Origin of the sequence: Rhodanobacter lycopersici (assembly GCF_040812335.1) — a bacterium.
GTDB classification, from domain to species: Bacteria; Pseudomonadota; Gammaproteobacteria; order Xanthomonadales; family Rhodanobacteraceae; genus Rhodanobacter_A; species Rhodanobacter_A lycopersici.
The window spans coordinates 1-115,343 of the sequence record NZ_JBFOHK010000002.1; the positions used below are offsets into that span (position 1 = coordinate 1).

A 115,343-nucleotide genomic window follows, 5' to 3' on the forward strand; every position below is an offset into this window, starting at 1 on the left:
TCCACACAATTCACCTGTGCACACTGTCAAAGATCACTTCACCGCGGAACCTTCCGCCAGGGGACATTTCGTCCCGGTGAGCCGCCCATTCTACATCGTTCTTTCAGGCCGTCAACAGTCTCGTGAAGATTTGATTTCAGCGAGCTGTTGGGGCGCCGTGCCGATGCAGCAGCGGGGCGGCGAATACTAGGGAGGCACCCGGACCTTGGCAAGCGATTTCTTCGAAAAACTCTCACTCTTTCGCACAAGCCTCTGATCCTGCGCGAAACATTCCTGCAAGGTCACGCGCAGCGCTCAACTGCCGGTCAACCGCACTCTGGCGAAGTTGCGCTTGCCCACCTGCAGCACGCCTTCGAAGCCGGCGGTGAATACGCGTTGCGCGTCTTCCACCACTTCCGCATCGATGCGCACCGCGCGCTCCTTGAGCTTGCGGTTCGCCTCGGAGTTGCTGGCAGTGAGTCCCGCCGCGGTGAGCAGCGCGGGCAAGCGCAGGCCCTCGACAGGCGCCGCAATCTCGCTGAGTGGAAGCAGCGAGGTGTCACCCTCTCCACGTACCACCGCATGCCAGCCGGCAATGGCCTGCTCGGCAGCCGCCGCGTCGTGGAAGCGCGTGGCCAGTTCGTGCGCCAGGCGCAGCTTGGCGTCGCGCGGGTTCAGCCCACCGCTTTCCACCTCACGCTTCAGGCGCGCCAGCTCGTCCAGCGACACTTCGAAGCTGAGCAGCTCGAACCAGCGCCACATCAATGCGTCGTCGATCTTCATGGTCTTGGTGACGATGTCGATCGCGGGCTCGTCGATGCCGATGTAGTTGCCCAGCGACTTCGACATCTTGTTGACACCGTCCAGGCCTTCGAGCAGCGGCATGGTCAGCACGATCTGCGGCTTCTGCCCGAAGTGTTCCTGCAGGCCGCGCCCCATCAGCAGATTGAACTTCTGGTCGGTGCCACCGAGCTCGACGTCACACTCCAGCGCCACCGAGTCGTAGCCCTGCACCAACGGGTAGAGGAACTCGTGGATCGCGATCGGCTGTTGCGCCGCATAGCGCTTGGCGAAATCGTCGCGCTCGAGCATGCGCGCCACGGTGTGCTGCGCGGCGAGCTTGATCATGTCGGCCGCGCCCATCTTGCCGAACCACTCGGAATTGAAGCGCACTTCGGTGCGCTCGCGGTCGAGCACCTTGTAGACCTGCGCGGCGTAGGTCTCGGCGTTCTTCAGCACATCCTCGCGGGTGAGCGGCTTGCGGGTGACGTTCTTGCCGGTGGGGTCGCCGATCATGCCGGTGAAGTCGCCGATCAGGAAGATCACCTGGTGCCCCAGGTCCTGGAACTGGCGCATCTTGTTGAGCAACACGGTATGGCCGAGATGCAAGTCCGGCGCGGTGGGATCGAAGCCGGCCTTGATGCGCAGTTGACGGCCGCTCTTCAGCCGCTCCAGCAGATCCTCACGCTTGATGATTTCGTCGGCGCCGCGCGCGATCGCGGCCAGCGCCTGCTCGGGTTCGTTCATGCATCCCTCGGGGTTATGGTTGCCATGACAGCCATTCACGGGATGGCAATCACGTTTCAGCGTTAATTGTGCGTTAACCAAAAACCCAGCGCAAACCCTTGATGGGAAAGGCATTGACGCACTTGTCACACGACGACTATGGTACGCGGGTTTGTTACTTTGTACGACGAGGCTCGCGCAGCATGAGTGGAAAAATCCGGGGGGGGCTCCGTGCACGCAAGCAGGCCATCTGCCGCAAGGCACAGCGCCGGCACATCAACTTCTACGAACGCTGTGCGCACTGGTCGTTCGACCGTTCGGAATCCACCACGCCGATCCACTGGCATCGCGAACGCTGGGTGCTGGCCGGCACCGCACTGATGGTGACGCTGCTCTCCGGCTTCATCATGCCGGCCTGGGCTACCGCGATGAAGCCCGCGCCCACGGCGGAAGCGCATACCCTGCTGCCGCTGCCGCTGCCGAAGCTGCCCGCGGTCAATCCGGCGGTTTCCACCGTGGACGACTGGCAGGTGGTGCGGGTGCAGCCGGGGCAGACGTTGTCGGACATCTTCAGTGGCCGCGGGCTCAGCCTCACCGATCTGCAGAAGGTGATGGACGCCGCCGGCGACGCGAAGTCCGCGCTGCACAACATCCACCCCGGTCAGGAATTCGACTTCCTGCTCGGCCCCGGCGGTAGCCTGCGCGGTTTCCGTTTCGACAAGGACCAGGCCAACCGCGCGATCGTGCGCCTCGATGGTCCGCAACCCACACTCGCCCTGCAGCCGCGCGACATGGATGTGCGTGAGGAAGTGGCGCATGGCGTGATCCGCAGCAGCCTCTACGCCGCGGGCGACCAGGCCGGCCTCAGCGCCCTGATGGTGGGCAAGCTGGCCGACCTGTTCAAGTACGACATCGACTTCGTGCAGGACCTGCGCGAAGGCGACAGCTTCACCGTGATCTACGACGACATCTACCGCGACGGCGCCCGCTACGGCGAAGGCGACATCGTGGCCGCCGAGTTCGTGAACCAGGGCAAGCGCTACACGGCCTACCGCTTCAAGAAGGAAGACGGCAGCTACGGCTGGTTCAGCGAGGATGGCCGTCCGTTGCAGAAGTCGTTCCTGCGTATTCCGGTGGACTTCACCCGGATCTCCTCCACCTTCACCGCCGCGCGCATGCACCCGATCCTCGGCCGCATGCGCGCACACAAGGGCGTAGATTACGCCGCGCCGATGGGCACCCCGATCCATGCCGCCGGCGATGGCGTGATCAAGTACCGCGGCTGGGAACGTGGCTACGGCAACTTCGTGCTGATCCAGCACAGCAAGGACATCAGCACCGCCTACGGCCACATGTCACGTTTCGCCGCCGGCGAACGCGTGGGCCAGCACGTGAAGCAGGGGCAGATCATCGGCTATGTCGGCATGACCGGTCTCGCCACCGGCCCGCACCTGCACTACGAATTCCGCGTGGACGGCGTGCAGCGCAACCCGCAGACGGTGACCCTGCCCAAGCCCGAGCCGCTGCCCGCAGCCCAGATGGCGAAGTTCAAGGCCACCGTGGTGAAGCCCGAGCTGGCGCGGCTGGAACAGATCGACCAGCGCATCAAGCTGGCCCGCAGCAACACGCCCAATACCGACAACTGAGCGCCACGACCGCGTGAGTGATGCACCGTCGCTCTACCTCGGCCTGATCTCCGGCACCAGCGCCGATGGCATCGACGCCGCCCTGGTGTCGTTCGAGCACGAACGTCCGCGCCTGGTGGCCGCACGCGTGCATCCGTGGCCAGCGGCACGGCGCGAGCAGATCCTCGCCGTGGCGCAAGGCGAAGCCGCCATCGATCTGGACGCTTTCGGGCGGCTGGATATCGCGCTGGGCCATGGTTTCGCCGAGGCGGCGCTCGCACTGCTCGAGGAAAGCGGTACGCCCGCTGCCGCCGTGCGCGCGATCGGCTCGCATGGACAGACCGTGCGTCACCGCCCCACCGGCGAACACCCCTTCACCCTGCAACTGGGCGATCCCGCCACCATCGCCGAACGCTGCGGCATCGACGTGGTGGCGGATTTCCGTCGCGCCGACATGGCTGCCGGCGGCCAGGGCGCGCCATTGCTGCCAGCCGTGCATGCGATGCTGCTGGCGCATCCCGGCCATGCCCGTGTGGTGCTCAACCTCGGCGGCATCGCCAACATCACCGTGCTGGGCGCCGACGATGGTGTCATCGGCTTCGACACCGGCCCGGCGAACGGCCTGATGGACGCGTGGTGCCTGCGCCACCATGGCGCCCCATTCGACCGCGACGGCCTGTATGCCGCCAGCGGCCGGATCGACACCACACTGCTCGACGCACTGCTGGCCGACCCCTATTTCGCACTGGCGCCCCCCAAGAGCACCGGCCGCGAGCACTTCCATCTCGACTGGCTGGCTGCGCATCCGCAGGCGGCCCTGTTGGCACCGGCCGATGTGCAGGCCACGCTGCTGGAACTCACGGCGCGCAGTGTGGCCGAAGCGATCGCACGCCATGCACCGGATGCGGAAGACGTGCTGGTCTGCGGTGGTGGCGTGCACAACGGCGCGCTGATGCGCCGCCTCGCCTTGCTGCTGGCGCCGCGTCCGCTATCGAGCACAGCGAAGTTCGGCGTCGACCCGGATTTCCTCGAAGCCGTCGCGTTCGCGTGGCTGGCCCGGCAGCGCCTGCGCGGCCTGCCCGGCAACCTGCCCGCGGTCACCGGTGCGCGCGGGCTGCGCCAGCTCGGCGCGATCCACCCCGCACCACGCTGAGCCGACTCACTCGAACAGACTCGCCTCGCGCGGGACTGGCACCAGCGGGTCGCTGCGGGCGGTCGACAATGCCTGCGCGGTTTCCCGGAACACCGCCTGCTCGGCCGCATTCCACTGGCCGGCCAGCAGGGCAAGCTCGTCGGTATCGATCAGGGTCTCGGTCTGCAGGCCATTCTCGGCGGCACCGAGGCCGCGCCGCAGCGCGTGCAGCAGCACCTCGTTCACGCTCCACTGGTGGTTCTTGGCGAACGCCTGGATGCGTTCGGCCAGCAGATGATCGACATGGCGTATCACGAGATCGGGCATTCGTCGGCTCCTTGCGCGCGGCGCACCCCTGCGCCGCGATCATCTCCGGCGCAAAGATGCCGCACAAGTCTTGCCATGCCGATTCGTGGCCTGTGCCGCAGCCAGAGCGTGAACAGGCTCTCAGTGTGGCCGCACCAGCTCGGCGCGACCGATCGCACGACGCAGCGCACATATCAGCAGCAGGCCGGGCAGCGCCGACAAGGCGGTGATCGCGAAGAAATTCGACCAGCCCACCTGCGGCACCAGCCACGCCGCCAGTGGCCCCAGGAATACCCGTCCCACCGCCGCCAGTGAGGACAGCAGCGCGTACTGGGTGGCCGAGTAGCGCACATTGCACAGCGCCGTCACCAGCACCACGAAGGCGGTGCTGCCCAGGCCGCTGAAGAAATTCTCCGCACCTACCACGACGGCCAGCGCCAACAGGTCCGGGCCGCTGTGCACCAGCCAGATGTAACCCAGGTTCACCAGCGCCTGCAGCACACCCAACAGCAGCAGTGCGGGAAACAGCCGCATCCGCGTCACTACCCAGCCCCCCGCCAGCGCGCCGCACAGGCCGGCAGCGAGGCCGAAGGTTTTGTTGATCGCACCCAGCTGGGTCAGCGAGAACTGCGGCACGCGCAAAAGGAAGGTAGTGGACAGCGAGAGTGCGAACGCGTCACACAGCTTGTACAGCACCATCAGCGCCAGCCACGCCAGCGCCAGCACGCCATAGCGCTGGAAGAAGTCCATGAACGGCTGCACCACCGCCTCGGCGAAGCTGCGCGTAGGCTGCTCGTCCGGCGCTTCCGGCGAGGTCGCGGTGACCAGGATCGCCGCCAGCATCAGCGCACCCATCAATCGATACACCCATGCCCAGCCCAGGTGATCGGCCAGGATCAGCGCCAGCGCACCGGATACCAGCATGGCCGCACGGTAGCCACCCTGCATGAAGGCGATGCCCCAGCCGCGCTCCTCCGGTCGCAACAGGTCGGTGCGATGGGCGTCGTAGGCAATGTCCTGGGTGGCGGACGAGAACGCCACCAGTACGGCAAGCAACACCAGCATGGCCGCCGCTTTTTGCGGCGTGTGGAAACTCATCGCGATCAGGGCGCAGCCGCAGATCGCCTGCATCAGGGCGATCCAGCCGCGGCGGCGTCCCAGCCAGGGCAGCTGGAAACGGTCGAGCAGCGGCGCCCAGAGGAACTTGAACACGTAGGCCGTGCCGGTCAGCGTGATCCAGCCGATGTCCCTGAGACTGAGGCCGGCGGTGGTGAACCATGCCTGCAGGGTCGGGTTGGTCAAGGCCAGCGGCAAGCCGGAGGCGAAGCCCAGCAGGCCGATGCTGAGGATGCGCCAGCGGCGCCCCGGCGCGATGGCTGCGCCGTCAGTCGGCATAGTCGACGGTGTACGGCGCGTGGTCGGAGAAACGTTCGTCACGATAGATCGCGCAACGCTTCAACCGCTTGCCCAGCGCGGGCGTGACGAGCTGGTAATCGATGCGCCAGCCCACGTCGTTCTCGCGGGCACGGCCGCGGTTCGACCACCAAGTGTAGTCCTCGCCCTCGGGATGCAGGGTGCGGTAGCTGTCCACCCAGCCGCGCTCGACCAGGCCGTTGAGCCAGGCGCGTTCCTCCGGCAGGCAGCCGGAGTTCTTCTGGTTGGATTTCCAGTTCCTGATGTCCTTCTCGCTGCGCACGATGTTCCAGTCGCCGCACAGCACATAATCGCGACCGTTCCCCAGCCACTCGCCGAGAATCGGCGCCAGCCAGTCCATCGCCTCGAACTTGAACTGCTGGCGCTCCTCGCCGGAGGAACCCGACGGCACATACAAGGACACCACGCTCAGCTTGCCGAAGCGCGCCTCGACATAGCGGCCTTCGTCGTCGAACGCGCTCCAGCCCAGTGCGGTGCGCACCTCGTCGGGCTCGCGCTTCGCATAGATCGCCACGCCCGAATAACCTTTCTTGGTACTGGCGTCGCGATAGAAGCAGTGATGACCGTCGGGGCGGAACATCGGGTCGGCGAGCTGGTCTTCCTGCGCCTTGGTCTCCTGCAGGCAGACCACGTCGGCCCGCTGCTGGCGCAGCCACTCGAACACGCCCTTGGTCGCGGCCGAGCGGATGCCGTTGGCGTTCAAGCTGATGATGCGCATGCGCGACTCCCTGGACGATGCAGGCATCATAGCAACCATGCCCATCACCCTCCGCGTCTGCCCGGTCACGCCTGCCTTGCGCGAAGCCGTGCTGCACCTGCATGTAGGGCCGGAACAGGAAGGCTTCGTGAGCCCACCCGCGCGCACCCTGCCCGACGCCGAGCAATGCCCCGGCAGCGAGCCAATGGCGATCCTGCTCGGCGACACGCCGATCGGCTACTACCGCATCGAGCACAGCGCGCGCAGCCTCACCGGTCGCGACGACGATGCCGATGCACTCGGCCTGCGCTCGTTCCAGCTCGATGCCGCCTGGCAGGGGCGCGGGCTCGGCGTGATCGCGATGGACGCATTGCTGGCCGATCTGGCGCAACGTCATCCGCAGGCGCGCCGCATCGTGCTCACGGTGAACTGCGACAACACCGCCGCGCTGACGTTGTATCTCCGCGCAGGCTTCGTGGACAGCGGCACGCTGTACCATGGCGGCCGCTCCGGGCCGCAGCACCTGTTGTGGCGCGCCCTTCCCTGACGAGGACTCCCATGCACGACTACCAGCGCGACTTCATCGAGCTCACCTTGCAGCGCGAGGTGTTGCGCTTCGGCGAATTCACGCTGAAGTCCGGGCGGCAGAGCCCGTACTTCTTCAACATGGGACGGATCGATTCCGGGGCTGCGCTGGGCCGGCTGGGCCGCGCCTACGCCGCCGCGCTGGTCAACGCGGGCATCGCCGTGGACATGCTGTTCGGCCCCGCCTACAAGGGCATCGCGCTGGCCGCCGCCTCCGCGATCGCGCTGGCCGACCGGCACGACCGCGACCTGCCCTGGGCCTACAACCGCAAGGAGGCCAAGGACCATGGCGAGGGTGGCGTGCTGGTAGGCGCGCCACTCAAGGGCCGCGTGCTGATCGTGGACGACGTGATGACCGCCGGCACCGCGGTGCGCGAGTCGCTGGCGCTGATCCGCGCGCATGGCGCCGAACCGGCCGGCGTGCTGATCGCACTGGATCGGCAGGAGCGTGGCCAGGGCGATCTCTCCGCTGCACAGGAAGTGGCGCGCGACTACGGCATCCCGGTGATCGCGATCACCAGCCTCGCCGACGTGCTGGCCTATGCGAACGAACGCCCCGAACTCGCCGCCGAACACGCACGCCTGCTCGCCTACCGCGAACGCTATGGCGTGAACGGCTAGCCACGGGCGAACCCGGTCACAGCCTGCGGCGACGGATCTCCCGTCGTGGACATGCGCCGCACCGCGGCGTCTATACTTCCGCCGAGGGGGTATCCATGCGCAAGTCACTATCCATCCTGATCGCCGCCACGCTGCTCGCCAGCGCGGCGGTGCACGCCCAGCAGCGCGCGAACAACAACGGGATGCGCTACAAGTGGGTGGACGGCAAGGGCCTGCCGCACTTCAGCGACAGCCTCACCCAGGACGCAATCAAGTACGGCTACGACGTGGTCAACGACCAGGGCCTGGTGGTGCAGCACGTGCAGCGCCAGCTCAGCCCGGAGGAACGCGCCGCCGCGCAGAAGCAGGCCGCGCAGCAGGCCGCCGCCCAGCGCGCCGCCCAGGACCGGGCCCGCGCCGACGAGCAGATGCTGGCTGCCTATCCCGACGAGACTTCGTACAAGGCCTCGCTGCAGCAGGCGCTGGCGAACATGGACCAGCAGATCCACACCAGCAAGCTCAACCTGCGCAGCCAGGAGCAGGCCCTGACCGAACTGCTGGGCCGCGCCGCCGAGTTCGAGCACAACAAGCAGTCACTGCCGAAGTTCCTGCAGGACGGCATCGCCAAGCAACGCGGCGTGGTGAGCGACCTGCAAGCGCTGCTGCAGCACCAGCAGGCGCAGCGCGACCAGGCCGCACAGGCGCAGGCGCAACAACTGGCGCGCTACCGCGCCCTGCGGGCCGCGCAGAATCAGCAACCCTGAAGCGGCTGCGCGGGGATCTGCAGCGCGCCATCAAGCACATGCGTGCTTGATGGCGGAAGCAGTCCGGACAAACCCGTCGGAAACGGATTTGGACAGACCTGGGTGGTCCGAAGGACACATGCCGCGGATGGCATGCGCACATGCACCGGACTCGCTGACTTGCACAACCGCCAGGATGACGGCTGTGCAAGATCGGCTCAGAACGGCAGCTTCAGCGCTGGATCGACGGCGAGCAACTGCTCGCGGAACGCCTGCTGGATGCGCTGCAGCGCCACCGAGGTGTCTGCATCGAAGCGCAACACCAGCACCGGCGTGGTGTTCGACGCGCGCACCAGTCCCCAGCCGTCCGGCCAGTCGGCGCGCACGCCGTCGATGGTGATCAGTGTGGCATCGCCGAAGTTCGCACTGGCGCGGAAGCGCTCCATGAAACGGTAGTGCTCGCCCTCGGCCAGCTCGATCTTCAGCTCGGGCGTGGAGACGCCCTTGGGCAGGGTGGCGAAGATCTCCTCCGGCGTGCGCTCCTCCAGGTCGCCGGCGAGGATCTCCAGCAGCCGTGCGCCGGCGTAGATGCCGTCGTCGAAACCGTACCAGCGCTCCTTGAAGAAGAAATGGCCGCTCATCTCGCCGGCCAGCTCCGCGCCGGTCTCGCGCATCTTGCCCTTGATCAGCGAGTGGCCGGTGCGCCACATCAGCGGACTGCCGCCGGCTTCGAGGATCTGGCCCTTGAGATGGCCGGTACATTTCACGTCGTAGATGATGGTGGCGCCCGGCTGGCGCGCCAGCACGTCGCGCGCGAACAGCATCAGCAGGCGGTCCGGGAAGATGATTTCGCCGGCCTTCGTCACCACGCCGAGGCGGTCGCCGTCGCCGTCGAAGGCCACGCCGAGGTCGGCGCCGGTCTGCTTCACCGCGAGGATCAGGTCCTCGAGGTTGTGCGGATCGGAAGGGTCGGGATGGTGGTTGGGAAACGTGCCGTCCACCTCGCAATACAGCGGCACCACTTCGCAGCCGACACCTGAGAGCACTTGTGGCGCCACTGCGCCGGGGATGCCGTTGCCGCAATCCACCACCACCTTGAGGCGGCGCTCGGCCTGCACGTCGGAGACGATGCGTTCCAGGTAGTCCGGCAGCACGTCGACCTGGCGCAGGCTGCCTTCGCCGCCGCGCTCCAGTGCGTTTTCGGCGATGCGCCGGTACAGGTCCTGGATCGCGCCTTCGGACAGCGTCTGGCCGCCGATCACGATCTTGAAGCCGTTGTAGTCGGGCGGGTTGTGGCTGCCGGTCACCGCCACGCCACAGCCGGTGTTGTAGTGATACGCGGCGAAATACACCACCGGCGTGGGCACCGCGCCGAGGTCGATCACGTCGATGCCGGCGGCACGCAGGCCATCGGCCAGTGCGCCGGCCAGCTCCGGGCCGGACAGGCGGCCGTCACGGCCCACCACGATCTCGGTGAGGGCCTGCTCGCGCATCAGCGTGCCGATGGACTGGCCCAGCAGGCGTGCCACGTCGGCCGTCAGCGTCTTGCCCACCACGCCACGAATGTCGTAGGCGCGGAAAATCGTCGGATCGACCGTGACACTCGACGCATCCCTGGCCGCGGGAGCGGTCGCAGGCGCGGCTGCGGATGCAGGCGCGAGCTTGGCGAGCACCGGCTCGGGCGGTGCGGATTTGCGGGCGGCTTCCTGGGACAACTTGAACTCCTCGATATCGATATCCTGCTCGGCCAGCGGCACGTCGCGCCGTCGCATGCGCCACAGCAGCAGGTACAGCCCCGCGCCGATGCCGGCCAGCGCCAGCAGCGCCGTCAGCGGCCACGAGCGCGGCAACACGATGAAGGCCATGGGCAGGGCTGCGGCCACGCTGAACGCGCTGCCCGGTACCGCCTTGGCGATCGGCTCCGCCTCGGCGGCGGCGCTGCCGTGCGAAAGAATGCGCATGTCGGTGCTGGCGTCGCCCTGGCGCAGGTCCAGCCGGCCGCCCGCGGGCGGCACCGTCTCGAAGGCCTGCTGCACCGGCGCGAACGGCAGCTCCACCCACAGCCAGGCCCGCGCCTGCTGCGTCGAACCCAGCGGCAGCACCAGGCTCAACCGACGGTCGCCCACTCCGTGCGACACGCTTTGCACCGGCGGCAGGCCGTCGTCGGTCTGCGCGGCCATCAGCTGCGCCGCCTTGGCGTAGCCGAACTCGCGGAAATTCGCGTGCACCACTTCGTCGAGGCTGCCGCTGTAGACGTCCAGCTGCAGCGCCTGCGGCAACCGCGCATGCAGTGCCGCCACCAGCAAGGCGTGGTCGCCTTGCAGCGTGGCGGAATCCAGTGACGCCACCGCCTTCGCCACCACGGTGCGCTGCACGGCGACCGTTTGCGCCAGCTTCTGCACGGCTTCATCCCGCGCCTGCTGCACGCGCGCCGCCGCGCTGCCCTCGTCCGCGATCAGCCAGGTCTGCCAGGCGCAGAACACGCCGAGCAGCAGCAGCAGCGTGCCGATGGCCAGCGGCCACAGACGACGCCAGTCCGGCTGCGTGCGCGAACGCGATCCGTTTATGTCACTCATCGCCACCCCCTGCCCCCCACAGGTATCCGCCCCATCCGGTTCGACGTGTCGGACCGGATCACTTGATGCCCGTCGAACCGAAACCGCCCGTGCCGCGCACGCTCGGCGCGAATTCATCCACGATGTTCAGCCGCGCCTGCGCCACCGGCACCAGCAGCAACTGGGCGATGCGATCCCCCACGCCGATGGTGACCGGCCCGCGGCCGCGGTTCCAGCAGGAAATCATCAGCGGGCCCTGGTAGTCGGCATCGATCACGCCGATCAGGTTGCCCATCACCAGGCCCTGCTTGTGACCCAGCCCGGAGCGCGGAACGATCAGCGCGCACCAGCCCGGGTCGCCGATGTGGATGGCGATGCCGCTGGGTACCAGGGCGCTCTCGCCGGGCGCCAGCGTGAGCGGCGTGTCGAGCGCGGCGCGCAGATCCATGCCGGCACTGCCCGTGGTGGCCGGCTCGGGCAACGGGATGCTGTCGCCCAGGCGCGGGTCGAGGATCTTCAGTTCGACGTCCAGCATCACCGCGCTCATCCGCGCACCGCGCGATAGCGCTCGGCCACGCAGGCGACCAACTGCCGTGCCAGCTCGGCCTTGCCGGCGCGCGCCAGCGCCAGCATGCCGTCGGCCCAGTACACGTCCAGCGCGTTGTCAGCGGCCTCGAAACCCAGCCCGCCGCCGACACGGTTCGCAGCGATCATGTCCAGGCCCTTGCGCTGCAGCTTGTCCTGCGCGTAATGCGCTACGTCGTGCGTTTCGGCGGCGAAGCCGACCAGGAAGGGATGCGCGGGGCGCGCCGCGAGGCTGCCGAGGATGTCGGGGTTCTCGGCCAGTTGCAGCACCAGGTCTGCACCAGCCTGCTTCTTCAGCTTGCGCTCCGACACCTCTGCCGGCCGGTAGTCGCCTACCGCGGCCGCACCGATGTAGATCTGCGCCTGCGCACAGGCATCGAGCACCGCCGCCTGCATCTGTGCCGCACTGCGCACATCGACGCGCCTGGCCACGCCGGACGGCGTGGCCACGCTCACCGGGCCGGCCACCAGGGTCACCCGCGCACCCGCCTCGGCGACGGCCTGCGCCACCGCGAAACCCATCTTGCCGGAGCTGCGGTTGCCGATGAAACGCACAGGGTCGATGTCTTCGAACGTCGGGCCAGCGCTGACCACCACCTCCAGCCCGGCCAGCACACCGCTGCCGAACGAGGCCGCCAGCGCATCGCGCAACTCATGCGGCTCCAGCATGCGGCCCGAACCCACGTCGCCGCAGGCCTGTTCGCCCGCCGCCGGACCGAGCACCTGCACGCCATGCTGGCGCAGCAGGGCCAGGTTCGCCTGCACCGCCGGGTGCGCCCACATCTGCTGGTTCATCGCCGGCGCCACGTACAGCGGCGCGGCGCTGGCGAGGCACAGCGTGGTGAGCAGGTCGTCGGCGTGGCCATGAGCCAGCTTGGCGAGGATGTCCGCACTGGCGGGCGCAATCAGGATGCGCTCGGCCCAGCGCGCCAGCTCGATGTGGCCCATCGCGGCTTCGGCGCTCTCGTCCCACAGTGAGCTGCGCACCGGCTGGCCGGACAGCGCCTGGAAGGTGGCCGCGCCCACGAAGTGCCCGGCGCCCGCAGTCATCGCCACGCGCACCTCGGCGCCCTGTTCGCGCAGGCGGCGAACCAGTTCGCAGGACTTGTAGGCGGCGATGCCGCCGGACACTCCCAGGAGGATGCGGCGTTGGGCAAGACTCATGTAGGCAGGGCCTGACGTACGGGCAGACGGTTAGCTTACCGGAATCGTGCCGCGCGACTGCTGCCCATACCGCATTCGCACCGGCACGCTGAGGGCATGAGCATCCGTGACTGGCCGGAAGGCGAACGCCCCCGCGAGAAACTGCTGGCCCGTGGCAGCGGCGCGCTGTCCGACGCCGAGCTGCTGGCCGTGCTGCTGGGCAGCGGCGTGCGCGGCAAGGACGCGATCGCACTGGGTCGCGAACTGCTGGCCGACGCGGGCAGCCTGGGCGTCCTGCTCGGTCGCCACGACCGGGCCATGCGCACCGTCGGGCTGGGACCGGTCAAGCGCGCCCGCATCGCCGCCGCACTGGAGCTGGCCCGGCGCAGCCTCGCCGAGCAGTTGCGCGAACAACCCGCGCTGGTCAACCCGCGCGACAGCGGCGATTACCTCCGTGCCCGGCTGCGCCACCTGCCCTACGAGGTGTTCGGTTGCCTGTACCTGGACAACCGCCACCGCGTGCTGGCTTTCGAGGAGCTGTTCCGCGGCACCGTGGACGGTGCCAGCGTGCATCCGCGCGAGGTGGTGCGCGCCTGCCTGCAGCACAACGCCTGCGCGGTGATCTTCGCCCACAACCACCCCAGCGGCGTGGCCGAGCCCAGCGCGGCCGACCGCGCAATCACCCGCGAACTGCGCGGGGCCCTGCAACTGGTCGGCGTACGCGTACTCGACCACCTGGTGATCGGCAGCGGTGAGCCGGTGTCGATGGCCGCACGCGGCCTGATCTGAGCCCGCGGCGAAAATGCCTTGCGATCGTCCTTGATCGCTTGAATCAGGCGGGTGGCTGTCCTTGGCCACACCTTCAAACAAAAAAACGGCGCGGGATGAGCCGCGCCGCGGGTGCCGATTCAGGGGAGCGGAGAGAGCGGCGTCTCCGGTGCCAAATGGAGGAGGGGAGTCGCCACCGGCACGCAGCCATTGTGGCAGTGCCGCATGACAGGACCATGACGACCCCACGTGGCAATCACAGTCGCCAAATGGCCGTTACTTATGCACAAAAGCCCATCACCGGCACTTGCAGCCATCAGCGCAGCCACGACTTCAAGCATGCACAAAATACATATGATCCTTAAGGATTTTTTTCCATTGAAGCCATGTGACCGCGTACGCGGAGATTTGCCCGGCGCGCAAGGCCGCGCTTTCCCCACAGACTTATCCACAGGTAGCGCATCGCGACGCAGCATGCCTGTTCCCTGGCCATTGCGAGGGCCGCCCGGTCCGGCCGGTCTGCTAGGATTGCCGGTTCCATCCCGGAACCGCCGCGCCCGTGAAAGCCCAGCTGCACGAACTGGTCCTCGAGGCCATCCACGCCCTGCAAACCCAGGCCATCCTGCCCGCCGACCTGGCGATTCCCGGCTTCGTGATCGAGCGCACGCGCAGCCGCGAGCACGGTGACTTCGCCTGCAACGCGGCGATGCTGCTGGCCAAGCCGGCCCGCGCCAAGCCGCGCGAACTGGCTGAGAAGCTCGTGGCCGCGCTGCCAGCCAGCGACCTGCTGGCCAAGGTGGAGATCGCCGGCCCCGGCTTCATCAATTTCTTCCTTGCCGCCGGCGCCAGCCAGTCGCAGGTGCGCCGCATCCTCGAACAGGGCGCCGGCTACGGCCGCAACGCGCAGGGCGCGGGCCGCACGGTAGGCGTGGAGTTCGTCTCGGCCAACCCCACCGGCCCCTTGCATGTGGGCCACGGCCGCAACGCGGCGCTGGGCGACTGCGTGGCCCGTCTGCTGGAAGCCAGCGGCTGGAACGTGCGGCGCGAGTTCTACTACAACGACGCCGGCGTGCAGATCGCCAACCTCGCCGTGTCCACGCAGGCGCGCGCGCGCGGCCTCGCCCCCGGCGATGCCGGCTGGCCGGAGGACGGCTACCGCGGCGACTACATCGCCGACGTGGCCAGGGCCTATCTGGCTGGCGACAGCGTCACGGTGGAAGGCCACACCGTCACCGGCGCGCAGGATGCCGAGAACCTCGACGCGATCCGCGCCTTCGCCGTGGCTGCCCTGCGCCACGAGCAGAACCTCGATCTGCAGGCCTTTGGCGTGGGCTTCGACGTGTACTTCCTCGAATCCTCGCTCTACACCGACGGCAAGGTGGAGGAAACCGTGCGCGAGCTGGTCGCCCACGGCCACACCTACGGGGAAGGCGGCGCGCTGTGGCTGAAGACCACCGACTTCGGCGACGACAAGGATCGCGTCATGCGCAAGTCGGACGGCACGTACACCTATTTCGTGCCGGACGTGGCCTACCACCTCAGCAAGTGGCAGCGCGGCTACGGCAAGGCGATCACCGTGCTGGGCTCCGACCACCACGGCTCGCTGGCGCGCGTGAAGGCCGGCCTCCAGGCGCTGGACGCGGGCATCCCCAAGGGCTACCCCGACTACCTGCTGTACCAGATGGTCACCGTGATGCGCGGCGGCGAGGAAGTGAAGATCTCCAAGCGCGCCGGCAGCTACGTCACCCTGCGCGACCTGATCGACGAGGTGGGCCGCGACGCCACGCGCTACTTCCTGATCTCGCGCAAGGGCGACTCGCAGCTGGTGTTCGACATCGACCTGGCGCGTTCGCAGACCAACGACAACCCGGTCTACTACATCCAGTACGCCCATGCCCGCGTCTGCTCGGTGCTGCGCCAGGCCGGCGAGAAAGGGTTCACGTTCGATCAGGACAATGGGTTGGCGCAACTCGCGCGGCTGGACAACGAGCACGAGCAGGCCCTGCTCACCGAGCTGTCGCGCTACCCCGAGGTGGTGGAGGCCGCGACGACGAACCTGGAGCCGCACCTGCTCGCCGTCTGGCTGCGCGAACTGGCGAACGCGTTCCACACCTACTACAACTCGCACCAGTTCCTGGTCGACGACAAGGACCTGCGCGACGCCCGCCTCTCCCTCGTGGTGGCGACCCGGCAGGTGTTGCGCAACGGTCTCGATTTGCTGGGCCTGGGTGCCCCGGAGAGCATGTGATGGCAGCACGCAAAGGCAAGGGCCGGCAGGCGGTACGCAACAGCGGCAGCGGCATCCCGGCATGGGTCTGGGCGCTCGTCGGCATCCTGATCGGCGCGGTGGCGGTGGTGGTGCTGATGCGCCACTCGCTGGTGCCGATGGCGCCGAAGACCGGCCCGCAGGCAAATCCCCAGGCCACCGCCGAGACCCCCAGCGAGACCGGCGCGGTGGCGCCGGGCAGTGCCGAGAGCGCGTCGAAGAAGCCGCAGTTCGACTTCTACTCCGTGCTGTCGGAGAAGGAAGTGCGCATCCCGGATGCCGAGATCAGCGCACAGGCCAAGGCCGAGCAGCAGAAGCAGCAGGCCGCCACCCCGGCCAGCGCCCAGCCGGCGACCGCGGCCGCCGCAGTGCCAACGGCGCCGGGCAATGCACCGGTGGCCACCCAGAACGTGGTGGCCGCTCCCGCCACCGCCGTACCGAAGCCTGCGGCCGGCAGCGGCTACCTGCTGCAGGTCGGCGCCTTCCCCAATCCCGCCGATGCGGAGTCTATGAAAGCCAGGCTCGCCATGCAGGGCTTCGTGGCCAACGTGCAGTCCGTCGACGTGAACGGCCAGACCTTCCACCGCGTGCGGCTGGGGCCGTTCCCCACCGCCAGTGCGCTGGAAGCGACCAAGCAGCGCCTCGCCAGTGCCGGTATCAACTCGATCGCGCTGAAGGAAGGCAAGTAACCCACCGCGACGAGGACCGCCCGCCATGACCGTCAAGACCGCCTGGATCACCGGCGCCACCGCCGGTTTCGGCGCCGCCACCGTGGAACGCTTCGTGACCGGCGGCTGGCGGGTGATCGCCAGCGGCCGCCGCGCCGAACGCCTGCAGCAACTGGCGGACAGGCACGGTGCCGACAAGGTGCATGCCGCCGCCTTCGACATCCGCGACGAGGCCGCGCTGCGTGCCGCCGTTGCCGGTCTGCCGCCGGATTTCGCCGGCATCGACCTGCTGGTGAACAACGCCGGCCTCGCGCTGGGCACCGCGCCGGCGCAACAGGCCGATCTCGTGCAGTGGAAGCAGATGATCGATACCAACGTCACCGCGCTGGCGACGGTCACGCATCTGCTGCTGCCGGGGCTGATCGAGCGCCGCGGCGCCATCGTCAACATCAGCTCGATCGCAGGCAGCTACCCGTATCGCGGCGGCAACGTCTACGGCGGCACCAAGGCCTTCGTCAGCCAGTTCTCGCAGAACCTGCGCACGGACCTGCACGGCACCGGCGTGCGCGTCACCTCGATCGAGCCCGGCATGGCCGAGACCGAATTCACCCTGGTACGCACCAGTGGTGACCAGGCCGCCTCCGACCAGCTCTATGCCGGCGCCCACCCGATCACCGCCGGCGACATCGCCGACACCATCTGGTGGATCGCCAACCTGCCGCCGCACCTCAACGTCAACCGCCTCGAACTCATGCCGACCAGCCAGTCGGCGGCCGGCCTGCAGGTGCACCGGGACTGAGGCCGATCGCGCACAAGCGATCAATCACCTCCGCCGGAACCGCCGTACTCCACGCCCAGTGCGCGATGGTGGGTCTTGCCCCAGTTCGCCAACACGTTCAGCGCCGGCCGCAGGCTGCGGCCGAATCCGGTCAGCTGGTAGTCCATGTGCTGTCCGCGCGCATCGCGCGTCACGCGGCAAATCAATCCGTCCGCCTCCAGTTGCCGCAGCTGCTGGCTCAGCACCTTGTGCGCCACCTGCGGCATGGCGGTCTGGAAGTCGCTGAAGCGCCGGTGGCGCGTCGACAGCAGCCACAGGATCATCGGCTTCCACTTGCCGTGGATCAGGTTCAGCGTCACGTCGACGGGACAGACGAAGGTCTTGCGCTGGGAGTGGTTCATGCGGTGGCTCATGCCGAGGCAGGTAACTTTCCGGTGCGTATCTTTCCGCGCGGCGGCGGATGCAGAATCGGGCGCCCACACCGATGCCCCCGCGAGGCCGAGCATGATCGTCGAGTACATCCGCTACAAGATTCCGCCAACGCAAACGGCCCGGTTCGAGCAGGATTACGCCGAAGCCGCGCGCAGCCTGGATGCCTCCGCGCACTGCCTCGGCTACGAGCTGGCCTGCTGCGTGGACGAGCCGGGCAGCTACATCCTGCGCATCGAATGGGACTCGGTGGAAGGTCACATGCAGGGCTTCCGCGGCAGCGCGGAGTTCCGCGCCTTCTTCGCCGCGATCAAGCCCTACGTGGGCATGATCGAGGAAATGCGGCACTACCGGACGACGACGGTGCAAGGTGGAAAAGCGCCATGAGCGACGACGGGATTCCCAGCCTCTACACATGGGCCGGCGGCCTGCCCGCACTTGAGCGCCTCACTGGGATCTTCTACCAGCGCGTGCCGGACGATCCGCTGCTGGCGCCCCTGTTTGCACATATGGACGCCCGCCATCCCCATTTCGTCGCGCTGTTCCTCGCCGAAGTATTCGGCGGTCCGGCCCGCTACAGCGAGCAGCGCGGCGGCCACCGCGCCATGCTGGCGCAGCACGTGGCACGGCATCTGAACGAAGCGCAGCGCGCACGCTGGATGGCGCTGCTGCTGGAGTGTGCCGACGCCGCCGGCCTGCCGGACAATCCTGAATTCCGCTCCGCCTTCGTCGGCTACGTGGAATGGGGCACGCGGCTGGCCGTGCTGAATTCGCAGCTCGGACAGCTACCCGACAAGCAGGCGGCCATGCCGGCCTGGGGCTGGGGCGAGACCGGCGGGCCCTATCGGGGCTGAAACCGGGCGACCGGGAAGGCGCGCCCTCACTCCCGATGCACGTCGTGGGTCACGAACGGCTGTTCCGCCGGTGGCGCTTCGAACCACTTCGGATGCGCCAGCGTGTGCCGCATGTCGGCGAGGCCGCTGCGCCAGTGGCCGTGCATGCTGGCAGCGCTGAATTCGTAGTCCTTGTAGTGGCCCTCGTAGGGCTTGTCGCGGTAGATCAGGTGGACCAGGTTGACCAGCGCGCCGTTCGCCTCGCATTCCGCCTGGCGATACGCCGGGTCGGCGCGACGCTCGGGCGGCACCAGCGCCAGCAGTTCCTGCAGCAGACGTTGGCGGCGACGGCTCTCGTGCATGTACTCGGTCATCAGCCGGGTGCGGCTGGAATACTGGATCTCCTTGCTGCGCTCGGCCACGCCCGGCATGTCGTGGGGCAACTCGCCCTGCGCGCTCCAAAGGTCGACCTGGAACACCAGCATGTCGCGTTGCGGCTGCTCGGTGAGCACGCGGTAGAGCGGCGTGTTGGAAACCACGCCGCCGTCCCAGTAGTACTCGCCGTCGATCTCCACCGCGGGAAACCCCGGTGGCAGCGCACCGGAGGCCATGAAGTGCTCGGGCCCGAGGCGCTGCCGGGTGTTGTCGAAATAGACGAAGTTGCCGCTCTGCACGTGCACCGCGCCCACCGACACGCGCATCGCGCGCGCATCGTTGATGCGGTCGAAATCGACCAGCTTCTCCAGCGTGCCGCGCAAGGGCGTGATGTCGTACCAGCTCGCGGTGGCGGGCGTGGCCTGCGCCTGCAGGAACGGCGGCGGCAGGCGCGGCCGGAAGAAGCCGGGCTGGCCCTGGACCAGGGCGCGCCACGCGGCCAGGCCGCTGAGCCCGTTCTGCATCACCAGCGGCCAGTGCCGGGCATCGAGACCCGCGGGCAACGCGAACGATGGCCATGGCGAGGCCTGGCAGATCGTGTCCCAGAACGCGCGCAGGCGCTCGATGCGCCGCTCGGGCGGATTGCCTGCGATGATCGCCGCGTTCAGCGCACCGATCGAGATGCCGGCAATCCAGTCGGGACGAAGCCGCACTTCCTCGAGCGCTTCGACCACGCCGGCCTGGTAGGCGCCCAGCGCGCCGCCGCCCTGCAGCACCAGGGCCACGGTGCGGTAGTCGCGTGCCACTGCTTCGGCCAGCGGCGAGCCTTGCCTGTCGCCTGCCACGGCCTTACTGCATGTACCAGCCGTGGCTGACCACGAAGCTCTGTCCGGTCAGCGCGGCGGAGGGGAACGTGGCGAGATACAACGCGGTCTGCGCGATGTCGTCGACCGTGGTGAACACGCCATCCACGGTGTCCTTGAGCATCACGTTCTTGATCACGTCGGCTTCGCTGATGCCGAGCTCCTTGGCCTGTTCGGGAATCTGCTTCTCCACCAGCGGCGTGCGCACGAAGCCCGGGCAGATCACGTGCGAGCGCACGTTGTGCGCCGCGCCCTCCTTCGCCAGCGTACGCGCCAGGCCGAGCAGGCCGTGCTTGGCGGTGACGTAGGGCGCCTTCAGCTTCGAGGCCTCGTGCGAGTGCACCGAGCCCATGTAGATCACGATGCCGCCGCGGTCGCCCCGGTACATGTGGCGCAGCGCGGCGCGGGTGGTGAGGAAGCCGCCGTCGAGGTGGATCGCCAGCATCTTCTTCCAGTCGGCGAACGCGAACTGGTCGATCGGGTTGATGATCTGCACGCCGGCGTTGGAGATCAGGATGTCCAGCGCACCGAAGGCGGCGACCACCTTGTCGGTGCCCGCATCCACCGCGGCCTCGTCGGTGACATCCATCGCGATGCCGATAGCGTGGCCGCCCGCGGCGTTGATTTCCGCCGCCGCGGCGTCGGCCGCCTGCTGGTTGATGTCGCAGATCGCGACTTTCGCGCCCTGCTTCGCGTACAACTCCGCGATCGCCTTGCCGATGCCGCTGGCCGCGCCCGTGATCAGGGCCACCTTGCCGTCGAGACTGCCCATGGGGGTACTCCGTGAGGGGGAAGAACCGCATTGTAGGCAACGCATGTGACGGCACCATCAGCCTTTGGTGCAAGGCCGGCTTGCGCCCTCTCCCCTGCGGGCACGCAGAGAACACGTCATGAATGGCCGCCGCCATGGAGGAAACGGGATGAGGGTGCGCTTGCGCGCAACGCCTGCTGACGGGCTCTTTCGCGAGCACCCACCCCTCACCTCGGTCCTCTCCCCAAAGAGGAGAGGAAGCAAGGCGGGTCAGCCTTCCTCGGCGAGGTAGGTGTAGGCGGTCAGGCCGCCATCCAGCGTGCGGTACAGCTGCTCGGCCGCCTCGCCCGCGATGCCCGCGGCGGCGATACGCTCGCGATAGCTGACGCGCAGCGCGGCAAGGTCGTAGCCCACGTAGTCCAGCATCAGGTCGGTGGTGTCGCCGCGGCGCCTGTGCGCGAAAACATACGAATCGCCGGCTACGCGCACGTTCACCGCGTCGGTGTCGCCGAACAGGTTGTGGATGTCGCCGAGCGTCTCCTGGTAGGCGCCGACCATGAAGAGGCCGAGCCGGTAGCTCTCGCCGGACCTGAGCACATGCAGCGGCAGGCTCACGTCCACGCCCTCGGCGTCGACGTAGTGGTCGATGCGGCCGTCCGAGTCGCAGGTGAGGTCGACGATCACGCCGCGCCGCGTGGGCTCCTCGTCCAGCCGCGCGATCGGCGCGATCGGGAAGATCTGCTCGATCGCCCAGATGTCCGGCACGGATTCGAACACCGAGAAGTTGACGAAGTACTTGTCCACCAGCTTCTCGTCCAGCTCGTCCAGCGCGGCACGGTGCGAGCGCTCGCCAGGCAACAGGCGCGCGCGCACCGCGTTGGCGATGGCGTAGTACATCTCGTCCAGCCGCGCGCGGTCGGCCAGCGCGAGCTGGCCCAGTGCGTACAGCGCCTGGCCTTCGGCCAGATGGTGCTGGGCCTCGTGGAACAGCTCCAGCGCAGGGCGCTGATCGAGTTCGGCATGCACCTCGCGCAGGCGGCGCAGCACGGCCGGTTCGTCGGCGCCCGGCGCGGGGATCGCGCCTTGCGGCACCTCCTCCACCTCGCTCACGTTGACCACCAGCACGGCGTGATGCGCGGTCATCGCGCGGCCGGCCTCGGTGAGGATATGCGGAGCCTTGAGGCCTTCCGCTTCCACCGCCTCGGCCAGCGACTGCACGATGGTGGCGGCGTACTGCTCGATCGAGTAGTTGATCGAGTTGTGGCTGCGCGAGCGCGAGCCTTCGTAGTCCACGCCGAGGCCGCCGCCCACGTCGACGATCTCCAGCGGCACGCCGAGCCGCGACAGCTCGACGAAGTAGCGCGAGGCCTCGCGCATGCCGTTGGCGATGTCGCGCACGTTGGAAATCTGCGAACCCATGTGGAAGTGCTGCAGCTTCAGCGTGTGCTTGAGGCCGGCCGCTTCCAGCCGCTCGACCAGGGTGAGCGCCTGCGCCGGCGAGAGGCCGAACTTGCCCTTGTCGCCGCCGGTGTTCTGCCACTTGCCGGCGCCGATCGAGGCGAGGCGCACGCGCACGCCGAGCAGCGGCTCGACGTCGAGCGCCTTCGCTTCGGCGAACACGTGATCGAGCTCCGACAACTTCTCGATCACGATGTGCACACGCAGACCGAGCTTCAGGCCGATCAGCGCAAGGCGGATGTATTCGCGGTCCTTGTAACCGTTGCAGATCACGATGGAGCCCGGCCGCGCCATCGCCAGCACGGCCATCAGCTCGGGCTTGGAGCCGGCTTCGAGACCAAAACCTTCGGCGCCCGCGGCCACCAGCTCGCCGGCCACGCCGCGCTGCTGGTTCACCTTGATCGGGTAGATGGCCGTATAGCCGCCCGCGTAATTCCACTCGGCTATGGCCCTGGCGAACGCGGCCTGCAGCCGCGCGAGACGGTCGGCGAGGATGTCGGGAAAGCGCACCAGCAGCGGCAGGCGCAGGCCTTCTGCGCGGGCGCGCTCGACGATGGCCGGCAGCGGCAGCGCAGGGCCGCGCGCGCCGTGCGGGCGGATCGCGATCTCGCCGGCTTCGTTGACGTCGACATAACCGTCGCCCCAGTGGGCCACGGCGTAGGTGTGGCGGGCATCGGCCACGGTCCAGGGCTTCGACATGGAAAGTCTCCTTGTGAAAACGGAATGCATGTCGTCGCAGCGGCGAGCCTTGACGCAGGTAAGCACGATGGGCCGGAAGCCTCGCACGCCGCGGGGCCGATCGCACTTCAGGAGCGTGAGCGGCAGAACCCATCCGGGCTGCAAAGCTTGTCGTGCGGTGCATATTTCCGCCGCTTCTTGCCCCATAGAACCACTATGGGGCAGCGAACCGTCGAAAATCTGCCCTCGCACGGCAAGCTTTTCGCCTCGGATGTTTCTACCGCTCACGCTCCTACGGCGCGCGCCGCGCACCGGAAGCGGCATTGTAACAGCCCATCCGCTACGGCTCGGCTACAATGGGCGGCCAAACATCCCGTTCGAATCCCCCCAGGAACACCCATGTCGCAGCAGATCAGCTGGTTCACCGAGGCCCACCAGGCCTCCGGCTCCTCCATCGGCTTCCGTACCGAGCAACTGCTGCACGCGGAGAAGACGCCGTTCCAGACCATCGAGATCCACCAGACCACCGACTGGGGCAAGCTGATGGTGATCGATGGCTGCGTGATGCTCACCAGCCGCGACAATTTCCTCTACCACGAGATGATGACCCATCCCGCGCTGTTCACCCATGCGCGCGCCAAGCGCGTGGTGATCATCGGCGGCGGCGACTGCGGCACGCTGCGCGAGGTGCTCAAGCACGAGGAAGTGGAGAAGGCCACCCAGGTGGAGATCGACGAACGCGTGACGCGCCTCGCCGAGCAGTATTTCCCCGAGCTGTGCGAATCGAACGGCGACCCGCGCGCCGAACTACTGTTCATCGACGGCATCAAGTACATGGCCGAGGCCGAGCCGGAGTCGATCGACCTGGTGATCGTGGATTCCACCGACCCGGTAGGCCCCGCCGAGGGCCTGTTCAATGCCGCGTTCTACGCCAGCTGCTTCAAGGCGCTGCGCCACGGCGGCCTGCTGGTGCAGCAGAGCGAATCGCCGCTGGCGCATATCGAACTGATCAAGTCGATGCGCGCGGCGATGCGCACCGCCGGCTTCAGCGCGGTGAAGACCCTGCCGTTCCCGCAGCCCTGCTACCCCACCGGCTGGTGGAGCTGCACCATGGCACGCAAGGGCGGCGACCTCAGCGGTTTCCGCGAGCGCGGTGCGCTCAGCAAGAACTTCTCCACGAAGTACTACAACGCCGAGATCCACAAGGCCGCGCTGGCCCAGCCGGAATTCATGCGCGAGGCGCTGGGCGAGTAAGAGGACGATCCCGGCATCCGGAACCCCGCCCTCAGAACATCTTCGCCCGCTGCTTCGGCAGCAGCACCAGCACCAGCGTCGCCAGCGGGCCGAACGGCAGCGAGAGCAGGAACCACAGCAGGCCGCTGCGGTTCTTGCCCTGCGCGAGGCCGGCGTTGATCAGGGCCAGCGTGCCCCAGCCGGCGAACCACGGCGCGCCATCGGCGAAACTGGAAAAATGATTCACGGCATGTCCTCCGGCCCCTGTGCGGTGGAGCGCGCCAGGCGCGCGAACAAACAGGCATCCTAACAACTCCTCTCCGGACAGGCCTGCCGCGGCATCCACCGGCTCAGACATCGTTCAGAGCATCCTCAACGCCCGGCCGCTAAGCTGGCGGTCCTGTTTTCGCTGGAGCACCCCATGCGTGGATGGCACCGCCTTGCCCTTGCCAGCGTCCTGTCGCTGATCGCCGCGCCCGCGGCACTGGCCACAGAGCACCCGACCACTGCCGCGACGCCAGCCAGCGACGGCAATGCCCGCGAACAGGCGCTGCAGTCGTTCCAGCACGACCTGGTCAGCGTGCTGGCGCTGCGTGCCACCGCGCAGCCGCTGCTGGGCGCGGCCCTGCTGGCCCGCCCGCTGCCGAAACAGCCGAAGACCAACAGTTTCCACGCGCTGATCAACCGCGCCGCCGCGGCCGGCGACGCCGGCCCCGCCGTGCAATGGATGCGCCTCGCCGACTGCGACGCGAAGGCCGGCAACTGCCCGAACGCCACCGCGCTGCACAAGCTGACCGAACAGGCGCCGGACAACGCCGCCGTGTGGCTGCTCAAGCTGGGGCTCGACACCCGCGACATGAAGTCCGACGCGGCGCGCGAGGACCTGGCCAGGGCCGCCGCCGCCAAGTCCTACGACGACTACACCGGCAGCAGCCTCACCGCGCTGGCCAGCGTGGCGGATGCGCTGCCGCCGCCACCGGCCACCCTGGGCGCAGCCGGACCCGTCGGCGTACAGGCGCTGATCGTGCTGGGCAACGCCCGGCTGCAACCGCAACCCGCGCTGCCAGTGGTGGCCAAGCTGTGCGAGAACGCGGGCGACGACGCCGCGATCAAGGCCGACTGCCTCAAGCTCGGCAAGCTGCTCGAATGGGGTTCCAGCCCGCTGGCACGCTCGCTGGGCCTGCACCTGGACGAAGTGCTCGGCGATGCGGCCGCCCAGGCAGACGCGCGCAAGCAGCGCCGCGACCTGACCTGGCAGGTGCAGAACTATTCGCAGCTGGCGCTGCGCGCGCAGGACGACCCCGCGCTGGCGCAACAGCTGCTGGCCACCGCAAAGCAGGGTGGCACCGAGATGAGCCAGATGATCGCCGTGCTGCGCGCCAGCGGCGTCTCGACCACCGCGCCGGGCAGTTGGCAGCCCGCGGCGCCGGACGCCCCGGCACCGGCACACTCCCCATGACCGGAAACACCGGTTAGGCTTGGGCCACCTTCGCGGACCGGGGCGACCCATGCTTACGACGCTGGTGGCAAGCAGCAAGGGCGGATGCGGCAAGAGCACGCTGGCGACGCAACTGGCGTCGCACTGGGCACAGGCCGGGCAGCACACCGCCATCGTGGACGCCGACCATCAGGGCTCCAGCTACCGCTGGGCCGGCCGCCGCCCCGATCACGTGCCCGGCGTGCTGGGGCTGGAAGGCGGCCGCAAGGCGCTGCAGCGCATACCGCCGGACACGCAGCAACTGCTGATCGACACTGCGGCCGGTTCCGGCGAGCGCGAGCTCGAACCCTTCATCGAGCAGGCCGACGTGCTGCTGGTGCCGGTGCTGCCGTCCAGCTTCGACCTCGACGCCACCGCGCACTTCCTCGGCGAACTGCAGGCGATCAAGCGCATCAGGAGCGGCAAGCTGCCGGTGGCGCTGGTGGCGAACCGGCTCAAGCCGTGGACCCACGCCAGCCAGGACGCGGTAGAGCAGCTGGCCGCCGAATCGCCGTTCCCGATCGTCGCCCAGTTGCGCGACAGCCAGGCCTACGTGCTGCTCACTGCGCTGGGCAAAGGCATCTTCGATTACCAGTCCGAACAGGTGCGCAGCCACCAGCAGGACTGGAAGCCGCTGCTGCGCTGGATCAAGCGCCAGGCTGCCTGAGCACGCGGCATCCCATCTTTACCGGAGTCCTCCATGCACGAACTGATCCTGCTGCGCCACGCCGAAGCCCTGCCCGTCGACGGCCATGGCGATGATCGCCAGCGCCCGCTGAGCGAGCACGGTCGACGCGAAGCGCAAGATGCCGGCGCGTGGCTGGCCCGGCACAACGCGCGGCCGCTGCGCGCACTGTGCTCGCCGGCACGGCGCGCCGAGGAAACCGCGCAGCTGGCGCTGTCCGCGCTCGCCGACCCGCCGCCGCTGCAGCAGGCCGGCGAGATCTACGACGCCACGCCCGGCGAGCTGCTCGCCCTGCTCGACCAGCACACCGACGCCGGCACCGTGCTGCTGGTGGGCCACAATCCCGGCATCGAGCGGCTGGTGGCGCTGCTGGTGGAAGGCCGCTCGGACGAATTCCGCGGCATGCCGCCGGCCGGGCTGGCGGTGCTGCACCTCAGCGGCCCGCTGGAGCCGGCCAGCGCGCGACTGGATGCGTTCTGGTCGCCCTGACGCCCATCCCGCGGTCGCCGCGTGCGGCGACCGAACGGAATTCTCCGGTTCTTGTCTCAACGCGGGCTGCCTCGGGGCATGATGCCTCGCCTACTCCATCGTTCATGTCGTCTCGCCGGCTACTGCTCCCCGTCTTCCTGCTCGTCGCGCTGCTGCAAGGCTGCACGCTGAGCCGTGCGCAGATCCGCGAGGCCGGCGCCATCGTCGCCGCCAGCCCCGGCCGCGAGGACACCTGCCACCAGGCCGACCGCTGCGCCACGCCCTCGCCCCTGCTGGAGGCCGCGCAACAGGCGATCGCCGAGTCCGCGCCCGGGCATCCGGTCAACACCGTCACCCTGCTCGACGACAGCGAGGCCGCGCTGGCGGCGCGCATCAGCCTGATCCGGGCCGCGCAGCACAGCATCGACGTGCAAACCTACATCTGGGACGAGGACGACATCGGCCAGCTGGTGCTCAACGAGCTGGTGCAGGCCGCGCGGCGCGGGGTGCAGGTGCGCATCCTCGCCGACCAGCTGTTCTCCTTCGGCGACCTCGGCCTGCTCGACCGCCTCGCCCGGGTCAGCCCCAACCTCGAGGTGAAGCTGTACAACCCGACCTTCCACGACGCGCAGACGCCGCCGCTGGAATTCGCCGCCGGCATCGTGTGCTGTTTCATGAAGTTCAACCAGCGCATGCACAACAAGCTGCTGCTGGTGGACGACACCATCGGCATCACCGGCGGGCGCAACTACCAGAACCGCTATTTCAACTGGGACCCCGACTTCGACTACCTCGACCGCGACGTGATGGCCGGCGGCCCGGTGGGTCGCGAGATGGCCGACAGCTTCGCGCTGTTCTGGAACCACAGGCGTTCGGTGCCGCTGATCCGCCTGCGCGACGTCAACCGGCGCATCCGCAGCGACAGCGCCTCGCCCGGCTGGCCCGCGCCGCACTACACCGACCCGGCGCGCGTGGCGCGCGCCCAGGCCGAGGCGGAAGACCCCGACTGGCTCGCCGCCTGGATCGGCGACGACACGCTGCAGGTGAGCCAGGTGAACTACTTCAGCGACCTGCCGGCCAAGACCGACGAGCCACACAAGCGCAATGCCCGCGAACTCACCGCCCACATGATGCGCATGGTCGCCGACGCGAAGCACGAGGTGGTGCTGCAGACGCCCTACCTGGTGCTCAGCAAGCGCGCGCAGGACATCTTCAAGCGCTTGTACAAGGAAGATCCGCCGCCCAGCATCATCGTCTCCACCAACTCGCTGGCCGCCACCGACGCGTTCGCGGTATACGGGCTCTCCTACAAGCATCGTCGCCGCTACCTCACCGAATACGGCTTCCAGATCCACGAACTGAAGCCGCACGCCGACAGTGCCGAGGAGGCCTTCGAGGAAGCCAACGAGACCGAGGACGACGGCCCCGCCGGCACGCCCATCGCCACGCCCGGCAAGCCGCGCCACCGTTTTCCCGGCAACGAGCGCCGCCCCGGCGTGTTCGGCAGCAGCGGCAAGCGCAACCGCCCCGCCCCGCTGCGCAGCAACGGCCGCCGCTACAGCCTGCATGCCAAGTCGATGGTGGTGGACGACAGCTTCGCGATGGTCGGCTCGCACAACTTCGACCCGCGCTCCGACCACTACAACACCGAGGCCGGCGTGATCGTGCAGGATCCGCGCTTCGCCAGTGAACTGCGCGATTCCATCCTCGAGGACACCCTGCCGCAGAATGCCTGGACCATCGCCAAGCGCGAACCCACCATCCCCGTCCTCGGCAACATCAGCCAGGCCATCGGCAACATCTCGTCGCGGCTGCCGCTGTTCGACCTGTGGCCGTTCCGCTACGCCACCAGCTACGAGATCAAGCCCGGCTGCGCGCCGCTCGCCCCCGACAACCCGAAGTTCCAGCAGTGCTACACGCCGGTGGGCGACTTCCCCGATGTGGCGATCTCGCCCAAGCTGATCTACACGCGCTTGATCACAGCGTTCGGGGCGGGAGTGAAGGGCATCCTGTGATGGGTGGCCGAGGCCGCCTTCAGCCACGCAACAAGGCAGCCCTCTTCACGGCGCCACCTGGCGAACGCAGATGCCCGCTACGGCGCTTGCGCCACCTGGTGGTCGCCGCTGGTGAAGCGTATCGGCAGGTCACCACTGAGCCCGTCCGGATGATCGGCCGGCACCGCAAACCGCCAGCCACGCACGGTGGCCAATGCATGGGCATCGAGCACGGGGTCGCCGCTGGACTCCGCCAGCGCCGCATCGGTGACGCGACCGCTGCCGTCGATGGCAAGGTGCAGCAGCACGCGGCCACGCAGGTGGCCTTCCATCTTCGACCATGACACTGGCGCGTCCGGCATCGACAGCGGCACCAGCTCGGGCGGCGGCGCGGTTTCCTCGGCCTGCGCGCCGGTCACGACGGGCGGCAGCAGGACGCGATGCGTCACCGCCACGGCACGCCATGGACGCGCGGCCCGACGCTGCGGCGCACGGGCCGGTTCACGCACAGGCGTGCGAGCGTGATGCATGGCTGGCACAAAACCCGCCAAGCGCTCGCTGGGCCCGGCCCAGTCCGTATTGAAACCGCTAAGCCATTGCGTGCCGGCGATGCCGACGGCCAGCGTGACGAGACTCAGGGCGGTGGTGGTGCGCAGACGAAACATGGCGCCCTTTATGCGCCCGCACGGGCAAATCGCGGCTGAAGCCGGCTGCCCGGGGTTGATCGGAGTCCTCTGACCGTCAGCGTTCGAGAATCGCGGTAACACCCATGCCGCCCGCGGTGCAGATCGAGATCAGGCCGCGCCCCGAGCCCTTCTGTTCCAGCAGCTTGGCCAGCGTGGCGATGATGCGCGCGCCGGTGGCGGCGAAGGGGTGGCCCACCGCCAGGCTGGAGCCGTGCACGTTGAGCCTGGCCGGGTCGATCGTGCCCAGCGGCGCGTCCAGGCCCAGCCGGTTCTTGCAGTAGTCGGCGGATTCCCACGCGCGCAGCGTGCACAGCACCTGGGCGGCGAAGGCTTCGTGGATCTCGTAGTAGTCGAAGTCCTGCAGCGTGAGGCCGTTGCGCTTGAGCAGGCGTGGCACCGCCACCGTGGGCGCCATCAGCAGGCCTTCGCCATGCACGAAGTCGACCGCGGCCACCTCGGCATCGCGGAACCAGGCCTGGATCTTGAGGCCGCGCTGCGCGGCCCAGTCCTCGCTGGCCAGCAGCACCGCGGCAGCGCCGTCGGAGAGGCCGGTGGAATTGCCCGCGGTGAGCGTGCCCCGGCCCGAGGTCTTGTCGAACGCGGGCTTCAGCGCGGCGAGTTTGTCCATGCTGGTGTCGGGCCGCAGGAAGCCGTCGCGCTGGATGCCGCGGAACGGCACGACCAGGTCCTCGAAGAAGCCGGCATCGTAGGCGGCGGCAAGCTTGCGATGGCTGTCCAGCGCCAGCCGGTCCTGCGCCTCGCGGTCGATGTGCCACTGCTTCGCCATCTGCTCGCAATGGTCGCCCATCGACTTGCCGGTGCGCGGCTCGGCCACGCCGGGGAAGGAGGGCTTGAGCTCCTTCAGCGAGAAGCGGTGCAGCGCGATCTTCAGCTTGTCCTGCAGGGTCTTCGCGCGGTTGATCGCCAGCAGGCGCTTGCGTAGGCGGGTGCCGTAGACGATCGGCACGTCGCTGGTGGTGTCCGAGCCGGCGGCGATGCCGGCTTCGATCTGGCCCACCGCGATCTTGTTCGCCACGATGATCGCGTTGTCCAGCGAGGTGCCGCAGGCGCGCGCGGTGGTGATGCCAGGCGTGGTGGGGGCAAGGCCGGAGGAGAGCAGCGCCTCGCGCGCGAGGTTCCAGTCCGAGGCGTGCTTGATCACCGCGCCCAGCGCCACCTCGCCCAGTTCCACGCCGTGCAGGCCGTAGCGTTCGACCAGCGCGCCGAGCACCTTCACCGACATGCCGAAGTTGCCCACGTCGGCGTAGTCGGTGTTGTTGCGGCAGAAGGGAATCCGCACACCGCCGATCACGCCCACGCGCCGTTGCATCTGTTCCATGTCCAAGACGATCCAGAACCAAGCCCTGCGTGCAAGGCTAACCCGCGCCGCCACGGCGCGAAAGCGCGGCAGGCCGCACTATGCGGGATTTCGTTCACCGACCGGGCCGGCACACCGCCAGGGCACGGCACGCCCGCTTGCTAGAATGGCGGCTTTCCCCTCCCGGATTGCCCCGCCGTGGAAGCTTCCCCGCTGATCGCCCTGCCCATCGTGCTCGCGCTGGAACCGGTGGCCGGCGCCCCGATACGCGCCAGCCTGAGCCGTGACGAGGCGGACGAACTGGCCGGCCTGGTCGCCGCCGACCTGCACGCGTTGCTGCCGCAGGTGGCGCAGGCGCGGCTGGTGCTGGCGGGTGCGCTGTTCGATCCGGTGGAACTGCTGCGCCCCGGTTTCCCGGTGTGGGCCACGCTGGACGAGCTGGGCCGCCGCGTGCCACGCGCCGGCGTGGAACAGGTGGTGGCGTTCGGCAGCCACGAGGGGCGCATGCCGGCGCAGCCGCTGGAACCCGCGCCCCAATTCGCCGACGGCCCGATGCGCCTGTTGCCGCTGTCGCTGCTGGCGCCGGAGGCGCTCGCCGGGGAGCTGTCCGAGCAGATCGAGGTGCAGCTGGTCGGTCGTGGCGAGGCCGGTGCGCGCACCGCCGACTGGCTGATGCGCACGCTGGGTGCGCGACTGGAACACGCGCGCTACCTCAGCCGCAACGATCTGATGGCGCTCACCTGCGTGCAGTACGAACACGTCAACCTCGCGCCGCTGTGGAGCCTGCTGGAAGCAGCCCTGCTCACGCCCTACCGCAGCGAGGACGTGCTCAGCACACGCGGCCTCGCACTGCGCTACGAACAAGGTCGGGTGCTGGCGCAATCGCCCGCCGCGTGGCTGGCCGTCCAGGAGGGCGACCCTGCTGAACGCGCGCACGCCTTCGCCGGCATCGTGTTCGAGTTGCGCCAGTACGCCGCGCTGCTGGACGCGCACGCCCTGCCGCTGCGCCTGCAATCGGCGCCGGAAGCAGGCGACGAAGCCGGCTGGCTGCTGGACCCCGTGGCCGCAGCCGATCCGGCGTACGACGCGCCGCAGCTGTACGCCCACGAGGCGCCCGGCCTCGGCGTGGTCGCGGTCACCGTGGCGCAGCACGGCGCAGGCGGCCGTGCGCATGTGCTCGCCCATGGCTATCCGCTGCAACCGCGGGCGCTGGGACCGCTGCTGGCAACGCTGGCCGCCCGCCATGGCAGCACCGCCGAATTGCAGGCGCCGGGGCGCATCGTGCTGGACGAACAGGGCCGGCTCGCCGCCCCCGCGATGCCCCTGCACTGAGCCAGTCCCGGGCGTCGCTCTGGACGAAAAGCTGTCTGCACGAATCGTTCACATATCGGCTCGTGCAAACCGGTGGCCGGCGGGCGCATGATGCGCCGATACGGATGGCGACCGGTCTTTGCAGGCAGCGAAGATGTCCATGGCAGTGCAGCCCACCGACGGTGATCGGCCCGCTTCCGCGTTCTCGCCGGAGCTGGCCGGACTCGTGCTGCAGGACGCACCGGCACTGATCGCCTTCATCGACACCGGGCTGTGCTTCCGTTTCGTCAACGAGACCCATCGCCGCTGGTTCGGCGTCGCTCCCGCCCAGCTCATCGGCCGTCGCGTCAGCGAGGCGATGGACGCACAGAGCTACCTCGGCGCCCGCGCCGCGCTGTTGCAGGCCCTGGGCGGCCAGCCGACGCACTACGAGGGCGAGCTGGCCTGCGGCGGGCTGCGCCGCTACGTGCACGGGCATTTCCAGCCGGATCTCGACGACACCGGCCGCGTGCGCGGCATCATTACCGTGTTCACCGACATCACCGAACGGCACGCGCTGGAACTGCAGCTGCGCGAGAGCGAGCAGCGTTTCTCGCAGGCCTTCCAGCACGCCGCGATCGGCATGGCACTGATCCATCCCGACGGCCAGTTCATGCGCGTCAACGCCGCGCTGTGCGCGATGCTCGGCTACGCCGACACGGAACTGCTCGCGCGCAACTGGCGCGACATCACCCATCCTGACGACCTGGCCGCCAGCGCGGCGCTCGCGCGCCAGCTGGTCGATGGCAGCCGCGAGGCCTACCACACCGAGAAGCGCTACCTGCACCACGACGGCCACGCCGTGTACGTGCACCTCAGCGTGTCGCAGGTGCGCAACGACGCCGGCCGGCTGCGCTACGTGGTCACCCAGGTGCAGGACATCAGCCAGCGTCGCCACTTCGAAGACACGCTGTTCCGCGAACGCCAGCTCGCCGAGGCCACGCTCAGCTCGATCGGCGACGCGGTGCTGACCACCGACCCCGGCCTGCACGTGACCTCGCTCAACCCGATCGCCGAGGCGATGACCGGCTGGAGCGCCAGCGAAGCCAAGGGCCGGCGCATGGACGAGGTGTTCCGGCTGCACGACGCGGACAACAACGAGGCCGTCGAGAACCCGCTGCGCGAGGCGATCCGCCGCAACGCGATCGTCAACCTGTCCGGCAAGGTCGTGCTCGCCCACCGCAACGGCTTCGAGACGCCGATCGAGGATTCCGCCGCACCGATCCACGACCACGCCGGCAACGTGATCGGCGGCGTGCTGGTCTGCCATGACGTCAGCGAGAACCGGGCGCTGGCGCTGAAGATGATCCACCTCACCCAGCACGACACGCTCACCGGCCTGCCCAACCGCAGCCTGCTGCCGGTGCGCATCGAGCAGGCGGTGCACCGGGCCGCCCTGCACGACCGGCGCTGCGCGCTGCTGTACATGGACATGGACCACTTCCGGCGCGTCAACGAGGCGCTCGGCTACGAGGGCGGCGACCAGGTGATGCAGGCGGTGGCGCAGGGCCTGCGCGAGACGCTGCGCGAGGACGAGACCCTGTACCGCTATGTCGGCGACGAGTTCGTGCTGCTGCTGCCGCGCGTGGACGAACCCTGCGAGGCCACCGTGACGGCCGAGCGCCTGTTGCAGCAATGCGCACGCATCACGCTGCCGGGCACGCCGGCGTTGCAGGTGGGTGCCAGCATCGGCATCAGCGTGTTCCCCGACGACGCGGACAGCACCGACGCCCTGTTGCGCCACGCGGGCACGGCGATGTACGAGATGAAGGTGGCCGGCCGTGGCGGCTGGCGCCGTTACACCGCCGCGATGAGCGAACGCGCCGCCACGCTGCGCAACATCGAGCGATCGCTGCGCGACGCACTGGCGCACGACACGCTGGCACTGCATTACCAACCCATGGTGGACGCCCGCAACGGCTGCATCGTAGGCGCCGAGGCACTGCTGCGCTGGCAGGTCGACGGCCATGACGTGTTCGTGCCGGACCAGTTCATCCCGGTGGCCGAGGACAGCGGCCTGATCGCCGAGCTCGGCGAGTGGGTGTTGCGCCAGGCCTGCATGCAATCCCGGCAATGGCGGCAGCGCCAGCGCGCGATACCGATCTCGGTGAACGTGTCGCCGCTGCAGTTCCGGCACGAGCGCTTCTACCCGCAGCTCGACGCGCTGATGGATGCCTACGACATCGGCCCCGGCCAGCTGGAGCTGGAGCTGACCGAGCGCACGATGATGGCCGGCGGCGACGCCACCGCCCGGCTGTTGCAACGCATCCGCCAGCGCGGCGTGCGGCTGTCGCTGGACGACTTCGGCACCGGCTATTGCAGCCTGTCCTACCTCAAGCACTTTCCGGTCGACACGCTGAAGATCGACCGCAGCTTCGTGCACGATGTCGTCGTCGACGCCGACACTGCCGCGATCACCCGCGCGATCGTCGCGATGGCGCGCAGCCTCGGCAAGACGGTGGTCGCCGAGGGCGTGGAGACCGCCGCACAGGCCGACTTCCTGCACGAAGCCGGCTGCACCCTGCTGCAGGGTTTCCGCTACGGCGCACCGATGCCCGCGGCGGAACTCGAACGCTGGCTGGCCGCATCGGCGGCCTGATTCACCCAGATTCTCAGAGCACCTGCTCGTACATCGCGTAATGGCTGGGGCGCATGCCCAGCCCGGCGTAGGTCCGCTGCGCACGCCGGTTCTCCGCCTCCACGTACAGCCGCAGGCTTGCCGCGCGTGCTTCGCGGGCGCGACGCGCCACTTCGGCGTAGAGCGCGCGGAACACGCCGTCGCGACGCGCCTCCGGCAGGACGTACACGCTCTGGATCCACCAGTAGTCGCCGTTGCGCCAGTCGCTCCACTCGTAGGTGACCAGCAGTCCGCCCACGGCTGCGCCATCGCGTTCGGCGACTAGGTAGAGGCCACGCTGCGGTCGCTCGAACACGCCATGCACGCCGCGCTCCAGCACCGCCGGATCGAGTTCCAGGCCTTCGGTTTCGCGCGCCATCGCCGCGTTCCAGGCACACAGCGCGGGAATGTCGGCGACGGTGGCGGGACGGATCGACAGGGTCATCTTCAGCACTTCCGGCAAGGAGCAAGACACGCATCGTAGCGCGCGTCGCCTTCACGTTCGGCCGCGTAAGGTCGATCCGTCACCGATGCGCATCGGTGCGTCCCCGGCGATCCGGTCGCGACGATCCGATCGCGCTGATTCCTGTAGGAAACCGCTTTGAACATCGGCAAACTCCCCGACCTGCTGCGGCTGCGTCGTCTGCGCGCGTTCCGCCGCCGCGCCGCACATCGTGCCCGGCGCGAGCCGGAGCCGGCGCTGCGCGCGGAGCTGTTCAGCGCCGAACAGATGGAGCGTCACGGCCGCACGCTGGCTGCGCAGCACCGGCTGAGCCCGAGTCGCCACACCGACCTGCTGCTGGCCCGGCTGACCGACAACGAGGCGGTGCTGATCCACGCCTGCGAGCGGCTCACTCCCGCCACCCGCCAGGGTCGCCGCATCACACCTGCGGGCGAATGGCTGCTGGACAATTTCTACCTGGTCGAGGAACAGGTACGCATCGCCCGTCGCCACCTGCCCAAGGGCTACAGCCGCGAACTGCCGCGCCTCGCGCACGGACCGTCGGCCGGGCTGCCGCGCGTGTACGACATCGCGCAGGAGGTGATCGCGCACGGCGACGGCCGCGTCGACATCGCGAGCCTGCGCCGCTTCGTCAACGCCTACCAGACGGTGGCGCCGCTGAAGCTGGGCGAGCTGTGGGCGATCCCGATCATGCTGCGACTGGCGCTGATCGAGAACCTGCGCCGCGTCGCCGCCCGGGTGATCACCGACTGGCGCGACCGCGGCAAGGCCGCGCGCTGGGCGGACCGCCTCACCGCCACCGCCGAGCGCGACCCCGGCAACGTGGTGCTGGTGGTCGCCGACATGGCACGCGCGCAGCCGCCGATGAACGGACCGTTCGTGGCCGAGCTGTCGCGCCGGCTGCAGGGCCAGGGCCCGGCACTGGCGTTGCCGCTGGGCTGGATCGAGCAGCGCCTCGCTCAGTCCGGCCTCAGCGTGGAGCACCTGGTGCAGTTGGAGGCCCAGCAGCAGGCGGCGAACCAGGTGTCGATCGGCAACAGCATCGGCAGCCTGCGCGCGCTGTCGGCGATCGACTGGCGCACCTTCGTCGAGCACACCAGCCTGGTCGAGCGCACGCTGCGGCAGGATCCCGCCGGCGTCTATGCGGCGATGGATTTCGCCACCCGCGACGATTACCGCCACGCGGTGGAGCGGTTGGCGCGCCGCCACCGGCTGGATGAACGCGCGGTGGCGGAAGCCGCGATCACGCTGTGCCGCCGCGCCGTCGACGACGACGCCCCGGCGCTGCAGCGCCATGCGGGCAACTGGCTGATCGCCGCGGGGCGACCCGCGCTGGAACAGGCGCTGGACGTGCGTGCGCCGTTCGGCGAACGGCTGCGCCGGCTGTTCGACCGCGCACCGCTGCCGATCTACCTGGGCCTGCTGGCCGTGCTCACGTTCGCGTTCGCGCAGCCGCTGCTGGCCACGGTGGCGCGCGACGACTTTCCGCTGTGGGCATTGCTGGTCATCACGCTGCCGGCCGTACTCGTGGCCAGCCAGCTCGCGCTGAGCCTGCTCAACTGGCTGGCCACGCTGAGCCTGCATCCCCAGCGATTGCCGCGCATGGACTACGCCGACGGCATTCCTGCCGAGGCACGCACGCTGGTGGCAATCCCCTGCCTGATCGGCGACGCGCACGACGTGGAAACGCTGGTCGAGGCACTGGAGGTGCGCTTCCTCGGCAACCGCGACCAGCACCTGCATTTCGCCCTGCTCACCGACTTCGCCGACGCGAACACGGAGACCCTGCCTGGCGACGACGCCCTGCTGCGGCTGGCGCGGCTGCGCATCGAGGCGCTCAACGAGCACCATGCCGACACAGGTGTCGACCGCTTCTTCCTGCTGCACCGGCCACGCCGCTGGAACGCCGGCGAGCACCGCTGGATGGGCCGCGAGCGCAAGCGCGGCAAGCTGGCCGATCTCAATGCGATCCTGCGCGATCAGGGCGCCGGCCGCTTCCAGCTGGTCGCAGGCGATCTCGCCGCGCTGCCGCCGGTGCGCTACGTGATCACGCTGGACACCGACACCCAGCTGCCGCGCGATGCCGCCGCGCAATTCGTGGGCACGCTGGACCATCCGCTCAACCGTCCGAATTACGATCCGCGCAAGGGCCGCGTCACCACCGGCCACGGCATCCTGCAGCCGCGCGTGGGCATCAGCCTGCCCAGTACCGCGCGTTCGCGCTACGCGCGGCTGTTCGGCAGCGACGCCGGCATCGATCCCTACACGCGCATGGTCTCGGACGTGTACCAGGACGTGTTCGGCGAGGGCTCGTTCATCGGCAAGGGCATCTACGACATCGATGCGTTCGAGATCTCGCTGGACGATCGCTTCCCCGACAACCGCATCCTCAGCCACGACCTGATCGAGGGCTGCCACGCACGCTCCGCCCTGCTCAGCGACGTGCAGCTGTACGAGGAACACCCCGTGCGCTACCAGGACGACGTACAGCGCCGGCACCGCTGGATCCGCGGCGACTGGCAGCTGCTGCCCTGGCTGCTGCCGTGGGCCCCGGCCGCGAACGGCCGCTGGCGGCGCAACGCGCTCAGTGCGCTGTCGCGCTGGAAGATCCTCGACAACCTGCGCCGCAGCCTGGTGCCCGTCGCGCTGCTCGCGCTGCTCGCGCTGGGCTGGCTGGCGCTGACGCCGGTGCTGTCGTGGACGCTGGCCGTGCTGGCCATGGTGCTGGTGCCGCCGCTGCTGTCGGCGCTGCTGGAGCTGGTGCAGAAGCAGCATGACGTGCAGCTGGAGCAGCATCTGCGCGCGGCGCTGACCGCCGCCGGCCAGCATCTCGGCCGCATCGTGCTGCATCTCGCGTGGCTGCCGCACGAGGCGTTGTACAGCCTCGACGCCATCGCGCGCACGCTGTGGCGCACACTGGTGAGCCATCGCCACCTGCTGCAGTGGCGCAGCTCGGCCGAAGTCATGCGTGCCAGCCGCCACGCGCCGGTCGCGCTGTGGCGCTTGCTATGGATTGCGCCATGCACGGCGCTGGTGTTGGCGGCGCTGCTGCTCGACGGGCGCCCGGCGGCGCTGCCGGTGGCCGCGCCGCTGCTCCTGCTGTGGCTGTTCGCGCCCACGATCGCGTGGTGGATCGGCCTGCCGCGCCGCGAGCGCGTGGCCGCTCCGACTACTGCGCAGCGGCAATTCCTGCGCCAGCTCGCGCGCAAGACCTGGGCCTTCTTCGACACCGAGGTGAACGCGGAGCACCACTGGCTGCCGCCGGACAACATCCAGGAACAGCCGGTGGCGGCCGTCGCCCAGCGCACCTCGCCCACCAACATCGGGCTGGCGCTGCTGGCGAACCTCGCCGCGCACGACTTCGGCTGGCTGGGCACGGGCCGCCTGCTCGAACGCAGCGCGCAGACGCTGGACACGCTGCAGGCGCTGCCGCGCCACCGCGGCCACTGGTACAACTGGTACGACACGCAAACTCTGCAGCCGCTGCCGCCGCTGTACGTGTCGACGGTGGACAGCGGCAACCTCGCCGGGCACCTGCTTACCCTGCGCCCCGGCCTGCTGGAACTCATCGACGAACCGGTGTTCCGCGACGCCGCGCTGCGCGGCCTGCGCGACAGCTGGCGGGTGCTGCAATCCGCCTGGCCGCGCGATGCCGATGACATCGCCACGACGCCGTTGCGCGAACTGGACACCGCGCTGGCCGAACCACCCGCCAGCACCGGCGCCGCGCTGGCCGTGCTCGAACGCCAGCTCGGCCACGCGCTGGCGCTGGCTTCGCCCGAGGACGGGGAAGCCGCGTTCTGGCTCGCGGCGTTGCAAACACAATGCCGCGAACTGCGCGACGAGACCCAGGCCTGCCACCTCGATCCACCGGCTGACGACGATGGCGGCTTCCGCGGCATCCCCAGCCTGCGCCAGCTCGCGCGCATCGAACCGCTGTGCTGGCCAGGCGCGGCGCAGGCCGAGCGCCGCCGCGAGCACGCACGCGAGCGCATCGCGCGCATCGAGCAGCTGGCGCAGCAGGCCGCCGCGCTGGCGCAGATGGACTGGCGCTTCCTGTACGACGGCGCGCGCGACCTGCTGGCGATCGGCTACAACGTGGACGAGCGCCGGCTCGATGCCGGCTACTACGACCTGCTCGCCTCCGAGGCGCGGCTGGCCAGCTTCGTGGCGATCGCACAGGGCCAGCTGCCGCAGGACAACTGGTTCACCCTGGGCCGCCTGCTCGCCACCAGCGACGGCGAACCGGTGCTGCTGTCGTGGACCGGCTCGATGTTCGAGTACCTGATGCCCGCGCTGGTGATGCCCGCCTATGAAGGCAGCCTGCTCGACCAGAGTTGCCGCGCCGCGGTGGCGCGGCAGATCGACTACGGCCGCCGGCTCGACCTGCCGTGGGGGGTGTCCGAATCCGGCTACAACGCGTTCGATGCCCACCTCAACTACCAGTACCGCGCGTTCGGCGTGCCGGGGCTGGGACTGAAGCGCGGGCTGGGCGACGACGTGGTGATCGCGCCCTACGCCAGCATGATGGCCGCGATGGTGGCGCCCGCCGCCGCCGCGCGGAACCTGCAGCGGTTCGCCGCATTCGACATGGCCGGCCGCTACGGCATGTACGAGGCGCTGGACTGCACGCCGGCGCGGCTGCCACGCGGCGCGGACAGCGTGGTGGTGCGCTCGTTCATGGCGCACCACCAGGGCATGGGCCTGCTGGCGCTGGACCACGCCCTGCTCGGCCAGCCGATGCAGCGCCGTTTCACGGCCGACCCGCAGTTCCGCGCCACCAGCCTGCTGCTGCAGGAACGCGTGCCGCGCACCGCGGCGGAATACCTGCACACCACCGGCTTCCCCGAGCTGGCCGGGAACCTGCGCGCCGCCGAGGCGCGGCTGCGCGTGTTCATCGATCCCGACCGCCCGCGCCCCGCCGTGCAGCTGCTGTCCAACGGCCGCTACCACGTGATGGTGTCCGGTGCGGGCGGCGGCTACAGCCGCTGCCGCGAACTGGCGGTGACGCGCTGGCGCGAGGACGTCACGCGCGACCACTGGGGCATGTTCGGCTACCTGCGCGACGTGGCCAGCGGCGTGTACTGGTCGGTGGCGCACCAGCCGGTGTGCCGCAAGACCGAGTTGTACGAGGCGATCTTCTCCGACGCCCGCGCCGAGTTCCGCGTGCGCGAGCGCGACTTCGACGCGCACACCGAGATCGTGGTGTCGCCGGAGGACGACATCGAGCTGCGCCGCACCCGCCTCACCAACCGCGGCCGCGCGCGCCGCGTGATCGAGCTGACCACCTATGCCGAGGTGGTGCTGGCGCCGCCCGTGGCCGACATGTTGCATCCCGCCTTCAGCAAGCTGTTCGTCGAGACCGAGCTGCTGCCCGAACTGCAGGCCATCGTGTGCAGCCGCCGTCCGCGCGCCGCCGACGAGGCGGTGCCGTGGCTGTGCCACCTGCTCGCGGTGCATGGCGCCGACGTGGCGGCGATCTCCTACGAGACCGACCGCGCACGCTTCCTCGGCCGCGGCCGCGAACCGGCGCGGCCGCTGGCGATGGAGCAGGAAACCCTGTCCGGCAGCGCCGGCGCGGTACTCGATCCGGTGGTGGCGATCCGCTGCCGCATCGCGCTGGAGCCGGAGCAGTCGGCCACGCTGGACGTGGTCACCGGCCTCGCCGACAGCCGCGAGGCCTGCCTGCGGCTGATCGGCAAGTACCGCGACCGCCATCTCGCCAACCGCGTGTTCGACCTCGCCTGGACGCACAGCCAGGTGCTGCTGCGCCAGCTCAACGCCAGCCTGGTCGAGGCACAGTTGTACGAGCAGATGGCCACCGCGATCCTCTACCCCAACGCCACGCTGCGCGCGGAAAGCGGCACGCTGACGGCGAACCGCCGCGGCCAGTCCGGCCTGTGGGGCCAGGGCGTGTCCGGCGACCTGCCGATCGTGCTGCTCAGCATCGCCGATCCCGCGCGCATCGAACTGGTGCGCCAGGTGCTGCAGGCACATGCGTACTGGCGGCTGAAGGGGCTGGCGGTGGACCTGGTGATCTGGAACGAGGATCGCGCCGGCTACCGCCAGGAACTGCACGACGCGATCCTGGGCCTGATCGCCTCGGGCAGCGAGGCGGCCCTGCTCGACCGCCCCGGCGGCATCTTCGTGCGCGCCGCGCAGCCGCTGTCCGGCGAGGACCGGCTGGTGATGCTGGCCGCCGCGCGCATCATGCTGGCCGACCATCGCGGCAACCTCGCCGAGCAGGTGCAGCGGCGGCGGGTGGAACCCACGCTGCCGCCGCAGGTGCCGGAGTGGGCGCGTCGCGCCGCGCAGGCCGCCGCGCCACCCGCGAACGCCGCGTTGCCGCAGCTGCCGCCGGGCCACTTCGCCGCGGACGGCCGCGAGTACGTCATCGTGCTCGACCCCGGCCGGCCCACGCCCGCGCCATGGGCGAACGTGCTGGCGAACCCGCGCTTCGGCACGGTGGTTTCCGAGAGCGGCAGCGCCTACACGTGGAGCGAGAACGCGCACGAGTTCCGCCTCACGCCCTGGCACAACGATCCGGTCGGCGACGGCGGCGGCGAGGCGCTGTACCTGCGCGACGAGGACAGCGGCCTGTACTGGTCGCCCACCCCGCTGCCCTGCCGCGGCAGCGGGCGCTACGTCACCCGCCACGGCTTCGGCTACAGCGTGTTCGAGCACGTCGAGGACGGCATCCGCTCCGAACTCACGGTCTACGTGGCCGTGGACGCGCCGGTGAAGTTCTTGCTGCTGAAGCTGCGCAACGACTCCGGCCGCGCGCGCCGGCTCTCCCTCACCGCCTATGTGGAATGGCTGCTCGGCGACCTGCGCGAGAAGTGCGCGATGCACGTGGTCACCGAACCGGAACCGCGCAGCGGCGCGCTGCTCGCGCGCAATGCGTACAACACCGAATTCCCGGGCCGCACGGCCTTCCTCGACATGGACGTCGCCGAGCGCAGCCTCGGCGGCGACCGCGGCGAATTCATCGGCCGCAACGGCAGCCTCGCCGCGCCCGCCGCGCTGGGCCGCGCGCAATTGTCCGGCCGGCTGGGCGCGGGGCTGGACCCCTGCGGCGCGCTGCAGGGCCGGCTCGCGCTGGACGACGGCGAGGAACGCACGCTCGCCGTCCGCCTCGGCGTGGGCCGCGACGGCACGGATGCCGCCGCCCTGGCGCAACGCTTCCGCGGCAGCGCCGCCGCGGTCGAAGCACTGGAGCAGGTGCATGCGCAATGGGAACGCATCCTGGGCGCGGTACAGGTGCGCACGCCCGAACCCGCGCTGGACGTGCTTGCCAACGGCTGGCTGCCCTACCAGACCCTGGCCTGCCGCTTCTGGGCGCGCAGCGGCTACTACCAGAGCGGCGGCGCGTTCGGCTTCCGCGACCAGCTGCAGGACTCGATGGCGCTGCTGCACGCCGCGCCGGAACTGGCACGCGCCCAGCTGCTGCTGTGCGCCGCGCACCAGTTTCCCGAAGGCGACGTGCAGCACTGGTGGCATCCGCCGCTGGACCGCGGCGTGCGCACGCGCTGCTCCGACGACTTCCTGTGGCTGCCGCTGGCCGCCGCGCGCTACGTGCTGGCCACCGGCGACCACGCGGTGCTGGACGAAGTCGTGGGCTACATCGAAGGCCGCCCGCTGCACGGCGACGAGGAGTCCTACTACGACCTGCCGCAGCACTCGCCGCTGGCCGAGCCGCTGTACCGCCACTGCGTGCGCGCGATCGAGCGCGGCCTCGCCGCGCGCGGCCCGCACGGCCTGCCGCCGATCGGCAGCGGCGACTGGAACGACGGCATGAACCGCGTGGGCGAACGCGGCATCGGCGAAAGCGTGTGGCTGGGCTGGTTCGAATGTGCCTTGCTGGCCGACTTCGCCGAAGTCGCCGCGCTGCGCGGCGACGCCGACTTCGCGCGTCGCTGCCGCGACGAAACCGCCACGCTGCGCGAGGCGCTGGAACGCCACGCCTGGGACGGCGACTGGTACCGCCGCGCCTGGTTCGACGACGGCACGCCGCTGGGCTCCGTCGCCAACGAGGAATGCCGCATCGACTCCATCGCGCAGAGCTGGTCGGTGCTCAGCGGCGCCGGCGAACCCGGACGCCAGCGCCAGGCGATGGACGCGCTGGACCGCCACCTGGTACGTCGCGATGCCGGCCTGGTGCAGCTGCTGGACCCGCCGTTCGACAAGTCGGCCCTCGACCCCGGCTACATCAAGGGCTACCTGCCCGGCGTGCGCGAGAACGGCGGCCAGTACACCCACGCCGCGATCTGGGCCGCGATGGCCTTCGCGAAACTCGGCGACGCGGCGCGCGCCTGGGAGCTGGCGCGCATGATCGCGCCCGCCCGCCGCGGCGAGGACGCCACCCAGGTCGAGATCTACAAGGTGGAACCCTACGTGGTCTGCGCCGACGTCTACGCGGTGGAGCCGCACACCGGCCGCGGCGGCTGGAGCTGGTACACCGGTTCCGCCGGCTGGCTGTACCGGCTGCTCGTCGAATCCCTGCTCGGCCTGCGCCTCGACGCCGGCAAGCTGCGCCTCGCCCCGCTGCTGCCGCCGGAATGGGATGGCTTTGAGCTGGACTATCGCCACCGTGGCACCTCCTATGGCATCCGCGTGCGCCAGTGCGCGGCCGGCACGGAAGGCAGCGTGCGGCTGGATGGCGTGCTGCAGGCGGATGGTGGCATCCCGCTGCACGACGACGGCGTGGAGCACCTCGTGGAAGTCGAACATCCGCGGGTGGCGTAAACCACCCTCGCGCGGGCGCTCAGCGATCCAGCGGGCTCAGCACGCCGTGGCCGCCGCGGTTGAGCACATGCGTGTAGATCTGCGTGGTTTTCACGTCCTTGTGGCCCAGCAGTTCCTGCACCGTGCGGATGTCGCTGCCCGATTCCAGCAGGTGCGTGGCAAAGCTGTGGCGCAGCGTGTGCGCACTGACCGGTTTGGCCAGGCCCGACTCACGGCAGGCCCGTTTCAGGGCGCGTGCCAGCAAGGCATCGTCGAAATGATGCCGCCGCTCGCAACCATCGCGCGGATCGCGCGAGCGACGCGACGCGGGGAACACGTACTGCCAGCCGAATTCGCGTGGCGCCGATGGATACTTGCGCGCCAGGGCGAACGGCAGCCAGGCAACACCAAAACCTTCTTGCAGGTCGGCCTGATGCAACTGACGTGCCCGTTCCACTTCGCGACGCAAGGGTTCGGCCAGCGAGCGCGGCAACATCGTGTGGCGATCCTTGCCGCCCTTGCCGTCGCGCACGGTGATCTCGCCACGGTCGAAATCCACATCCTTCACCCGCAGACGCAACGCCTCCATCAAGCGCAGGCCGGAACCGTACAGCAGGCTCGCCAGCAACCAGGGCCGCCCATCCATGCGCGCCAGCAGGCGCGCCACCTCATCGCGCGACAGCACGGTGGGAACCCGCGCGGGCCGCCTGGCCCGAGTCACGCCGTCGAGCCAGGGCAGTTGCACCTGCAACACCTCGCGATACAGGAACAGCAGCGCTGAAAGGGCCTGATTCTGGGTGTTTGCCGCCACCCGCCCCTGCACCGCCAACTGCGACAGGAACTGCTCCACCTCGACAGCGCCCATGTCGCGAGGGTGCCGTTTGCCGTTGGCCAGGATGAAGCGGCGGATCCAGCCGACATAAACCTGCTCCGTGCGCAAGCTGTAGTGCTTCACCCGAAGCACCCGCCGCACCTCGTCCAGCAGCCGCGGCGGCTTGCCTGCACCGGCATGCATATCGGCGTTTTCGGGGCGATAAGACATACACACCTCATTTCGCGAGATATGCATGCCAGCATCCGTCCGTGCCGCGACCCGAGGCAGCCGGACAAGTCCTTGATGGCACGTAGGATTTCACCGCTTGACGGCACGGCGGTTGACATGGAGCATGGAGCGCATATGCCCCGATCTGGGGTCTACTAAGCGTTATGCCTCAAAGGGAGCATCCTCGTGAGTTGGGACATAAGCATTCAACGCTTCAGTCGCGTCTACACTTCGATTCAGCAAATTCCCAACGATGAGCGTTGTGTCCCTCTTGGCTCGCAAGCTGAGGTGCGAGCTGCCATTTCTGAGGTTTTTCACGGCACCGATTGGAGCGATCCGACTTGGGGCAACTACGATTTCCCAGGCGGCTCGATCGAATTCAACATGGGCAAGCCCGAGCCAAACAACGGCTTCATGCTCCACGTCCGCGCATCGGAGCAAGTCGTCCCTCTTATCGTTACTCTGTGTATTCAAAACGGCTGGCAAGCTTTGGACTGTGGCAGCGGTGAGTTTCTCGAGCAGTCCAATGAGCCGGCATCTGGTCAAGCTGCTTGGCTCGCTTATCGCAATCAAGTTCTCGGCAAGGCATAACAACTCGTTCAAGGCGGACGGCTTCGCCGCCGCTTAACTCAAGCGTTAGGCAGCGCAATGAAGCGACTCTGGCCATGGATATATTTAGCGTTGTTTGCAGCCGCCTTCCTTGGCGGCCTGTCGATCTTTGAAAAAACTCAAGGTCACACCAACGTCGACTGGGTTTTCGTAACCGTCTCTTTCTTAGGCCTCCTCGTCTTTCCGTCCTTGGCAGTCGGGTATGCGCGTTTACGCACAACAACTCGTCTTCCCTCCGCTTCGTTTTCGCGAGGGTTTCGCGGTGGGTGGTGGGCAGACCCGTTACAGTGCCTTCGCGTAACTAGCCTGTTGCTTAGCGGCATGTTCCTTGGTTCACTATTTACGTCGCCTCATGCCACATCGCAAGGCGTCATGATTGTGTGGTGGCACGCTGCTATGGCGTTTGGCTCAACAGCAGGTGAGCTTGTAGCGCTCAAGACGTTTCGCGGCAGCGTTGCCTAACATCTCGTTCAAGGCGGACGGCTTCGCCGCCGCTTAACTCCAGCGTTAGGCCGCACATGACAATACGCGCAAGATTTTCACCAGATACCAGTGACGTCATTTCGACCATCGCATGGTTAAACGAATCAGGTGTTGCATCAGTGGAGACCTGGAAACAGGTATACGACCTCGGCATAGTTGAGGTCGAGCTTCACAAAACCCCATCAGTTCTTGGCTACCTTAGCCAAGTAGACGACTCTCTTTCGATCTCTCGCATCACCAAGCACGGCATCGTTTTTTACCTCACTGACGTACCGTTAGTCGTCGGCATTCCAGAGGACAGGCGCCTCGTCAAATCGGAACGATCGGATGGCTTCCTATTCGTTCCAATGTCAAACGTTGTTTGCATCAACACCTTTGGCAGCATCTACACTCACACGGGTGTTCCTGCCTAACAGTTCGTTCAAGGCGGACGGCTACGCCGCCGCTTAACTCCAGCGTTAGGTGTCACATGGAGATCGTAGCGTCATGAACTTACAGACAGCCGAGTCCACTAGTATTCTGGTATGTAAGCTCAATGCCGCTCTCGATACGCAATTGGCGAACATCCAGCAAGACTGTGAGCCTGACGAGTTAAAGCAGCAGCGTCGCCTGTTCGCTACTGCAATGGCAGGTTTACTCAACATCGCCAACTCTATCTATCACGAGCACCCCAGCCTCAAGCCCACGCAAATGGGTGGTACATATGTACTACCGTATTCTGTTCTTGCGCAAAGTGTCGCTCAACTTCTCGGCAACACCTAACATCTCGTTCAAGGCGGACGCCTCCGGCGCCGCTTAACTTCAGCGTTAGACGCGAACACAGACATCTACAAGGATGCAACAACATGAGCGATTTCGTTACCGCAAGCTTCGACACTCTTCTCGGGCAAGCATCTGACACTGCCGCAACATATCTCGGCCGGGCCGTCCAGGAGATCGACACACTCTTCGGCAAAGGGTATGCCAGGCAGTATCCGCGACTCGTAGCAGCCTTCATGCAAACTGCTGCCATCGACATGTCGGCCTCAACCCATGCAAAGGTTTACGGGGCGGCGCTTCAAGAAATATCAAGCAGCCTTTCCGCCATCGCAGACGCTATCGACCGCAAGGGCGTCTAACAAGTCGTTCAAGGCAGACGGCTACGCCGCCGCTTAACTCCAGCGTTAGATGGCACAGGGGACTTCATGGACAGTCACGAGATCATCTCTCACGTCATGCGTGAGGTGAACGGAATCATAGACCGGCAGAGGACGATCGATAAGGTCAAAGGCGCCCTCGATGACCGGGCCAGGAATCCGCATGAGGAAGATTTCATCTACGGCGAAGGCACCAACAATCAAAAGGTATTTAGGGAGGAGATTGACGGTGTAATAATTGAGAAAACGATACTACATCGGCGCGGCGCCAGAGATACTGACATTTCCGGAGCGGATCTTCTATTCGAGATCGTTGGGGAGAAGTATGTTCTCGTACAGTACAAAAGGGCAGATAGCTCTGGCAAGGTTAAGAATGACGAATCTCAACTCGACGAGTTAGTTGGTAGTTGCTCAAATGATTGCCCAGAGTTCCAGCCCTACATGCTGGGCACCTGCGGCTCTTGGTATGCACTAATTGAAGGGACGGACGTGTCGTACATGCCGGCATGCGTCGCATCAGGTTCGTTTGCTGGAAGAGGTAGCTGCAAAGCAACTAATTTTGATAGAGCCATATCGAGAGAAGCTTTCCTTTCGGCCTTCGCCAAGTGCTACATCGGAGCACGAACTGAAGAGTGGCCGTATTCGTCTTACTCACCATCGGCACTGATGCTCTTCGCTCACGAATCTAACGACCCTCTTATAGTCGTGCGCCAGATGGGAAGGTTCCGGCGCGCCGTCTAACAATTCATTCGAGGCGGACGGCTTCGCCGCCGCTCAATTCCAGCGTTAGGTGTCACACCAGCTATGCAGCAATCTGCCAGAACGTTCTTAGCAGTTGTCCAACTGTCGCTGCTTGTGGGCTGCTCATCGGCGGGCACGCCGGCAAGAGTCACAAAGCCAACAGGTGTCTTTGCTACTGAGTCCGATGCTGCAATTGACGGCTCGTTAAACCACCCTGCACCAAAAGCACTGGCTCAACTCAGCCTCAACGCACCGGTTACTGTGTTATTCGACACTTACGGCAAGGACTACTGGGCATGTCGTATTCGCACCCAAGCGTCACAAGTTGGCTGGGTGCTCTGCACATCGCTCAATTACGAGCGCAGCAGTGACACCTAACATTTCGTTCAAGGCGGACGGCTTCGCCGCCGCTTAACTCCAGCGTTAGAACGCACAACAAACGGGGCGCGGTCTTGAAGGAAAGAGCTGACATGCATGCTGAGCAATGGAATGCTTTGCGCTTCCGAAACAGGCTTTTTTGGTGTGTTCTCGCAGCAGGGGTAGTTCTACTGTTCGCCGCATCGTTTCCAAAGTTTTCACGCTACGAAGGCTTGGTGGCGTGGTCGTGGTTTGGGTTACTAGCTCTCGCAAACTCGTACTACGCCGCATTTCAATGTCCACGATGTCACAAGCCATTCTTCAAGCCCGGATTCCTGCGGTATAACACCTTTGCAAAAAAATGCCCTCATTGTGGCCTTGGCAAGTGGTGCTAGGGTCGCGGTGCGTTCTAACATCTCGTTCAAGGCGGACGGCTACGCCGCCGCTTAACTCAAGCGTTAGGTGCGCAACGATGGATCTTCGCAAGGTTATGGAAAACGAGCTGAAATCCATCGTAGTTCCTGTACTCCGGGCCGCCGGGTTTACGGGCTCTTTGCCGCACTTTCGCCGTCTCGCAACCGAGCGCATGGAGCTACTCACTTTTCAGTTCGATCGTCATGGCGGAGGTTTTGTTATAGAAGCCGCATGGTGTGAGCCTGATGGGGTTGTCACTTCCTGGGGCAAAGCCATCCCAGCCACAAAGGTCACTGCACATGATCTGCATCCCAATCTTCGGCTACGCATCAAGGCGAAGGAGGGAAGTGGCACCGACTGTTGGTTTCGCTACGATCAGGGTCAAACAAAAGACTGTGCACAAAGTGTCCTCGCCTCTCTCCCTAAAGCGGAGCAGTGGTGGGCTAGCGGCGGGCACACCTAACATCTCGTTCAAGGCGGACGGCTTCGCCGCCGCTTAACTCCAGCGTTAGCGCTCATGACGACGCTATTCATATCCAGCTGCATCGCTTTGCTTGTCGTCATCGTGTTGTTCAATGTGTTGTACTTCTGCGTCATTCTTTTGCGCATAGGCGACACTCGTGGCAAGGTGAGTGGCGACGCGCTTCTCAACTTTCGGCAACAGAGATATGTCACCAAATATCTGGAGCCTCTGACGGTGCAGGAGCAATCCCGGTGGTACAACGTCTTCATCAAGCATTCGTCAGCTATCACGCACGCCCTGTTCTTCGCCTGCATAGCTTCTCTTGCGCTGTCGTTCCTATACGGCGGGCGCTAACCACTCGTTCAAGGCGGACGGCTTCGCCGCCGCTTAACTTAGGCGTTAGGTACTCAAGGATGCGGCTCGGCAAAATCCTCAAAGTGATCTTGTTCGTTGCCGGGTTGGCTCTCGCCTTCGTTGGCGCAGGTGCCTTAGCTATGGCGGTGTCGGGCTCGGTGGTTGTAGGCCGATCCAGTGTGTACGCTCTCGGTAGCGCCCTTCTACTGCTCGCAATCCCATGCCTCGTCTTGCTCTTCTCTGTTCGGGCTGCCCAAGCCTTAGGCTCATTCGTTCTCATAGCGTTTGCTCTCGGCGCCTTATGGTTGGCGTTCGGGGCGGTACCACCAGAACATCCATGGCTTTTCCAAGCTGCCGCCATCGCCTTTGCCGTGCTGGCAATTTCTCGTGTCGGGTTGTTCTTGCGCAGCAAAAATTCTGCGCGGAGCACCTAACATTTCGTTCAAGGCGGACGGCTTCGCCGCCGCTTAACTCCAGCGTTAGGCCTTTGCTTGTGCGGCAGCTCGGCTAGGTGGGTTTCGTTCGTCAGCGCATTGTCGTGTAGTGTTTCGCTTCGGCAAGTCTGTTTGGTGTTTGTGGCAAGCCGTCAAGTTTCAAAGCGTGGGGTTTATGGCTCATTGCTGTTGCAAGGCGCCGTGGGGTTCGCCTTGGCACGCTCGGGCCGCAAATCCCTAACCAGTCATTCAAGCGAACGGCTTCGCCGCCGCTTAATTCCGGCGTTAGACCCAATGCCGATTCGAGCCGTAAATGATCCACAAGTTATTGCTGCTTGGGCACGAGCGACATCGGCATATCGCAAGCGATACAAACTTGTGCAGCCCTCCATAGGCTTGGCGGCCTTGGCTTGTATAGCTACCGGTGTCTATCTGCAAAATATCTATGTTGTTGCCCTGTTCCTTGTTTTCTTTCTTGCCCTCATGATCGCTCGCGCCGCAGAGCGAGTCAGCCTGGCCTGTCCCCACTGCTCCCAAACTCCGGTCAGTCCATTCGAGCGGGCGTCACCCCTAGACATAGACTATTGTCCGCACTGCTTCTATTGGCTTAAATCTCCGTGGTAGGCCCTCGCAAGGGGTCTAACTACTCGTTCAAGGCGGACGGCTACGCCGCCGCTTAACTCCAGCGTTAGGCTCGCAAAAAAGGGGGAGGCAACGTGAAACGTCTTGTTTTGCTTTTGGGGTTTTTTTGTCTTGGTCTTGGCATGGCTCACGCCGGTGACGCTAGTCCAAACGGCGTCTACCGTCCTACGCTCGCCACGAACGCGCGTTCGTACCTCAAAAAGTTTCCTCTCAATCGCGTGTCGCCTGACGAGATCGTTCAATATGTCGGTACTCCGGACAAAACGGCGAGCATCGCGGGCTCCGACTATCTCACGTACAACATCGAGCCAAAGAAGGGCAACGGCATCATCGAGTACACGTTCATCGTCAAAGGCGGAGTCGTGGTCAACGTCACTTACCTCAACTCAGGCAACTTTTTCGGTGTCACGCAGCGTGAGTCGGCTGTGCAACTGCAAGGCCATTGAGCATGAGCCTAACATTTCGTTCAAGGCGGACGGCTTCGCCGCCGCTTAACTCCAGCGCTAGGCCTCTGGATGAGGTGTGCTAGCATCCTGACGTCGAAAAAGGCAGGGGCGGTTCCCGGTAAGCCCGCCCCCTTCTCGTCCTGAGAAGCTCTGCTCCGTGCATGCACGAGAACCCGCGACGAACCCGACACTTCTGTGTCTCGGGCTCGTCCGTGCAGGTTGGATGAGCCCACAATTTCAGGAGCTCATCATGCAACTTAATCATCTGCACATTTGCGTTCAGGACGTAGCAGCCGTTTCGTCCTTCTTCGTCAATCATTTCGGTTTCGACCTGCGAGAAACAAGAGGCCGCAACGGCTTTGCCGTGCTCACCGGTGACAATGGCTTTGTTCTTGCACTTATGCGGTTGCCGTTTGAAACTGCGCCAGAGCAGGCATATCCACCCATGTTCCATGTAGGCTTTTTGGTCGCGGATGAGGCGTTGCTAGACAGCACTCATGCTAGTCTCGTCGCCGCCGGCTGTGATCCATCTGCTATCGAGCGCATGCGCGGCTCTAGAAGGTTCTACTGCAAAGCACCTGGTGGTTTGCTCATTGAGGTAGGGCATGAGCCAGAGGCCTAACAATTCATTCAAGCCGGCGCTGCTTCGCGGCGCGGCTTAATTCAGGCGGTTAGGCTTTACAGAAGAGTTCATACTTAAGGCAATTCTTATTGCGCGCCGTGCAGTCCGGCGCAGATCTCCAATGTGACTTCACTCCAGTAAGCTCCCAAAAGTTCATTGTAGGAGCGGCCATGATGCGCATCTGCTTGCTCGCACTGCTGTTGTTCGCCGCTCCTCTCATCGCGCGCGAACCGGGAAAACTCCCCGTGGGCCCTGCCATCGACCGGCACGTCAAAGGACTCATGGAGCACACCGGTGCCAAGGGCTTGGCGATTGCCGTCATTGATCGCGGCAAGGTGATCTACGTCAAGGCTTACGGCGTGAGGAATGCGAAAGGCGAGCCGCTGCGCACCGACACGATCATGTACGCCGCGTCGCTCACCAAGGCGGTGTTCGCCTATACGGTGATGCGACTGGTCGATCAAGGGCGCATCGATCTCGACACCCCGATCGCCGCCGACCTCGACAAGCCGTTACCCGATTACGACACCGAGGCGATCTATCCCCACAAGTACGGTCCGTACAAGGACCTCGCGGGCGATGATCGCTGGAAGAAGATCACCCCGCGCATGGTGCTGACCCATTCAACAGGCTTCCTCAACTTCTACTGGCTCGAGCCCGACCAGAAACTGCGCATCCATTTCGAGCCAGGTTCGCGCTTCAGCTATTCGGGCGAAGGAATGATCCTGCTGCAGTTTGTGATCGAGAACGGCCGCAAGTCGCAGGGCTTGGGCGTAGACGTCGGGGAGCTGGTACGGAAGAACGTGTTCGAGCCGCTCGGGATGAAACGCAGCTCGCTGATGTGGCGCGCGGACTTCGCCGGCAATCTCGCTGATGGCTGGAACGACAAGGGCCAGCCGCAGCCGCACGACGAACGCTCGAAGGTTCGCGCCGCCGGTTCCATGGATACCACCATCGACGATCTTTCGAAGTTCGCCGCCGCGCTCGTGAGCAGTACAGGCCTGTCGCGCGCCTCGCGAGCGGAAATGGTCAAACCGCAGCTGCACATCGGAACGCGGACGGAGTTCCCGACCATGCAAAACGACCTGCCTGTCGACCAGCAGCGCAAGGACTTGTATGCCGGGCTCGGCGTGGTCGTGTTCGATGGCCCGCAGGGACACGGATTCTTCAAGGGCGGCCATGACGAGCAGACCGGCAACACACTCGTCTGCGTCGAGGCGCAAGAACGCTGCGTGCTGATCCTTGCCAACGACGTGCGCGCCGAAGCCGGCTTCGCCGACCTGGTGCGCTTCATCCTCGGCGACACCGGTGTGCCTTACGCTTGGGAGTACGGCGATCAGGCTGGCAAGTCGAATTGAAGGCAGGCTGGCAAGTTCCCACACCATGTCCAAGCCTCGATGCGATGTGATCGAGCGCGATGCGCCTGCAGTCCGCAACAAGTACGCCAGGAACAAATCAGTCCAATCGGCGTTGAATGCGGCCCCGCAGTTGTAGATTGGCCGCATATCGGTCCACTCCAGCGGATGTGCAAAAGCGCGCGCCGCTTGGTTCAGGCGTCAGCCGTCGGAGGGAAACATGAAGATGCTCGCAGGTGGCGCAATCGCCGTCGTTCTACTCGTGTTCTACGTGCTGCTTGTCCACTCGGCCGTGCATGTCGTCAACTGCGTCAGCACGTCCGGCTGCACCGGCGCTACGGTTGCCTCGTTCAACGACGTCAAGTCCCAGGCCATGTCCGTGCTTGGAGGCCTGGTGTCCGCACTGATCATTTCCGAGCTGGCCATCACGAAGCCGGGCGAAGCGCCCGCGGCGCGCATCCTGGCTGCTGCATCCGACCGGGCAAAGAACGTCTTCCGCTGGACGACATGGCTTTACGTCGGCGCCTGGCTGGTTACCGGTGCCTGGGCCTTCTGGACCGGCCTGAGCCACCCGTCGGTGCTGCCTGCGCTCACGAGCGTGGGGCAATCGTGGCTGGGGCTTGCGGTGGCATCGGCCTATGCATACTTTGGGATCAGTCCTGCCAATGGCTGACTGCTCGTTCCGGTGGGCGTTCATCCGCCGCGCGGCCGCCCACCGCTGAATCCAGGCGTCGAGTGCCGCAAACATGAGCGCTGCAAACTCCCCCACTTCACGCCTCGCCTCCTGCAGCTGCGGGCAACTGCAGGCGCATGTGTCCGGCGAGCCTGTGCGCGTAAGCGTTTGCCACTGCCTGGCGTGCCAGCGCCGCACCGGGAGTGTGTTCGGCGCGCAGGCGCGTTTCCCGCGCGCGGCGGTCATCGTCGTCGGCACCAGTGCGGAGTACGTCCGGGTTGGCGACGAGGGCACCAGGACCACGTTCCGGTTTTGCCCCACGTGTGGTGCAACCGTTTTCTACACCGGCGACGACGCCGGGAGCATCGCGATACCTGTCGGTGCGTTTGCCGACCCCTCATTTCCTGCGCCGACTGTCTCGGTCTACGAGGAGCGCATGCACTCGTGGGTTCGCATGCCGAACGAGATGGAACACATGCCATGAGGCCCGAAGCCTCGCCTGGCCATTCGTCCCGGCGGCCGCGCGAAAGGCTGCGCGCCGCCTGACCCAGGCATCCGCCCGTTCCAGGAGTACGCCATGCGCCCTCTCCGGTATTCCATCAACGTCACCCTGGACGGATGTTGCGATCATCGCGCCATGATCGCGGACGCCGAGCTGCATCGGCACGTGACGGAAAACTTCGCCCGGGTCGATGCCCTCCTGCTTGGCCGGGTGACTTACGAAATGATGGAGGCCGCATGGCGGCCGACGCGCACGGGAGAGTGGCCCGACTGGATGACGGATTGGATGGAACCCTTCGCGCGGACGATCGACGCGGCAAAGAAGTACGTGGTGTCGAGCAGCCTGGAGCGGGTCGACTGGAACGCGGAGCTCGTGCGCGGAGACCTGGAGGCAGCCGTTCGACAACTGAAGCGGGAGCCGGGCAAGGGCCTCTGCGCGGGAGGCGTGACGCTCCCGCTGGCGCTGGCGGAACTGGGCTTGATCGACGAGTACGAGTTCATGGTGCACCCCAGGCTGGCGGGCCACGGTCCGACGCTGTTCGCGGGGCTGTCGAAGCATGTCGACTTGCAGCTCGTGGACAGGCGGGAGTTCGCCTCGGGGGTAGTGGCGATGCGGTATGAGCCGAGAAACCAGCCACCGGGATTGCAGCCTGCGCCGTCCCGGACCAGCTTTCGTTCTGCACACGCAGACTTTGGGGGAGACCCATGAAAATCCGCGCTTGCGTCCGCAACACTCCGTCGCGACACCTGGTCGAGGTTGCGACGGACGGGGCGACCAGGGAACTGGCCATCCCCGCGAAATCCGCAGCCCGTGGTTCCGGGACCAATGGCGGGGAACTCCTGATGCTTGCCCTGGCGACCTGCTATTGCAACGACCTGTTCCGGGAAGCGGCACGCCTGGATATCGCCCTGGACGAGGTCGAGGTTGCCGCCAGCGCCGACTTTCCCGGGGTTGGCCTTGCGGCCGAAAACATCCGCTACTCCGCCCGCATCAGCTCGAGCGCCACAAAAGAGCAAGTCGAGGCATTGCTGGCCACCACGGACCAAGTGGCCGAAATCCACAACACGGTCCGCGCCGGCACGCCCGTGACGCTTGAAGGCTGGCCTTAGGGATGCTCTGATCAACCCAACGCTGGAGCGCAGACGGACCCATGGCTACCGACCCGGATTTCATCGATTACGTGGCGGAACAGATCGCGCTCGGCGATCGGCTCACGCACAAGAAAATGTTTGGCGAATACGCGTTGTACGTCGACGGGAAAGTAGTGGCTTTCGCCTGCGACAACAGCCTGTTCATCAAGCCATCCGATGCGGCGACCAGCCTCATGCCCGGCCTCCCGCAACGGCCGCCCTATCCCGGCGCCAAGGACTACCCGGTCGCCGACGAGCTGCTGGATGACTCGGACACGATCCGCCAGCTGGTCCTGGCGACAGCCGCCCTCATGCCTGTACCCAAGCCCAGGAAGCCAGCCGTGCCACGCAGTCGCGGCAAGTGACCATGTGCAGCCTGTTACTTCATCCAGGCGACGCCCCGGCACCCCCCACTTGATTCAAGCACCGGATGCCATGACGATTTCGATACGCCCGTTCCGGGAAGGCGACTGGCCGGATCTGTGGCCGATCCTGCGCGCCACGTTCTCGAAGGGCGACACCTACAGCTTTGCGCCGGATGCCACGGAGGCAGACATTTCCGGCGCCTGGATCAAGGCGCCGACGGCCACTTTCCTGGCCTGCGACGAGTCCGGGCGGATCCTCGGCTCGTACTACATCAAGGCCAACCAGCCGGGCCACGGCAGTCACGTCGGCAATTGCGGCTACGTCGTGTCGGAGCCGGCCCGCGGCAAAGGTGTGGCGTCGCTCATGTGCGAGCACTCGCAGGCGACCGCCATCGGGCTCGGCTTTCTGGCCATGCAGTTCAACTTCGTCGTATCCACGAACACCGGCGCCATCCGGTTGTGGCAGAAGCTCGGCTTCGACATCGTCGGCTCGCTCCCGCGGGCTTTCCGCCACCCGGAACATGGCCTCGTGGACGCGTTCGTGATGTACAAGTGGCTGGCCGCCTGACCGGCGCAGCTGCGCGCCGGACCCATGCGGGCAACCCCGCGGCGCCGGGCACCTGTTCCCGTAGCATGGTTTATGCGCGAACTTCACCCCGTGCCCGGCAAGCTGGGCGGTACGTCGGCTCGCGCCCGTAACATCGTGCGAGCGAGACACTTTCCCCGTGCATCGCCCGCGACGCACCCACCCGATACGGAGCAAACCCCGGCTCATGACGAACCCTGTTTCCGATGCCCTGGTGTTTTTCGGCGCCACCGGCGACCTGGCTTACAAGCAGATCTTCCCGGCCCTGCTCGCGATGGTGGCGCGCGACGGGCTGGACGTGCCGATCATCGGCGTGGCGCATGCGGGCTGGTCGGTGGAGCAGCTGCGCCAGCGCGCGCGCGACAGCGTGACGGAGGCGGCGAAGAAGGCCGGCGCCGCCGTGGACGAGGCCGCGCTCGCCAAGCTGGCCGCGCGACTGCAGTACGTGGACGGCGACTACAACGATGCAGCCACCTTCACGCAACTGAAGCAGGCGCTGGGCGGCGCGAAGACGCCGCTGCACTATCTCGCGATCCCACCCTCGCTGTTCGGCACCGTGGTGACCCACCTCAAGGCCGCCGGCTGCGCGGACGGTGCGCGCGTGGTGGTGGAGAAGCCCTTCGGCCGCGACCTCGCTTCGGCGCAGGCGCTGAACCGCACGCTGCACACGGTGTTCCCGGAGTCGGCGATCTTCCGCATCGACCACTACCTCGGCAAGGAGGCGGTGCAGAACCTGCTGTACTTCCGCTTCGCGAACAGCGTGCTGGAGCCGGTGTGGAACAACCGCTACGTGGACAGCGTGCAGATCACCATGGCCGAGGAGTTCGGCGTGGACGGGCGCGGCAGCTTCTACGAGAGCGTGGGCGCGATCCGCGACGTGCTGCAGAACCACCTGCTGCAGGTGACTTCGCTGCTGGCGATGGACGCGCCGATCGGCAGCAGCCCCGCCGCGCTCAACGCCGAGAAGCTGCGGCTGTTCCGCGCGATGCGTCCGCTGGCTCCGCCGGACGTGGTGCGCGGCCAGTTCAAGGGTTACCGCGAAGTGTCCGGCGTGGCCGCGGACTCCGACGTGGAGACCTTCGTGGCGCTGCGCCTGCACATCGACACCTGGCGCTGGTCGGGCGTGCCGTTCTGCATCCGCGCCGGCAAGAAGCTGCCGCTCACCACCACCCAGGTGGTGGTGGACATGAAGGCGCCGCCGCTGTCGGTGTTCGACGCCATCGCCGCGCCGCAGTCGAACTATTTCCGCTTCCGGCTCAGCCCGCAGGTGGTGATCGCCGAGGGCATGCGGGTGAAGCGCCCCGGCGAGGCGATGCAGGGCGAACCGGTGGAGCTGATCGCCCGCCACCACAGCGGCGTGGAGATGTCGCCCTACGAACGCCTGCTGGGCGATGCGCTGCGCGGCGACAACTCGCTGTTCACCAGCGACGAATGCGTGGAAGCGGCGTGGCGGGTGGTGGACAGCGTGCTCGAGCACGAGGACCCGGTGCGCCCGTACGAACCCGGCAGCTGGGGCCCGTCCGAGGCGGCCGCGCTGGCCGGCGACGAAGGCTGGCACGACCCGCAGCCGGAGGCCACGCCGCCATGCTGATCGACACCGTCACGCCCGAGCCGCTGGTGTTCCTGCTTGACGTGGACGACACCCTGCTCGACAACGACCGCTTCGCCGCCGACCTCGGCGCCGAGCTGGAGCGCAACTTCGGCGCACCCGAGCGCGACCGCTACTGGGCGATCTACGCGCAGCTGCGCACCGAGCTGGGCTACGCCGACTACCTCGACACCCTGCAGCGCTTCCGCGACGGGCTGGACAACCACCCCGCCCTGCTCTCGATGTCCGGCTTCCTGCTGGACTACCCGTTCGAGCAGCGGCTGTTCCCCGGGGCGCTGGACACCGTCGCCCACCTGCGCACGCTGGGCCGGCCGGTGATCCTCTCCGACGGCGACGTGGTGTTCCAGCCGCGCAAGATCCGCCGCGCCGGGTTGTGGCAGGCACTGCAGGGCGACGTGCTGATCTACCTGCACAAGCAGCACATGCTGGATGCCATGCAGCAGCGCTACTCCGCCGCGCACTACGTGATGGTGGACGACAAGCCGGACATCCTCGCCGCGATGAAGCGCCAGCTCGGCGCGCGCCTCACCACCGTGTGGGTGCGCCAGGGCCATTACGCCGCGGCCGCGGCGGACCAGCACATCCAGCCCGCGCCCGACCTCGTCATCCCGCACATTGGCGCACTGCAACAGCGTAAGCTTGAAGACCTGCTGCCGGATGCGACCACGACGGCCGTCGTCTGAGCGGACTACACCACGAACCTTCCCCGGAGCCAGCATGAAAGCGACACAGCAATTGCACGATCTCGGCCAGAGCCTGTGGCTGGACAACATCACCCGCACCCTGCTCGACGACGGCACGCTGGCGCGCTACATCGCCGAGGACTCGGTCACCGGTCTCACCTCCAATCCCAGCATCTTCGACGCCGCGATCGGCGGCGGCGACGCCTATGACGCCGGCATCCACGCCAAGTCGCTGGCCGGGTTGGCCGGCGAACCGCTGTTCATCGAGCTGGCGCTGGAAGACCTGCGCCGCGCCGCCGACCTGTTCAGGCCGGTGTTCGACGCCACCCACCAGGTCGACGGCTGGGTGTCGATGGAAGTCTCGCCGCTGCTGGCCGCCGACACCACCGGCACCATCGCCGCCGCCGAAGCGATCCACGCGCAGGCGCAGCGGCCGAACCTGTTCGTGAAGATCCCCGGCACGCCCGAGGGCATTCCCGCGATCGAGGAAGCGATCTTCCGCGGCATCCCGATCAACGTCACTTTGCTGTTCTCCTGCGAGCAATACCTGGCCGCCGCCGGCGCCTACCTGCGCGGCATCGAGCGCCGCGTGGCTGCTGGACTCGATCCGCAGGTCGCCTCGGTGGCCTCGCTGTTCATCAGCCGCTGGGACGTGGCCGCCAACCCGCAGTTGCCCACCGATCTGCACAACGCGCTGGGCATCGCGGTGGGCAAGCAGTGCTACCGCGCCTACCGCGAACTGCTGGCTTCGCCGCGCTGGCTGAAGCTGGCCGCCGCCGGCGCGCGCCCGCAACGCCTGCTGTGGGCCAGCACCGGCACCAAGGATCCGAACGCCCCCGACACGCTCTACGTCGATGCGCTGGCCGCGCCCGACACCGTGGACACCGTTCCGGAGAAGACGCTGCATGCGGTCGCCGACCACGGCAAACCCGGCGCGGTGCTGCCGGTGGATGGCGGCGATGCCGAGGCCATGCTGGCAAAGATCGCCAAGGCCGGCGTGGACATAGCCGCGCTGGCGCTGAAGCTGCAGCAGGACGGCGCCGATGCCTTCGTGAAATCGTGGAAGCAGCTGCTGCAACGCATCGCCGACAAGCAGGCCGCGCTGGCGGCCCGGGGCAAGGAGCCGATTGCCCGATGAGCCGCGCCGACCTCACCCTGCTGCCCGAGTGGCAAGCCCTGCAGCAGCACTGCAACCAGCTCGAGACCCGCCACCTGCGCGAACTGTTCGCCGCCGACGCCAGGCGCGGCGAACATCTCGTGGCCGAAGCGGTGGGCCTGTATTTCGACTACTCCAAGCAGCGCGTGGACGACGAGACGCTGCGCCTGCTGCGTGCACTGGCCGAGGCACGCGACCTCAAGGGCCGCATCGCGGCGATGTTCCGCGGCGACCGCATCAACGCCACCGAGAACCGCGCGGTGCTGCACGTGGCGCTGCGCGCGCCGCGCGGCGAGAAGATCCTGGTGGACGGCCACGACGTGGTGCCCGACGTGCACGAAGTGCTGGACCGCATGGCCGCGTTTGCCGACGCCGTGCGCAGCGGCGCATGGCAGGGCCACAGCGGCAAGCCGATGCGTAACGTGGTCAGCATCGGCATCGGCGGCTCCGACCTCGGCCCGGTGATGGCCTACGAGGCGCTGCGCGACTACAGCCGGCGCGACATGCAGTTCCGCTTCGTGTCCAACGTGGACGGCACCGATTTCGCCGAGGCAGTGCGCGACCTCGACGCCGCCGAGACGCTGTTCATCATCTGCTCCAAGACCTTCACCACGCTGGAGACGCTCACCAACGCGCACGCGGCGCGGGCCTGGTGCGTGGCCGCGCTGGGCGACGAGAAAGCCGTCGCCAGGCATTTCGTGGCGGTGTCCACCGCCGCCGCGGAAGTGGAAAAGTTCGGCATCGACACGAAGCAGATGTTCGGCTTCTGGGACTGGGTGGGCGGCCGCTACTCGATGGATTCGGCGATCGGCCTGTCCACCATGATCGCCATCGGCCCGGACCATTTCCGCGACATGCTCGCCGGCTTCCACGCGATGGACGAGCATTTCCGCAGCGCACCGTTCGAAACGAACCTGCCAGTGCTGATGGGCCTGATCGGCCTGTGGAACGCCAACTTCCTCGATGCCGCCACGGTGGCGGTGCTGCCCTACGAGCAATACCTCAAGCGCTTCCCGGCCTACCTGCAGCAGCTCACGATGGAGAGCAACGGCAAGCACGTCACGCTGGACGGCGCGCACGTGGACTACGCCACCGGCCCGATCTACTGGGGCGAGCCCGGCACCAACGGCCAGCACTCCTTCTACCAGCTGATCCACCAGGGCACGCGGCTGGTGCCCTGCGACTTCATCGGCTTCGGCCAGACGCTGAACCCGGTGCCCGCACAAGGTGGCGGCGACCAGCACGATCTGCTGATCGCCAACCTGATCGCGCAGGGCGAGGCGCTGGCCTTCGGCAAGACCGCCGAGGAAGTGCGCACCGAAGGCACGCCGGAGGCGCTGGTACCGCCCCGCAGCTTCGAGGGCAACCGGCCCAGCACCACCATCCTCGCCGAACGGCTCACCCCGTTCGCGCTGGGCAGCCTGGTCGCGCTGTACGAGCACAGCGTGTTCGTGCAGGGCGCGATCTGGGACATCGACTCCTTCGACCAGTGGGGCGTGGAACTGGGCAAGCAGCTGGCGAAGACCACCATCGCCGAACTCGTCGCACCGGCTGAACCGAAGCTCGCCCACGACAGCTCGACCAATGCCCTGATCCGTCGCTATCGCGCCCTGCGAGACAACCCGTCAACGACAGGCTTGTAATGTCATGGTAGGAGCGGCTTCAGCCGCGATGCTTTTGGCTTGAACGTTCGAAAAAACCGAGAAGCAATCGCGGCTGAAGCCGCTCCTACGAAGTCGGCGACACTCCATGAAAGGTTTCCAAAACCCATGAGCCAGCAGATCAGTCCGCTCGCCGGCAAGCCGGCGCCGAAATCCATCCTCGTCGACATCGGCAAGCTGCTCACCGCCTACACGGCGGTGAAGCCCGATCCATCGGTGCCCGCGCAGCGCGTGGCCTTCGGCACCTCGGGTCATCGCGGCTCCTCGTTCGACGGCAGCTTCAACGAGAACCACATCCTCGCGATCAGCCAGGCGATCTGCGACTACCGCCAGTCGAAAGGCGTCGACGGTCCGCTGTTCATCGGCGCCGACACCCACGCGTTGTCGCAGCCCGCGTTCGAGAACGCGCTGGAAGTGCTGGCCGCGAACGGCGTGACGACGATGATCTCCTCAGGCGGCGAGTTCACGCCCACGCCGGCGGTGTCGCACGCGATCCTGGTCTACAACAAGGGACGCACCGTCGGCCTCGCCGACGGCATCGTCATCACCCCTTCGCACAACCCGCCCGACAACGGCGGCTTCAAGTACAACCCGACCAACGGCGGGCCGGCCGACACCGACATCACCAGGTGGGTGGAGAACCGCGCCAACGCGCTGCTGGAAGCCGGCCTGAAGGACGTGAAGCGGATGCCGTTCGCGCAGGCGCGCCAGGCCGCCACCACGCACGAGCATGACTACCTGGCCGCCTATGTGGCGGACCTGGCGAACATCATCGACTTCGACGCGATCCGCGGCGCCGGCGTGCGCATGGGCGTGGATCCGCTGGGCGGCGCGGGCGTGCACTACTGGGCGCCGATCGCCGAGCGCTACAAGCTCGACCTCAGCGTGGTGAGCAGCGAAGTCGACCCGCAGTTCGCCTTCATGACGGTGGACTGGGACGGCAAGATCCGCATGGATCCGTCCTCGAAGTACGCGATGCAGCGGCTGATCGGCCTCAAGGACAAGTACGACGTGGCCTTCGCCTGCGATACCGACCACGACCGCCACGGCGTGGTGTCGCGCTCGGCCGGGCTGATGGAACCGAACCACTACCTGTCGGTGCTGGTGGATTACCTGTTCCGCCACCGCCCGCGCTGGAACGACAAGGTGGCGGTGGGCAAGACCGTGGTCACCACCGCGTTGATCGACCGCGTGGTCAAGCGCCTCGGCCGCTCGCTGTACGAGGTGCCGGTGGGCTTCAAGTGGTTCGCCGAAGGCCTGTTCGACGGCCAGCTCGGCTTCGGTTGCGAGGAAAGCGCCGGCGCCTCGCTGCTGCGCCACGATGGCTCGGTGTGGACCACCGACAAGGACGGCCTGGTGCCTGCCCTGCTCTCCGCCGAGATCACCGCACGCATGGGCAAGGACCCCGGCGAACTGTTCGGGCAACTCACGCACGAACTGGGGCGCCCTTACGCCAACCGCGTCGAGGCCGCCGCCACGCCCGCGCAGCAGGCCAAGCTGTCGAAACTCTCGCCCGACCAGCTGAAGACCGACACGCTGGCCGGCGAGAAGATCGTGCAGGTGATCGACAAGGCACCCGGCAACGGCGCCGCGATCGGCGGCATCAAGGCCGCCACCCCCAGCGGCTGGTTCGCCGCCCGCCCCTCCGGCACCGAGGCGATCTACAAGATCTATGCCGAGAGCTTCAAGGACGAGGCGCACCTCAAGAGCCTGCTGCAGGAAGCGCAATCGGTGGTGGATGCCGCATTGGCGTAGGGATCATCGGTGTAGGAGCGGCTTCAGCCGCGATGGCCAGATGCCGAATCGCGGCTGAAGCCGCTCCTACAGCGAGAACTCAGCGCCTGAGCGCCCGGTGCGCGATATCGCGCCGGCAGAACGCGCCGTCGAAGCGGATCTTCGCCACCGCATCGTAAGCGTGCTCGCGGGCCGCGGCGATGTCCTTGCCCAGCGCGCAGACGGTGAGCACGCGGCCGCCAGCGGTGACCGCGCGTCCTTCCGCGTCCAGCTTCGTGCCGGCGTGGAACACCTTGGCGTCGGCGCCGGGGTTTGCGTCGAGCCCTTCGATCACGTCGCCGCTGCGCACCTTGCCGGGATAGCCGGCCGCGGCCAGCACCACGCCCAGCGAGGGACGCGCGTCCCACTGCGCGCGGGTCTGCGCCAGCCGGCCGTCCAGCGCAGCCTCGATCAGTTCCACCAGGTCGGACTTCAGGCGCAGCATGATCGGCTGCGTTTCCGGATCGCCGAAGCGCACGTTGAACTCGATCACCTTGGGGTTGCCGGCCTGGTCGATCATCAGGCCCGCGTAGAGGAAGCCGATGAACGGCGCGCCCTCGGCGGCCATGCCGTGCAGGGTGGGTTCGATCACTTCCTTCAGGATGCGCTTTTCCACCTCGGGCGTGACCACTGGCGCGGGCGAGTAGGCGCCCATGCCGCCGGTGTTGGGGCCGAGATCGCCCTCGTCGCGGCGCTTGTGGTCCTGGCTGGAAGCCATCGGCAATGCGTTCTGGCCGTCGCTCATCACGATGTAGCTGGCTTCCTCGCCGTCGAGGAACTCTTCGATCACCACGCGCGCGGAGGCGTCGCCGAAGGCGTGCGCGCCCAGCATGTCGTGCAGCGCCAATTCCGCATCGGCCTGGGTGAGCGCCACCACCACGCCCTTGCCGGCAGCGAGGCCGTCGGCCTTGATGACGATGGGCGCGCCATGCTGGCGCACGTAGGCCAGCGCGGCGTTGAGCTCGGTGAATACCGCGTAGCGTGCGGTGGGGATGTTGTGGCGTAGCAGGAAATCCTTGGCGAAGGCCTTGGAGCCTTCCAGCTGCGCGGCGATCGCGCGCGGCCCGAAGATGCGCAGGCCGGCATTGCGGAACTTGTCCACCACGCCCGCCACCAGCGGCACCTCGGGACCGACCACGGTGAGGCCGACCTTCTCGTCCTTCGCGAGCTTCAGCAAGCCGTCGAGGTCGGTCACCGCCACCTCGGCGTTGCGCACGCCGCGCTCGCGCGCGGTGCCCGCGTTGCCCGGCGCCACGATCACCTCGTCCACCCGCGGCGACTGCTTGAGCTTCCACGCCAGCGCGTGCTCGCGCCCGCCGTTGCCGATGACGAGAACCTTCATGCCGATGACTCCGGGGATGCTGCCGCGTGGAAATGGGCGGCCATTGTAGCGGCAGCACGCACAACGGTTCCGGATCGGGCAGGCGGCCCGCAGGCGTGGAGGCGGAATCGAGAGGCTTCCGACGGTGGCAATTCAACACGCCATCGGCGTCGCAAACGATGGCCGGCCTAGGGAGCCAAGCCCGCGCAGGCCGATCAGGCCGGGGCACGTGGCCTCGAAGGCGGCCCGCAAGGCCATTCCACGACCGGCCGCACGGATGGCCGACCGGGGAAGATCCCGGACCCCGGGACGAAGCCACAACCCTGCGGTAGAGTCCGCAAGTCGTCCGGCCATGTTCGCCAGAAAGAGGCACTTCCGAACGATGGTGGGCCATCGACCGTGCAAGCCATGTCTCCTGATTGAAAACAGAGGGTGATTCCTTGCCGCCTGCCTCGCCCAGCACCTCGCTGATCCACCGACTATCCCTCACCCTCTGGGGACTGTTCCTGGCGCTGCTGCTGTTGCTGTCGGTGCTGGGCTATGCCGCCCTGCGGCTGGCGGCGGATCGCGTGGTGCCGCTGGCCATCCAGCAGTGGGTGCAGCTCAAGGCGCAAACCAACGAGAGCCTGTTCGTGCAGGCCGATGCCAGCGTGCGCCGCCTGCGCCAGACGCTGGTGCAGCGGCTGGACCAGGCCCCGCCCGACACGGCCACGCGCTTCGACAGTCTGTTCGTGCGCAGCCCGGACGGGCTGTGGCGCGTGCGCCCCGAACTGCTGGACACCGAGAACGCCCCCACGCTGTACCTGCACGATGGACCGCATGGCCTCTCCGACTCGGTGCGCCTGCGTGCCGTCGTCAGCTACGAACTGCTGCGCGAGCAAGGCCCGGCGCTGGTGCCACCGTTTTTTTCGGCCTACATGGACTTCGTGGAAAACGGGCTGATGGTGTATGCCCGCGGCATCAACTGGGGTGGCAACGCCGACGCGCAGGCCAGCAACGCCGGCTATCCCACCATGCTGGGCTCCGACCCGCGCCGCAATCCCGGGCGCCAGGTGTTCTGGACGCCGGTGTACCTGGATCACCAGGCCCACACCTGGATGGTGTCCGTCATCGCGCCGCTGGACTGGCACGGCCACTGGGTGGGCACGCTGGGGCACGACGTGGCGATACAGACGCTGATCGACTCCGTAGCCGCCGTCCGTCCCCACGCGGCCGTACAGCAGCTCATCATGGACGGCCAGGGCGACCTGATCGCCCATCCGAAGCTACGCGAGCGCATCGCCGCCGCACAGGGCCAACTGCAGATCGCCGCGCTGAAAGATCCCCCACTCGACCAGGCGCTGCGCCTGGTGCTGGCGACCCGCACCAGCACCGGCACGGGCCGCACGCCCGACGGCCGCGAGTGGGTGGCCTGGTCGCGCATTCGCGGGCCGGGCTGGTTCCAGGTGGATGTGCTTCCGCAGAAACGCGTGGACCAGTGGGTCATGCTGGGCTGGCTGACGATGTGCGCCATCGGCCTGCTGATCCTGGCACCCGGCCTCTGGCTGCTGCGCCGCCGCGTCCATGCGCTGGTGACCCGCCCCCTGCTGCGCCTGACCCATGCCGTGGATGAGCTGGGCCGGGGACGCATACCCCAGCCCATCGCGCTGGGCAGCCCCGACGAACTGGGGCGGCTGGCAAACGCCTTCGACGCCATGGTGGCCGAGCTGGTGCAGCAGCGCGAGCGGCTCACCACCCTGGCCGAGTGCGACGCGCTGACCGGCCTGCACAACCGGCATTACTTCGAGGCCGAGCTGGCGCACTTCTTCCGGGGCGGTGCGCACGCCGGCCTGCAGGGCGCCGTGCTGCTCTTCGATCTGGACGAGTTCAAATACGTCAACGACACCTTCGGCCACTTCGCGGGTGATGCGATGCTGTTGCGCGTGGCGGGCGAAACCAGGGCACTGGTGCGCGAGACGGACAGCCTGTGCCGGCTGGGCGGCGACGAGTTCGCCGTGTTCATGCCCCACACCACGCTGGACGGCGCCCTGGCGCTCGCGGAACGCATCGTGCGCACCGTGGGACGGATGGCGCTGGAAATCGAAGGGCAGCCCCTGCGGCTGACCGCGAGCCTGGGTATAGCGCACTACCCCGACCACGGCCAGGGCGCCGAAGAACTCGTGTCGCACGCCGACATGGCCATGTACCAGGCAAAGCGCCTCGGCAAGAACCGCTGGAACGTCTACCGGTCGGACCGCGACGCCGTGCAGGCCATGGCTGCGCGCCTGGCCTGGAACGAGCGCATCGAGCACGCCCTCGAACGCAACCTGCTGCGCCTGCATTTCCAGGGCGTGTACCGCACCAGCAACGGCGAGATGACGCACCTGGAAGCCCTGGTGCGCATGCTGGACGAGACCGATCCCACGCAGTGCATCCTGCCGGACCAGTTCATCGGCCACGCGGAGAAAAGCGGCAAGATCCTCGACATCGATCGCTGGATGGTGCGCGAAAGCATCGCGTTGCTGGCCACACACCCCCGGCTGCCGGCCCTGGCCATCAACATCTCGGGACGCTCGTTCGACGATCCCGACCTGCCCGGCTTCATCACCAGCCAGCTGGCCGGGCACGGCGTGGCGCCGCAACGGCTGCTGGTGGAGCTGACCGAGACGGCTGCGATTTCCGACCTGCGCGATGCCGAGCGCTTCATCGACGCGCTGCGGCACGCCGGCTGCACCCTGTGCCTGGACGACTTCGGCAGCGGCTTCGCCTCGTTCGCCTATCTCAAGCGCCTCAAGGTCGACGTGCTCAAGATCGACGGCCTGTTCATCCGCAACCTGCCGCGCGAGCGCGACAACCAGGTGTTCGTGCGCTCCATCATCGAGGTGGCCCGCGGCATGGGCCAGCGCACCGTGGCCGAGTTCGTGGAGGACGAGGAAACCCTGCTGCTGCTGAAGGAGTTCGGCGTGGACATGGTGCAGGGTTACCACCTGGACAAACCCCGGGCGGATCATCCGGCGCTGAAGGTGTGACGCGGTGCCTGCCCTGGCCTGAAGCGGGACTTGTCAGCCCAACAGCGCCAGCAGCGCCGCACGGGGCAGCTTGCCGGTCTCGTTGCGCGGCAGCGCAGGCACGCGGCGCAGCGGGCGCGGCAGGAACACCGGATCGACGGAGCGGCGCAACGCGTCGAGGATAGTCGCCTCGTCCAGCGTGGGCGCCACCGCCAGCGCGGCGATGCGGCGCACGCCGGCGGCATCCGTCCCATCGAGCTGGAACACCACGCCGTCCTCCACGCCCGGAATCGCCAGCAGGCGCCGGGTGAGGTCGCCCAGCGAGGCACGCTTGCCGGCGATTTCCAGCAGGTCGGTATTGCGGCCGCACAGGCGGAAACGGCGGCCCCCGTCGTGCAGGCTCACGATGTCGGCCAGCACCACCGGTGCGTCGAGCTGGGGCGCCTCGATCAGGGTGCCGTCGGGCTGCGGATGCAGGTGCACGTCCTCGTACAGCGTCCAGTCCCCATCGGCAGTGACGCGACGACTGGCGAAGGCGCAGGTTTCGGTGGAACCGAACACCTCCAGCAGCGGCGCACCGAACGCCTGCTCGGCAGCCTGTGCCAGCTCCAGCGGCAGCGGCGCGGTGGCGGACAGCATCGCTGCCAGCGGCGGCAACGCGGTGCCGGCGGCCACCAGCGCACGCAGGTGCACCGGCGTGGTCACCAGCACACGCGGCGCGGGCACCTCGGCCAGTGCGGCGGCCACGTCGGCAGGGAAGAACGGCCGCCCCGCGTGCACGCCGACCTCGCCCAGGAGCGGCAGCAGCACGCTCATCTCGATGCCGTAGATGTGCTGCGGCGGCACGGTGGCCACCACATGGAAACGTCCGCCGGCCACGGCGCCCAGCATCGCCAGCGTGCCGGCGCTGCTGGCACACAGGCTGCGCCAGCTCTTGGCGTTGGCGCGCGGCGTGCCGGTGGAGCCGGAGGTATAACCGATCGCAACCGGCTGTCCGGCGGGAATCACCGGCGCCGCCGTGGGCACGGCATCGGGGCCGGGGTCCAGCGCAGGCAGCTTGCGATAGCCGTGCGGCGCAGGCGACAGCGCCTGCTCGCCCAGTGCGTAACTGCCCGGGTGCGCGGCCATCACCTCCTCCACCGCCTGCGGCGCACGCGAGGGCGGCAGCAGGTTGGCCTGTCCGCGCCGCGCGATGGCGCAGAACGCGACCAGGAAGGCGTAGCGGTCTTCGCACAGGTTCACCGCGGCAGGCGCATCGGGCAGCAGCACGGCAACCTGCTCGACATGGGCGAGGAACTGCGCCGCGCTCACCGCCGCGCCGTGGCGCCAGGCCACGGTGCGCTGCGGGTCACGCGCGGCGAGCAGGGGCAGCAGCTGCTCGGCCTGCTCGTGCTGGAAACTGTCCTGGACGATGGCCACCGGGGTTGCCGCTCCTGTTTCGCCGCCTCCGTGGCGGCCGCTGTCTGTCCTGCCGACCCTGCGGGCCGGCGCCTGTGGGTGCTGCTGGCTCCCCATGCTCATGGCCGCCGCTGAATCGCAGCCAAGCCGCCAGCGGCGCGGTTCACCGCCGGCTCAGGCCCGGATGATAGCGCCGCTCAGCGCGTCGCGAATCGTGGTGGGGCGATCCTGTGCGCCCAGCGGGGCGTCCAGCAGGCCGTCCAGCGCATCGCCGAAATAATCCGCCACGGTGGCCGCGCTGCGCGCGGGCGATTCGCCGTGCGGGTTCGCGCTGGTGGAAACCAGCGCGCCGCCGAATGCGCGACACAGCGCGGCAGCGGGTTCGTGGGCGGTGACGCGCAACGCGATGCCCGCATGCGCGCCGGCCACCCAGTCGGGTACGGCGGGGCTGCGCGGGAAGATCCAGGTGTGCGGGCCGGGCCAGCTGGCGCGCACCTGGGCCAGCACCGCGTCGGGCACGTTCGCGAAGTCGATGTAGCGCTCGAGCTGGGCGAAGTCGGCGGCGATCAGCAGCACGCCCTGGGTGGCCGGACGCTGCTTGAGCGCGAAGATCTTCCCGAAGGCCGCGCGGTCGTGCGGGTCGCAGCCCAGGCCGTAGACCGCCTCGGTGGGATAGGCGAGCACGCCGCCTGCATGCAGCAGTCCCGCGGCGGCATCCAGCCGGTCGAGGGTGAAGGTCTGCAGCATCAGGCGGGCGTCTTCTTCGCGGCGGCCTTCCTGGTCGCGGCCTTTTTCGCCGCCGTCTTCTCCGTGGCCGTCTTCTTGCTCGCGGTTTTCTTCGCCGGTGCCTTCTTGGCGGCCGCCTTCTTCGTTGCCGGCGCCTTCTTCTCCGCAGTCTTCTTCGCGGCGGCGGTCTTGCGGCCGAAGCGGCCGCCCTTCTTCACCGGCGCGGCGGCAAGCAGCTCCAGGCACTGCGCCTCGGTAAGTTCCTTCGGCTCCTGGTCCTTGGGGATGCGCGCGTTCTTCTCGCCGTCGGTGATGTAGGGGCCGTAACGGCCGTTGAGCACCTGCACGCCGTTGCCGAAGTCCGCGATCACGCGGTTGGCGAGCATCGTCAGTTTGTCTTCCACCAGCTGCAGCGCGCGCGGCAGCTCGATGGTGTAGGGGTCGTCCTCGGGCTTGAGCGAGGCGTAGGTACTGCCCTGCTTCACGAACGGACCGAAGCGGCCGATGCCCACGCTGACCTCGTCGCCGTTCGGCGCCTGGCCCAGCTGGCGTGGCAGCTTGAACAGTTCCAGCGCCTCGTCCAGGGTGATGGTGTGCATGCTCTGGCCGGGGCGCAGCGAAGCGAACTGCAGCTTCTCATCGCTGTCCTTGTCGCCGATCGCGGCATACGGCCCGAAGCGGCCAAGGCGCACGAACACCGGCTTGCCGCTCTTGGGGTCGCTGCCGAGTTCGCGTGCGCCGGTGGCCTCGCTGCGGTCCACCGATTCGGTCTTCTCTTCCACCTGCTGCTTGAACGGCTGCCAGAAACGCTGCATCAGCGGCACCCAGGCTTCCTCGCCGCGGCTCACCGCGTCGAGTTCGTCCTCGAGCTTGGCGGTGAAGTCGTAGTCCACGTAGCGGGTGAAGTGCTGGGTGAGGAACTTGCCCACCGCGCGGCCGATGTCGGTGGGTTTGAAGCGGCGGCTGTCGAGCAGCACGTATTCGCGGTTCAAGAGCACTTGGATGATGCTGGCGTAGGTGGAGGGACGGCCAATGCCGTATTCCTCCAGCGCCTTCACCAGCGAGGCTTCCGAGTAGCGCGGCGGCGGCTCGGTGAAGTGCTGGTCGGCGGCGATGTCGTGCAACGGCACCTGCTCGCCCTTCTCCAGCCGTGGCAGGCGGCGGCCTTCGTCGTCGTCGTCCGCGTTCTTCTGGTCGCGGCCCTCCTCGTACACGGCGAGGAAGCCGGGGTCGACCACGGTGGTGCCGGTGGCGCGGAACGCGGCGGGGCCGCCCGCGGCGTGCGGCAGGTCGAAGTCCACCGAGACGGTGTTCAGCGTGGCGTGGATCATCTGGCAGGCGACGGTGCGCTTCCAGATCAGCTCGTACAGCTTGCGCTGTTCGTCGTTGAGGTAGGCGGCCACCTCGCGCGGCGTGCGCATGGCGGAGGTGGGACGGATCGCCTCGTGTGCCTCCTGCGCGTTCTTGGACTTGGCCTTGTAGAACTGCGGCCCGTCGGGCAGCGCCTTGTGACCGTAGTCGCGCGCGATCAGCGCGCGCAGCTCGGCCAGCGCGTCGTCGGCCAGCGCCACCGAGTCGGTACGCATGTAGCTGATCAGGCCGACGTTGCCTTCGCTGCCCAGCGAAACACCTTCGTACAGGCCCTGCGCCACCTTCATCGTGCGGCTGGTGGTGAAGCCGAGCTTGCGCGCGGCTTCCTGCTGCAGGGTGGAGGTGGTGAACGGCGGGGCGGGGCGACGCTTGCGCTCCTTGCTGCCCACTTCGCTCACGGTGAGGCGGCCGTGCGCGGCCTCCTTCAGCGCGGCGCGCGCGGCCAGCGCATCGGCCTCGTTGGTGAGGTCGAATTGCTCGAACTTCTTGCCGTGGAGCCTGGTGAGCCTGGCGCTGAACTCGCCGTCGGCGTGGCGCAGCTGCGCCTCCACCGTCCAGTATTCGCGCGCCTTGAACGCCTCGATCTCCTCCTCGCGCTCCACGATCATGCGCAGCGCGGGCGACTGCACGCGGCCGGCGGAAAGGCCGCGCTGCACCTTGCGCCACAGCACCGGCGACAGGTTGAAGCCCACCAGGTAGTCCAGCGCGCGGCGCGCCTGCTGCGCATCCACCATGTCCAGCGACAGTTCGCGCGGCGCGGCCACGGCAGCCTTGATCGCCTTCGGCGTGATCTCGGAGAACACCACGCGGTGCAGCTGCTTGCCCTTGGTCAGGCCGCGGTCCTTGAGGATCTCGCTGATGTGCCAGCTGATCGCCTCGCCTTCGCGATCCAAGTCGGTGGCGAGATAGATGTCGTCGGCGAGCTTGGCGGCCTTGGCGATCGCATCGACGTGCTTCTCGTTGCGCTCGATCACCTCGTACTTCATGGCGAAGCCGTGGTCCGGATCGACCGCGCCCTCCTTCGGCTTCAAGTCGCGCACATGGCCGTAGGAGGCGAGGACCTGGAAGTCCTTGCCGAGGTATTTATTGATCGTCTTGGCCTTAGCGGGCGACTCGACGATAAGCAGGTTCTTGGCCATGAATCTCTTGCAGGTGGGCGTGGCAATTCCATGCCGCAGTGCGGCATGCCTATATACTAGTGAGGCCAGACGGCGCGACGGCTGTCAAGCCGGATGGCGTGAAAGCGCGCCATGGCGCGGGTTTCCGGCTGCGGCTTACCCAGGCAGACGCTGGTAGCGGTTGCCGGGCAGGGTTGCCACCCGGTCTTCCAGCTCCAGCATCAGCAACATCGAGGACAGTGCCGCCGCGGCCAGCCCGCTGCGTTGCACCAGCTCGTCCAGACTGGCCGGATCATGGCCCAGCGCATCCAGCAGGCGGCGGTAGTCCGGGTCGTCGCGCCAGCCACGGGCGCGGGCCGGGGCTTGGACCGGGGCGTCCGGCCGAGCCAGCCGCCCGGCCAGTTCCGCGCCCAGCGCCCGCGCCGACGGAGCCAGTGCCTCGGCCACTTCGGCCGGCTCCTCCACCAGCCGGGCGCCGTCGCGGATCAGCCTGTGGCAGCCGCGCGCCAGCGGGTTGGCGATGGAGCCGGGCAGCGCGAACACCTCGCGGCCCTGCTCGCCGGCCAGCCGCGCGGTGATCAGCGAACCGGACTGCAACCCCGCCTCCACCACCACGGTGCCCAGCGACAGACCCGAGATGATGCGGTTGCGGCGCGGAAAGTGATCGGCGCGCGCCGTGGTGCCGGGTGGAAACTCGCTGACCAGCGCACCCTGTGCCGCGATACGCCCTGCCAACGCGTGGTGCTTGCGCGGATAGACCCGGTCCGGCCCGGTGCCGACCACCGCGACGGTGGCGGCGCCCGCGTCCAGTGCAGCCTCGTGGGCGGCGCCGTCGATACCGTCGGCCATGCCGCTGGTGACCGTGAAGCCGGCCAGCGCCAGCGCGCGGGCGAAGCTACGCGCATGGTCCAGCCCGGCGGGGCTGGCATTGCGGGCACCCACAATGGCCACTTGCGGATGCAGCAGCAGACTCGCGTCACCGGCCACGAACAGTGCGGCGGGTGGTTGCGGGATGGTCTCCAGCAGCGGCGGGAAGTCCGCCTCGGTGCAGCGCAGCAAGCAATGACCGGGCTCGGCCAGCCAGGCAAGGTCGGCCGCGAGGCACGCCTCGTCGGGCGCATCCAGCCACGCGGCAGCGCCCTCGTCCAGCGTGGCGGCCGGCCGGCGCAGCCGCCCCAGCGCGGCGCCGATGCGGCCATCGCCCGCAGCCAGCGCCTCGCGCAGCCCGCCTGGCCCGAGGCCCGGGATGCGCAGGGCGATCAGCCAGGCGCGCAGTTCGTCGGCTTCGCTCATGCGGCGAGTCTAGCGGCCGCCACGCGCGACGACGGCGCGGGATCGCCGCGCCGTCGTGTGGGTACATGCCGTGCGCGACGGCTTACTCGGGCATCTGCAACTGGTCGCCCTTCTTCACCGGGCGCAGGCCGTCCATCACCAGGCCGTAGCTGACGTGGTCGAAAGTGCGGAACACCATCACGTGGCCGATGTACTCGGACGGCAGGGTCACATGCGGGCCCACGCCGCGGCGCCAGCTGCTGCCGGCCACGTCGTCGTGGATGGTGTCGCCAGGCTGCCAGATCGAGAAGGTGGTGCCATTGTCCACGCCTTCCTTCGCACCCACCGACAACGCCACCACCTGGTGCGGGCCGACGGCGTCCATCGCGCCGGTGAACGCGATCACGCGGCCGTCCTTGGGCAGGTTCTGCGGCGCATGCGGATAGAAGTACGGGTCGTAGGGATGGTCATCCACCGGCATGAGGCGGTCGCCCTTGTGGATTTCCGAGGTGGAATCCAGCACCAGCAGGGTGGACGGGTCGCCCGCACGCAGCATTTCGGCGGTGCCGATCACCTTCACCTCGAGGCCCATGTCGCGGCCGCGGAGGAAGTGGCCGGAGCCGTTGTCGAAGTCCTCTTCCCACGGCGACCTCACCATCGCCGCATTGGCATACAGCTCGTCGCCGTAGATCGCGGTGCCGCCGGAGCCGTCCTTGAAACCGCGGAACACGTGCTCGGGCCGCACGATCGCCCAGCGCTGGCCGGGCTGGCTGTCGAGGCCGCGCACGTAGATGTTCTGGCCCGCAGCACCATCCAGCCGGTCTTCTTCCATGCCCACCACGTAGGGGGCCTTGCTGACCACGCTGGAATCCATCACGCGCAGATCCTTCAGGAAGGTCTTCAGCGCATCCAGCGGAATCGCCGGCACCGCCTCGCCCTCTTGATGCACGCCGGGTTCCAGCCGCAGGGTCGGGCCGTTGATGAAGGACAGGTTGAGCACGTCGCCCGGATAGATCAGGTGCGGGTTGCGCACCTGCGGGTTGGCCTGCCAGATCTCCGGCCACAGCCACGGCTTGACCAGGAATTTCGCCGAGATTCCCCACAGCGTGTCGCCGCGGCGCACCGTGTACGAATCGGGGTGGTTGCTGCGCAGTTGCGCCGCGCCAGCGGCACACACCGCTGCGGCAACCATGGTGCCAGCCAGCACCGTGAAGGCTTTCTTGAGCATTGGTGGGAATCCCCCTCCCCGCGGTGAAGGCGAGTGTAACCGAAGCATTAAGCGGTGCAATCGGCACCGGTTCGCAGAATCCACGGCGGCCGTCGCATCAGGCGGCGTACTACAATGGCGGCCATGTCCATGCTCGCCATCCTCGAATTCCCCGATCCCCGCCTGCGCACCCGGGCCGCGCCGGTCACCGTGTTCGACGCCCGGCTGAAGCAGTTCGTCGCCGACCTGTTCGAGACCATGTACGCCGCCAACGGCGTGGGTCTGGCCGCCACCCAGGTCAACGTGCACCAGCAGGTACTGGTGATCGACATGAGCGATGAGCGCAACCAGCCGCTGGCGCTGATCAACGCCGAGATCGTGGAGAAGGACGGCGCCCAGGTTTACCAGGAGGGCTGCCTGTCTTTCCCCGGCGTCTATGCCGACGTCACCCGCGCGCTGAAGGTGAAGGTGAAAGCCCGTGACCTGGACGGCAAGGAATTCATCTACGAGGCCGAGGGCCCGCTGGCCGTGGCCGTGCAGCACGAGATGGATCACCTCGCCGGCAAGGTGTTCGTGGACCACCTCTCGCCGCTGAAGCGCTCGCTGCTGCTCAAGCGCCTGGAGAAGCAGCGCAAGCAGGCGGCCAGCGCTTGAGCGCTCCGCTGCGGCTGGTCTTCGCGGGCACCCCCGACTTCGCCGTTCCCTGCCTCGAAGCCTGCCGCGCCAGCGGCGCCGAAGTGGTGGCCGTCTACACCCAGCCCGACCGCCCCGCCGGCCGCGGGCGCAAGCTCGCCCCCAGCCCGGTGAAGCAGGCCGCGCTGGCCGCCGGCATCGCCGTCGAACAGCCGGAAACGCTCAAGACCGCCGAGGCGCAGGCCACGCTGGCCGTCTGGCGGCCCGACCTGATGGTGGTGGTGGCCTACGGCCTGATCCTGCCACGCAAGGTGCTGGCGATCCCCCGCCTGGGCTGCTGGAACGTGCACGCCAGCCTGCTGCCGCGCTGGCGCGGTGCCGCGCCGATCCAGCGCGCCATCCTCGCCGGCGACACCGGGACCGGCGTCGACCTGATGCAGATGGAAGCCGGCCTGGATACCGGCCCGGTGCTGCTTGAGAAACGCACCGCGATCACCCGCGAGGACACCGGCGGCAGCCTGCACGACCGCCTTGCCGCGCTGGGCGCCGAGGCGCTGGCCGAAGGCCTTGCGCGCGTGCTGGCCGGCGAGACGCTGGCCGCCACGCCGCAAGCCGCCGCAGGCGTCACCTACGCGCACAAGCTGGACAAGGCCGAGGCCCGGCTCGACTTCACCCGCCCCGCCATCGAACTGGAACGCCAGGTGCGCGCCTTCGATCCCTGGCCCGGCAGCGATGCCCAGATCGCCGGCGAAGCGCTGCGCATCTGGGCCGCCCGCGCGCGCGCGCTTACGCACGACGCAGCGCCGGGCAGCGTGCTCGGTGCCGGACGCGAGGGCATCGACATCGCCTGTGGCGAGGGGGCGCTGCGCATCACGGCCGTGCAACGCGCGGGCGGCAAGCGCATCGGCGCCGCCGATTACCTCAATGCGCGGCCCGAGCTGCGCGAGGCCCGCCCATGATTCGCGCCTCCCCGCCTACCCCAAAGGGGAGAGGAAGTGGAAAGGCATGAGCGCCGACGTGCGCGCGCTGGCCGCGCAGGCGTTGGCGCAGGTCGCGATGCACGGCGCCTCGCTGCGTGAAGCGATGGAACGCCACGCGCCCAGGATTCCGGACCCCCGCGACCGCGCCCTGCTGATGGCCCTCGTCAGCGACGGCGCGCGCTGGTGGCCGCGCTTCGACGCCGCGCTGGACCGCCTGCTGGATCGCCCGCTGCGCCGGAAGGAACCTGCGGTGCATGCGCTGCTGGTACTGGGCCTCGTGCAACTGGAAGTGCTGGAGCTGGCCGACTACGCCGCGGTGGCGGCCACGGTCGAGGCGGTACGCGCACTGAAGCGGCCACAGCTCGCCGGACTCGTCAACGCAGTGCTGCGCCGCTGGCAGCGCGAGCGCGCCACGCATCTCGCCGCGCTCGACGCGAAACCCGAGACCCGTCACGCGCATCCGCGCTGGCTGGCTGAGGCCATCGCCCGCGACTGGCCCGCGCAGGCCGAAACGGTGATGGCGGCGGACAACCGCGAGCCACCGTTGATGCTGCGCGCGAACCGTCGCCGCACCGGCCGCGACGCGCTGATCGAACACTTGCGTGCGAGCGGACAGTCGGCCGAAGCACATGTATGGCTCGCCGACGCCATCGTGCTGCCGCACAGCACCGACGTGACCCGCCTGCCCGGCTTCGCGGAAGGCCTGTTCGCGGTGCAGGACGGCGCGGCGCAGATCGCCGCCGACCTGGCCGACGCACGCGACGGCCAGCGCCTGCTGGACGCCTGTGCCGCGCCCGGCGGCAAGGCCTGCCACTTGCTGGAACGCGCCGACGTGGCGCTGACCGCGCTGGAATTCGAGCCGAAACGCATCGCGCGCATCCGCGAGAACCTCGGCCGCCTGCACCTGCAGGCGGAAGTATGCAGCGGTGATGCCGGCGATCCCGCTGCCTGGTGGGACGGCAAACCCTTCGACCGCATCCTGGTCGACGCACCCTGCTCGGCCACCGGCGTGCTGCGGCGCCGCCCGGACGTGCGCCTGCACCGGCGTGCCGACGACATCCCCGCGCTGGCGGCGCAGCAGCGGCGCATCCTCGCCGCGCTGTGGCCGTTGCTGGCGCCGGGCGGACGTCTGGTCTACATCACCTGCTCGCTGCTGCGCGCGGAGAACGAGGCGGTGGTGGCAGCTTTTCTCGCCGCGCACGCCGATGCGCATGCCGTGCCGTTCGCGCTGCCTGCGGGGCAGGCCGCCGCCGTGGGCTGGCAGATCCTGCCCGGCGAGGGCGATCTCGACGGCATGTACTATGCGGTGCTCGAAAAGCGCTGATCCGTTCGCATCGCGCTTGCGCAGGAAGGTTCCATGTCCGCTTTCTCCAAGGCCAGCCCCGAGGAACGCCGCCGCTTCTGGCTGCTGTTGCTGATCGCGCTGGTGATCCTCGGCGCCGGTATCGGCCTGCGCGACCCGTGGCCCTCGGACGAGCCGCGCTTCACGCTGGCCGCGAAGCAGATGGTGGAGAGCGGCGACTGGCTGTTCCCGCACCGCGGCAGCGAGCTGTACGCGGACAAGCCGCCGATGCTGATGTGGACCGAGGCAGCCAGCTTCGAGCTGGTGCGCTGGTGGCGCCTCGCCTTCATGCTGCCCTCGCTGCTGGCGGGGCTGGGCACCCTGCTGCTGGTCTACGACCTCGGACGGCGGCTGTGGAACCGCCGCACAGGACTCTACGCCGCGGGCGGCCTGCTGCTGGCGTTCCAGTTCGTCTACCAGAGCCAGCGCGCGCAGATCGATCCGCTGGTGATGTTCTTCATCACCGCGGCGAACTGGGGCCTGCTGCGGCACCTGCTGGCACCGCCGGATGCCGGCGCGACGCGCACGACGCACTGGCCGCTGTACTGGCTCGGCTGCTTCTGCGCGGGGCTGGGCGTGATCACCAAGGGCGTGGGCTTCCTCGCGCTGCTGATGCTGGTTCCCTACGCCTGGGCGGCGTGGCGCGGCTGGGACGGCATCGTGCGGCCGGGCCGCGGCGCATGGTGGCGCTGGCTGCTGGGGCTGGCGGCGGCGCTGGCGGCGATCGCGCTGTGGCTGCTGCCGATGCTGCTCGTCGCGCAGGCGCGCGACGGCAACCCGGCCTACGCGGCCTACGTGCACGACATCCTGTTCAAGCAGACCGCCAAGCGCTACGCCGACGCCTGGCACCACATCCACGCGTGGTGGTTCTACATCCCGATCCTGCTGTTCAGCTGGCTGCCGCTGTCGCTGCTGTACCCCGGCTGCCTGCCGCGCTGGTGGCAGCGGCTGCAGGCGCGCGACGCGCGCGTACTGCTGCCGCTGGGCTGGGTGGTGCTGGTGCTGCTGTTCTTCAGCGCCTCGCCAGGCAAGCGCGATGTGTACATCCTGCCCGCGCTGCCGATGCTGGCGCTGGCCTGCGCGCCGTTCGTGGACGAGTTGCTGCCGAAGCGCTGGCTGCGCGTGGCCGGCCTCGCGTTCATCGCCGTGCTGGGCGCGGCGATGCTGGCGCTGGGCGGCTACGCCCTGCTCTCGCATGCACCGAAGGTGGTGCAGTTTGCCGCCGAGCGCGACCTCGCCGACGATGGCAGCATGCTGTGGTGGATGTGCGTGGCGCTGGGCGCGGTGCAGCTGGGCCTGGTCGCCGCGCTGCGCGTGCGCCGCGCCCTGTGGGCAGTGTGTGGCGGCATGGCCGCGCTGTGGCTGGCCTGGGGTTGCTGGGCGGTGCCGCTGCTCAATCCCTCCAGCTCCTCGTCCGCGCTGATGGCCGAGGTGCGCGGCCATCTCGCCCCCGGCGACCAGCTCGGCCTGGTGGCCTGGACCGAGCAGAACCTGCTGATGCTGGATCGCCCCGCCGCCGACTTCGGCTTCAAGCAGCCCTACCACTTGCAGTTTGCCCGCGCGGTGAAGTGGCAGGCGCAGGCGCCGGCCACGCGCTGGCTGTTCGTGCAGCAACCGGCGATGGGCGACTGCGTGGATCGCGCCAAGGCGATTCCCCTCGGCCACACCAACCAGCGCGACTGGTGGATGTTCAAGGCCGATGCACTGGTGCCCGGCTGCCTGCCCGGCGCCAATGTGGACGAATCACCGGACGGCGACCCGGACGCGGTGCCGTGACGACGGCACCGCGCATCCAGCTGCTGGCGCGCGACAACGGTGCGGGCCTGAGTCGCGACATGGCCCTGCTCGCCGCCGCACTGGGCGAGGCGGGTGCATCGATACGCGCGACCGGACTGCCGCATCGCGGTCGCTTCGCCGAATGGCTGACCCGCGCACGACTGGCCTGGCGCGTACCCGCGTTCGAGCTGAACCTGATGCTGGAACGCGTGCGCCCCGAATTCGCCCGCGCCGCCCGGCGCAACGTGCTGGTGCCCAACCCCGAATACTTCCGCGTGCAGGATCGCGCCGCGCTGGATTGCATCGACACGGTGTGGGTGAAGACCCGCCACGCCGGGCGCCTGTTTGCGGCACTCGGCAAGCCCGTGCGCCACATCGGCTTCACCAGCCCCGACCGTCTCGATCCTGCGGTGCCGCGTCGGCACACGTTCTTCCACGGTCCCGGCCGCAGCAACAACAAGGGCACGACGGCGCTGCTGCAGCTGTGGGCCGCGCACCCCGAGTGGCCCATGCTCACGGTGGCGTGGCGGCGCAAGCGGGTGGAACTGGGCGCACTGCCGGCCAACGTGCGGCTGATCCGCAAGCACCTCGACGACAAAGGCTATCGACGCCTGCAGAACGAGCACCGTTTCCACCTGTGTCCCTCGCAGACGGAAGGTTTCGGCCACTACCTGATCGAGGCGATGAGCTGCGGCGCGGTGGCGGTGACGCTGGATGCCGAGCCGATGAACGAACTGGTGACCGCCGAACGTGGCGTGCTGGTGCCGGCACAGGCCACCGGCACGCAGGACCTGGCCACGCTGTACGGCTTTCGCGCCGGGGACATGGCGCGCGCCATCGAGCGCTGCGCGGCGATGCCCGAGGAGGAAGCCGGCATGCTGGGTGCGGCTGCCCGGTCCTGGTACGAGGTCGAGCGCGACGCGTTTCCTGCGCGATTGCGCGCCGCACTCGACGCCGTTTAGCCGTCCGGACGTTCCGGTGCCGCGAACTCGGCGAGATGGCCGTCGATGCCCCGCTCGCAGCGCGTGATGCCTTCGGTGCGGGTGGCATGGAACAGCCGGTTGTTCGGCAGGCTGAGGTCGTCCACGTCGGGCTGGGCGCGCGAGCTGTGCCACAGGTGCACGGCCAGTGCAGACCATTTCAGCGCGCGGCGATGCAGGCCGGCGTTTTCCAGCCGGGCCGCCAGTTCGCGATCCTCCGCACCGTAGCCTTCCATGCGCTCGTCAAAGCCGTTCACGCGCAGCAGGTCGTCGCGCCAGAAGCTCATGTTGCAGCTCATCACGCGGCCGCCGTTGCGCGAACGCGATTTCCAGCGCGCCAGCTGCGGCTGGCGGAAGGCATAGAGGCGCCTGGTGCCATCGAATTCGTGGAAATCCGCGCGCGACCACGGCGTGAACACCGGCTTGCCACCCGCCAGCAATTTGGCGGTTTCCTCGCGCGTGGCCTTGATGCGCCCGCCCTGCAGGAAATGGCCGCGCTCGGCCAGCATCAGGTGATCGGCGACGAAATGCGGATGCAGCAGCATGTCGCCGTCGAGCAGGATCGCGTAGTCACCGCGGCTGGCGGCGATGCCGCGGTTGCGCGCGCGCGCGGCGCGGAAGCCGCGGTCCTCCTGCCACACGTGGCGCAGCGGCACCGGGAAGTCGCGTGCCATGCGCTCGACCAGCGCGCGGGTAGGTTCGCCCGAACCGTCGTCGGCCACGATCACCTCGTCGGGCAGGCGCGTCTGCGCGGCGAGGCTGACCAACAGGCACTGCAGCGCCTCCGGCCAGTTGTAGGTGATCGCGACGACGCTGACTTTCATGCTGCGATCAACGCCCGCGCAGACCGCGGCGCAGGATGGACAACGCACGCTCGACGCGCTTCCACCACGGCGAGGGCCCGCGCATGGCGATGCCGGCGTAGCGGCGCGCCTCGGTCCAGTCGGGGCGCTCGCGGGTCTTGAATTCGGCCCGCGCCAGATCGAGCGCGTGCGCATCCAGGTGCATGCGCTGTGCGTAGAAGTTGATCAGGCAGCGCGAGCGGAACTGCGCGGGGAACTCCCGCATGCGCGCCTGCTCGTGCCACCAGCCGTTGCGGCCGTGGATGCGGTAGTCGACGTTGCCGGTGGGTAAAAAATATTTGCGCGCGCCGAGGATGCTGGCGCCGAACACCAGGCAGTTGTCGGCACTGATGCGCCAGTTGGCGGTGAACTCCGGCGGCAGGTCGAGCACGCGTTCGGCGAGCTTCCTGCGCAGTGCCAGCGCCGAGGTAGGCGCGCCGTACCAGCGCGCGAAGACCCAGGTGCCGAGCACGGTGTGGCCGAGGTCCATCGCTTCTTTCGCGTAGCCCTGCACGCCGGATTCGTTGCCGACCAGGCGCACGTCGGAAAACACGAAGTCCACGTCCTTGCGCACGGCGAACAGCGCGGCGAGCTGGCGCAGGTGGTCCGGCCCCCAGCGGTCGTCGGCATCGAGGAAGCACACCACCTCGCCAGTGGTCGCGGCGAGGCCGCGCTGGAAGGCGGCGAGCTGGCCGCCGTTCGCGCCGCAGAGCAGCTTCACGCGCGCGTCGTGGCCGTAGCGTTCGCGCAGGTACTCGGGCGAGCCGTCGGTGGAACCGTCGTCCACCACGATCACTTCCAGCGGTGCTTGGATCTGCGCCAGCGCGCCGTCCACCGCCTCGGCCACGAAGTCGCGGTAGTTGTAGTTGGTGACGACGACCGAGAACGTGGGCGCGACGTCCACCTCAGCCCTCCAGCAGCTGGCGGAAGTAGGCGATGGTCTCCTTCAGACCGTCCTCCAGCGCCACCTTCGGTTGCCAGCCCAGCTTTTCCTGCGCCAGCGCGATGTCGGGCTGGCGCTGACGCGGATCGTCAGCGGGCAGCGGGCGGAACACCAGCTTCGACCTGCCGCCGACCAGCGACAGCACCTTCTCCGCCAGCGCCAGCATGGTGAACTCGCCGGGGTTGCCGATGTTCACCGGGCCGGTGAAGCCGCGCTCCGATTCCATCATGCGCACGAAGGCCTCGATCAGGTCGTCCACGTAGCAGAAGCTGCGGGTCTGGCTGCCGTCGCCGTAGATGGTGATGTCCTCGCCCTTGAGCGCCTGCACGATGAAGTTGCTCACTACGCGGCCGTCGTTGGGATGCATGCGCGGGCCGTAGGTGTTGAAGATGCGCACCACCTTGATGTCCAGGTCGTGCTGGCGGTGGTAGTCGAAGAACAGCGTCTCGGCGCAGCGCTTGCCTTCGTCGTAGCAGGAGCGGAAACCGATCGGATTGACCCGGCCCCAGTACTCCTCGCGCTGCGGGTGCACCTCGGGGTCGCCATACACCTCGCTGGTGGAGGCCTGCAGGATGCGCGCCTTCACCCGCTTGGCCAGGCCCAGCATGTTGATCGCGCCATGCACCGAGGTCTTGGTGGTCTGCACCGGGTCGTGCTGGTAGTGCACCGGCGAGGCGGGGCAGGCCAGGTTGAAGATGCGCTCCACCTCCACGTACAGCGGGAAGGTGACGTCGTGGCGCATCAGCTCGAAATACGGATGGTTCAGCAGGTGCGCCACGTTGCGCTTGCTGCCGGTGAAGAAGTTGTCCACGCACAGCACGTCGTGGCCGTCGGCCAGCAGGCGGTCGCACAGGTGCGAGCCGAGGAAGCCGGCACCGCCGGTCACCAGTACCTTGCGCATCAAGCCATCACCCCGGAGCACGCCGCGCGCGCGAGGCGCCTAGTGTAAGCGAGCCGCGGCCGCCGCATCGGCACGGGCACGCAGCTCCAGCCACAGCGCCAGCGCCAGCGGCAACCACACCAGCAGCCAGCTCGGTCGCGGGCTGTCCAGCAGCTGCGGCATGTCGAACTGCAGCACCACGCTGGCGTACACCCACAGCGCCAGCACCAGCCGGCCGGTCATCCGGCTGCGATGCCGCCAGCCCAGCCAGGCGGTCATCACCCACAGCACGATCATCAGCAGCAGCCCGGGCAGGCCAAGCTCGATCGTCGTCTGGGTCAGCACGTTGTGGCTGTGCGTGTAATCCACCCCGGCCACCGTCAGCGTGAACGGCACGCCCTGGCCCAGGCCCAGCCACGGGTGCCGCGCGATCAGGTGCACGGACTGCTCGAACAGCTCCGGCCGCAGCGACGCGCCACGCTCCACCAGCACCGGCAACGGCCAGATGCAGCAGGCCAGCACCACGACCAGCGCCACGCCACCCAGCCAGCGCGCCGCGCGCCCCTTGTGCCACAACGGAGCGAACACGGCGCACAAGGCCAGCGCCAGCCACACGCTGCGCGAACCGGTCAGCGCGATGAAAGTCAGCAGTACCGGCAAGGCCAGCCAGCGCAGCATCGAGACGCGCGGCGCGGCCACCGGCAACAAGGCCAGCCAGAGGCAGGCTGCGCCCATCACCGCCGCGGCGTAGTTCGCGGTCGCGATCACGCCCTGGCCCACAATGCGGCCATCCTCCGGCGGGTGATGCAGGTATTGCACGCAGTAACCGCCCGCGAACAGGGCGATGCCCAGGCCCGCCAGCAGCAGCATGCGGTGCCCGCGCCGCTCGTCGTCGCCCAGCCAGATCGGCCAGGCCAGCAAGAAGGCCAGCACGCTCAGCAAGCGGCTGAGCTCGTCGCCCGGATGCCGCGAATGCGCCCACAACAGGGACAGCGCGGCCCAGGCCAGCAGCAGCAGGAAGACGCGGAATGCCGGCAGCGGCAACAGCCCTTTCCAGGTCGTCGCCCGCCGGCTCAGCGCCAGGCACCAGGCCGGCAGGTACAGCAGCACGATCAGGCAGCCCTGGTACAGCTTGCCCGGATTGAACGACACCCCCGAGGGCATCGCCACGAGGCCGAGCATCATCCACACCAGGCCCGTACCCAGCACGCCCAGCCAGAACCCGCGGCGACGGAAGAACAGCGGTGCGGCACCGGCCCCGGCAAACGGCCTGGGCGCGACCGGCGTGCCCTGCATCAGCTGGATGTTGTGTTTTTCGTGACCCATGGAACCTTCAAAGTCATGGCGCGCGCGGTCGCCACCACATTCCCTTGCGCAACCTGCAGCATAACCAATTGGCAGGTTTCACGGGGTCAGTACGCCGACGAATGCATGGCACGGCATGATGGCGACCCTATCATGCCCGTCGCCAGCTGAAACCTGGCCCACCGGCCGGCATCGACGTGCAGAAAACGTCAAGGCGCCACGTCGAGGAGACGGCAGGCGGCCCGCTAGAATGCCGCCATGCCCACCCTTCCGATCACCCTCGCCGTCATCACCCGCAACGAGGCGGCCTGCATCGCGCGCTGCCTGGACAGCGTGCCGTTCGCGGCCGAGAAGCTGGTGGTGGACTCGGGCAGCGACGACGACACCGTGGCGATCGCGCAGGCGCACGGTGCACGCGTGGTGCACCAGGACTGGCTGGGCTTCGGCCCCCAGCGCAACTTCGCCACCACCCAGTGCAGCCACGACTGGATCCTGGCGCTGGATGCCGACGAGTCACTGTCGCCGGAACTCGCCGCGGAGCTGGAGCGCACGCTACCCGCGCTGATGGCGGGGGACGCTCCCGCCGCCTGGCTGCGCCGGCGCACCATCTACATGGGCCGGCCGATGCGCTGGTACCGCCCCAGCGTGGGCGAGAAGCTGGCGCGGCTGTACCACCGCGGCCGTGCCCGCTGGAGCGATGCGCGGGTGCACGAGTCGCTGCGCTTCGAGGGCGACGCACCCACCTTCGACGCCCCGTTCGACCACGCCAACAACCCCACCCTGGTGCACAAGCAGCTCAAGGTGCTGCGCTATGCCGAGCTGAAGTGCCGCGACTGGCTGGACAAGGGCAAGCCCGCGCGGATGTGGCAGGCGCCGTTCGTGTACCTGCTGGCCTTCCTCAAGGACTACGTGTTCCGGCTGGCCTGCCTCGACGGCTGGCGCGGTTTCGTGATCGCACAGACCGCGGCCAGCTACGCGCTGTACAAGCGCATGCGCTACTACGAGATGGTGAGCAACCCCCCGTCGGTCGCCGAGGCGACCGACGCATTGAACAGACACCACATCGAGCGTTGATACCCCACGCGACTGCGCAGTTCGAAACTACGGACCCGCACGGCACGTTCGCCTCCTCTCCCCTCTGGGGAGAGGATTGAGGTGAGGGGCCAAGGCTTGCCCCGCACGCGTCGAAGCGAGGTTTAGCTTCGATGCAGAATCCTCGCAAGAACCGCCCCTCACCCCAACCCTCTCCCCGGAGGGGAGAGGGAGAAAAGCTAAGCTATCCGCATCATCCAGGCACATACCCCATGCCCAAGCACTACCTCCTCTACGGTTCCGAACGCTACGCGCTGGCCATCCTGCGACCGATCCAGGCGGCGATCCGCGCCCGCGGTGACGAGGCGGCGTGGTTCTTCGACGGCCCGGGCGCGGAGGACCTGCATGCCGACGAGCGCCTGCTGACGGTGCAGGAAGTGCGCGCGTGGAAACCGCTGGCGGTGATCACCTCGTCCAACGCGGTGCCGCACTTCTTCCCCGGCGTGAAGGTGGAGACCTTCCACGGCTTCGACGCCGGCAAGCCGCGGCACATCTACGTGCGCGGCTTCTTCGACCTGTACTGCACCACCGGCCCGCGCGACACCGTGCAGTTCCAGGCCATCGCCGACAAGACCGGCCACTTCAGCGTGATCGAGACGGGCTTCCCCAAGATCGACCCGTTCATGCGCGAACTGGGTGGCGCGCTGCCGCCCGTGCACACGCCGCCGGTGATCCTCTACCACTCCACCTTCTCGCCCTCGTGGAGCGCCGCCGAGACCCTGTACGAGGAAGTGAAGCGGCTGTCGCGCGACGGCCGCTGGCGCTGGATCGTCAGCTTCCACCCGAAGATGAACCCGGAGACGGTGGCGAAGTTCAAGGCGCTGCAGAACGGGTACCTCACCTTCGCCGAGAACGACAACATCCTGGAGCTGTTCGGCCGGGTGGACATGATGTGCTCGGACACCAGCTCCGCGCTCAACGAGTTCCTGCTCACCGGCAAACCGGTGGTGACCTTCGACAACCGCCGCCCCGGCCCGCAGCTGATCGACATCCACGACGCCGGGGATTTCGAGCCCGCAATCGAGCGCGCGTTGAGCCGGCCACCGGAATTGATGGCTGCGATCCGGGCCTACGCCGATTCAATCCATCCCTACCGCGACGGCCGCTCCAGCGAACGCGTGCTGGACGCCATCGACACCTTCATCGCCAGGGGCGGCAGGAACCGCCGCGCCAAGCCGTGGAACCTGTGGCGCAAGCTGAAGATCCGCCGCCGCATCGGCTACTGGGGCCCGGCGCGCTGGCCACGTTGAACCGCGGGGACGGCGTAGGAGCGGCTTCAGCCGCGATTGCTGCATGATTATCGCAATGCCGGTCGCGGCTGAAGCCGCTCCTACGCCGCTGTTGTGACCATGGCGGCTAGAATCGCGCCGTTGCCCCCATGAGCCAGCCCGTGACCCTGAACCCCTACAGCCGCTCCGAACACCTGCGCTCGCTCTGGCCGTGGCTGCCGCTGTGGACGGTCGCGGCGCTGCTGGCGATCTTCGCGCACGGCCCGATGCCGCTGTATTCCACGCGCACGCTGGCCGTGGCGTGGGAGATGTGGAACCAGCACCACTGGCTGGTGCCCTACATCAACGGCGAGCCGTACAGCGAGAAGGCGCCGCTGCTGTTCTGGCTGATCCACGCCGGCTGGTTCGTGTTCGGCGTGAGCGACGTGTGGCCGCGCGTGCTGGAGGTGATCTTCGGCGGCATCGAGCTGGTGCTGATCTCGCTCCTGGCGCGGCGCCTGTTCCCCACCCGCCCGTGGATGGCCAAGGCCGCACCGTGGACCCTGCTGGCGCTGTCCTACGTGTTCCTGTTCGGCCTGCAGGTGATGTACGACGTGCTGCTGGCGGTGTGGGCGCTCGGTGCACTGCTGTGCCTGGCGCCCGGCGCACGCCGCGAGCAGCCGCGCTGGTGGCTGTTCGGCCTGTGCATCGGCTTCGGCCTGCTCACCAAGGGCCCGGTGATGCTGCTGCACGTGCTGTTCCCCTGGCTGCTCGGTCCGCTGTGGAGCGACTTTGCGCGCACGCATCGCGCGCGCTGGTACACCTGCGGCGCACTGGCCGTGTTGCTGGGCCTGGCGATGCTGCTGGCCTGGGCCGTGCCGGCCGGCTTCGCCGGTGGCGAGGCCTACATGCACCGGCTGCTCTTCAGCCAGACCGCGGCGCGGGTGATCCACGGCGTGCAGACCGCAGAACCGCTGCAGAGCCACGCGCGCCCGGTGCTGTGGTACGTGCTGATGCTGCCGCTGCTGCTGTTCCCGTTCATCGGCTGGCCGCGCGCATGGGTGGCGCTGGCCACGCTGCGCAAGCCACTGGAACCGGGCCTGCGCTTCGCGCTGTGCTGGGTCGTGCCGACCTTCATCGTGTTCTCGCTGGTGCGCGGCAAACAGCTCTACTACCTGCTTCCGGAACTGGCCGGCACGATGCTGCTGCTGTGTGGCGCGATCGCCACGCTGCGCGAACGCCGGCCGCAGCTCGCCAACACCGGCTGGCTGGGCACCTGGCCGCTGGGCGTGGGCAGCCTGGCTTTCGCCCTGCTGCTGTTCGTGCTGCCCAACCTGGTGGCCGGCAACCACCTGCACGGCGAATGGCCCGATGCCTGCGCACCGTACAGCCGCTACTTCGCGGTGGTGTTCCTGCTGCTGGGCCTGCTGCTGCTGCTGCGCGGACGCGGCGAGCTGCGCCGGCTGGCGGTGGCGGGGCTGGTCGGCACGCTGGCGCTCAATGCCTTGTTCACCCTGACCATGTGGCCGCGCTACGAGCTGCGCCCCACCTCGGAGCTGCTGGGCGCGGCGGAACAGGCCGGCCAGACGGTCGGCTACCTCGGCAACTACGAGGGCCAGTTCCATTTCCAGGGGCGGCTGATCCGGCCGATCGAGGAGCTGCACAACAACAAGAAGCAGCTGGTTGCGTTCGCCCAGGCGCATCCCGACGGCCTGGTGGTGGGGCATCCCTCGAAGATCGATCCGCTGGCCCTGCGCTATGCCTTGCTGGTGCAGCCGTTCCGTTCGACGTGGCTGGTGGTGTGGCCCGCCGCCACGCTGGCCGATCTGCGCAGCGGCACCACCCCGCCCGAGCCGGTCCAGCCGCCGCAGGTGTATACCGTCGACGGCGGGCGCTCACCCACGCTGCCATGAGCAGGGACGCGCTGATCGCCAGCCTGCGCGGCCAGTGCGGCGGTCCGCGCGATGGCGCCCTGCTGCGCTACGCGCTGGGCAATGCGTTGCTGGAAGCGGACGATGCCGCTGCGGCCATCGAGGAGCTGCGACACGCGTTGAACTTCGACACGCGCTATTCCGCGGCCTGGAAGCTGCTGGGCAAGGCCTGTCTCGCTGCCGGTGACCACGCAGGAGCCGCCGAAGCCTGGCGGCAAGGCATTGCCGTCGCACGCGAGCGCGGCGACAAGCAGGCGGAGAAGGAGATGGCCGTGTTCCTGCGGCGGGTGGAGCGCAACGGCAGCACGTGATCGTGTACGGCGCTCGCCCAGCGACGCCACAGCATCGGCAAGGCTAATCCGGCCAGGACCAGCGAACCCGGGTTCGCTCAGCGCCGCCGCGTGCGCGACGCTCCCAGCTTGCGCGTCAGCGTGTTGCGTCCCACTCCCAGGGCGGCAGCGGCATGCTGCCGATGCCCGCCATGCGCGGCCAGTGCGGCCTCCAGCAGCACGCGGTCCAGCGCCTCGCGTGCTCGCGCGTGGATGTCGGCCTCACCCTCGGCCAGCGCCTGCGTGGCCCAGCTGCGCAAGGCCTCAGTCCAGTCGCTACCGCTGGCCTCAGGCGGCTGTGCGCCAAGGTCGGCGGCCAGGATCTCCGCACCGGGCGCGATCACCGCAAGGCGACGGCACAGGTTTTCCAGTTCACGCACGTTGCCGGGGAAATCGCGCTGCGCCAGCGCCTTCAGCGTGGCCCTGGCGAAGCGCTTGAGTGGCAGCTTCAGCTCCTGCGCCGCGGCGGCCAAGAAGTGCTGCGCCAGCAGCGGGATGTCGCTGCGCCGCTCGCGCAGCGCGGGCAGCGCGATGCGCACCACGTCGAGGCGATGCTTGAGGTCGGCACGGAACTGCCCGGCGGCCACGCGCGCGTCGAGGTCCTGGTGGGTGGCCGCTACGATGCGTACGTTGCAGCGGATCAGCTCGCGCCCGCCCACGCGGTAGAACTCCCCGCCGGCAAGCACGCGCAGCAGGCGCGTCTGCAGCGCCAGCGGCATGTCGCCGATCTCGTCGAGGAACAGCGTGCCGCCTTCGGCCTGCTCGAAGCGGCCGGCCACGCGCCGTTGCGCGCCGGTGAAGGCGCCGGCCTCGTGGCCGAACAGCTCGCTTTCCAGCAGCTCGCTGGGAATCGCCGCAGTGTTGAGCGCCACAAAGGTCCGGTGGCGACGTGCGCTTTCTTCGTGCAGCGCGCGCGCCACCAGCTCCTTGCCGGTGCCGGTCTCGCCGGTGACCAGCACGTTGAGGTCGCTCGCCGCCACGCGACCGATCAACCGGAACACCTCGCGCATCGGCGCACTCTCGCCCAGCAGCGCGTGCGCAGGCATTGGCGCGACCGCAGCCAGCGCGTCGCCCGGAATGCTGTCGGCCAGCGCCCGCTGCACCGTTGCCACCGCCTGGTCGAGATCGAACGGCTTGGCGAGGTAGTCCGCCGCACCGGCGCGGTATGCCGCCGCCGTGGTCGCCACGTCGGTGAACGCGCTCATCACGATCACCGGGCCGATGCCCTGCCGCTGAAGTTCCTCCAGCAGCTCCAGCCCGCTGGTACCCGGCATGCGTACGTCGGTGAGCAGCAGGGCGGGACGCTGCGTGCGCAAGGCTTCGCGCACCGCGTCCGCCGCGTCGAACTCGCGCACTGCGAGGCCGGCGTCGCGCAACGCCGCGGCCAGCACGAAGCGCACCCCGCGGTCGTCGTCGACGATCCAGATTTCGCCGTTCACCGGTGTTGCTCCTGCAGGAGCGGCTAGCTGCTTGCTCATGGCGCGTGCTCCAGCGGCAGGTACAACGAGAACACCGTCTCGCCCGGGCGACCGGCGCAGCGCAACTCGCCGCCATGCTCGTGAGCGATCTCGCGCGACAGCGCCAGGCCGAGGCCAGTGCCGTCGGCGCGGCCGGACACCAGCGGCTCGAACAGCATGTCGCGCAGTTCCGCGGGCACGCCGGGACCGTCATCGACCACGTCCACGCGCAAGGCGCTGCGCAGCACGCGCGTGCCGACGCGCACGCCGTGTTCGGCGCGCGTGCGCAGGGTGAGCATGCGGGCGCCGGCTTCCACCGCGTTGCGCGCGAGGTTCAGCAGCACCTGCTGCAGACGATCCGCGTCGCCGCGGACGTCGGGCAGGCTGGGATCGAAGTCATGGCGCAACCGCGGCGGCGAGGGTTCGGCCTGCAACAGCTCACTCAGCCGGTCGAGCAACTGATGGATGTTCACCACGCCCAATTGCGCGGCACCGCCGTGATGCAGCAGCCGGTTCGCCAGCGCGGCGAGGCGATCGGCCTCGTCGATGATGAGGCCCGCCAGCGCCTGCAGTTCCGCGCCGTCGACACGGCGCTGCAACAGCTGGGCCGCACCACGCAGGCCGGCCAGCGGGTTTTTCACTTCGTGGGCGAAACCGCGCAGCGTGGCGGACAGCGGCGAAGCCGTCTGCGACCGCTCAGCCAGGGCGTGCACTTCCAGCAGCAGGCCGCCATCGCCGTCGGGCTGCATGCCGATGTCGGCTTCGAGCGCGCGTTCGTCGAAAGTGGACAACTTGGCCTCGCGCAGCTGCACGAAACGCGCCTCGTCCAGCGCGCGCCGCGCCTGCGCCAGATCGTCCGCTGCGCCCAGCCACAACGCCAGCGACTGGCCGGCCGCACTGCGCATGCCGCAGCCAAGCAGTTCGGCCAGTGCGGAGTTGAGCCAGCGCACGCGCAAGTCTGCGTCGACCTGGGCCACCCCGGTCGCCAGCTGTTCAGCCCATGCCCGCCACGCTTCGTTGCGCATTGCACCATCATGGTACGTGCGCCGAAGTGGTGCAATGACTTGTTTCATCCGTGGCGCGCAAGTCCGCTGTATCCGGAACGCCAGCTTAGCAACGCAGGCGCCTGGGACAGCCACCCTCCAGACCGATGCTGATGGTGCGTTGGCCGCCTTCGCGCAGCATCGGCGGTGCCAGGACCCGTTGCCGTTGCCACGCCGCTGCGGGAGCAGTGGCAGCCAATGGCATCCGCTTCCTTTCGCCGGTGTTCCGGCGTGCCGGCGCCACGCCGGGCATGACTCACATCTCGTAGCCCAGCCGCTCCATCATGGGCCTCAGGATCGGCAGCACCGGCTCGAAATGCTCGCGGTAGGCATGCCAGCGGCCGACCGCGTTGCGGTGGATGCCCTGGGTTACCTGCGCATAGCTGGGCGTGCTGATGTAACCCTTCGCTTTTGCATGTGCGGCGAAGCTCGCCATGGGCTCGGTATCCTCGACGCCGAGGAAATGACCCAGCCGGGCAACGTGCTCGTCGAAACGGCTCACCACCGATTCGTATCGCCACTCCAGCACGCGTGGCGCGAACACCTCCACGTGCGCGAGCCATTGCTCGAAGGCCTGCGCGTAGCCGCGCGCCAAGCGCGGCAGGGACGAACACAGCGTCATGAAGGACGGCGACCGGAAAGGCAGCATGTAGCAGCTCAGCAACACGTCGCAGGGGTGGCGCAGGCACAGGATGAAGCGCGCTTCGGGATACAGGCGCGCCATCATCGGTAGGGTCAGCATGTTGAGCGGGTTCTTGTCCACGAGACGGGCGCGGCCAAGGCCGGGCAGCACTCTGGCGACCATGCCGTCGTAAGCCTGCCGCAGCATGCGCGTTTCGTCGGCCTGCAGGGTTGCCAGATCGCCGGGATAGGCCTGGCCGGCATGCTCCATGCGTTCGATCAGGTCGTAGATGAAGGCGCGTTCATCCATCGAACGGAAGTCCGGGTGCGCATCGATCATCTGCTCCAGCAGGGTGGTGCCGGAACGCGGAAAGCCGACCACGAACACCGGGCTTTGCCCGCTGCGCGGCGCGGGGAGCGCCGCCCAGGCATCGCGTGCGCGGCGCGTGACGCGGTGGTTGACCATGGGCAGCGACTGGGCGTGTTCGTCCAGCAGATGCGGCACGATGTGGCGCACGCTTTCGCACTGCAGGGCGTGCGCCAGCCGGAGGGCCTCCCACGCCTGGGCGTGCTGGTGCAGCTTGTCACGAGCGGCGGCAAGGCCGAAGGCCGCCGTGATGCGCAGCTCGGCGATCGGCGCATGGTCGAGCATGTGCTGCCAGAGCCCGGCGGCGCCGCGATGGTCGCCTTCGCGCGTCAGCACGGTGGCGCGTACGCTCCAGATGCGGCAGCGCACCGATTCGTGTTCGGTGGGCAAGGCGGCGATGTCGTCCATCGGCAACAGCGCCAGTTCGGCCCTGGCCTGGTCCAGCTGGTTGCCGCGTTCGTACAGGGACGCACGCATGGCGGTGATGCGCCAGGCAAGGAAGCGGGCTTCTTCGCCGGCAGGCAGCACGGCTTTGTCCAGCACATCGAAGGCCACGGGCTGCTCGCCGCGCGTGGAGAGCATGGTCGCCAGCGACAGCGCCTGCTCGGCGGGCTGGGGCGGCCAGTGCGCCACGCCCTGCAGCATGGCTTCCTCGCCCGGCAGATCGCCGCAGACATGGCAGGCGAGCGCGCCCTGCAGGCGCGCATCGATGAAGCCGGGCGCCCGTTCCGCCGCATCGAACTGGCATTGCCGCGCCTCGCGCCAGCGCCCCTGCCTGGCCAGCAGCAGACCGTAGTTGTGATGGAATTGCGCATCGTCGGGCGACAGCGACAGGGCTTGCTGGAATGCATGCTCCGCTTCGTCCAGCACCCCGCCCAACTGCGCGGTGATGGCGAGGTTGTTCCAGTAGGCGGGCGTCGCCGGATGCTCCCGCACCAGCTGGCGGAAACAGGCGGCAGCTTCCTCGTTGCGCTCGCTTGCATGCAGCGCCAGGCCCAGCAGCAGCCGCACGGTTTCATGCGCATCGGCAGGTGCCGGCAGGGATCGGGCCAGCGCGATGACCGCAGCCATGTCACCCTGCCGGTACGCAGCCGCAATGCGTTGCAGGGCTTGCCCGCCGGCGGGAAACAGAGACGACGCGTGTTCGGTCATGGCGGGCGGATGCGTGGGGTCGTGGCGCCATCATGCAGCAAGAAGCGGGGGATTGACCCCCCGCTTCCTGCGACTGCCGCCATCCGTGGCAAGCGCCCTTCGCCCATCGCCGGAGCGATCAGAACTTCAGCGTGGCGCGTGCCCAGTAGTAGCGGCCAAGCGTGTCGTAGGTCGCCGTGTCGACGTTGTAGTTCACGCCGTTCTGGTAGATCAGCGGCGGCAGGCGGTTGGTCAGGTTGTCCACGCCCACGTCGAACGTCATGTGGATAGCCGGCACCGTGTAGCCCAGCTTGATCGAATCGTAGGTGGCCGAGGCGCGCGGGATGCTGCCCGGAACGTCGTAGTACGCATTCAGCAGGGTGAACGTGCCGATGTAGCGCGTCTGCCACTGGGCATTCCAGTTGCCGCGCACCCAGTTCAACGTCACCGAGCCGCGCCAGCGGGCGATGTTGCCGAACTGCGCCGAGTAGGTGCCGGCATAGTCCTGGGTTGCCGTGCCGGGCATGCCGATGCGGTAGGTGCTGGTGTAGGTGCTGTTGAACGTCAACTTGAAGCGGCCCGGATCGAAGGCGCCGAGGTCGAAGTGCGGGATCACGTAATTGACGTTGAAGTCGATGCCGCTGGTACTCAGGTTGCCCAGGTTCACTTCCGGCGTATAGATGTAGTAGAGCGCGCCGGGCGTGGCGCTGTTGGCCGGGTTGCGGTTGATGTACGCGCAGTAGGGGCTGGCGTCGTCGGCCGCGCAGACGTTCAGGACCGTCTGCGCGCTTACCGCCTGCAGGTAGTCGGACAGGTTGATGCGCCAGAAGTCCAGCGTGCTCGACAAGCCGGTGGCCCAGCTGGGCGAATACACCAGGCCGAAGTCGAAGGACTTGCCCTGCTCCGGACGCAGCCTGGTGCCGGCTGCCGCACCGCCCTGGTACAAGGCGGTGATCTGCGCGGCATAGCCCACCGAGTAGCCGACCGGGACGTTCTTGCAGAGGTTGGCGTGCTGGGCCAGCTGGGCCGCGCTGAGGTTCTGGCACGGATCGGTGACGGTCGGATTCAGGACGGTCAGCCCGTCGTACAGCTCGTCCAGGTTCGGCGCACGGAACACCTGCGACACGGTGCCGCGCACGAGCAGGTCGTCGAACGGCTTCCACTCGATGGCCACCTTCTTGTTGGTGGTGGTGCCGGTGGTGTTGTAGTCGGACGAACGGATGCCCAGGTCGAGGTTCAGCGACTTGGCGAACGGCGCATCGCTGAGCAGCGGGACCAGGACCTCGGCGTACAGCTCCTTCACGTTGAAGCTGCCGCGGCCTGGCGATGCGCAACCTTCGGCGGCGATGCCGCAATTGAGCGTTTCCGGGTCGAGGATGGCGTCGCTGGTGACCTGGTAATCCATCTGCTCCTTGCGATACAGCGCGCCTGCGGAAAGCTGGACGGCGCCGGCCGGCAGATCCCACAGTTCGCCCGAGGCATCGAATGAAACCTGTTTGGAGCTGTTGTTCTTGGAGTAGACCGGGTTGTCCGTCACCGACGTGGGCAGCGTGGTCTGGTCGAAGATATTGGCACCCGCGTCGATGGCGGCCTGTAGACCGGCGACATTGAGTTCGTTGTAGTCCTTCTGCACGCGCTCGGAGTGGCCGTAGTCGACGTTCAGGTCCCACGTCCAGGTGCTCTTGCCGAAATTGCCGCGCAAGCCCGTGATCACGTCGTAGGTGTTGGTGCCGTAGGTGTGCAGGCGGTTGCCCGCGCCGGTCAGTCGCGTGTTGTAGGCGCCGCCGGTGCAGCTGGGCAGACTGGTGTTGCAGAACGCGATGCCGAAGGGGTTGTTGGGGTTGTCGGCGGCAATCGTCCAGCCGTCGCCGGTGCTGGTCGGCTCCGGCGCGTCCTGGCCCGCCGAATCGGTGTGGTTGTAGAACGCGTCGACGTACCAGGTGAGGCTGTCGCTGATCTTGTAATTGCCCAGCACGAATACGCTGGTGCGCTCCTGCGACGTCTGGATGTAGTTGTAGGCGTTGTAGTTGTAGTAGTCCGCATTGGTGAAGCAGCGGTAATCGCCCAGCGACGAGCCCGAGCCCGAACCACGCGTCAGGCGGCTGCATCCGAATTGATCCTGCAGCGCGCCGGCGGGCAGCGTCACCTTGCCGGCCGGGATGTTGGACGAGCCTTCTGCCTGCAGGCCGGAGCTGTACAGGTAGTACTGGTGCGAGGAGTAGCCGCGCTGGCTGGCCAGCACCGGGTCGTACTTGTTGTAGTTGATGCCGCCGACGATGTTGCCTTGCTCGCCACTGGCGCCGACGGTAAAGGTGGCGCCATGGCGCTGGCCATCGCCGTGGCTGGAAACGCCGTCGTTGATGCTCAGTTCGCCGCCGCTGAAGTCCTTGCGCAGGATGAAATTGGCCACGCCGCCGATGGCATCGGAGCCATAGGCCGTGGTGGCGCCTTCCGCCAGCACGTCCACGCGCTCGATCATGTTGGACGGGATCATGTTGAGGTCGGGGTTGGCCAGTCGTTGGCCATCGACCAGCATCAGCGTGCGGGTGAACCCCAGACCGCGCAGCGACAGACGGGAAGCGCCGTCGCCGCCCTCCAGGGTGGGGCTGGCGATGCCGCCGCCGTTGCTGTTGTTCGAAGGGTTGGTGGCCAGGCCGGAAAAACTCGGCAACGCCTGCAGCACGTTGCCCAAGGTGGGATTGCCGTTGTTGGCGAGTGCGGTACTGTCGAGGGTGACCACGGGACTGGCCGTTTCGGCATCCACGCGGCGAATCAGCGAACCGGTAACCACCACGGCTTGCAGATTCTTGGCTTCGCCGGGCTTGGCTTTGGTCGTGCTGCCACTTTGTGCGTTATTTTCTTGCCCGCTCCCCGCGCCCTGGTTGGTGTCTTGTGCCCATGAAAGGCTTGCAGTCGAAACAAATCCAAGCGACAACGCCAAACGCACTGCCAGTGAAAGGCGGTTCTGGTTTCGCATGATTGTTCCCCTTTAAATGGTTGGGGCAACGCATCAGCGTTGCCCCAACTCCGCTCCACAGGCGCGGACAGGTCGCATCCGCGCCCCCTGCTAGAGAGCGTAGTACATCTGGAATTCCAGCGGGTGCGTACTGGCGCGGTAGCGGGTGACCTCCTGCATCTTCACCGCGATGTAGGCGTCGATGAAGTCGTCGGTGAACACGCCGCCGGCCTTGAGGAAGTCGCGGTCCTTGTCCAGCGCGACCAGCGCCTCGTCGAGGCTGGCGCACACCTGCGGGATGTTCTTCTCTTCTTCCGGCGGCAGGTCGTAGAGGTCCTTGTCGGCCGGCGCACCCGGGTCGATCTTGTTGAGGATGCCGTCGAGGCCGGCCATCATCAGCGCGGTGAACACCAGGTAGCCGGAGTTCATCGGATCGGGGAAGCGCACTTCGATGCGGCGGCCCTTCGGGCTGGCGACGTAGGGGATGCGGCAGCTCGCCGAGCGGTTGCGCGCGGAATAGGCCAGCATCACCGGAGCCTCGAAGCCCGGCACCAGGCGCTTGTAGCTGTTGGTGGTGGAGTTGGCGAAGGCGTTGATCGCCTTGGCATGCTTGAAGATGCCGCCGATGTACCACAGCGCGGTCTGCGACAGGCCGCCGTAGAGGTCGCCGGCGAACAGGTTCTCGCCGTTCTTCGCCAGCGACTGGTGCACGTGCATGCCGCTGCCGTTGTCACCCACGATGGGCTTGGGCATGAAGGTGACGGTCTTGCCGTTCTGGTGCGCCACATTCTTGATGACGTACTTCATCGTCAGCAGTTCGTCGGCCTTCTTCACCAGGGTGTTGAACTTCACGCCGATCTCGCACTGGCCGGCGTTCGCCACCTCGTGGTGATGCACCTCGACGGTCTGGCCCAGCGACTCCAGCACCTTGCACATGTCGGCGCGCAGGTCGCCCAGCACATCCACCGGCGAGACCGGGAAGTAGCCGCCCTTCACACCCGGGCGGTGGCCCATGTTGCCGTCCTCGTACTTGAAGCGTGAGCTCCAGGCGGCCTCGTTGGATTCGATCTCGTAGAACACGCGGCCCATGTCGTTCTGCCAGCGGATCGAGTCGAAGATGAAGAACTCCGGCTCCGGCCCGAAGAAGGCAGTGTCGGCGATGCCGGTGGACTTGAGGTAGGCCTCGCCGCGCTTGGCGATCGAGCGGGGGTCGCGGCCGTAGGCCTGCAAGGTGCTCGGTTCCAGCACGTCGCAATGCAGGACCAGCTGGGTGTGCTGGCTGAACGGGTCGAGGTAGGCGGTGTCCGGATCGGGCATCAGGATCATGTCCGACTCGTTGATGCCCTTCCAGCCGGTGATCGACGAACCGTCGAACATCTTGCCGTCCTCGAAGGTCGACTCGTCGATGGCGTGGGCCGGGAACGTGACGTGGTGGTGCTTGCCGAGCATGTCGGCAAAGCGGAAGTCGACGAACTCGACCTCGTGTTCAACGATCAGGTCGAGCACTTTCTGGGCGGTCATGGCGGAACCTCGGTGGTGGTTGATGTCCGGTTGAGAGCAAGGGCCATGCCACGCGCCCGAAGCCTTTGCGGACAAGGGGTTGTACATCGGAAGCAGTCAATGAAACGCCAATATGGTGCAAGAGTGGAATTTCATTGCACCATATCGGGAATCCGACAAGACTCGATGCCCGTCGACCGGCAATACCCTCGCTCCGCCGAATCAGGACACCGGGAAGTCACGAACTGCCTCTAAGCTACGCCTGTTTGCCGCGGCCTGGGCGCGGCGCCCATCGATGGAACGCATCCGTGACCGATCTGCTCAACATCATCCTGCTCGGCATCATCGAAGGCATCACCGAATTCCTGCCGATCTCCTCGACCGGCCACCTGCTGATCGCCGAGCACTGGCTGGGCGCGCGTTCCGACCTGTTCAACGTGGGCATCCAGGCCGGCGCCATCCTGGCGATCACGCTGGTGTACTGGAGGCGCATCTGGCAATTGCTGACGCAATGGAGCGACCCGGCCACGCGCGACTACCTGGCCAAGCTGACGGTGGCATTCCTGATCACCTGCGTGCTGGGCCTGATCGTCACGCACTATGGCTTCAAGCTGCCGGAAACGGTGACGCCGATCGCCTGGGCGCTGATCATCGGCGGCTTCTGGATGATAGGCGCGGAAGCGCTGGCCGCGCGCCAGCCGGATCGCCGCGAGGTGACCTGGACGGTGGCGATCCTGGTGGGCATCGCGCAGATGGTGGCAGGCATCTTCCCGGGCACCTCGCGTTCGGGCGCCACCATTTTCGCCGCGATGCTGTTCGGCACCAGCAACCGCGCCGCCGCCACCGAATTCGCCTTCCTGGTCGGCATCCCCACCATGTATGCAGCCACCGGCTACGAACTGCTGAAGGTATGGAAGAACGGCGGCGCGGCGCACGAGGACTGGACCGCACTGGGCGTGGGCTTCCTCGTCTCGCTGGTCGTCGGCTTCATCGCGGTGAAGTGGCTGCTCGGCTACATCCGCACGCATCGCTTCACGGCGTTCGCGGTCTACCGCATCGTGCTGGGCGCGGCCTTGCTGTTGTTGATGCCGGCTGGCGTCTGAGCGACGTCGCTGTTGATGGCGCCCTTGGGCGGCAGCGCCATGCCCAGCTTGCAGGCCGGCAGGTTGGTGCGCTCGAACAGCTCGTGCACCCATTCCAGGAAGGCCTGCACGCGCGCGGAGAGATGCTTCTTCTGCGGGTAGACCAGCCACACCGGTGAACCGGTGCAGATGGCGTCCTCCATGATCACCTGCAGTTTGCCCATGCCGATCGCGCAGGCAGCCAGCCAGTGCGGCACCTGGATGATGCCCAGCCCCGCCATCGCCGCCTGGATCACCGACTCACCGTCGTTGATCAGCAGGTGGGCGTCGATGTCCAGCGCGACGCGACCGTCCGGCGTATCGAACTGCCACTGGTAGGCGCGGCCACTGGTGGGATAGACGTAGTTGATGCAGCGGTGCCGCTTCAGGTCTTCGATGGTGACCGGCGTACCGTGCCGCGCCAGGTATCCGGGCGCGGCGCACAGCACGTTGCTGAAATAGCCCAGCTTGCGCGCGATCAGGTTGGAATCCTCCAGCTCGCCCATGCGGATCGCGCAGTCGATGCCTTCCTCGATCAGGCCGATGTTGCGGTCGCTCATCGACAGCTCGAGGCGGATGTCCGGATATTTCGCCTCGAAATCGGCCAGGTTGGGGATCAGCGCCGCACGGCCCACCGACACGTTCACCGCCACGCGCAGTTTGCCGCTGGGCTTGGTGCGCGCGTAGTTCAGCGCGTCCACCGCCTCGCCGAGGTCGGCCAGGATCGCCTTGCAGCGCTGGTAGAACGACTCGCCGTCGTCGGTGAGCCTGAGCGCACGCGTGCTGCGGAACAGCAGGCGCACGCCGATCTGCTCCTCCAGCCGCGACACCGCACGGCTCACGCCGGACGGCGTCATGCCCAGCTGCACGGCGGCGGCCGCGAAACTGCGCGCCTCCACCACGCGGACGAAGCTTGATATTGCCGAGAAATCTTCCATGCCTGTCATTGTGCCGCCATTCGTGACTGCTCGTCACTAGTGGAGTTCACAAATTGGGCTTTTTCTGTACCGACCAGTGTACCTATTATTCGCCTCCCCATCGTGCTGCATCGCCGCACGACCCCACCCAGGGAGCGCAAAAGATGAAGAAGAAACTGATCCTGGCCAGCCTCGTCGTGGTGGCGGTCGCCGGCAGTTGGGCCTTGCTCGGCGAGCATGGCGGCAGCCATGCCCAGGCTGCCGGTACCGGCAGCGCCCTGCCGGAAGTGACCGTGGCGCGCGCCCTGCTGCGGCCGGTGAGCAACAGCGCCGACTTCACCGGCCGCGTGCAGGCGGTGGACAGCGTGCAGGTGCGTCCACGCGTGGGCGGCTACGTGGAATCGGTGGCGTTCAAGGAAGGCGCGCTGGTACACAAGGGCGACGTGCTGTTCCGCATCGACCCGCGGCCGTTCCAGGCCGAGGTGGACCGACTCACCGCCAACCGCACCCAGGCGCTGGCCGAACTCGGCCTGGCCCAGGCCAACGCGCAACGCGGCCGCCGCCTGCTCGACCAGCGCGCGACCTCGCAGGAGGACGCCGACCGCCTCGACACCGCCGCGCAGAGCGCACGCGCGACGCTGGCCGCCGCCGATGCCGCACTGGCCGCCGCCAAGCTCAACCTCGGCTTTACCGAGGTGCGTTCGCCGATCGACGGCCGCGTCAGCAACGTGCGCATCACCCCCGGCAACCTGGTCGGCAGCAGCGACGTGCTGACCAGCGTAGTCTCGGTGAACCCGGTCTACGTGTACTTCGACGTGGACGAGCACACCTGGCTGAAGCTCGACCACCTGCGCGCCAAGGCCACGCAGGACGGCCGCAGCCCGCGCATCGAGGCCGCGATGGAACTGGCCGACGAAAGCGGCTACCCGCACACGGGTCGCATCGACTTCGTGGACAACCAGCTGCACACCGACTCCGGCACCATGCGGCTGCGCGCGGTGTTCGACAACCGCGACAGCCTGTACACCCCCGGCCTGTACGCGCGGATCCGCCTGCAGAGCGGCCAGCCGCAGCCGCGCCTGCTGATCGACGACCGTGCGGTAGGCACCGACCTCGGCAACCAGTTCGTCTACGTGGTCGACGCCCAGCACAAGGTGCAGTACCGCAAGGTCAGCACCGGCGCGCTGTTCCATGGCCTGCGCGTGATCGACAGCGGCCTGCAGCCCGGCGACGTGGTGGTGGTGAACGGCCTGCAGCGCGTGCGCCCCGGCGCCGAGGTGAATCCGCAGCAGGTGGCGATGGACTACCGCCTCGACGCACAGGACAAGGCGGTGGTGGAGGCAGGTGGCCATGACGACTCGCGTACTGCGATGGCCAGTCCGCCGCCGGCCCGCGAACCGCAAGGCTGAGCCCGCTCTTCCTCCGCTCCCCTTTGGGATGCGGAGAAGGGCCATGGATGGCCCTGTTTTGAGGAGCGAGGAAGAGGATCGAGGTGAGGGGCCAGTCTTGCCCAGACATCGCCTACTTATCGAAACCTGAAAAACGCATTGCCGAAGCCCGAATGCATCGGCAAGCCCCGACCCCTCACCCCAGCCCTCTCCCCGGAGGGGAGAGGGGGTCGGCACCCTGGAGTCATCGAGACAAGCCCATGAAAAACATCGCCCAGTTTTTCGTCGACCGGCCCATCATGGCCGCCGTGCTGTCACTGCTGTTCGTGATCACCGGCAGCATCGCGGTGTTCCAGCTGCCGATCAGCGAATACCCCGAAGTGGTGCCGCCCACCGTGGTGGTGCGCGCCAACTATCCCGGCGCCAACCCCAAGGTGATCGCCGAGACCGTCGCCACGCCGCTGGAAACCCAGATCAACGGCGTGGAAGGCATGCTCTACACCTCCTCGCAGGCCACCAGCGACGGCGTGATGACGCTGACCGTGACCTTCGCGCTGGGCACCGACCTCAGCACCGCCCAGGTGGAGGTGCAGAACCGCGTGTCGCAGGCGCTGCCGCGCCTGCCGGAGGAAGTGCAGCGGCTCGGCGTGACCACCCAGAAGAGCTCGCCCGACCTCACCATGGTGGTGCACCTCACCTCGCCCGACCAGCGCTACGACATGCTGTACCTGTCGAACTACGCGCGGTTGCACGTGAAGGACGTGCTGACCCGCCTCAACGGCGTGGGCGACGTGCAGGTGTTCGGCGCCGGCGAGTACTCCATGCGCGTGTGGCTGAACCCGGACAAGCTGGCCCAGCGCGGCCTCACCACCGGCGACGTGGCGAACGCGATCCGCGAGCAGAACGTGCAGGTGGCCGCCGGTGCGCTGAACGCGCCACCGGTGCGCGGCAACACCGACTTCCAGCTCAACATCAACACCCAGGGCCGGCTCAGCACCGTCGACGATTTCCGCAACATCGTGCTGCGCACCGATCCCGACGGCGGCGTGGTGCACCTGGGCGACGTGGCGCGGGTGGAGCTGGGCTCGGACCAGTACGCGCTGCGCAGCCTGCTGAACAACCAGCCGGCGGTGGCGCTGCCGATCTTCGCGCGGCCCGGTTCCAACGCGATCCAGATCTCCAACGAGGTGCGCGCCACCATGGCGCAGCTGAAGCAGGAGTTCCCGCAGGGCATCGACTACCACATCGTCTACGACCCGACCGTGTTCGTGCGCGGCTCCATCGAGGCGGTGGCGCACACCCTGCTGGAGGCGATCCTGCTGGTGGTGCTGGTGGTGATCCTGTTCCTGCAGACCTGGCGCGCATCCGTCATTCCGCTGATCGCGGTACCGGTGTCGCTGATCGGCACGTTCGCGGTGATGTACGTGGTGGGCTTCTCGCTCAACGCGCTGTCGCTGTTCGGCATGGTGCTGGCGATCGGCATCGTGGTGGACGACGCCATCGTGGTGGTGGAGAACGTGGAGCGCCACATCGAGCTGGGCCAGGCGCCGAAGGAAGCCACGCGCAAGGCGATGCACGAGGTCACCGGGCCGATCGTAGCCACCGCGCTGGTGCTGTGCGCGGTGTTCATCCCCACCGCCTTCATCAGCGGCCTCACCGGCGAGTTCTACCGCCAGTTCGCACTGACCATCGCGATCTCCACGGTGATCTCGGCGTTCAACTCGCTGACCCTGAGCCCGGCGCTGGCGGCGATCCTGCTGCTGCCGCATGGCGCGCCTAAGGATCGCCTCACCCGCGCCATCGACCGTCTGTTCGGCTGGCTGTTCCGCCCGTTCAACCGCCTGTTCCATCGCGGCGCGGAGCGCTACGTGGAAGGCACGCGCAAGCTGCAGGGCAAGGGCGGCGCCGCGCTGGTGGTATACGCGGCGCTGATCGCGCTCACCGCGTTCGGCTTCTGGCATGTGCCCACCGGCTTCGTGCCGACCCAGGACAAGCAATACCTGGTGTCGTTCGCGCAGCTGCCCGACGCCGCCTCGCTGGACCGCACCGAGGACGTGATCAAGCAGATGAGCGCGATCGCACTGAAGCAGCCCGGCGTGGAGAGCGCGGTGGCCTTCCCCGGCCTGTCGGTGAACGGCTTCACCAACAGCACCAACGCCGGCATCGTGTTCGTGACGCTGAAGCCGTTCGACGAGCGGCGCAGCGCGGACCTTTCCGCGGGCGCCATCGCCGGTGCGCTGAACGCGAAATTCGCCGCCATCCAGGACGCCTACATCGCGATCTTCCCGCCGCCGCCGGTGATGGGCCTGGGCACGATCGGCGGCTTCCGCATGCAGGTCGAGGACCGCGGCCAGCTTGGCTTCGACGAGCTGTACAAGCAGACGCAGAACCTGATCGCGGCCAGCCGCAAGGATCCCGCGCTGGCCGGGCTGTTCTCCAGCTTCCAGGTGAACGTGCCGCAGGTGGACGTGGACGTCGATCGCGAAAAGGCCAAGGCCGAAGGCGTGAACCTGGGCGATGTGTACGAGACCATGCAGGCCTATCTCGGTTCGCTCTACGTCAACGACTTCAACCGCTTCGGCCGCACCTACCAGGTGAACCTGTCCGCCGAGCCCTCGTTCCGCCACGACCTCGAGGACATCAGCCAGCTGAAGACGCGCAACGCGCGCGGCGACATGGTGCCGCTGGGCTCCTTCGTCACCGTGTCGCACGGTGCCGGCCCGGACCGCGTACAGCACTACAACGGCTACCCCACCGCCGAGATCAACGGCGGCCCGGCGCCGGGCTACAGCTCGGGCCAGGCGCAGGCGGCGATCGAGAAGCTGGCGCAGCAGATCCTGCCGAACGGCATGAGCTTCGAGTGGACCGACCTCACCTACCAGCAGATCCTTGCCGGCAACACCGCGATCCTGGTGTTCCCGCTGTGCGTGCTGCTGGTGTTCCTGGTGCTGTCCTCGCTGTACGAAAGCTGGTCGCTGCCGCTGGCGGTGATCCTGATCGTGCCGATGGTGCTGCTGTCCGCGATCGCCGGCGTATGGCTGTCGGGCGGCGACAACAACATCTTCACCCAGATCGGCCTGATCGTGCTGGTGGGCCTGGCCTGCAAGAACGCGATCCTGATCGTGGAGTTCGCCCGCGAACGCCAGCACGAAGGCATGAGCCGCCACGAGGCGGTGCTGGAAGCGGCCAGGCTGCGACTGCGCCCGATCCTGATGACCTCGATCGCTTTCATCATGGGCGTGGTGCCGCTGGTGACCTCGCACGGCGCCGGTGCGGAGATGCGCCACGCGATGGGCGTGGCGGTGTTCTCCGGCATGCTCGGCGTCACCCTGTTCGGGCTGATCTACACCCCGCTGTTCTACGTCGTGATTCGCGCCCTGGTGGAACGTCGCGAAGCACGCAAGCACACGCAGGCGAACGGTATGCCGGCGCTGGAGGGACATTGAGATGAAATCCATCACTGTTGATGCGCAGCAACTCGCTCTTGCTCGTCACCCCGGCGCAGGCCGGGGTCCAGCGACTTCGCCCTTGGCCGTCCAAAGGCGCTGGATGCCTGCCCTCGCAGGCATGACGGGCAAAGCAACCGCACTGTTCGCCGCACTGGTGCTGGCCGGTTGCGCCAGCGTCGGCCCGAACTACCACCAGCCCGCAACGCCCACGCCGCAACTGCAGGGCGTGGACGCGGCGCGCGAAAGCGCCGCGCAATTCCAGGCGCAATGGTGGAAGCAGTTCGGTGATCCCGTGCTGGACGCGCTGATCCAGCGCTCCGCCACCGGCAACCTCGACCTGCGTATCGCGCAGGCGCGGCTGGCCGAATCGCGCGCCCTGCTCGGCGGCGCCAAGTCGCAGTACCTGCCCGACGTGCAGCCCGGCGTTTCGTACAGCCGCAGCCGCGAGCAGACGCCCGGCTTCGACACCGAACGCACCACGATCAACGACTACCAGGCCGGCTTCGACGCCAGCTGGGAGATCGACGTGTTCGGCGGCGTACGCCGCTCGGTGGAAGCCGCGCGCGCCGACCTCGGCGCCAGCGAGGCCGAGCTGCAAGGCGCGCAGGTGAGCCTGTTTGCCGAAGTGGCGCGCAATTACTTCGACCTGCGCGGTACGCAGCAGCGGCAGGAGATCGCCAACCGCGACATCGCCAACCAGCAGGACACGCTGAAACTGATCCGCGCCCGCGCCGAGGTGGGCACCGCCTCCGACCAGGACGTGGCCAGCGCCGAGGCGCAACTCAGCGCGGCGCAGGCGCAACTGCCCCTGCTCGACATGCAGGCGCATGCCGACGCGTACCGCCTCGCGGTGCTGCTGGGCGAACAGCCCGGCGCGCTGGACATCGACGTCTCGCCGCAGACCTTCAAGCCGATCGACGCCGTGCTGCCGATCGGCGCCGCCGGCGACGTGCTGGCGCGCCGGCCCGACGTGCGCATCGCCGAACGCGAATACGCCGCCGCCACTGCCCGCATCGGCGTGGCCAAGGCGGACTTCTTCCCGCACCTGTCGCTGGGCGGTTTCCTCGGCTTCCTCGCCGGCCGCAGCAACGACTTCGGCGGCCCGTCTTCGCGTGCGTGGTCGATCGCGCCCAGCATCACCTGGAACGGCCTCAACGTGCAGCGCGTGCGCAGCGAATTGCACGCCGCCGAAGCACGCACCGATGCCGCACAGGCGAACTACCAGCGCACCGTGCTGGAGGCGATCGAGGACGTGGACAACGCCGTGGTCGGCTACAACCTGCAGCATGACCGCGTCGAGAAGCTGATCGCGCAATCGCAGCAGAGCCGCCGCGCCGCGGAACTGGCCAGGGTGCGCTACGAACAAGGCGCCACCGGCTACCTCGAACTGCTCGACGCCCAGCGCGTGCAACTCGCCGCGGACGATGCGCTGGCGCAGGCACAGGCCGGCATCGACACCCGCGCGGTGGCGCTCTACAAGGCATTGGGCGGCGGCTGGCTGGCCTGCGGCGACGACGCGCGCTGCGCGCCGGTCGCCACCCCGGTGGCCGCCGTGCCATGAGCAAGCCGCGCCAGCACACGGTACAGGACACGCCGGCCATCCCCGGCGTGCATCGCGTGGCCCTGGTCAGCGGCGCGAACCGCGGGCTGGGCTTCGAAGTGGCGCGCCAACTCGCCGCGCGCGGCTACAGCGTGCTGCTGGGCGCGCGCGACCTCGCCAAGGGGCGGCAGGCCGCCAGGCAGATCGACGGCGACGTCACCGCCGTGCCGCTGGACGTTACCGACGCGGCACAGATCGCCGAACTCGCCGCGTGGATAGAACGCGAGCACGGCCGCCTCGACGTGCTGGTGAACAATGCCGGCGGCCACGCCGACAGCTCGGCGCGCGCCGAGAGCATCGCGCCCGCCGATGTGCGCTCCGCGCTGGAAACCAACCTGCTCGGCGCGTGGCAACTCGCCAGCGCGGTGCTGCCGCTGATGCGCCGGCATCGCTACGGCCGCATCGTCAACGTCACCAGCGGCTGCGCCGGCGTCACCGCGCCCGACGCCATCGGCTATCCCGCCTATCGCGTCTCCAAGGCCGCACTCAACGCCTACACCCGCGCGCTCGCCGCCGAACTCGCCGGCAGCGGCATCCTGGTCAACGCGGTCTGCCCCGGCTGGCTTGCCACCGGCCTTGGCGGCCCCGGCGGCGGCCCGGTGGAACGCGGCGCCGCCAGCGTGGTCGCCGCCGCCTGTCAGCCCGAACCCGGCATCAACGGTGCGCTGCTGCGCGACGGCCAGCGCATCGCGTGGTGACACGCCCTTTTCCACGAAGGAGACCGTTCCATGCCGCAAACTCCCCACGTCAATCGTCGCGTGCTGCTTGCCGCGCGTCCGCACGGCAAACCCGCACCGCAGGATTTCCGTCTCGACGAGGCGCCGGTACCCGAACCGCAAGACGGCCAGGTGCTGCTGCGCACCCTGTACCTCTCGCTTGATCCCTACATGCGCAACCTGATGAACGCCGCAGGCACCAGCTACGCGCCCGCGGTGGCCGTGGGCGCGCCGATGGTGGGCGGCACGGTGAATCGCGTGGTGACCTCGCGCCATCCGGATTTCTGCGCTGGCGACCTGGTGCTGGGCAACGCCGGCTGGCAGGACTATGCGCTATCCGACGGCAGCGGCCTCACGCCGCTCGGCGACATGCCGCAGTCTTCGCTGGCACTGGGCGCACTGGGCATGACCGCGTTCACCGCCTATGTCGGCCTGCTCGACATCGGCCAGCCGAAGCCGGGCGAGACCGTGGTGGTGGGGGCCGCCACCGGTGCGGTGGGGGCCGTGGTGGGCCAGCTCGCCAGGCTCAGGGGCGCTCGCGTGATCGGCATCGCCGGCGGCGCGGACAAGTGCCGTCTCGCGGTGGAAGCACTGGGCTACGACGCCTGCCTCGACCGCCACGCGCCGCAGTTGGCCGCGCGCCTCGCCGAAGCCTGCCCCGATGGCATCGACGTCTACTTCGAAAGCGTGGGCGGCGAGGTGCTGGACGCCGTGCTGCCCCTGCTCAACAACCATGCCCGCGTGCCGGTGTGCGGCATCATCGCGCACTACAACGACGATACGGCGCCAGTCGGCCCCGACCACCGTCCTGCCCTGCTCTCCACCGTGCTGCAGAAGCGCATCCGTATGCAGGGCTTCGTGATCCTCGACCACTACGCCACGCGCTTCGCCGATTTCCGCCGCGAGATGGGCGAATGGATCGCGGCAGGCCAGGTGAAGGCGCACGAGGATGTGGTGGACGGCCTTGAGCAGGCACCGGACGCGTTCATCGGCCTGCTCGAGGGACGCAACGCAGGCAAGCTGGTGGTGCGCGTGGCCGGGGACTGAACTCCGTCACTCAGCTCTTGCCGAGTTCGGTGTGCGCCGAATACAGCGCGTGCCAACGGCCGTCGATATAGGTGAACACGTCGGAGGAATACAGCTTGCCCTTCGTCGCGGGCGCGCTGCTGACGAAGCTGAGGATCGCGGTGTCGCCCTGCAGCGTCACCTGCTGCTCCACCGGATGCGCCTGCTGCCATGCCGCCACCTGCTGCTTCATCGCCTGTGAGCCGCGGTTCTTCGCGGCGTGGGCCAGGATGGCGGCCTTGGTCGCGAACGTGCCGGCCACGCCCACCGAGCGGTAGTCTGGCAGCAGCATGCCGTCGAGCCAGGCGGTATCGCCGTTCTCCTCGGCTTCCAGCCAGTGCTGGTCCACCGCCATCACCGCTGCGGCAGTGCGTGCGGTTTCGTCCGTGGCGGAAGTGCCGCTCTGCTGCGCAGCCATCGCCTGCGTGCCGACCGCGCCGGCGCCGAGCAGCAAGCCGGCGCACGCAAGGCTGGTACGGACATGGTGGTAAGTACGGTCAGACATGTTGTCGTCCCATCGGCGCGGCGACAGTGCCGCGGGAACAGCCTGCGCGGCGCATGCGCCGCACGCGTCGATTGCGGGGCGAGCGATGCCATGGCGGTGATGAACGGTCGCCACGGGCATGCCGGCGGCGAGCGGCGACCTCCCGTCCGGCTGCGCATACCGCTGGTCACGGCGAACGCCCCGGCCATCACCCCTTGCGCGACAACCACCGACGCCTGCGCCAGCCTGCCTCGGCAGCCATGACCTGGCAGCGACCGTTCTGCAAATACCCGCCTTGGGAGCTCATCGATGAATCGATCACCCCGCACGCAGCGTGGAGCATCCATCGCCTTCGCCGTACTGGCAGGAGCAGCCGGCTTGTTCGCCGGCACCGCGCCGGCGCATGCCGACACGACGCCGGCACTGGCTCCGCTGGCCTGGTTCGTCGGGCACTGGCGCTGCGAAGGCCGGTTCGCGAACGGCAAGCCCATCCGCTCAAGCGAGACCTTCACCGTCGAACTCGGCGGCCAATGGCTGCACATGAGGCACGCGGACGATCCGCCGAACCGCTACCTCGCGGATTCGTGGTGGGGCTACGACAAGGCCGCGAAGCATTTCACGGCGACGGTATTCGACAACTTCGGCGGCGACAGGCGCTACACCTCGCCCGGTTGGGCAGGCGACACGCTGACGCTGAAGAACACAGCGACGAGCGGCTATCTCGATCGCTTCGCGTTCCAGCGCCAGGGCAATGACGCCTACCGCGTGACCTACACCTACCGGAACCGCAGCGGCACGTGGCAGCTGGGCGACGAGCAGTCATGCACGCGCGACGCACGGACAACGCGATCCTAGGCCGCATCCTGGCAATGCCTTCAGGCACTGTCGCGGACGACCGCCGCCGCGCACACTGGCCCGCCATCGGGTGGTACGCCAGCGAGGATTCCGTGTTCGATCGCAGCGCAGCGCAGCGACTGAAGACCTGGGGGCTGATCTTCGGCTTCTGGACGCTGCTGGCCCTGTCGTACACGCTCAGCGCCGGGCTGTCCTCGATCGGCGAGGGTTATCCGCCCGTGTGGCTGCGCCAGCTGACCTGGAACCTCGTCGACTTCTGGCTGTGGATGCTGCTGGTGCCGCTGGTGGGCTGGCTGGGCCGGCAGGGCGCGACCGACGGCTGGCGCCGCTTCTTCGCGGTGCACGTGCCGGCCAGCCTGGCCGTGGCGCTGGCGCAGCTGTTCGCCCACCTGCTCGTCTTCTGGTACCTGTGCGGCCCGGGCCGCATGCCGGTGCACACGCTGGGCGGCTTCCTGCGCATGCAGTTCGCCTACAACTTCCACCTCGCCCTGCTCATCTACTGGGTGGTGCTGGTGGTGCTGCGCGGCCTGGAGTCGCGCCGCCGGCTGCGCGACGAACAGCTGCGCAACGTGCTGCTGGAATCGCAGCTGGCGCAGGCGCAACTGCAGGCCTTGCGCATGCAGCTGCAGCCGCATTTCCTGTTCAACACGCTCAACGCGATCTCCGCGCTGGCGCTGGCCGACCCGCTGCAGGCGCGGCTGATGATCGCGCGGCTCAGCGACTTCCTGCGCCTCACGCTGGAGGAACGCCACGCACCGCAAGTACCGCTGGCGCGCGAGCTGGAATTCCTGCGCTGCTACCTCGACATCCAGCAGGTGCGCTTCCAGGACCGGCTCAGCACACGGCTGGACGTGGCCGACGATGTGCTGCGCGCCGCCGTGCCCAACCTGATCCTGCAACCGCTGGTGGAGAACGCGCTACGCCACGGCCTGCTGGCCAAGGCCGAACCCGGCAGCCTGCACGTGCTCGGCCACCGCGATGGCGACGAACTGGTCCTGCGCGTGGACGACGACGGCCTGGGCCTGCCGCCCGACGGCGCCAGCGAAGGCATCGGCCTCACCAACACCCGCGCCCGGCTGGCGATGCTGTTCGGCGGCGACGCGCGACTGGAACTGCAGCGCCGCGACGGCGGTGGCACGCGGGTGGAGCTGCGCCTGCCGTTCCGCGAGCTCGCCGCATGAGCGCCGCGAGCATCCGCGCGCTGCTGGTGGACGACGAGGTGCTGGCGCGCCTCGCGCTGCGCCAGGCGCTGGCCGCGCATGCCGACGTGGCGATCGTCGGTGAGTGCGGCAACGCCGCCGAAGCCCTGCAGGCGATCCAGGCGCTGGCGCCGGACCTGCTGTTCCTCGACATCCGCATGCCCGGCATGGACGGCTTCAAGCTGCTGCACCAGCTGCGGCCGCAGGCGCTGCCGATGGTGGTGTTCACCACCGCCTACGGCCAGCACGCGCTGCGCGCGTTCGACGCCGGCGCGCTGGACTACGTGCTGAAGCCCATCGACCAGGCGCGCTTCGACCAGGCGCTGGAGCGCGTGCGCCGGCACTGGCAGGGCCTGCAGATGCCAGCGGTCGCGCCGGTGCACGCCAACCACCTCCAGCGCATCAGCGTGCGCGTGGGCGAGCACATCCGCGTGGTTGCGGTGGATGCCATCGACTGGATCCGCGCCGACGGCAACTACGTGCAGATCCACGCCGACGGCGCCCGCTACCTGCATCGCGAGACACTGAGCCACCTGCTCGACACGCTCGACCCCGCGCGCTTCCTGCGCATCCACCGCGGCGTGATCGTCAACGTGGAACGCATCCGCGAAGTGCATCCGCTGTTCAACGGCAACGCCGAGATCGTGCTGCGCGACGGCACCCGGCTGGATCTCAGCCGGCGCTTCCGCGCCGGGGCGCGCGTGGTGCTGGGGCTGCCCTGAACGATCCGGGCGCGGATCCGCCAAGGCGAATGCATTAGCCTATGCGGCGTTCGATGATCAGACACGTCGGCGAATATGGTCGGATTCCCAAGAGCGTGGGATGGCAGCTCGCGACCCATTCCCGGCATTCGCGAGTGTCCGGAATCGGGCGGCTCAATCAGGCCATTTGGCGTGCGGAATCGCCGAATCGCTGTCGCGTCTGTTGCACAACGGTTAGCTTTTGCGGTGCGTATCACCGACATGAGCGTGAATCATCATCGCGCAAGTGTTCACGGTGTGGGCAGGCGCAGATGCTTAGCAACGGTCGGGCCGGAGACTAGGCGCGACAGCGCAACGGCTAATCAACTAGCTCGTAGTCGTCCGGCCCCTGCAAAGGGGCTATCACGTAAACCTCGTTGTCAATCAGCAACTCGATAGCGAGGGCCAAGTTAGGCGATACGGCTTCCACCCCGCCCCCGTCAGCCGCTTTGATCTTTAGCTCTTGCAGGCCAGGGAGGTTATCGGGGTTGTAAAAATGGACGTTCAATTTCATAAGTGGCATGCTTTCCATGCCCGTCGGTATCTGGCCGAACCTCAACTTCATCACCTCAGCGTAAGGCATTTTGCTGCGGTCGGCGCACCAATTCACAATTCGCTCAACCGTTGCTTCCTTTAGCTGCATCCTTTGACCCGCGCTTTCTGGTCGCGCACTCGTGCCTTCCATCCCGCGTCCAGCGACAACAAAGCGACCAATGCGCAGCGGCGGGTCGTAATAATGGAGTAGCTCAACGATACCCAAGTGCATCTTGGCGCAGACATCGTGGAGAGCCATATAAAACTGGAAAAGGCTGTCCTCGCCGTATGGGGTTGAATGCGGCCATGAGATCGCAGTGATTTGGTCACTACCGATGCATCGCTCAAATGCTCTTGCGGCATGCTCGATTACACCAGTCTCTAGGACGCAGATATAGTTTGGCCAGACTGTCGGCGGATTCTGTGCCTCCCACTCTTTCAAGTTTTCGAGTAGCGAATCGAGAGAGTTAGCCGCCAGTCCATACGCGAACACCATGCCAAATGGCTGGGGTCGGTGGTACGCAGATGTAAACCCGGGACCAGTCGCTTGAGCTAACCCTCGCGGAGCCATCTCCTTCAAAACTCTTATCTTTTCCAGCGCGTCGAGAAGTTCGGCTTTCGAGAGAACAGATTTAACTTCGATGATTCCGTACACGCAGTCGACGGGGTAAACCTGCACATTGTCGCTAGAATAGAGCACGACGCCGTTTAGCTTGTCGTACACGATCACATCAGATTGTCGGGATAATGTGCTTCGTGTTCGCGCGGCGATTTCACCGCTACCGATACCGTATCTTTGAGGTAAGCGTTCGCGTAAGAAATCACGCAGAAGATGCTCGCGAACTGTACCCTTCGACCCGCTATGCCCAATTTCAGCGGATGCGTTGAAGTCAGCTCGTATCCGTTGGCTGATGTTTTGAAATAGCTTTTTGGTGTCCATCCAGCAAATATAGCGTACTCCGGCCCCGGCTCACGGACTTGCCGCCCATGAATGGGCGGCAAGCGGGGTGTCGTTTTCTCTTGGTTACTTCTCTTTTGGACAAGAAAAAGAGAAGTAATTCGGCTGCCGCAGACAGACGAAAGCCCTTGCTCTAGAGGCTTGGTGTGCCAAACCGAACACCGTGACAAGCAAGAGCAACGCGCGACGCATCGAGGCACCCGATTCCCCGATGCGATCAAACCGTTCGCCCCGCGCGGGCAACCGCTGGTCACGCGCCCTCACTCCGTTCGTCACAAACCCGCAGCAGCACGACGGTGCCGATGCGCAGACTCCACGGCATTGTCATCGTGCCGGGGTACCCGCATGGTCTATCGCCCGTTCGCATTGCTTGCCGGCGCGCTCACCTTGATCGGCAGCTTCGCCGCCGTCGGCCTCCGCGCCGCCGAAGTGGCCTCGCCGCAGCCGGAGATCTTCGCGCCCGGCACGATCTCCGGTCCGGCTGGCGTGGACTGCCTCACCTTCGCGCCGGACGGCGCCACCGTGTACTTCGACCAATTTGCGGGCGCGAGCGGCTTCATCATGGAGGCGCATCGCATGGGCGACGGCTGGTCCGCGCCGCGGATCGCGGCGTTCTCCGGGCAGTGGCAGGACCACGATCCGGCGATGGCGCCGGATGGCTCCTACCTGGTGTTCACCTCCAACCGCCCCGACACGGCCGGCGGCGCGCCATTGCACGGCGGCCACCTGTGGCGGGTGAATCGCCACGGCGACGGCTGGGGCGCGCCGGTGCGGCTGCCCGACGCGGTGAACGTGGGCACCGACGTCTACGCGCCCAGCGTGGCCGCGAACGGCGACCTGTATTACCAGCACCGCGACGAGGCCGACCACGCCTTCCATCTGTACCGCAGCGCCTGGCGCAACGGCCGCTACCAGCCACCGCAGCGGCTCGCGCTGGGCCATGCGACCGAGGAACAGGACCCCGCGATCGCGCCGGATGGCTCCTTCCTCGTGTTCGACGCGAACTACGCCGGCAAGGACCAGCCCGATCATCTCTACCTCGCCTTCCGCGACGGCGACGGCTGGAGCGCGCCGGTCGATCTCGGCGACGCGGCGGACCGCTACCAGCCCTGGGGCTCGCACCTGGGCCCGGACGACCGCACCCTGTACTTCACCAGCAACCGCACCCTGCCGGTCCATTACCCGCGCTCGCCCGCGCAGACGCGCGCCGACCTGGCGCGCATGCGTGCATGGGACAACGGCAACAACCACATCTGGCGCCTGTCGCTGGCACCCTGGCTGGCGTCGCATCGCGCCGCGTGACCTCGCCGCAACCTTCGCATTCTATCAGGAGCAGGCATGTCCCCACGTCACCTCATCCCTGTCGTCGGCCTCGCGGCCGCGCTGGCCGCATCGTTCGCCGCACGGGCGCAAAGCCGCGGCGAACTGGTCGGCCCCGGCGTGATCTCCACCGGCCTGCAGGAAACCTCGGCCGCGCTGACGCCGGACGGCGACACGCTGTATTTCATGCGTTCCGACTTCGCCGAGCGCGACGACACCATCCTCGTCTCGCATCGCGAGAACGGACATTGGGGCGCGCCGCAGGTGGCCTCGTTCTCCGGGCAGTGGCACGACTCCGAACCCACGCTGGCGCCGGACGGCCTGCGGTTGTACTTCGTCTCCAACCGCCCCCTGCAGCCGGCCGCTGCGCCGGTGACGGCGGATATGGGCGGCCATCATTTCGCGGGCACCAATCTCTGGTACGTGCAACGCCAGCCCGACGGCCGCTGGGGCGCGCCGGTGCATGTGGGCGGCGCGCTCAATGACGGCGCGATGATCTACAACCCCTCGGTGGCGGCCAACGGCGACATCTATTTCTCCGCGCACCGCCCGGACTCGGGTGCCGCCTACCAGATCTACGTGGCGCACCCCACCGCGCAGGGCTATGCGACGCCGCAGCGGGTGGACCTCGGCGAGGTCGCGCGCAACCGCATGGACCCGGCGATCGACCCGCAGCAGCGCTTCCTGGTCTACGCCGGCAACGAAGGCGATTCGCTGGGCAGCGCCGACCTCTACATCGCGTTCCGCCAGGCGGACGGCAGCTGGGGCAAGCCGCTGCACCTGCCGGGCGACATCAACAGTCCGGCGTTGGAGAATGCACCCTCGCTGGGGCCGCGCTTCGGCGAGCTGTATGTCTCCAGCAACCGCCGCGACGAGGTGCGATTCCCCAAGCCGCGCGACACCGCCGCCAGCTTGCAGCAGCGCCTGCAGCAACCGTTGAACGGCTCGCGCAACCTGTGGCGCTTCGACATTGCCGACGTGCTGCGCGCGCATGGCATCGACCACTGAGCCGCACGGAGGCACCGTGTCCACCCATCGCATGCTGTCGATCCTGCTGGTCGCGCTGGCGCAGCCTGCCGCGGCCACCGTTGCTCCCGCCACGGCACCTGCGCTGACGCCCGCCTATCGCGTCGGCGCCAGCCTGGGCAACGTGTTCTCGCGCACCATCTCGATCCGGGCGCCCGGTTTCGACGAGGCGGTGCATCGCATCAGCGGCACCGCGACCTATCGCGTGACCGGCGCCGCACCCGCACAGCCGCAGTTGCACATCGAC

General features: G+C 67.8%; 96 protein-coding genes (1 of these 96 running past the window's edge). 62 read left to right on the forward strand and 34 right to left on the reverse strand.

Annotated features, from left to right (window positions below):
• Positions 1 to 190 (forward strand): hypothetical protein (locus tag ABQJ54_RS07010; RefSeq protein ID WP_367853582.1); only part of this gene is annotated, 190 nt, incomplete at its 5' end.
• 104 nt (positions 191 to 294) lie between these two features.
• On the opposite strand, the gene tyrS is transcribed toward ABQJ54_RS07010, so the two are convergent.
• A complete protein-coding gene (tyrS, locus tag ABQJ54_RS07015) occupies positions 295 to 1,506 on the reverse strand; it encodes a tyrosine--tRNA ligase (RefSeq protein ID WP_367853583.1) in 1,212 nt (403 codons plus the stop codon).
• Positions 1,507 to 1,688: 182 nt separating this feature from the next.
• On the opposite strand from tyrS, the gene ABQJ54_RS07020 reads away from it, so the two are divergent.
• On the forward strand, positions 1,689 to 3,131 hold the full coding sequence (locus ABQJ54_RS07020; RefSeq protein WP_367853584.1) for an OapA family protein: 1,443 nt from the start codon (positions 1,689 to 1,691) through the stop codon (positions 3,129 to 3,131).
• A gap of 13 nt (positions 3,132 to 3,144) precedes the next feature.
• Positions 3,145 to 4,263: an anhydro-N-acetylmuramic acid kinase gene (locus ABQJ54_RS07025; RefSeq protein WP_367853585.1), complete on the forward strand. Its 1,119-nt coding sequence runs from the start codon at positions 3,145 to 3,147 to the stop codon at positions 4,261 to 4,263.
• A gap of 6 nt (positions 4,264 to 4,269) precedes the next feature.
• Here the strand turns inward: ABQJ54_RS07025 and ABQJ54_RS07030 are convergent, their stop codons facing one another.
• The 3 genes from ABQJ54_RS07030 to ABQJ54_RS07040 all read right to left on the reverse strand — a co-directional run bounded on the left by ABQJ54_RS07030 (position 4,270) and on the right by ABQJ54_RS07040 (position 6,700).
• Entirely contained in the window at positions 4,270 to 4,569 is a 300-nt protein-coding gene (locus ABQJ54_RS07030) for a hypothetical protein (RefSeq protein ID WP_367853586.1), read from the reverse strand.
• 120 nt (positions 4,570 to 4,689) lie between these two features.
• Positions 4,690 to 5,985 (reverse strand): AmpG family muropeptide MFS transporter, encoded by a 1,296-nt coding sequence (locus ABQJ54_RS07035; RefSeq protein ID WP_367853587.1) that lies wholly within the window; start codon positions 5,983 to 5,985, stop codon positions 4,690 to 4,692.
• Positions 5,933 to 6,700, reverse strand: coding sequence for an exodeoxyribonuclease III (locus tag ABQJ54_RS07040; RefSeq protein WP_367853588.1), 768 nt, complete (start codon positions 6,698 to 6,700; stop codon positions 5,933 to 5,935). The genes ABQJ54_RS07035 and ABQJ54_RS07040 overlap by 53 nt, the downstream gene beginning before the upstream one ends.
• Positions 6,701 to 6,737: 37 nt before the next feature.
• Between ABQJ54_RS07040 and ABQJ54_RS07045 the strand changes: the two genes are divergently transcribed.
• From ABQJ54_RS07045 to ABQJ54_RS07055, 3 genes are all read left to right on the forward strand, one after another.
• Positions 6,738 to 7,226, forward strand: coding sequence for a GNAT family N-acetyltransferase (locus ABQJ54_RS07045; protein ID WP_367853589.1), 489 nt, complete (start codon positions 6,738 to 6,740; stop codon positions 7,224 to 7,226).
• 11 nt (positions 7,227 to 7,237) lie between these two features.
• A complete protein-coding gene (pyrE, locus tag ABQJ54_RS07050) occupies positions 7,238 to 7,885 on the forward strand; it encodes an orotate phosphoribosyltransferase (RefSeq protein ID WP_367853590.1) in 648 nt (215 codons plus the stop codon).
• 95 nt (positions 7,886 to 7,980) lie between these two features.
• Complete coding sequence (locus ABQJ54_RS07055) at positions 7,981 to 8,628, forward strand: DUF4124 domain-containing protein (RefSeq protein ID WP_367853591.1); 648 nt, start codon at positions 7,981 to 7,983, stop codon at positions 8,626 to 8,628.
• Between the two features lie 197 nt (positions 8,629 to 8,825).
• Here ABQJ54_RS07055 and ABQJ54_RS07060 read toward each other — a convergent pair whose 3' ends face one another.
• The 3 genes from ABQJ54_RS07060 to coaBC are packed head-to-tail and all read right to left on the reverse strand — an operon-like array spanning position 8,826 to position 12,911.
• Positions 8,826 to 11,183, reverse strand: coding sequence for a phosphomannomutase/phosphoglucomutase (locus ABQJ54_RS07060; protein WP_367853592.1), 2,358 nt, complete (start codon positions 11,181 to 11,183; stop codon positions 8,826 to 8,828).
• Positions 11,184 to 11,241: 58 nt separating this feature from the next.
• Positions 11,242 to 11,697 (reverse strand): dUTP diphosphatase, encoded by a 456-nt coding sequence (gene dut, locus ABQJ54_RS07065; RefSeq protein ID WP_367854406.1) that lies wholly within the window; start codon positions 11,695 to 11,697, stop codon positions 11,242 to 11,244.
• An 8-nt stretch (positions 11,698 to 11,705) separates the two neighbouring features.
• A complete protein-coding gene (gene coaBC, locus ABQJ54_RS07070; protein ID WP_367853593.1) occupies positions 11,706 to 12,911 on the reverse strand; it encodes a bifunctional phosphopantothenoylcysteine decarboxylase/phosphopantothenate--cysteine ligase CoaBC in 1,206 nt (401 codons plus the stop codon).
• A 96-nt stretch (positions 12,912 to 13,007) separates the two neighbouring features.
• Here coaBC and radC point away from each other — a divergent pair, with 96 nt between their 5' ends.
• The 4 genes from radC (at position 13,008) to ABQJ54_RS07090 (ending at position 17,391) form a co-directional block, all read left to right on the forward strand.
• On the forward strand, positions 13,008 to 13,679 hold the full coding sequence (gene radC / locus ABQJ54_RS07075; RefSeq protein ID WP_367853594.1) for a RadC family protein: 672 nt from the start codon (positions 13,008 to 13,010) through the stop codon (positions 13,677 to 13,679).
• 538 nt (positions 13,680 to 14,217) lie between these two features.
• Positions 14,218 to 15,906 (forward strand): arginine--tRNA ligase, encoded by a 1,689-nt coding sequence (gene argS, locus ABQJ54_RS07080; RefSeq protein WP_367853595.1) that lies wholly within the window; start codon positions 14,218 to 14,220, stop codon positions 15,904 to 15,906.
• Positions 15,906 to 16,613, forward strand: coding sequence for an SPOR domain-containing protein (locus ABQJ54_RS07085; RefSeq protein WP_367853596.1), 708 nt, complete (start codon positions 15,906 to 15,908; stop codon positions 16,611 to 16,613). Before argS ends, ABQJ54_RS07085 begins: the two co-directional genes overlap by 1 nt.
• A gap of 25 nt (positions 16,614 to 16,638) precedes the next feature.
• Positions 16,639 to 17,391, forward strand: coding sequence for an SDR family NAD(P)-dependent oxidoreductase (locus ABQJ54_RS07090; protein WP_367853597.1), 753 nt, complete (start codon positions 16,639 to 16,641; stop codon positions 17,389 to 17,391).
• Between the two features lie 20 nt (positions 17,392 to 17,411).
• Here ABQJ54_RS07090 and ABQJ54_RS07095 read toward each other — a convergent pair whose 3' ends face one another.
• Positions 17,412 to 17,771, reverse strand: coding sequence for a winged helix-turn-helix transcriptional regulator (locus ABQJ54_RS07095; RefSeq protein ID WP_367853598.1), 360 nt, complete (start codon positions 17,769 to 17,771; stop codon positions 17,412 to 17,414).
• Positions 17,772 to 17,874: 103 nt separating this feature from the next.
• Between ABQJ54_RS07095 and ABQJ54_RS07100 the strand changes: the two genes are divergently transcribed.
• A complete protein-coding gene (locus tag ABQJ54_RS07100; RefSeq protein ID WP_367853599.1) occupies positions 17,875 to 18,186 on the forward strand; it encodes an antibiotic biosynthesis monooxygenase family protein in 312 nt (103 codons plus the stop codon).
• The gene (locus ABQJ54_RS07105) at positions 18,183 to 18,653 is read left to right on the forward strand and encodes a group II truncated hemoglobin (RefSeq protein ID WP_367853600.1); all 471 of its coding nucleotides are present in this window, start codon (positions 18,183 to 18,185) and stop codon (positions 18,651 to 18,653) included. Before ABQJ54_RS07100 ends, ABQJ54_RS07105 begins: the two co-directional genes overlap by 4 nt.
• 26 nt (positions 18,654 to 18,679) lie before the next feature.
• Here the strand turns inward: ABQJ54_RS07105 and ABQJ54_RS07110 are convergent, their stop codons facing one another.
• From ABQJ54_RS07110 to speA, 3 genes are all read right to left on the reverse strand, one after another.
• Entirely contained in the window at positions 18,680 to 19,852 is a 1,173-nt protein-coding gene (locus tag ABQJ54_RS07110) for a DUF3734 domain-containing protein (RefSeq protein WP_367853601.1), read from the reverse strand.
• 4 nt (positions 19,853 to 19,856) lie between these two features.
• The gene (locus ABQJ54_RS07115) at positions 19,857 to 20,642 is read right to left on the reverse strand and encodes a 3-hydroxybutyrate dehydrogenase (protein ID WP_367853602.1); all 786 of its coding nucleotides are present in this window, start codon (positions 20,640 to 20,642) and stop codon (positions 19,857 to 19,859) included.
• Between the two features lie 249 nt (positions 20,643 to 20,891).
• Positions 20,892 to 22,778: a biosynthetic arginine decarboxylase gene (speA, locus tag ABQJ54_RS07120; RefSeq protein ID WP_367853603.1), complete on the reverse strand. Its 1,887-nt coding sequence runs from the start codon at positions 22,776 to 22,778 to the stop codon at positions 20,892 to 20,894.
• 378 nt (positions 22,779 to 23,156) lie between these two features.
• Between speA and speE the strand changes: the two genes are divergently transcribed.
• Positions 23,157 to 24,011: a polyamine aminopropyltransferase gene (gene speE, locus ABQJ54_RS07125; RefSeq protein WP_367853604.1), complete on the forward strand. Its 855-nt coding sequence runs from the start codon at positions 23,157 to 23,159 to the stop codon at positions 24,009 to 24,011.
• A 31-nt stretch (positions 24,012 to 24,042) separates the two neighbouring features.
• Here speE and ABQJ54_RS07130 read toward each other — a convergent pair whose 3' ends face one another.
• Positions 24,043 to 24,237 (reverse strand): antitermination protein NusB, encoded by a 195-nt coding sequence (locus ABQJ54_RS07130; protein WP_367853605.1) that lies wholly within the window; start codon positions 24,235 to 24,237, stop codon positions 24,043 to 24,045.
• Between the two features lie 174 nt (positions 24,238 to 24,411).
• Here ABQJ54_RS07130 and ABQJ54_RS07135 point away from each other — a divergent pair, with 174 nt between their 5' ends.
• From ABQJ54_RS07135 to ABQJ54_RS07150, 4 genes are all read left to right on the forward strand, one after another.
• The gene (locus ABQJ54_RS07135) at positions 24,412 to 25,449 is read left to right on the forward strand and encodes a hypothetical protein (RefSeq protein WP_367853606.1); all 1,038 of its coding nucleotides are present in this window, start codon (positions 24,412 to 24,414) and stop codon (positions 25,447 to 25,449) included.
• Positions 25,450 to 25,498: 49 nt separating this feature from the next.
• Positions 25,499 to 26,134 carry a nucleotide-binding protein gene (locus ABQJ54_RS07140; RefSeq protein WP_367853607.1) on the forward strand — a complete coding sequence of 212 codons (636 nt, stop codon included), beginning with the start codon at positions 25,499 to 25,501 and terminating at the stop codon, positions 26,132 to 26,134.
• Positions 26,135 to 26,167: 33 nt separating this feature from the next.
• Complete coding sequence (locus tag ABQJ54_RS07145; protein WP_367853608.1) at positions 26,168 to 26,641, forward strand: SixA phosphatase family protein; 474 nt, start codon at positions 26,168 to 26,170, stop codon at positions 26,639 to 26,641.
• A gap of 104 nt (positions 26,642 to 26,745) precedes the next feature.
• Entirely contained in the window at positions 26,746 to 28,635 is a 1,890-nt protein-coding gene (locus ABQJ54_RS07150) for a phospholipase D-like domain-containing protein (RefSeq protein ID WP_367853609.1), read from the forward strand.
• A 77-nt stretch (positions 28,636 to 28,712) separates the two neighbouring features.
• Here ABQJ54_RS07150 and ABQJ54_RS07155 read toward each other — a convergent pair whose 3' ends face one another.
• Positions 28,713 to 29,279: an energy transducer TonB family protein gene (locus ABQJ54_RS07155; protein ID WP_367853610.1), complete on the reverse strand. Its 567-nt coding sequence runs from the start codon at positions 29,277 to 29,279 to the stop codon at positions 28,713 to 28,715.
• A gap of 76 nt (positions 29,280 to 29,355) precedes the next feature.
• Positions 29,356 to 30,639, reverse strand: a complete 1,284-nt coding sequence (locus ABQJ54_RS07160) for an acetyl-CoA C-acetyltransferase (RefSeq protein WP_367853611.1) — start codon at positions 30,637 to 30,639, stop codon at positions 29,356 to 29,358.
• A gap of 177 nt (positions 30,640 to 30,816) precedes the next feature.
• Between ABQJ54_RS07160 and ABQJ54_RS07165 the strand changes: the two genes are divergently transcribed.
• Together ABQJ54_RS07165 and ABQJ54_RS07170 are read left to right on the forward strand one after the other, a co-directional pair.
• Entirely contained in the window at positions 30,817 to 31,950 is a 1,134-nt protein-coding gene (locus tag ABQJ54_RS07165) for a hypothetical protein (protein ID WP_367853612.1), read from the forward strand.
• 139 nt (positions 31,951 to 32,089) lie between these two features.
• On the forward strand, positions 32,090 to 34,567 hold the full coding sequence (locus ABQJ54_RS07170; RefSeq protein ID WP_367853613.1) for a sensor domain-containing protein: 2,478 nt from the start codon (positions 32,090 to 32,092) through the stop codon (positions 34,565 to 34,567).
• Between the two features lie 13 nt (positions 34,568 to 34,580).
• On the opposite strand, the gene ABQJ54_RS07175 is transcribed toward ABQJ54_RS07170, so the two are convergent.
• The gene (locus tag ABQJ54_RS07175) at positions 34,581 to 35,030 is read right to left on the reverse strand and encodes a GNAT family N-acetyltransferase (protein WP_367853614.1); all 450 of its coding nucleotides are present in this window, start codon (positions 35,028 to 35,030) and stop codon (positions 34,581 to 34,583) included.
• A gap of 156 nt (positions 35,031 to 35,186) precedes the next feature.
• Between ABQJ54_RS07175 and ABQJ54_RS07180 the strand changes: the two genes are divergently transcribed.
• Positions 35,187 to 43,793, forward strand: coding sequence for a glycoside hydrolase family 94 protein (locus ABQJ54_RS07180; RefSeq protein ID WP_367853615.1), 8,607 nt, complete (start codon positions 35,187 to 35,189; stop codon positions 43,791 to 43,793).
• A gap of 19 nt (positions 43,794 to 43,812) precedes the next feature.
• Here ABQJ54_RS07180 and ABQJ54_RS07185 read toward each other — a convergent pair whose 3' ends face one another.
• Positions 43,813 to 44,814: an integron integrase gene (locus tag ABQJ54_RS07185; RefSeq protein ID WP_367853616.1), complete on the reverse strand. Its 1,002-nt coding sequence runs from the start codon at positions 44,812 to 44,814 to the stop codon at positions 43,813 to 43,815.
• Positions 44,815 to 45,000: 186 nt separating this feature from the next.
• Between ABQJ54_RS07185 and ABQJ54_RS07190 the strand changes: the two genes are divergently transcribed.
• The 20 genes from ABQJ54_RS07190 to pgm all read left to right on the forward strand — a co-directional run bounded on the left by ABQJ54_RS07190 (position 45,001) and on the right by pgm (position 62,990).
• Complete coding sequence (locus ABQJ54_RS07190) at positions 45,001 to 45,405, forward strand: hypothetical protein (protein ID WP_367853617.1); 405 nt, start codon at positions 45,001 to 45,003, stop codon at positions 45,403 to 45,405.
• Between the two features lie 987 nt (positions 45,406 to 46,392).
• On the forward strand, positions 46,393 to 46,668 hold the full coding sequence (locus ABQJ54_RS07195; RefSeq protein WP_367853618.1) for a hypothetical protein: 276 nt from the start codon (positions 46,393 to 46,395) through the stop codon (positions 46,666 to 46,668).
• Positions 46,669 to 46,751: 83 nt separating this feature from the next.
• Positions 46,752 to 47,024, forward strand: a complete 273-nt coding sequence (locus ABQJ54_RS07200) for a hypothetical protein (protein WP_367853619.1) — start codon at positions 46,752 to 46,754, stop codon at positions 47,022 to 47,024.
• A 66-nt stretch (positions 47,025 to 47,090) separates the two neighbouring features.
• A complete protein-coding gene (locus tag ABQJ54_RS07205) occupies positions 47,091 to 47,783 on the forward strand; it encodes a hypothetical protein (protein ID WP_367853620.1) in 693 nt (230 codons plus the stop codon).
• Between the two features lie 829 nt (positions 47,784 to 48,612).
• Positions 48,613 to 49,017 carry a DUF4304 domain-containing protein gene (locus ABQJ54_RS07210; RefSeq protein WP_367853621.1) on the forward strand — a complete coding sequence of 135 codons (405 nt, stop codon included), beginning with the start codon at positions 48,613 to 48,615 and terminating at the stop codon, positions 49,015 to 49,017.
• A 54-nt stretch (positions 49,018 to 49,071) separates the two neighbouring features.
• Positions 49,072 to 49,371, forward strand: a complete 300-nt coding sequence (locus ABQJ54_RS07215) for a hypothetical protein (protein ID WP_367853622.1) — start codon at positions 49,072 to 49,074, stop codon at positions 49,369 to 49,371.
• 1,150 nt (positions 49,372 to 50,521) lie between these two features.
• Positions 50,522 to 50,893, forward strand: a complete 372-nt coding sequence (locus tag ABQJ54_RS07220) for a hypothetical protein (RefSeq protein WP_367853623.1) — start codon at positions 50,522 to 50,524, stop codon at positions 50,891 to 50,893.
• A gap of 250 nt (positions 50,894 to 51,143) precedes the next feature.
• Complete coding sequence (locus tag ABQJ54_RS07225; RefSeq protein ID WP_367853624.1) at positions 51,144 to 51,515, forward strand: VOC family protein; 372 nt, start codon at positions 51,144 to 51,146, stop codon at positions 51,513 to 51,515.
• Between the two features lie 170 nt (positions 51,516 to 51,685).
• Positions 51,686 to 52,873: a serine hydrolase domain-containing protein gene (locus ABQJ54_RS07230; RefSeq protein WP_367853625.1), complete on the forward strand. Its 1,188-nt coding sequence runs from the start codon at positions 51,686 to 51,688 to the stop codon at positions 52,871 to 52,873.
• A gap of 217 nt (positions 52,874 to 53,090) precedes the next feature.
• Positions 53,091 to 53,543, forward strand: a complete 453-nt coding sequence (locus tag ABQJ54_RS07235) for a hypothetical protein (RefSeq protein WP_367853626.1) — start codon at positions 53,091 to 53,093, stop codon at positions 53,541 to 53,543.
• A gap of 73 nt (positions 53,544 to 53,616) precedes the next feature.
• A complete protein-coding gene (locus ABQJ54_RS07240; RefSeq protein WP_367853627.1) occupies positions 53,617 to 54,027 on the forward strand; it encodes a GFA family protein in 411 nt (136 codons plus the stop codon).
• Positions 54,028 to 54,120: 93 nt separating this feature from the next.
• Entirely contained in the window at positions 54,121 to 54,753 is a 633-nt protein-coding gene (locus tag ABQJ54_RS07245) for a dihydrofolate reductase family protein (protein WP_367853628.1), read from the forward strand.
• Positions 54,750 to 55,154, forward strand: coding sequence for an OsmC family protein (locus ABQJ54_RS07250; protein WP_367853629.1), 405 nt, complete (start codon positions 54,750 to 54,752; stop codon positions 55,152 to 55,154). The genes ABQJ54_RS07245 and ABQJ54_RS07250 overlap by 4 nt, the downstream gene beginning before the upstream one ends.
• A gap of 41 nt (positions 55,155 to 55,195) precedes the next feature.
• The gene (locus ABQJ54_RS07255; RefSeq protein ID WP_367853630.1) at positions 55,196 to 55,540 is read left to right on the forward strand and encodes a TfoX/Sxy family protein; all 345 of its coding nucleotides are present in this window, start codon (positions 55,196 to 55,198) and stop codon (positions 55,538 to 55,540) included.
• A 49-nt stretch (positions 55,541 to 55,589) separates the two neighbouring features.
• Positions 55,590 to 56,108, forward strand: a complete 519-nt coding sequence (locus ABQJ54_RS07260) for a GNAT family N-acetyltransferase (protein ID WP_367853631.1) — start codon at positions 55,590 to 55,592, stop codon at positions 56,106 to 56,108.
• A gap of 205 nt (positions 56,109 to 56,313) precedes the next feature.
• On the forward strand, positions 56,314 to 57,717 hold the full coding sequence (gene zwf / locus ABQJ54_RS07265) for a glucose-6-phosphate dehydrogenase (RefSeq protein ID WP_367853632.1): 1,404 nt from the start codon (positions 56,314 to 56,316) through the stop codon (positions 57,715 to 57,717).
• A complete protein-coding gene (locus ABQJ54_RS07270; RefSeq protein WP_367853633.1) occupies positions 57,711 to 58,418 on the forward strand; it encodes an HAD family hydrolase in 708 nt (235 codons plus the stop codon). The genes zwf and ABQJ54_RS07270 overlap by 7 nt, the downstream gene beginning before the upstream one ends.
• Positions 58,419 to 58,452: 34 nt before the next feature.
• Entirely contained in the window at positions 58,453 to 59,556 is a 1,104-nt protein-coding gene (gene tal / locus ABQJ54_RS07275) for a transaldolase (RefSeq protein WP_367853634.1), read from the forward strand.
• Entirely contained in the window at positions 59,553 to 61,217 is a 1,665-nt protein-coding gene (gene pgi / locus ABQJ54_RS07280) for a glucose-6-phosphate isomerase (protein ID WP_367853635.1), read from the forward strand. Before tal ends, pgi begins: the two co-directional genes overlap by 4 nt.
• A gap of 126 nt (positions 61,218 to 61,343) precedes the next feature.
• The gene (gene pgm / locus ABQJ54_RS07285) at positions 61,344 to 62,990 is read left to right on the forward strand and encodes a phosphoglucomutase (alpha-D-glucose-1,6-bisphosphate-dependent) (RefSeq protein ID WP_367853636.1); all 1,647 of its coding nucleotides are present in this window, start codon (positions 61,344 to 61,346) and stop codon (positions 62,988 to 62,990) included.
• A 79-nt stretch (positions 62,991 to 63,069) separates the two neighbouring features.
• On the opposite strand, the gene purD is transcribed toward pgm, so the two are convergent.
• A complete protein-coding gene (gene purD, locus ABQJ54_RS07290) occupies positions 63,070 to 64,350 on the reverse strand; it encodes a phosphoribosylamine--glycine ligase (protein WP_367853637.1) in 1,281 nt (426 codons plus the stop codon).
• Positions 64,351 to 64,769: 419 nt separating this feature from the next.
• On the opposite strand from purD, the gene ABQJ54_RS07295 reads away from it, so the two are divergent.
• Entirely contained in the window at positions 64,770 to 67,337 is a 2,568-nt protein-coding gene (locus ABQJ54_RS07295; protein WP_367853638.1) for a putative bifunctional diguanylate cyclase/phosphodiesterase, read from the forward strand.
• 33 nt (positions 67,338 to 67,370) lie between these two features.
• Here the strand turns inward: ABQJ54_RS07295 and ABQJ54_RS07300 are convergent, their stop codons facing one another.
• From ABQJ54_RS07300 to ABQJ54_RS07320, 5 genes are all read right to left on the reverse strand, one after another.
• Positions 67,371 to 68,735: an AMP-binding protein gene (locus ABQJ54_RS07300; protein ID WP_367853639.1), complete on the reverse strand. Its 1,365-nt coding sequence runs from the start codon at positions 68,733 to 68,735 to the stop codon at positions 67,371 to 67,373.
• Between the two features lie 153 nt (positions 68,736 to 68,888).
• A complete protein-coding gene (gene tsaC / locus ABQJ54_RS07305; protein ID WP_367853640.1) occupies positions 68,889 to 69,461 on the reverse strand; it encodes an L-threonylcarbamoyladenylate synthase type 1 TsaC in 573 nt (190 codons plus the stop codon).
• Positions 69,461 to 71,950, reverse strand: coding sequence for a DNA topoisomerase I (locus ABQJ54_RS07310; protein ID WP_367853641.1), 2,490 nt, complete (start codon positions 71,948 to 71,950; stop codon positions 69,461 to 69,463). The genes tsaC and ABQJ54_RS07310 overlap by 1 nt, the downstream gene beginning before the upstream one ends.
• 135 nt (positions 71,951 to 72,085) lie before the next feature.
• Positions 72,086 to 73,222 (reverse strand): DNA-processing protein DprA, encoded by a 1,137-nt coding sequence (gene dprA / locus ABQJ54_RS07315; protein WP_367853642.1) that lies wholly within the window; start codon positions 73,220 to 73,222, stop codon positions 72,086 to 72,088.
• A gap of 82 nt (positions 73,223 to 73,304) precedes the next feature.
• The gene (locus ABQJ54_RS07320) at positions 73,305 to 74,429 is read right to left on the reverse strand and encodes a LysM peptidoglycan-binding domain-containing protein (RefSeq protein WP_367853643.1); all 1,125 of its coding nucleotides are present in this window, start codon (positions 74,427 to 74,429) and stop codon (positions 73,305 to 73,307) included.
• 123 nt (positions 74,430 to 74,552) lie between these two features.
• Between ABQJ54_RS07320 and def the strand changes: the two genes are divergently transcribed.
• The 5 genes from def to ABQJ54_RS07345 are packed head-to-tail and all read left to right on the forward strand — an operon-like array spanning position 74,553 to position 80,101.
• Positions 74,553 to 75,062, forward strand: a complete 510-nt coding sequence (gene def / locus ABQJ54_RS07325; RefSeq protein ID WP_367853644.1) for a peptide deformylase — start codon at positions 74,553 to 74,555, stop codon at positions 75,060 to 75,062.
• Complete coding sequence (gene fmt / locus ABQJ54_RS07330) at positions 75,059 to 76,000, forward strand: methionyl-tRNA formyltransferase (protein WP_367853645.1); 942 nt, start codon at positions 75,059 to 75,061, stop codon at positions 75,998 to 76,000. The genes def and fmt overlap by 4 nt, the downstream gene beginning before the upstream one ends.
• A 46-nt stretch (positions 76,001 to 76,046) precedes the next feature.
• On the forward strand, positions 76,047 to 77,345 hold the full coding sequence (gene rsmB, locus ABQJ54_RS07335; protein ID WP_367853646.1) for a 16S rRNA (cytosine(967)-C(5))-methyltransferase RsmB: 1,299 nt from the start codon (positions 76,047 to 76,049) through the stop codon (positions 77,343 to 77,345).
• 33 nt (positions 77,346 to 77,378) lie between these two features.
• Entirely contained in the window at positions 77,379 to 79,139 is a 1,761-nt protein-coding gene (locus tag ABQJ54_RS07340) for an ArnT family glycosyltransferase (RefSeq protein WP_367853647.1), read from the forward strand.
• The gene (locus tag ABQJ54_RS07345) at positions 79,136 to 80,101 is read left to right on the forward strand and encodes a glycosyltransferase (RefSeq protein ID WP_367853648.1); all 966 of its coding nucleotides are present in this window, start codon (positions 79,136 to 79,138) and stop codon (positions 80,099 to 80,101) included. Before ABQJ54_RS07340 ends, ABQJ54_RS07345 begins: the two co-directional genes overlap by 4 nt.
• Here the strand turns inward: ABQJ54_RS07345 and ABQJ54_RS07350 are convergent.
• The 4 genes from ABQJ54_RS07350 to ABQJ54_RS07365 are packed head-to-tail and all read right to left on the reverse strand — an operon-like array spanning position 80,098 to position 84,110.
• Complete coding sequence (locus ABQJ54_RS07350) at positions 80,098 to 80,943, reverse strand: glycosyltransferase family 2 protein (protein WP_367853649.1); 846 nt, start codon at positions 80,941 to 80,943, stop codon at positions 80,098 to 80,100. The two genes, ABQJ54_RS07345 and ABQJ54_RS07350, sit on opposite strands and share 4 nt — an antisense overlap.
• Positions 80,944 to 80,950: 7 nt before the next feature.
• Positions 80,951 to 81,865 carry a glycosyltransferase family 2 protein gene (locus tag ABQJ54_RS07355; RefSeq protein WP_367853650.1) on the reverse strand — a complete coding sequence of 305 codons (915 nt, stop codon included), beginning with the start codon at positions 81,863 to 81,865 and terminating at the stop codon, positions 80,951 to 80,953.
• Between the two features lies 1 nt (position 81,866).
• Positions 81,867 to 82,805: a UDP-glucuronic acid decarboxylase family protein gene (locus ABQJ54_RS07360; protein WP_367853651.1), complete on the reverse strand. Its 939-nt coding sequence runs from the start codon at positions 82,803 to 82,805 to the stop codon at positions 81,867 to 81,869.
• A 39-nt stretch (positions 82,806 to 82,844) separates the two neighbouring features.
• The gene (locus tag ABQJ54_RS07365) at positions 82,845 to 84,110 is read right to left on the reverse strand and encodes an O-antigen ligase family protein (protein WP_367853652.1); all 1,266 of its coding nucleotides are present in this window, start codon (positions 84,108 to 84,110) and stop codon (positions 82,845 to 82,847) included.
• A gap of 237 nt (positions 84,111 to 84,347) precedes the next feature.
• On the opposite strand from ABQJ54_RS07365, the gene ABQJ54_RS07370 reads away from it, so the two are divergent.
• The 4 genes from ABQJ54_RS07370 (at position 84,348) to ABQJ54_RS07385 (ending at position 88,631) form a co-directional block, all read left to right on the forward strand.
• On the forward strand, positions 84,348 to 85,163 hold the full coding sequence (locus ABQJ54_RS07370; RefSeq protein WP_367853653.1) for a glycosyltransferase family 2 protein: 816 nt from the start codon (positions 84,348 to 84,350) through the stop codon (positions 85,161 to 85,163).
• A gap of 230 nt (positions 85,164 to 85,393) precedes the next feature.
• The gene (locus ABQJ54_RS07375; RefSeq protein ID WP_367853654.1) at positions 85,394 to 86,431 is read left to right on the forward strand and encodes a CDP-glycerol glycerophosphotransferase family protein; all 1,038 of its coding nucleotides are present in this window, start codon (positions 85,394 to 85,396) and stop codon (positions 86,429 to 86,431) included.
• Positions 86,432 to 86,559: 128 nt separating this feature from the next.
• Positions 86,560 to 88,302 (forward strand): ArnT family glycosyltransferase, encoded by a 1,743-nt coding sequence (locus ABQJ54_RS07380; RefSeq protein WP_367853655.1) that lies wholly within the window; start codon positions 86,560 to 86,562, stop codon positions 88,300 to 88,302.
• Positions 88,299 to 88,631, forward strand: coding sequence for a hypothetical protein (locus ABQJ54_RS07385; RefSeq protein ID WP_367853656.1), 333 nt, complete (start codon positions 88,299 to 88,301; stop codon positions 88,629 to 88,631). Before ABQJ54_RS07380 ends, ABQJ54_RS07385 begins: the two co-directional genes overlap by 4 nt.
• Before the next feature lie 77 nt (positions 88,632 to 88,708).
• Here the strand turns inward: ABQJ54_RS07385 and ntrC are convergent, their stop codons facing one another.
• From ntrC to glnA, 5 genes are all read right to left on the reverse strand, one after another.
• Positions 88,709 to 90,127 (reverse strand): nitrogen regulation protein NR(I), encoded by a 1,419-nt coding sequence (gene ntrC, locus ABQJ54_RS07390; protein WP_367853657.1) that lies wholly within the window; start codon positions 90,125 to 90,127, stop codon positions 88,709 to 88,711.
• Positions 90,124 to 91,131, reverse strand: coding sequence for a two-component system sensor histidine kinase NtrB (locus ABQJ54_RS07395; RefSeq protein WP_367853658.1), 1,008 nt, complete (start codon positions 91,129 to 91,131; stop codon positions 90,124 to 90,126). The genes ntrC and ABQJ54_RS07395 overlap by 4 nt, the downstream gene beginning before the upstream one ends.
• 274 nt (positions 91,132 to 91,405) lie before the next feature.
• A complete protein-coding gene (locus ABQJ54_RS07400; RefSeq protein WP_367853659.1) occupies positions 91,406 to 93,208 on the reverse strand; it encodes a tetratricopeptide repeat-containing sulfotransferase family protein in 1,803 nt (600 codons plus the stop codon).
• 199 nt (positions 93,209 to 93,407) lie between these two features.
• Positions 93,408 to 96,062, reverse strand: a complete 2,655-nt coding sequence (locus tag ABQJ54_RS07405; RefSeq protein WP_367853660.1) for a TonB-dependent receptor domain-containing protein — start codon at positions 96,060 to 96,062, stop codon at positions 93,408 to 93,410.
• A 273-nt stretch (positions 96,063 to 96,335) separates the two neighbouring features.
• The gene (gene glnA, locus ABQJ54_RS07410; protein WP_367853661.1) at positions 96,336 to 97,745 is read right to left on the reverse strand and encodes a type I glutamate--ammonia ligase; all 1,410 of its coding nucleotides are present in this window, start codon (positions 97,743 to 97,745) and stop codon (positions 96,336 to 96,338) included.
• Positions 97,746 to 98,032: 287 nt separating this feature from the next.
• On the opposite strand from glnA, the gene ABQJ54_RS07415 reads away from it, so the two are divergent.
• Positions 98,033 to 98,827 (forward strand): undecaprenyl-diphosphate phosphatase, encoded by a 795-nt coding sequence (locus tag ABQJ54_RS07415; protein ID WP_367853662.1) that lies wholly within the window; start codon positions 98,033 to 98,035, stop codon positions 98,825 to 98,827.
• On the opposite strand, the gene ABQJ54_RS07420 is transcribed toward ABQJ54_RS07415, so the two are convergent.
• Positions 98,773 to 99,783: a LysR family transcriptional regulator gene (locus tag ABQJ54_RS07420; RefSeq protein ID WP_367853663.1), complete on the reverse strand. Its 1,011-nt coding sequence runs from the start codon at positions 99,781 to 99,783 to the stop codon at positions 98,773 to 98,775. The two genes, ABQJ54_RS07415 and ABQJ54_RS07420, sit on opposite strands and share 55 nt — an antisense overlap.
• Before the next feature lie 143 nt (positions 99,784 to 99,926).
• Here ABQJ54_RS07420 and ABQJ54_RS07425 point away from each other — a divergent pair, with 143 nt between their 5' ends.
• The 5 genes from ABQJ54_RS07425 to curA all read left to right on the forward strand — a co-directional run bounded on the left by ABQJ54_RS07425 (position 99,927) and on the right by curA (position 107,962).
• A complete protein-coding gene (locus ABQJ54_RS07425) occupies positions 99,927 to 101,171 on the forward strand; it encodes an efflux RND transporter periplasmic adaptor subunit (RefSeq protein ID WP_367853664.1) in 1,245 nt (414 codons plus the stop codon).
• A 239-nt stretch (positions 101,172 to 101,410) separates the two neighbouring features.
• Entirely contained in the window at positions 101,411 to 104,596 is a 3,186-nt protein-coding gene (locus tag ABQJ54_RS07430) for an efflux RND transporter permease subunit (protein ID WP_367853665.1), read from the forward strand.
• Positions 104,597 to 104,699: 103 nt separating this feature from the next.
• The gene (locus ABQJ54_RS07435; RefSeq protein WP_437343327.1) at positions 104,700 to 106,160 is read left to right on the forward strand and encodes an efflux transporter outer membrane subunit; all 1,461 of its coding nucleotides are present in this window, start codon (positions 104,700 to 104,702) and stop codon (positions 106,158 to 106,160) included.
• A complete protein-coding gene (locus ABQJ54_RS07440; RefSeq protein WP_367853666.1) occupies positions 106,157 to 106,897 on the forward strand; it encodes an SDR family NAD(P)-dependent oxidoreductase in 741 nt (246 codons plus the stop codon). The genes ABQJ54_RS07435 and ABQJ54_RS07440 overlap by 4 nt, the downstream gene beginning before the upstream one ends.
• Before the next feature lie 30 nt (positions 106,898 to 106,927).
• Entirely contained in the window at positions 106,928 to 107,962 is a 1,035-nt protein-coding gene (gene curA, locus ABQJ54_RS07445) for an NADPH-dependent curcumin/dihydrocurcumin reductase (protein WP_367853667.1), read from the forward strand.
• 10 nt (positions 107,963 to 107,972) lie between these two features.
• On the opposite strand, the gene ABQJ54_RS07450 is transcribed toward curA, so the two are convergent.
• The gene (locus tag ABQJ54_RS07450) at positions 107,973 to 108,485 is read right to left on the reverse strand and encodes a nuclear transport factor 2 family protein (protein ID WP_367853668.1); all 513 of its coding nucleotides are present in this window, start codon (positions 108,483 to 108,485) and stop codon (positions 107,973 to 107,975) included.
• Positions 108,486 to 108,773: 288 nt separating this feature from the next.
• Here ABQJ54_RS07450 and ABQJ54_RS07455 point away from each other — a divergent pair, with 288 nt between their 5' ends.
• From ABQJ54_RS07455 to ABQJ54_RS07465, 3 genes are all read left to right on the forward strand, one after another.
• Positions 108,774 to 109,319: a hypothetical protein gene (locus tag ABQJ54_RS07455; protein ID WP_367853669.1), complete on the forward strand. Its 546-nt coding sequence runs from the start codon at positions 108,774 to 108,776 to the stop codon at positions 109,317 to 109,319.
• 92 nt (positions 109,320 to 109,411) lie between these two features.
• Positions 109,412 to 110,500: a sensor histidine kinase gene (locus ABQJ54_RS07460; protein ID WP_367853670.1), complete on the forward strand. Its 1,089-nt coding sequence runs from the start codon at positions 109,412 to 109,414 to the stop codon at positions 110,498 to 110,500.
• Positions 110,497 to 111,240: a LytR/AlgR family response regulator transcription factor gene (locus ABQJ54_RS07465; RefSeq protein WP_367853671.1), complete on the forward strand. Its 744-nt coding sequence runs from the start codon at positions 110,497 to 110,499 to the stop codon at positions 111,238 to 111,240. The genes ABQJ54_RS07460 and ABQJ54_RS07465 overlap by 4 nt, the downstream gene beginning before the upstream one ends.
• 337 nt (positions 111,241 to 111,577) lie before the next feature.
• Here ABQJ54_RS07465 and ABQJ54_RS07470 read toward each other — a convergent pair whose 3' ends face one another.
• The gene (locus ABQJ54_RS07470; protein ID WP_367853672.1) at positions 111,578 to 112,732 is read right to left on the reverse strand and encodes a DUF6602 domain-containing protein; all 1,155 of its coding nucleotides are present in this window, start codon (positions 112,730 to 112,732) and stop codon (positions 111,578 to 111,580) included.
• Positions 112,733 to 113,095: 363 nt separating this feature from the next.
• On the opposite strand from ABQJ54_RS07470, the gene ABQJ54_RS07475 reads away from it, so the two are divergent.
• The 3 genes in view from ABQJ54_RS07475 to ABQJ54_RS07485 are tightly spaced (at most 36 nt apart) and all read left to right on the forward strand, a layout consistent with a single transcriptional unit that may run on beyond the window.
• Complete coding sequence (locus tag ABQJ54_RS07475; RefSeq protein ID WP_367853673.1) at positions 113,096 to 114,052, forward strand: TolB family protein; 957 nt, start codon at positions 113,096 to 113,098, stop codon at positions 114,050 to 114,052.
• A 36-nt stretch (positions 114,053 to 114,088) separates the two neighbouring features.
• Positions 114,089 to 115,078, forward strand: coding sequence for a TolB family protein (locus ABQJ54_RS07480; RefSeq protein WP_367853674.1), 990 nt, complete (start codon positions 114,089 to 114,091; stop codon positions 115,076 to 115,078).
• Positions 115,079 to 115,094: 16 nt separating this feature from the next.
• Positions 115,095 to 115,343 carry the beginning of a hypothetical protein gene (locus ABQJ54_RS07485; protein WP_367853675.1) on the forward strand. It continues 534 nt past the right edge of the window, so 249 of the gene's 783 nt are visible here — the first part of the coding sequence; it begins with the start codon at positions 115,095 to 115,097; its stop codon lies beyond the right edge, outside the window.

Bases quoted from the DNA above. Each gene is read 5' to 3' on its own strand.
- ABQJ54_RS07365 (WP_367853652.1), bottom strand. From the start codon at position 84,110: ATGGGTCACGAAAAACACAACATCCAGCTGATGCAGGGCACGCCGGTC.
- ABQJ54_RS07215 (WP_367853622.1), top strand. From the start codon at position 49,072: ATGACGACGCTATTCATATCCAGCTGCATCGCTTTGCTTGTCGTCATC.
- tsaC (WP_367853640.1), bottom strand. From the start codon at position 69,461: ATGCTGCAGACCTTCACCCTCGACCGGCTGGATGCCGCCGCGGGACTG.
- rsmB (WP_367853646.1), top strand. From the start codon at position 76,047: ATGAGCGCCGACGTGCGCGCGCTGGCCGCGCAGGCGTTGGCGCAGGTC.
- zwf (WP_367853632.1), top strand. From the start codon at position 56,314: ATGACGAACCCTGTTTCCGATGCCCTGGTGTTTTTCGGCGCCACCGGC.
- ABQJ54_RS07060 (WP_367853592.1), bottom strand. From the start codon at position 11,183: ATGAGTGACATAAACGGATCGCGTTCGCGCACGCAGCCGGACTGGCGT.
- ABQJ54_RS07145 (WP_367853608.1), top strand. From the start codon at position 26,168: ATGCACGAACTGATCCTGCTGCGCCACGCCGAAGCCCTGCCCGTCGAC.
- ABQJ54_RS07245 (WP_367853628.1), top strand. From the start codon at position 54,121: ATGCGCCCTCTCCGGTATTCCATCAACGTCACCCTGGACGGATGTTGC.
- def (WP_367853644.1), top strand. From the start codon at position 74,553: ATGTCCATGCTCGCCATCCTCGAATTCCCCGATCCCCGCCTGCGCACC.
- ABQJ54_RS07465 (WP_367853671.1), top strand. From the start codon at position 110,497: ATGAGCGCCGCGAGCATCCGCGCGCTGCTGGTGGACGACGAGGTGCTG.
- ABQJ54_RS07210 (WP_367853621.1), top strand. From the start codon at position 48,613: ATGGATCTTCGCAAGGTTATGGAAAACGAGCTGAAATCCATCGTAGTT.
- ABQJ54_RS07270 (WP_367853633.1), top strand. From the start codon at position 57,711: ATGCTGATCGACACCGTCACGCCCGAGCCGCTGGTGTTCCTGCTTGAC.
- ABQJ54_RS07150 (WP_367853609.1), top strand. From the start codon at position 26,746: ATGTCGTCTCGCCGGCTACTGCTCCCCGTCTTCCTGCTCGTCGCGCTG.
- pgm (WP_367853636.1), top strand. From the start codon at position 61,344: ATGAGCCAGCAGATCAGTCCGCTCGCCGGCAAGCCGGCGCCGAAATCC.
- purD (WP_367853637.1), bottom strand. From the start codon at position 64,350: ATGAAGGTTCTCGTCATCGGCAACGGCGGGCGCGAGCACGCGCTGGCG.
- tal (WP_367853634.1), top strand. From the start codon at position 58,453: ATGAAAGCGACACAGCAATTGCACGATCTCGGCCAGAGCCTGTGGCTG.
- ABQJ54_RS07020 (WP_367853584.1), top strand. From the start codon at position 1,689: ATGAGTGGAAAAATCCGGGGGGGGCTCCGTGCACGCAAGCAGGCCATC.
- ABQJ54_RS07440 (WP_367853666.1), top strand. From the start codon at position 106,157: ATGAGCAAGCCGCGCCAGCACACGGTACAGGACACGCCGGCCATCCCC.
- ABQJ54_RS07435 (WP_437343327.1), top strand. From the start codon at position 104,700: ATGCCTGCCCTCGCAGGCATGACGGGCAAAGCAACCGCACTGTTCGCC.
- ABQJ54_RS07160 (WP_367853611.1), bottom strand. From the start codon at position 30,639: ATGGAACAGATGCAACGGCGCGTGGGCGTGATCGGCGGTGTGCGGATT.
- ABQJ54_RS07420 (WP_367853663.1), bottom strand. From the start codon at position 99,783: ATGGAAGATTTCTCGGCAATATCAAGCTTCGTCCGCGTGGTGGAGGCG.
- ABQJ54_RS07030 (WP_367853586.1), bottom strand. From the start codon at position 4,569: ATGCCCGATCTCGTGATACGCCATGTCGATCATCTGCTGGCCGAACGC.
- tyrS (WP_367853583.1), bottom strand. From the start codon at position 1,506: ATGAACGAACCCGAGCAGGCGCTGGCCGCGATCGCGCGCGGCGCCGAC.
- glnA (WP_367853661.1), bottom strand. From the start codon at position 97,745: ATGACCGCCCAGAAAGTGCTCGACCTGATCGTTGAACACGAGGTCGAG.
- ntrC (WP_367853657.1), bottom strand. From the start codon at position 90,127: ATGAGCAAGCAGCTAGCCGCTCCTGCAGGAGCAACACCGGTGAACGGC.
- ABQJ54_RS07480 (WP_367853674.1), top strand. From the start codon at position 114,089: ATGTCCCCACGTCACCTCATCCCTGTCGTCGGCCTCGCGGCCGCGCTG.
- ABQJ54_RS07370 (WP_367853653.1), top strand. From the start codon at position 84,348: ATGCCCACCCTTCCGATCACCCTCGCCGTCATCACCCGCAACGAGGCG.
- speE (WP_367853604.1), top strand. From the start codon at position 23,157: ATGTCGCAGCAGATCAGCTGGTTCACCGAGGCCCACCAGGCCTCCGGC.
- ABQJ54_RS07470 (WP_367853672.1), bottom strand. From the start codon at position 112,732: ATGGACACCAAAAAGCTATTTCAAAACATCAGCCAACGGATACGAGCT.
- ABQJ54_RS07100 (WP_367853599.1), top strand. From the start codon at position 17,875: ATGATCGTCGAGTACATCCGCTACAAGATTCCGCCAACGCAAACGGCC.
- ABQJ54_RS07095 (WP_367853598.1), bottom strand. From the start codon at position 17,771: ATGAACCACTCCCAGCGCAAGACCTTCGTCTGTCCCGTCGACGTGACG.
- ABQJ54_RS07200 (WP_367853619.1), top strand. From the start codon at position 46,752: ATGAGCGATTTCGTTACCGCAAGCTTCGACACTCTTCTCGGGCAAGCA.
- ABQJ54_RS07240 (WP_367853627.1), top strand. From the start codon at position 53,617: ATGAGCGCTGCAAACTCCCCCACTTCACGCCTCGCCTCCTGCAGCTGC.
- ABQJ54_RS07105 (WP_367853600.1), top strand. From the start codon at position 18,183: ATGAGCGACGACGGGATTCCCAGCCTCTACACATGGGCCGGCGGCCTG.
- ABQJ54_RS07205 (WP_367853620.1), top strand. From the start codon at position 47,091: ATGGACAGTCACGAGATCATCTCTCACGTCATGCGTGAGGTGAACGGA.
- pgi (WP_367853635.1), top strand. From the start codon at position 59,553: ATGAGCCGCGCCGACCTCACCCTGCTGCCCGAGTGGCAAGCCCTGCAG.
- ABQJ54_RS07140 (WP_367853607.1), top strand. From the start codon at position 25,499: ATGCTTACGACGCTGGTGGCAAGCAGCAAGGGCGGATGCGGCAAGAGC.
- ABQJ54_RS07455 (WP_367853669.1), top strand. From the start codon at position 108,774: ATGAATCGATCACCCCGCACGCAGCGTGGAGCATCCATCGCCTTCGCC.
- ABQJ54_RS07045 (WP_367853589.1), top strand. From the start codon at position 6,738: ATGCCCATCACCCTCCGCGTCTGCCCGGTCACGCCTGCCTTGCGCGAA.
- dprA (WP_367853642.1), bottom strand. From the start codon at position 73,222: ATGAGCGAAGCCGACGAACTGCGCGCCTGGCTGATCGCCCTGCGCATC.
- ABQJ54_RS07255 (WP_367853630.1), top strand. From the start codon at position 55,196: ATGGCTACCGACCCGGATTTCATCGATTACGTGGCGGAACAGATCGCG.
- ABQJ54_RS07375 (WP_367853654.1), top strand. From the start codon at position 85,394: ATGCCCAAGCACTACCTCCTCTACGGTTCCGAACGCTACGCGCTGGCC.
- pyrE (WP_367853590.1), top strand. From the start codon at position 7,238: ATGCACGACTACCAGCGCGACTTCATCGAGCTCACCTTGCAGCGCGAG.
- ABQJ54_RS07320 (WP_367853643.1), bottom strand. From the start codon at position 74,429: ATGCTCAAGAAAGCCTTCACGGTGCTGGCTGGCACCATGGTTGCCGCA.
- ABQJ54_RS07090 (WP_367853597.1), top strand. From the start codon at position 16,639: ATGACCGTCAAGACCGCCTGGATCACCGGCGCCACCGCCGGTTTCGGC.
- ABQJ54_RS07085 (WP_367853596.1), top strand. From the start codon at position 15,906: ATGGCAGCACGCAAAGGCAAGGGCCGGCAGGCGGTACGCAACAGCGGC.
- ABQJ54_RS07135 (WP_367853606.1), top strand. From the start codon at position 24,412: ATGCGTGGATGGCACCGCCTTGCCCTTGCCAGCGTCCTGTCGCTGATC.
- ABQJ54_RS07475 (WP_367853673.1), top strand. From the start codon at position 113,096: ATGGTCTATCGCCCGTTCGCATTGCTTGCCGGCGCGCTCACCTTGATC.
- ABQJ54_RS07250 (WP_367853629.1), top strand. From the start codon at position 54,750: ATGAAAATCCGCGCTTGCGTCCGCAACACTCCGTCGCGACACCTGGTC.
- ABQJ54_RS07350 (WP_367853649.1), bottom strand. From the start codon at position 80,943: ATGAAAGTCAGCGTCGTCGCGATCACCTACAACTGGCCGGAGGCGCTG.
- ABQJ54_RS07425 (WP_367853664.1), top strand. From the start codon at position 99,927: ATGAAGAAGAAACTGATCCTGGCCAGCCTCGTCGTGGTGGCGGTCGCC.
- ABQJ54_RS07310 (WP_367853641.1), bottom strand. From the start codon at position 71,950: ATGGCCAAGAACCTGCTTATCGTCGAGTCGCCCGCTAAGGCCAAGACG.
- ABQJ54_RS07400 (WP_367853659.1), bottom strand. From the start codon at position 93,208: ATGGCTGCGGTCATCGCGCTGGCCCGATCCCTGCCGGCACCTGCCGAT.
- ABQJ54_RS07430 (WP_367853665.1), top strand. From the start codon at position 101,411: ATGAAAAACATCGCCCAGTTTTTCGTCGACCGGCCCATCATGGCCGCC.
- ABQJ54_RS07380 (WP_367853655.1), top strand. From the start codon at position 86,560: ATGAGCCAGCCCGTGACCCTGAACCCCTACAGCCGCTCCGAACACCTG.
- ABQJ54_RS07185 (WP_367853616.1), bottom strand. From the start codon at position 44,814: ATGTCTTATCGCCCCGAAAACGCCGATATGCATGCCGGTGCAGGCAAG.
- ABQJ54_RS07170 (WP_367853613.1), top strand. From the start codon at position 32,090: ATGGCAGTGCAGCCCACCGACGGTGATCGGCCCGCTTCCGCGTTCTCG.
- ABQJ54_RS07385 (WP_367853656.1), top strand. From the start codon at position 88,299: ATGAGCAGGGACGCGCTGATCGCCAGCCTGCGCGGCCAGTGCGGCGGT.
- ABQJ54_RS07395 (WP_367853658.1), bottom strand. From the start codon at position 91,131: ATGCGCAACGAAGCGTGGCGGGCATGGGCTGAACAGCTGGCGACCGGG.
- coaBC (WP_367853593.1), bottom strand. From the start codon at position 12,911: ATGAGTCTTGCCCAACGCCGCATCCTCCTGGGAGTGTCCGGCGGCATC.
- ABQJ54_RS07225 (WP_367853624.1), top strand. From the start codon at position 51,144: ATGCAACTTAATCATCTGCACATTTGCGTTCAGGACGTAGCAGCCGTT.
- ABQJ54_RS07340 (WP_367853647.1), top strand. From the start codon at position 77,379: ATGTCCGCTTTCTCCAAGGCCAGCCCCGAGGAACGCCGCCGCTTCTGG.
- ABQJ54_RS07155 (WP_367853610.1), bottom strand. From the start codon at position 29,279: ATGTTTCGTCTGCGCACCACCACCGCCCTGAGTCTCGTCACGCTGGCC.
- radC (WP_367853594.1), top strand. From the start codon at position 13,008: ATGAGCATCCGTGACTGGCCGGAAGGCGAACGCCCCCGCGAGAAACTG.
- ABQJ54_RS07360 (WP_367853651.1), bottom strand. From the start codon at position 82,805: ATGCGCAAGGTACTGGTGACCGGCGGTGCCGGCTTCCTCGGCTCGCAC.
- ABQJ54_RS07450 (WP_367853668.1), bottom strand. From the start codon at position 108,485: ATGTCTGACCGTACTTACCACCATGTCCGTACCAGCCTTGCGTGCGCC.
- ABQJ54_RS07055 (WP_367853591.1), top strand. From the start codon at position 7,981: ATGCGCAAGTCACTATCCATCCTGATCGCCGCCACGCTGCTCGCCAGC.
- dut (WP_367854406.1), bottom strand. From the start codon at position 11,697: ATGCTGGACGTCGAACTGAAGATCCTCGACCCGCGCCTGGGCGACAGC.
- speA (WP_367853603.1), bottom strand. From the start codon at position 22,778: ATGTCGAAGCCCTGGACCGTGGCCGATGCCCGCCACACCTACGCCGTG.
- ABQJ54_RS07230 (WP_367853625.1), top strand. From the start codon at position 51,686: ATGATGCGCATCTGCTTGCTCGCACTGCTGTTGTTCGCCGCTCCTCTC.
- curA (WP_367853667.1), top strand. From the start codon at position 106,928: ATGCCGCAAACTCCCCACGTCAATCGTCGCGTGCTGCTTGCCGCGCGT.
- ABQJ54_RS07195 (WP_367853618.1), top strand. From the start codon at position 46,393: ATGAACTTACAGACAGCCGAGTCCACTAGTATTCTGGTATGTAAGCTC.
- ABQJ54_RS07040 (WP_367853588.1), bottom strand. From the start codon at position 6,700: ATGCGCATCATCAGCTTGAACGCCAACGGCATCCGCTCGGCCGCGACC.
- ABQJ54_RS07115 (WP_367853602.1), bottom strand. From the start codon at position 20,642: ATGGGCAGTCTCGACGGCAAGGTGGCCCTGATCACGGGCGCGGCCAGC.
- ABQJ54_RS07175 (WP_367853614.1), bottom strand. From the start codon at position 35,030: ATGACCCTGTCGATCCGTCCCGCCACCGTCGCCGACATTCCCGCGCTG.
- ABQJ54_RS07235 (WP_367853626.1), top strand. From the start codon at position 53,091: ATGAAGATGCTCGCAGGTGGCGCAATCGCCGTCGTTCTACTCGTGTTC.